We start from the raw sequence: 115,343 nt of genomic DNA, 5'->3' as shown, positions 1-115,343 counted from the left end.
GGCCATATCCACCATTGCACCGCCTTCATGGGCTTTACCCATTCGGCGCGCCAGCGGCCCATCAAAACCATCCAGAACACAATAAGAAAATAGTAAGATACTAATAACCCACCAATATTCAAATTGTGTTGGTAGGGTGACGCCTGTGATCAGACATAAAATAGCAATAATTGTGATGTGATTTGGGCTTAATCGAAGAGTAAGAAATAACTTGATCACAGGATTGAGCGCACGATCGCGCCATGCTGCAAATTCCTTTTGCTTCTTTCTTTCATCTTCGTTGAAGTAATCCATGGATAAATGAGGCCCTGATATGAAAAACTATTATAGGGCTTTTATCTGATCAGAAGGGATGAAACAATAATTTCTCATCCATTTTATCAAAGTTTCACGGAAAGTTTATGCGGCATCAGGATGTCGATCAGCTGCAACTTTAATTAAGCCACTTTTTTGTGCTCTTTTTTCGATAGCTTCTTCCATTGTACAATAGCCACTTTGCAACATATGCCACACATTCATCCATTGTTTTTTATTGCTTTCACGAACTTCTTTTTTACGAAATTTATGGCGCTGTTGAAGGAAGGAAAACCAGTCATTTGGAATAGTTTGATGGTTTTCTGGTAAATCGACAGTACCGACAATCATTTGGTGCGTTGGAAAATGTGCATCAGAACTTACAGACCAGCCCACATGATCTAGGCGAAATTCATTGGGTAAGCGATACGTATAATTAACTTTGCGTTTTAGTGCAGGTGGTGCAACCAACTGGCCGTCTTTAATACCGTTTTCTAGGAAGTGTAGACTAAGCCCATTGTGAATTTCCACATAATCGCTTTCTTCTTGTAGCTCCATAAAACGTTTATCGCCTACTGCGTTGGCTAGGCCCGTTTTTCCTGGCGTGAAGGGGTGTGGAATACTTGTGATTGCGCCTAAATCATCACGTAGTCGGTTCATATTGTTCACAGACCATTCAAAAGGGGGGAGCTTATCTAATCCACGTCGTAAATCTGCTTCATCACGGAAGATATAAATAATATCAACCCCTTCAGATGAAACAGCCTCAACGGCAGGTAAAATTGTCGTATGAAGACCCTCTGTTGCGTCTCTTAGAAACAGATAAGCATCTAATGGCGATTTATAGCCGTGTTCGGTGGACGCAACAAAATCTACATTTGTCTCTTTTAAACATTGGCGATGTAAGGCTAAACGTTGATCTCGTTTGGACGGAGAATAACGATAGATATTTGTATGATAGTGCAAATCGAATGTCACTGAAACACGATCTGTGTTTTGTGATTTGCTTTGGTCAAAATGAATCTCAGTCATATTGTTTCGATTCGCTCTAAAATCTCGTTGAATGTCTTGCTTCTATTTTAGCTTTTTTCAGCGATTAGACAACGAATTCTATTATTTCATTGCTTTAACAGAGTTTTAATTTCAGATCAGGGCCAATTTGCGATTTGAATCTTGCTTTATTGGTATGTTTTAGGGCATATGAAGGCAGATTTTACGCATAGATTATATGTGTGGCGATTGGGGTCAATAAAGTCGATCAGACGTGAAAGGAATGGGCGATGAGCTTAAAATTAAAGCCGGGTGTTGTTTATGGTGAAGATTATAAAGCTTTGGTTGATCACTGTAAGGCAGGTGGTTTTGCATTACCCGCGGTGAATATTGTCGGTACCAGTTCCTTAAATGCTGTTTTAGAAGCAGCGGCAAAAAACGAATCAGATGTGATCATTCAATTATCGAATGGTGGAGCGCAATTCTACGCTGGGGCGGCTTTAGAAGATAGTTTTCAGGCGAAAGTCCTTGGCGCAGTTTCTGCTGCACAGCATGTTCATTTGTTAGCGGAACATTATGGTGTGGCAGTCGTTCTTCACACAGATCATGCGAACCGTTCTTTGATCCCATGGATCGAAGCATTACTAGATCATGGTGAAGCTTATTATGAAAAACATGGTAAGCCATTATTTACTTCCCATATGCTTGATTTGTCTGAAGATGATCTGGAATTCAATCTTTCTGAAAGCGCACGTGTTCTTGAACGCATGGCTAAGATTGGTATGAGTTTGGAAATTGAACTAGGTGTAACTGGTGGTGAAGAAGATGGTGTTGGGTCTGATATCGATGAAGATCAGATGGATAATGCAAAATTATATACGCAGCCTGAAGACGTTTTAGAAGCCTATAATCGATTGAATCATTTAGGTCATTTCACAGTTGCTGCTTCTTTTGGTAACGTGCATGGCGTCTATAAGCCTGGTAATGTGAAACTTCGTCCAGAGATCTTGAAGGCATCACAAGAATTAGTAGCGAAAGAAAAAGGTACCGATCACAATCCGTTGGATTTGGTATTCCACGGTGGATCAGGTTCTGAAAAAGACAAGATTGCTGCTGCTATCGAATATGGTGTGTTTAAGATGAATATTGATACGGATACACAATTCGCATTTTCCGAAGCCGTTGGCGCTTATGTAGAAGAAAATAATGTGGCTTTCCATCATCAAATTGATCCTGAAACGGGTAACCCTCAGAAGAAATTTTATGATCCACGTAAATGGTTACGCGCTGGTGAAAAAGGTATGGCTGAACGTTTGGATGAAGCATTTGCGGATCTTGGATCCGTTGGTAGATCCGCGACAAAATAAATTACTTTTGGTTGTGAAAAGTAACCAATAATCTATACAGCCTCGAAACATTATGTTATCTTTCACGAAAGATTGGGATGTTTCGGGGCTTTTCTTTGTTTATGATAAACTGCTGATATAAAATATTTTTTTTATTTTAGGCTGTTCTTTTTGTAGTTCTGATCTAATATCTCGAAAGCGATAAATAATTTCGATAGTTATTAATCCATCGAATTTGTTTTAAAGATTTAGTGGGGGCAATTACGTGTTATACGGCAATCCTCATCTTACAGGTGTGGAACGCACCTTTGATGAAAATGAAATCATAGTTACAAAGACGGACCTAGCCGGTAAAATTACATATGGTAACGATACCTTTTACAAGATGGCTGGTTTTTCCGAGAAAGAATCTCTAGGCAAGCAGCATAATATTATTAGGCATCCCGAAATGCCACGTGCAGCTTTTAAGTTAGTTTGGGATACTTTGGCTGCAGGAGAAGAAGTGTTTGCCTATGTAAATAATCGTTCAAAAAATGGCGATCATTATTGGGTATTTGCACATATAACTCCAAGTTTTGATACTTCAGGTAAGTTGGTCGGGTATCACAGTAGTCGTCGCAAACCAAACAGATCATTGATCGAAGAAAAAATCATTCCATTATATAAAGATCTGTTAGCTGTTGAGAAAGCAGCCTCCAGCCCCAAGGAAGGGATGGAAAATGCAGTGCAAGCGGTATTGGATTTATTGGATCAAACGGGAATGGGCTTCAACGAGTTGATGCTTTCATTGGGGAGATAAATGATGTTTGGAAATAATCGGGATATAAAACGCGCAATTGCGGTGTTAGAGCGTGCAATTAATGGTGATTTTGAGGCGCGTTTGACAAATATTGATGCGAAAGGAGATATGGGAATTCTTTTGCATCGAATTAATGATCTCATTGACCGTTCAGATGCCTATCTGCGTGAAAGTGCAGCCGCTATGGAGCATGTCAGCAATTCTCAATATTACCGGAAGATTGTTGAAACAAGTATGGATGGTGCTTTTTTGAATGCGAGCCGTACCGTAAATAATGCGTTGGATAGTATGAAATCACGTGTTGATAGTTTTGAAGTTGCGCTAGAACATTTTGAAAATAATGTCGGTGGCGTTGTTTCGACTGTTTCGTCTGCTTCATCAGAACTGGATAATTCAGCATCTTCTATGCAGAATATTGCTAATTCGACAAGTCAGCAGGCAACTGCAGTGGCCGCCGCTGCAGAAGAAGCTGCGGTAAATGTTCAAACGGTGGCTGCGGCTTCTGACGAATTAACAAGCGCGATCAACGAAATTTCCGGTCAGGTTATGAATGCGTCGAATGTGGCGAATGAAGCTGCTGAGGTTTCATCAAAAGTCGCTAACCAGGTGGATGATCTGAAACAAGCGGCAGATCAAATTGTAAATGCAGTGAGCATTATTAATGATATCGCAGACCAAACAAACCTGTTGGCGTTGAATGCAACTATTGAGGCTGCGCGTGCAGGAGAAGCTGGTAAGGGATTTGCGGTGGTTGCGAATGAGGTGAAAAACCTCGCTAATCAAACAGGGCAGGCGACTGCGGATATTGGAAACTACGTGAAAAACATTCAGGAAGCTACCGATATCACTGTTGATGGGATACATAATATTTCCGAAAAAGTAAGTTTGATTAATTCTGCGAACTCATCAATTTCAGCCGCTGTTGAACAGCAATCAGCAGCGACAAATGAAATTACCAGAAATATCGAAGAAGCCTCGGCGGGTACGGCGGAAGTGACAACGAATATTTCTATGGTGACTAAGGCTGCTCAAGAAACAGGGCAGGCCGCGGGTGAAGTGAGCCAATCGTCTTCTGATTTGAAAGATCAATCGCAAAGTCTTTCTAATATTGTAGATGACTTCTTAGTTGAAGTTAAGAAAGTCGTATAAAATATATAAAAAGCGCCAGATAAAGCTGGCGCTCCTATTTCAAAAATACCGAACCGAAAAGATCGATGTAAGGGATGGTGACGTCTGATCTTTTTTAGGAGAAAACGGTGGAATCCGTATTCGCAGTCTTGGCTGATACTGATGATGTCACGCGCATTTTGCTGGAGCTGACACAACAGAGTTCTTTTCTTTTTGTCCTCGTGATATTTTTTGGGTTTATCGATAAGAAATTTATCGGAAAGCTAGAAGTATATCGAAATCTCTGTTTCGGCATTGGATTGGGGACGATCGCGATCTTGTGCATGAGCACGCCGATTTTGATGTCGCCCGGTTACCTTCTTGATGCGCGCTCTGTGGTTATCGCAATTACTACCCTATTCGGAGGACCTTTGTCCGGCGCGATTGTGGCGTTCTTTACCTCTATTTATCGTCTTGCACTGGGTGGCGACGGCGCTTTGTTTGGTACGTTAGCTATTTGGATTAGTTTTGGTTTTGCTTGGGCGTTTCAACATTTAAGCCATAGTGGAAGAATTAAGTTATCTGGACAAAATCTACTGATATTGGGGGCAGCAATCCATGGTATGATTTTCCTGCTTTTATTTAGTTTGCCATTGCAAATATGGATGAAAGTATTTGTACAAATCGGCCTACCTATGTTTTTCCTGTTTAGTCCGGTGTTGGCATTGGTCGGGGTGATTTTGCGTGACATGCAAGCAAGGCGTCTTATGTCGGAACAGTTGTTAGCGCAAGATAAAGAATTGCTATCGACAATGGATCGCTTAAAGGAACATCAAAGAATTTTAGATGAACATGCGATCGTGGCGGAAACGGATCAAGCAGGTCGTATTACATATGTGAATGACAAGTTTTGTGAGATTTCAAAATATGATCGTGAAGAACTAATTGGTCAAAATCATCGCATCTTAAAATCTGATCACCATTCCGACGAGTTTTTTAAAGTATTCTGGGAAACAATTACTTCAGGAAAGGTTTGGCAGGGAGAAGTCTGTAATAAAGCGAAAGATGGATCTCTATATTGGGTTTCTTCAACTGTGATGCCCCTATATCGCGGGTCAAATAGTACAATGATTACTGGCTATATTTCGGTTCGAACGGATATTACAGAATCAAAACGTACGGAAGAAGCTTTACGTCATAGCCAAAAAATGGAGGCTGTTGGGGAGTTAACAGGCGGTATTGCCCATGATTTCAATAATTTACTGGGAATTATTGTCGGAAATCATGATTTGATGATGCGTCATTTGGAAGAAGGGACAAAAGCTCGTCGTTTGTTAGATAAAGCGCAAAAAGCTGCGTTAAGAGGGGCTAGCCTCACGCGTCGCTTATTAGGTTTTTCCCGTCGAGCCGCACATGAAGTTAAGACGGTTGAACTGAACCAGCTTATCGTTGATCTTAACGAGCTGGTTAGTCGTTCCTTAACCTCAAAAGTTAAGATGGAAACCAAACTTGCGCCTGCTTTATGGCATGTGGATGTGGACACTAGTGATTTCGAAGATGCAATTATCAATCTATCTGTGAATGCGCGCGATGCGATGCCAGAAGGTGGGGAGATCATAGTTTCCACGCGTAATATTACCTTTGATAAAACATATCTAAGTCATAAAAGCCGTATTGAGCCCGGTGAATATGTGGAGATCGTTGTTTCTGATAACGGGCAAGGGATGCCATCCCAATTACGAGAGAAGGTTTTTGAGCCATTCTTTACAACCAAAGAGCAAGGCAAAGGGACTGGTCTTGGCCTTTCAATGGTTTATGGATTTGTTCAAAGGTCCAATGGCTACATTTCGGTATATTCAGAATTGGGAATGGGGACAGCCTTTAAAATTTATCTACCACGTTCTTCAAAAGATATCAGTGAGAAGGTGGAGGAGGAAAACTCGACTTATAATGCCACTGATGGCAACGAAACCATTTTGGTTGTGGATGATGAAGACGAATTGGTCGAGGTGGCAAAGGATGTTTTGGAAGGGCATGGTTATAACGTTCTAACGGCCTCAACAGGTGATGAGGCTATTGCATATTTAAATATAAATCCCGATATACAAGTTATCTTCACAGATGTTGTGATGCCTGGGAAAACCTCAGGTTTTGAGCTGGCTGAGTATGCGAAATCAGTTAATACTAATATTTCAGTACTCTTGGCATCGGGTTTTACAAAAGATATGAAGGACACCGAAATTGGTAAGAAGTGGAGCCCTTATCTAATTACCAAACCCTATCGCACAGAAGATATGGTGCATCGTATACGAATGCTGATTGATAAAAAGAAAATGGAAAAGTGATCAGAAATGTTAAAGACAACTACTAAGCTTGTTGTTGTAGATGATGAAGAAGATCTCGCCGAATTCGTCGCAGATGTTGCGGATGGCGTGGGGTTTGATGCGACATTCCTGAGCGATCCTCATGACTTTGCAGAACATTATTCTATAGATATTGGCGTATTTGTTTTTGATCTATTTATGCCCGGTATCGATGGTATTGAGTTATTGCGCTTCTTGGCAGAAAGCAGAAGTAATGCATCGGTTATCTTTATGAGTGGTAAAGATAAATCTGTGTTAAAAGCTGCGCAGGAATTGGCAAAAAGTTTAGAAATCAATGTGTTAGGCTCTATTCAAAAACCTTTTCGGGCCGCTGATTTGGAAGAGATTCTTGAAGGATATTCCCCGCCCGCTGCGGATTCGTTAGTTTCACCGAAACATGAAGCACCGACAATTGATGAGCTACGTGAGGCTATAGAGAAGAAGCAATTCCATTTGGTTTACCAACCACAAGTTAGTTTGAAAGACTATACTTTTTCAGGCGTAGAAGCATTGATCCGATGGAACCATCCAGTGAAAGGATCTATTTCACCAGATGTCTTTATTCCCATGGCTGAAGAGTATAACCTTATTCAGGAAATTACCTGGTTTGTCGCGCATGAAGCTTTGATGCAAGCAGGGGAATGGCGCAAGCAAGGATATGACTTGCGCCTGTCTATTAATATGTCGCCAAAGAATTTTCAGGACTTGGACTTACCTGAGAAATTGGCAACTTTGGCACAATTTGCCGGGGCTGATGTTGACAAGATCATGATTGAAGTGACAGAGACAGCCCTTATGGTTGATGTGTCACGTTATATCGACGTGTTAACACGATTACGCATGAAAGGATTTGGCCTTTCTATTGATGATTTTGGAACGGGTTATTCCTCCTTACAGCAATTGATCCGGGTGTCCTTTAATGAGTTGAAAATTGATCAAACCTTTATCCGTGATATTGAAACCGAGCAGGAATGTCAGGTGATCACAGAAATTTCCTCTATGTTAGCGCACAAGCTCAATATGTATGTGGTTGCGGAAGGGATCGAAAATGAAAATATCTGGAATCATTTACGCGCACTTGGATGCGAAGAAGGCCAAGGATACTGGATTGCCAAACCGATGCGTCCTGAAGAGTTGGGAGGATGGTATAAAGATTGGGTGATCAGGCAGGGCCTATAATCAGGTATGATTAATTATCTCTAAATAAAAAAACACGGTTAAATAACCGTGCTGACATTTTTGACTTTAGAAAGATGGTGGCGGATCAGGGATTTGAACCCCGGACACAAGGATTATGATTCCTCTGCTCTAACCCCTGAGCTAATCCGCCACTGTATATATAACTGACGTATATATGGGTTACTGGTTATTCACCAGAGGCTTGATGTTTTATCATCTTGCGGGCGGATAAATATGAGTTTCGGGCCTTACTGTCAAGCGGACATTTCAATTTTTTTGCAGAAAAATTATCTTTTTATAAATCGGCTTGGAAATTCTTAAGTCAAAGGCCATGGATCATTCCGTGCTAATGGAAATCAGCGTGAAATGATCCAATCCTTAATGTTAAATCTGGTCAGATTTAACAGATTTGATTCTGTTTAACTGATGCGGCGTTGAATCCAGCCACCACCCAAAACGCGATCCCCTTGATAGAAGACGCATGCTTGACCCGGCGATACGCCATTCATTGGCTCTGCAAAGGTAACTTCGACATCACCAAGTTCAGTTGCCTCAACTGTTGCTGCGACAGGTTGCATGGTGGAACGTACCTTCACACCAATTTCAACAGGCCCTTGGCTTAGTTTTGTATCCCCAAGCCAGTTTACATCGCTTAAACGAATGCGCGGCGTTGCCAATGCGGATTTTGGTCCCACGATAACTTGACGGTTTTCAGGATCAATTTTGACCACATAAAGTGGGTCTGTACCGCTATTGGCACCACGTCCACCAATGCCAAGGCCACGGCGTTGACCAACGGTATAGTGGATGATGCCCTTATGTGTGCCAAGCACTTCGCCATCAATATGAACGATATCGCCAGCTTCCACCGCTTCCGGGCGGAATTTCTCAACGATGGATGCATAATTACCGTCTGGCACAAAACAGATATCCTGACTGTCTGGTTTGTCAGCAACTGTTAGATTAAATTTATCTGCCAAGGCGCGGGTTTCTGTTTTATCCATATGTCCTAATGGAAAGCGCAAGAAGTCCAGTTGTTCCTGTGTGGTCGCAAAAAGGAAGTAGCTTTGATCTTTTTTAGGATCAGCGCCTTTTAACATTTGCGCATCAGTTTCATCACCATTGCGTTGCACATAATGACCTGTCGCCAAAACATCAGCACCAAGATCTTTTGCTGTATCCAGTAGATCTTTGAACTTTACAGTCTGATTGCAACGTACACATGGAATAGGGGTCTCACCGCGCGCATAGGAATCTGCGAAATCTTCGATCACGCTTTCTTTAAACTTGCTTTCATAATCCAGCACATAATGCGGGAAACCAAACGTGTCTGCCACTGTGCGGGCATCATAAATATCCTGTCCGGCACAACATGCACCTGTACGGGCAATGATTTCGCCATGATCATAAAGTTGTAAGGTGATACCAACAACATCATAGCCTTCTTCATGCAGCATAGCCGCAGTTACAGACGAATCCACACCGCCCGACATGGCCACAACCACGCGGGTATCTTTCGGCTCTTTCGGGAGTCCTAAAGAATTTAAATTTGTAGATTCAGTGCTCATAACCTTTGTCCTATCTCATTTCTAGGGCGCGATATAGGGCTTTTCCTTGTATTTCGCAAGGGGAAAGCCTATGAAAAGCAGGATCAGGACAATTTCTTAATCTCTCTTTTATACGGATGAAGCAGTTAGATGTCTAATGTTACCTTGGAAAAGGGGCTGGATGCGCCTTTAGTTGCGTTTGAAGAATTACCCGTCATTGATATGGCGGATTTTATTTCTGGTAAGGATAAGCAAGGCGTTGCGAATAAGCTCGGCCGCGCCTGTCGTGATGTTGGTTTTTTATATCTCATCAATCATGGGGTAGATGAAGATGCTTATCGACATATTTTTGATCTCGCCAAGCGACATTTTGATAAACCACATGATGTGAAGATGGAAGATCATGTGAGTAAGTCAGCCAATCATAGAGGCTATTTTGCTTTGTTCGATGAAAATACGGACCCAGATAAAACAGCTGATTTAAAGGAAGGTTTTGATCTTGGTCGTGATCTGGATGCAAACCATCCGAAGGTGGCTGAGGGGCATAGTCTTTATGGCCCAAATCCCTGGCCTATCAATGATCCTGATTTTAAACGTGTTTCTGAATCGTATCAGGAAGAAATGTATAAACTGAGCAGTCACTTGTTGCATGCGTTTGCAATCGCGCTGGGATTAGAAGAAACATATTTCGATGATAAGTTTAATGATCCCTTGGCCTTGTTACGGATGCTGCATTACCCACCGCAAAAAGGGTATGTAGAAGAAGAAACAATTGGCTGTGGGGATCATACAGATTATGGGGCGTTTACAATTCTTGCACAAAAAGATGTGAGTGGTTTGCAGGTTAGAAATGCGAATGGTGACTGGATTTCCGTACCTGTGATTGAAGGCGGTTTAGTGATAAATATCGGCGATCAAATGGCCCGTTGGACAAATGGACTATTTAAGGCAACTCATCATCGGGTGATTAATGTATCCGGCGAAGAACGATATTCGATCCCGTTTTTCTTTGAACCTAATTGGGATGCGGAAATTAAATGTCTGGAAACCTGTTATAGCGATGAAAATCCACCAAAATATGAACCGGTTCTTGCGGGACCTTATCTGTTATCCCGTTTGACAGATACCTTTACATATTTGGAAGACGAAGAGGTCCAAGAAGACGCCGCTTAGGAAAAAGTAAGTTTTTCAGATATTTTTTATGGAAACTACTGGAAAACTAAGTCCTTCTATGCCAGATAAAGAGCCGTTCGCATCTTGCGATGCAGCAATGTTTGTATTTAGTCGCGCAGTTTAGAGAAGCTGCAATCTAGGAGATACTCAGGTGAGTGAATCTGATCCATTGGTATTAGCCGTGCCGAAAGGCCGAATTTTAAAGGAATTGCGTCCGTTGATGGAAGCTGCCGGTATCGTGCCGGAACCAGCATTCGATGATCCATCCGCACGTCAGCTAAGCTTTGCGACTAACATTCCCCATCTAAGCTTGATCCGTGTCAGAAGTTTTGATGTGGCAACATTTGTTGCTTTCGGTGCTGCACAATTAGGTGTGGCAGGCAATGATGTATTGATGGAATTTGATTACCCAGAAATCTATGCGCCTGTTGATTTGGATATCGGCCATTGTCGTGTGTCAGTTGCGGAACCAAAAGATTTATCCGAAGAAGACGACCCGGAACGTTGGAGCCATATTCGCGTTGCAACCAAATATCCGGATGTAACCCGCAAGTATTTTGCAGACCGTGGTGTGCAAGCAGAATGTATCAAATTAAACGGTGCAATGGAATTGGCACCTAATATGGGATTATGTCGTCGTATTGTGGATTTGGTTTCTTCCGGTCAAACCTTGAAAGAAAATGGTTTGGTTGAAATTGAAACAATTGCTGAGGTAACCAGCCGTTTGATTGTAAACCGTGCCGCGTTGAAAACACGCCCGGAAGAGGTTGGTCGCTGGATTGAAGCCTTCAGAGGGGCAAAAGATGCTGCGTAAATTAAATATTACTGATGTTGATTTCGAAGCACAGTTTCAGGACTTACTGAATAGTAAGCGTGAAATGGATGAAGATGTTGACGCTATAGTTGCCGACATCATCGCAGATGTTCGTAAACGTGGCGACGAAGCTGTTCTGGAATATACGAATAAGTTCGATCAGTTGAATTTAACTGCTGAAACCATGGTGATTTCCAAGGAGCAGTTAAAAGCATCGATCGATGAATGTGATCCTGAAACGGTTGAGGCATTGAAACTGGCAGCTGAACGTATTCGTTCATTCCATGCGAAAACACTTCCAGAAGGTCTGGATTATAAGGATGATGCAGGCGTGCGCCTTGGGGCAAAATGGACGGCCGTACAAGCGGCTGGTATCTATGTGCCGGGTGGTACCGCAAGTTATCCGTCTTCTGTATTGATGAATGCCATCCCTGCAAAGGTTGCAGGAGTTAAGCGTTTAGTGATGGTGGTGCCTACACCTGATGGTACTAAAAACCCATTGGTATTTGCCGCGGCTTACTTTGCGGGCGTAGATGAAGTTTACTCCATTGGTGGTGCACAAGCCGTTGCCGCTTTGGCTTACGGTACTGAGACCATCAAGCCTGTCGATAAGATCACAGGCCCTGGTAATGCCTTTGTTGCCGCTGCAAAGCGTCGCGTATTTGGGCAAGTCGGGATTGATATGATTGCAGGGCCGTCTGAAATTTTGGTTGTTGCAGATAATCAAAATGATCCAGCTTGGGTTGCAATGGATTTACTCAGTCAGGCTGAGCATGACACATCTGCGCAATCTATCTTGATTACTGATGATGCGGCTTATGCGGATCAAGTGATCGAAGCGGTTGATGCTGCATTGAAAACTTTACCGCGTTCAGAGATCGCACGCGAAAGCTGGGATAATCATGGTGCGGTGATCGTTGTTGAAAATATGGATCAAGCCGTCCCACTTGTGGATCGTGTTGCACCGGAACATCTGGAACTTTCTGTGGAAGACCCGCAAGAACTTACCGATAAGATTACCAATGCTGGATCCATCTTTATGGGACGCTATACGCCAGAAGCTGTAGGTGATTATGTGGCAGGTCCAAATCACGTATTGCCAACAGCGCGGTCTGCACGTTTTTCGAGCGGGCTAGGTGTGTTGGATTTCATGAAACGCAGTACATTTTTACAATGTGATTCTGATAGTCTGGCAAAAATTGGTCCGGCGGCAGTGTCTTTGGCTCAATCAGAAGGCTTAGGGGCCCATGCGCGTTCTGTGGCTATTCGTTTGAATTTGCCAGTCGTCGATTAAGTTCATCTATGAAAAAGTGAGATTTTTAAATCTCTGGATTGCTCTTTCCTATTCGGGCTGTGTAAGATTGTTCTAATGACTAGAATAATGACATAGACAGCTCGAAAAGGGGAGACATGTCATGTCCGATTGGGACACAGAAAAACACAAAATCATTAAGATTAATCTTGATGAGAAGACCGTCATACGCCGCAGTCCGGAAGTGGAGCATGAACGGTCAGTAGCGATCTATGATTTGTTAGATATGAACCGATTTCGTCCAGTGGGGGAATTTGCTGATTCAGGTCCGTTTAAACTGGATCTCAGTATTGAAGATGGTTCACGCCTTGTCTTTACATTAGGTACCGAAGAGGTGGAAGAACTGACTTGGATAAACTTGCCTTTGTCGCCGTTTCGTAGATTGATCAAAGATTATTTCCAAATTTGTGAAAGCTATTATGACGCGATCAAGCGATTGTCACCGTCACAGATTGAAACCATCGATATGGCACGTCGTGGCCTACATAATGAGGGGTCAGATTTATTACGTGAACGTCTTGATGGAAAGTTGGAGATGGATTTGCAGACAGCACGCCGTCTCTTCACCTTGATTTGCGTATTGCATATTCGGGCCTGATAAAATGCATGTGAACTGGGTGATTTGATTATCTGATGGATGGACCTTTCTTCGAAAACGAAATGCCAGACGCAGTCTTGTTCTGCTGTACCATGAATGCGATCCGCTCGCCCATGGCAGAAGCATTATTGCGTCATCATATTGGCACGCGTGTTTATGTGGATTCGGTTGGAGTACGTCCAAATGGTGAGGTCGATGGTTTTGCTGTGGCAGTGCTGAATGAAATCGGCATAGATATAATGAACCATGAACCAAAAGATTTTGATGAATTGGAAGATGGATATTTTGATTTGATTATTGCACTGTCCCCAGAGGCGCAACACCATGCGGTTGAAATGACACGCACGATGGCTTGTGATGTTGAGTTCTGGAATACCTTTGATCCGTCTATGGTTGTGGAAGGGGGACGAGAGCAAAAGCTTGACGCATACCGTCAAGTGCGCGATCAACTGATCCGCAAGATTAAGCAACGTTTCCCGAAAGATGATTAATCTTATTCGTGTATGAAATGATCCATTAGAAAACAGGATTTTTTATGTCCAAATTTATTTTAGCTTCTGCCAGTCCACGCAGAAAAGAATTGTTGGCTCAGATCGGTGTGGAAATTGACGGGATTCTTCCAGCGGATATTGATGAAACACCGCAGGATCGTGAAAGTCCGCGTGAATTAGCGTTGCGATTAGCTGAAAGCAAAGCAAAAGCTGTTCATGATCGCGATGAAGCGAAAGGACATTTTATCCTTGCTGCAGATACTGTTGTTGGTCTTGGTCATCGTATCTTGCCAAAAGCTGAAGATGAGAAAACTGCGCGTGACTGTCTTGGTTTGATGTCTGGCCGCCGTAATCAGGTTTATTCCGGTGTTGCGATTGTTTCACCTGATGGAGAAATGGTTAGCCGAGTGGTAAAATCACAAGTTGGCTTTAAACGCCTGACCCAGAATGAAATTGAAGCTTATATCCGTTCAGGTGAATGGGATGGAAAAGCGGGTGGTTATGGCGTGCAGGGAATGGCTGCAGCATATGTTAAATTTTTGAGTGGCTCTTATACTAATGTAGTAGGTTTGCCGCTGTTTGAAACTTCCCAGATGCTACAAGGTATCGGGTATAAAGGATTGAAGTCCCAATGAGTAAAAAAGGTCTGGATACACTTATCGAAATTTCCCTTGGGGAAACACGTGCAGCTCGTATTGATGAAGATGGTGTATTGTATGAATTACAAGTGGAACGTGCTGGACAGGAAAGTTTGGTAGGTAATTTCTATTTAGGTAAGGTAACACGTGTTGAAAAGGGTATGGATGCCGTATTCGTAGATATCGGTACGGAAGAGCCGGGTTTGATTAATCGGGCGAAAGGCTTGGAAGAAGGTAAAACCTTGATCGTGCAGGTGATCCGTGATGCCCGTGATGGTAAAGGGCCTGCCTTGACCCGCCACCCTGTTCTGATGGATCGTTACTTCGCCTTCACGCCAGGCCGTAAAGGCGTGAACTGGGCTCGTGCCGTGGGTAAAGGGCGTGATCGTGCCCATTTAGAAGCTGTATTACCACAAATTCTAGGTGAGAAAACAGACGGCTTTAGTGTACGTGGTCCCGCAGTTGCTGTCGGTGAGCCAATTTTGGAAGAATCTGTAGATCGTTTGCGTCAGAAATGGGACGTATTGCGCGAAATGGTACGTGAAGATCGCAAGCCGCGCCTACTTGAAAAAGCGCCAAAAATGATTGAACGGCTTTTACGTGATCTAGAAGGCGAGACACGGATCGCCATGGATGATCGTTCGGCATATCTGGAAGCGGAAAAAACAATTAAAAAACTGTACCCAGATTTGTCTCAGGGTCTTCTTTATCATGATTCAGAAATTTCGATTTTTGAAGACACTGGTGTGGAAGAACAGATTGAAGAAGCTTTGGAACGTGAAGTTCATTTGAAAAATGGCGGTAGTTTGGCGTTTGACAAAACAGAAGCTTTGATTGTTATTGATGTGAATATGGGTTCTGCTACTGCCAAGGGAGATGACGCTATCTTTCAGGTGAATAAGGCGGCCGCGGAAGAAGCCGCACGCCAGATCATGTTGCGTAATCTTTCTGGTTTGATTGTAATTGATTTTATTTCCATGAAAAATAAAGGCCGTTTGAAACGTTTGATTGAGGCTTTACGCAGCAAATTCCTTAAGGACACGCGTCATACGGATGTATTAGGTCTAACTTCGGCAGGTTTGATGGAAATTACCCGTCAACGTGAAGGTGTATCGCTTGACGACTTAATGTTAAAGGCAAAACCTGTTCAATCTTCTACTTTAAATCCGGTTGCACAAGGATGCGCTGTGTTGCGTGCTGCAACCCGTCTAAAAGGGGCTGGACGCCCAACAGCCTATGCATCCCCAGAAGTGATTGATGCGTTAAAAGGCGGCGTTTTAAGTGATGCTATGGAAGAATGCACGAAACGTCTAGGTCGCCCTTTACATCTCTACGTAGGGGAAGATCAAATCCCACCTCAAGTGGGAATGGAGTAAAAATTATGTCGACTGTAACTCCATTGAATGCGGCTAATGACAAAAAGAGTGGCAAGTGTAATATCTGCGGTAAGCCAAGTGATCAAAAATATAAACCTTTTTGTTCAAAACGTTGTGCAGATGTCGATCTGAATCGTTGGCTTGGTGGAAATTATAGAATTCCCACAGATGAGCCAGGTATTGCAAATGATCCTTATGGAGAAGAGGAGTATTGAGCTCCTCTTTTTTTCTGAGTTTTCCTAGGAAAAGAAAAAGAATTAAAAAAAAGTTCATAAAAAATGAAATTGGTGCTTTACAGGTCCGGTGAACCTCTGTAAATCAAAGGCCGTCCAGAGGGGAGCACAACATTGCTTCGAACCAAACACTGGACCTGATAAGTGGTTATGCTCGGATAGCTCAGTTGGTAGAGCAGCGGATTGAAAATCCGCGTGTCGGCAGTTCAAATCTGCCTCCGAGCACCATTTACCCTATTTTTACACTCCGCAGAAAACTTGATTTATTCACGATCCTTTCTCGTGTGTTGAATGTTGTCCTACTAAATTGTAGACAGGACCTGTAGACACCCCTTGCTTTTCTTCTACCCTTTGCATCGCGATTTTTGCGCCAGTAAGTCTGTTTATGTTCGGTTGTATGAACTGATTTAGAAACTAATACCTCCTGAGAAAAATACATGTAGATCATTGGACCGATCATTAAGTGTCTTGTTTGTAAGTGGAGCATTTAGTGAAATGTCCCACCAAGCGCCAGTATTATAATGTAGCCTTAAACCCACCCCAGTAGACGCCAGATATCCATCTTCCTGATCATTGTGGTTCCATACGCGACCACCATCAATATATGTAAAAGGCTGAAGTGTGATATCAGTATTAAAAGAATAATTCTTTTTAAACTCAACAGCTGTGGCGAGTCCTTGGTCGCCGGATAAGCTTGATCCTTGATAAGCTTTACCATATTGGGACCCACCAAGTGTGAATTCTTGAGATGAGAGTAAAGAGTGAGGTGAAATCTGCGTTGCTAGTTTGAAACTGCCCACGACCTGCTGAGATAATAATTGGTCATGTGAAAAACTTGCGGTTGTTTTTAAAAAATCAGGACGCCCTTTATTTCTGGAAAGATATTGATCATTTTTATTTGATGCGTCGAAAATATTAAGCCCTTTGCTAATACCAACAGTCAAACGGGATAAACATCCATCTCCTGCCAATTCATATTTGCCAGAGGCTTCAATAGACCATACTCGGTCTTCAAGAATAGGTTCATCCAATAAAGTGGTTTCCTGTTTGGCGTAGTTCAGCTGAGCGGAAGCGTATAAGTTTTCATTTCGGGTTCGCAAAACGGGATAGTCTATTGAAACGGAGGTGCTTCGTGATGTGCCGATGATTTCATATTGTTCTAGATTACCGCCTTCTTCTGAATATAAACCAGATGTATTGACGGTTAATGATAAGCCATCGTCACCAATTAATTCTTTATGGGTGAGGCCTAGATGTAAGAGTTTACCTTCAGAGTTGATTGGCGCAATGGTAGACACATGAATTTGAGTTTCGTTAGAAGTACCTGTTAGAGAATTGATAGAAAGCAATCCGTGAAGTCGATTACGACCCAGCGTTTTAGTACCTCTGTTATTTGTTGTGAGGACGCCTGTAAATTCTTCATGTTCGATCAAAAGATGTAAGTTTGCAGCGCCAATCGTGTTTGGTGATGGTTTAATAACCGATTTTACTTTAACGCCAGGCATGTCGTTGATTAAAAGTAAACCGCGCTCAATATCGTCTATATGTAAGGGATGACTCTCAGTTATTAGGCGCGCATAAGATAAAATTCGTTCCTCATCTGGGCCACCAAGTATAGTTTCTTTGATGGGTTCCAAAATGATTTCATCTATAAAACCTTCTACAATTCTAAGAGAAAGAGTTGTTGTATCATTTTGGTTGGAAATAACAGGTGAAATTGAGGCGAGAAAATACCCTTTATTCCTATAATCTGCAGTAAGTTCCGATATTAATTGATTGATCTCCTTAACCGTCGAAGGCCCTTTGGTGATAGTCTGGAAATACTTCGCCAAATATGTGTCCGTAAAGACGCTATTTCCATCAATAATAACTTTTTGAATATTCAAAATTGTTTGGTCATCTGCGTTATAGGGCTGTTTTTGATTCTTATTTTTAAATTCTAATTTTAAAGGGGTATCAACAGGGATATCTGGTTTGTCTAATTCATTTAGCAGAGATGACGGTGTTTGTTGCACTGTTTGTGCAAATGTCGAGGTTGTTACGAAGAGAGAAAGGACCAAATTCAGAGGTAAAATATTTTTAAGAATATACATAAAATACTCCAAATTCTACCACTCGGAATTTAAATCCAAACGGTAGAAAAATGAGAAAATAAAATTATTGGGCGTTTTGAACGTTTATATTTGCGCTGCATCCTTGGTCGGATGACTGGGCCTGCAAGTTTTCATTATTGATGCTTTGGCCTGTGACTTGCTGCTGTGTTCCTAGACATTGCGCTACTTTTGCAAGAGATGCCCGTACTCGGACGGTTGAATATTCAACTTCCCGGTTTGAGGCTTCTTCAGATTCCAGCACCATTTGCTCTTCTTCCGTACTGGAATGATCCGCAAGTTCTGTCATCATCTCATTGGTATCACTTGATGATAATGATTCATTTTTTAGTGGTGCAACGGGTGCGAGTGCCGGTGGCGCATCTACAATGTTGTCTATGGTTGGTAAATTCGACAGAAGGTTATTTTGAAAGCTGGAAGATGCTGTTTGCACATCTGTTTGATTGTCTTTAACAACAGATGAAACCGTACCGTTTATTGTAGGGAAGGCATTGGCATTTTGTAGGTAAGCACTTCCCGCTGTGGCAAGCGCAGATCCAAATAATTCTGGTGCGCCTGTGGTTTTACGTAAATGTGACGGCAACTCAATTTGTAGACCACTCACAGTTCCTCCATCATATGGTTCAGGAGAAACGCCATAAATACCTGAGCCATGGGCGTCCACGTTAAAGCCACCTTGATAGAAATGTTCGATATTTGCTTCTGGTGCATCAAAACCGCTGTTATCTGGTTTGGGTAAATTATTAGGTAGGGGCGTGTAAAAGATATCAATTCCGTCAGTATCGCTGTCAAAATCAACAGTGTCTGTTGTTGATTTTAAGGCATGAACAAAGGATTTTTCGCCCATGATGAGATCATAGATCAATTCGTATTTTTCTTGTTCTGTTAATCCCGTGCTAAGACTTGCATATTGATTGTAGATTGTTGATTCAACCGCATATTGGAATGCAGATTTACCGGATGCGAAATAACCTGGATCTCCAGGAAGCAGTCCTTTTGCTTTGGAATTGAGGCCGAGAATATCATTATAATCTAAGGCACCAAAACCAAGTAAAATTTCGACTGCATTTGCTGAATCAAAGTTATCGATATGATCATCATCTGGGTTATCTAAGCCACCTACAACTTGTGGATCGTCATCTGAGGCGAAACCATGAATATCCAGCAAATAACCCTCACCGTGAGTTTGAGTAATATCCTTTGTTGCTTGGTCAATCAGAATATGCCAGCTTTTGTATGCATCTACACCAAGGTTGTAATTTCCATTTTCATATGATGTCCAGTTCTCAGCATGCATGGCCTGATTTTTTTCAGAGGCCTTTAAATAAGATCTATTCACATCCACATGCGACCGCATAATATTGAACTTGAAGAGGTATGGTTTGGCATCTGTCGGCATGCCTGCTGCATTTGCTAGATCATCATAAGCGGCCATAGCAATATCATGAGTGAACGTATCACGACCTTTGCCGCCGATGATACTGGGCCCCAGTTTTTCATCATTTGCAAGAACAGCATTTTCGGGACCATTTGATCCACCGTAATGTCCCGGAGCGAAAGCGCCGTCATGACCTGATAGCATGACTAAGGGAACGTTACCTTCATAGGCTTCTACATATGCTGTGATTGCAATATTATTATCTTCATCACCTGCATTTACAATTTGCTCTGCCTCAGCACCTATCAGAACCGATGTTGCAATAGGAGATTGAGTAATATTAACCCCAACAGTACCATCAATTGGATGGGCGGACCCACTGATCGAGGAGACAAAATTGTCGTTACTTCCGATGGCAATGTATCCGCTATCGGCAGTTCCTCTTGCATCTAATGTTGATCCGTTTTCAAGATGAATATGCTGACCAGAAACTACAATTTTTCCGCCATTTGTTGCGGCGTTACTGCCCTTGGTTGATATATGACCGCTAATCTTGACTTCATTAGCGATTTTTTCATCTCCATATTCAAGACCGTTCAAGGATGGATCTAAACTTTCATCAAACCCGTTTTTTGAGCTACCTGCATGAATAATAATTCGCCCGTTATTTTCAGCTTTTATCGTGCCATCTAAGTCAATAACAGGTTTGTTTTCCGTTAGTGCAGAGATGTTGATTGCTGAATTGATCACTTGTTTGGCAAAGGCAGCAGTGACGTATACCTGACCTCCTTCAGCATCAATTAAGGAATCTTTGGAAGTGTAAATCCCCATGGGAAGTTTTGTGTCATTTAGAGATGCTTCGGCATCTGTTAGATTAAGGTCGGCCATTTCAATAGATATCAGACCATCACCATTTAAATCTAATACAGTTGATTTCCCTGATAATAGGTTAACATTGCCCAGATTAGCCTTGATAATTCCCATATTAGCAACCCCGGGCGCGACCAAAGCGACTAAACCACCATCCGCTGCCGTGATACTGCCAGCATTCACAATTGCTGCATCACTCTTGGACCCGGGATTGAATTCAACATTAGATAAATCACCTAATGAGGCTTCGTTGAGATCAAGAGTACTTGCAACCAAACCACCCACATCAACTTTTGAATCAGGGCCAAAAAGAATGCCATTTTGATTAAGAAGCATTATTTTGCCATTCGCATTAAGCGAACCAAAGATTAAGCTTGGATCATTACCGATAACTTTGTTGACAGTTAAGGAATTTGCGTTTGGTTGAATGAAGGTAACAGTTTCATTTTTATTAATATTAAAGCTATCCCAGTGAATAATACCTTTATCCGTTGTTTGTTTGACGGTCATCTGAGCAGCCGCTGGGGTTTGGATATTGATATCCCCATCTTTTACGTTACCGTTTTGAGGAAGGGCCCAGGCAAATTGCGTAAGAGACAGAATAATGACAGACGCGCCACATAAGAGGCGTTGAGGAAATGTAGTAAAAAAAACGTTTCGCATTCATATCTCTCCAAAACAAATTTCAACACAGCGTAATAGGCTGTATCGAATTAGGTCGGGCAGAGTTTGGAAAAGGTTCAAAAATTTTTTTAAAAAAATTGTTTATTTTTAATAAGTTAAAGACATAGGATGTGTTATTTGAAAGTTGATGGATTTAAAGAGATACATGTCCAAAGATTTAAAAGTTTTGATTGTTATAACGATAATCTGTCTGGTCATTGCTTGCTGGATCTATTGTCAGTCAGAGGTGAGCGATAATGGTTGGACTGCTTTAGGATGGGGTTTACTAATTGTACCTCTCATCGGGTTATGGGGACTTGCCATTGGGGGGTATAGTGGCTGGGTCGTTATCCGCGACGGCATATCTGTATCCACAATACCGTATGCGTTGATTAGCGGAGGTATAATTTTATTTTCCTGCACCATGCTGTTTAATATTATTTGGCAGAATCAAGTGGAGAATTCTGCCAGACATTTTGTTGATCGATTTGAAAGAACGACCCGTTTACAAGAAAGATTGATCTTAATTAGTGAGATACAGTCCAAGTTAGAAAAACCAGATTTTGCATTTGTAGAACAACTGGCATTTATTTTGTCTCCTCCGCATATAGAAGAGACACAGCCAGTTCAGATACCTGAGGCAGAGAGACGGAAAATTCTAAAGTTTGTGATACGAGAGGGGCTAGTGCCCTCTCCATACGTGTTGAATATATTCGCGGTTAATAATGCCGATATCTTCATGGCACAGCTTCTTATACAGAAACGTAAAGAAATGAAGAAATGGGTTGGCGAGGATGAATTTGTATCTATTGCCAAGAAAATTAATAAGGCGGAGCTAACACCCCTGATACCGCAGTATAGTTTCGATCTTGCATTGAAGAACTTACCTTACTGCGATGAAAAACTAGATGCACTAGGTGAGAAAGAGCTAGAGCTTGCACAGCTTCTTTGGGCCGAAGGTAAGCAAGAATTGAGGACTTTAACAAAAGAAGAAGAGAAAAAGCTCTTTAGATCAGGCTGTAAATAAACTGTTTGTATACGTTAATCTAAGTTCATTTGACTGTTTGTATCAAGCTTCCGATAGGCGCTGGGCCCTATTTTAAACTTACGTTTAAAAAGTTTTGAGAAAGAAGGTAGGGATTCATATCCACATTTAGTGGCAATCTCATCCAAAGAATCGCTGGTGTTATTAAGCAATTGCCTTGCATGTAATAAACGCCAATCTCTTAGATAATCAATTGGTGGTTTTCCTATTTCGGATTGAAACTTCTTAGCAAAGCTAGCACGTGACATCCCAGCTAATTTAGCAAGATCCTCTACGCGCCACTTTTCCTCTGGATGGGCGTGAATTGCGAAAATAGCTTTCGATAGTGAGCTATCCAGCAAGGCATTCAGAAAACCATTATACGGTTGCTTGTTATCATTCGCCATTTGCCGGATGGTTTGAATAAGGATTATTTCGATTAATCTGTTTATAACAGCAGTTGAACCTTGGTTGTTCAAATTGGCCTCAAGAGATATTAGCTTCATTGCCGTTATAAGCCAGGGGGATGATTGTAAGTCTTCATGCCTTAAATGGATAAAGTCGGGTAAGACAGATACAATCGGATGATCTAATGTTTCATCGAATTGACAAAAGCCGCATAATAGAGACGTCGCATCTTCACCCGAACCGATCTTTAACATGCCGTTATCTAGTGAACCATTAGAAAGTAACTCAGATAGATTGATCGCTTTTAATTCAGGTATCGCTTGTATTTTTTGACTAACACCATTTGGAACGAGAGCAATATCACCTTCGCTAAGTAGAATATTTGTCCCATTTGGCATACAGAGCCAACATGTTCCTTTAAGGACTATGTGAAAACGAATACGTCGTTTTTCTTCCGGGATCGCAACAGCGTAAGAGCCTGAAAACCTAGTGCGAAAATAAATATCACTTGAGATTCTTAAAGTTGAAAATACTTCGGATAGGAGATCAGTTTTTTGCAAAATATAGCTCTTTAGACGTTCGGATAAAAAATACAGACATTCGGAAATTAACAATGAAACCTAATTTCAGCAATATGGATCAAGATTCAAGTTTTGATATGGGTTAAATTTATGACTGTTGAGATGATTTTCGCTTTAATGGGGTTTGCATTTGTAATGTCGATTTCGCCGGGTCCAGGAAATTTTATGTTATTGGCCTCAGGGGTGAATTTTGGTTTTTTTAAATCGTTACCTCTTATTTTTGGTATTTCAGTTGGCTTTCTCTCTATGGTTTTAGGTGTGGGGTTAGGCTTAGGTCAAATACTTGAAAAATATCCATTTATTTATACGGTTCTTCGTATCATATGTGGCTTATATGTTTTTTGGATTGCTTTTCGTATCGCGACATGCCGATCTATTGGTGACGGCAAGTCTGAACTTTCCAAACCAATTTCATTCATGCAGGCTGCATTTTTTCAATTGTTAAATCCCAAGGCATGGGCGGTCGCGTTAATTGTGACGGTTTCCTACACTGTCCCTGAAGATTACATTGGCAATCTAATTTTTCTTATAGTCCTATTTGCGATCGTAAATATTCCCACAATAAGTATATGGGCGCTTTCCGGCGTTGTGTTGCATCGGTTCCTGTCTTACGGAAACCGTACAACTATCTTCAACCTCACAATGGCGGTCTTACTGGTCGGCAGCATGATACCTATGATTTTAAATTAGAATAATATAATATTTTGCGGGGTTAATTTTTTTTGAACCATTGTGAACATGGTTACGACATAAAATGCAGAGGCGGGGTTAATTAAAGCCACATAGTGTGCTTCCTGATATGAAGAAGGATTGGAAAGTTGAAGAAACGAGCGAGTAAATTTCTTGGTGCTGCATTGTTGTTTGCTGTTGGCGGTGCAAGTGTTAGCCATGCAGTCGAACGAGTTAAGACGGTTAACTTGAATATATTGAATCCCGCACCGATTATTACTTTAGAAAATAAAAGTAATAACAAACATATTTCAAAGCTGGATGTGAAGCCAACAAGTTCATCAATGAATATTAAGGTGGATGGGCTTATTACATGTAAGAAAAACCATACGGCTTATATGTCATTCATTTACTATGGTCTTGTCTCAATAGTTCAAGATAATGTGAATGTTTCTTTGACGCTTCATGGTGATGAGGTTGCTGTATCAAATGGCGAGCATGGCGGGATAATCGAAAACGCACCGGCGACACATTTTAATGTGCCATTGAATAAGATTAAAAATGGTCATCCATCCGTTAAGTTAGATCCTGTTGCATATCTGGAAAGTAAAGCTAATCAATATGTTAATGGTGGTGGTAAAGAAATTGATTTTTATAAACAAGATCATACCTATACCGTTCAGGTTCCGATTTCTCTATTAGGTGGCTGTTGGAAAAATAGTAACTATAGTAAAAAGCAACAAAAACAATCTCTTAAGCTAGCACCCGTTAAGATTAAATATATTGGTGATAAGAGCTTGAATGATGGACCAGCAGTGAATGTACAACTTGGTCAATTAGGTCAAAACCCAACCATTAATAACAATCAACCTTTGATTTTGAATAAGGCAGATTTTCAAAATAATATACCTCATTATATCGGAAAATGTATTCCGGATCAGAACCCAACAATTCGAGTGAATTATCGCGGTGCAGGTAAAGGAAAAATTCGTTTTAAAATCGGCGATGCTCCTAACTTCGTCGTCCATAATTCCAATGAAATTAGTTATGATTCATCTAATCAGTTAAATCGACATTTTGATTTTGAATATCCGCTTATCGCTAAGATGAACCAATATCAATTCAAAGAATGGAAAACCATTAATAAGACTTTCGGTCATCAGTTAACAGTGAGAGCACAGGTCAAGAATGACGGTAGTGATACTTGGGGAGATTGGAAAGATTTTGATAATGTGACCTTCAATCACCGTTGTACTCCGGTTGTTGTCGCACCAATTGGTTCGAATGGTAAAGATAGTATTAATTATCAAAATGGTAATGAAGCACGTGGGACAGCTCAGTCTAAGAAAAACAAGGTTATGTTGAAGCCAAAGCCGCAGGTAAAACCGGAAAGACAATCAACGACTACAACAAAACCAACCCGTGCAGGTACGACAACATTAAAGAAATGTGCGAGCAATACAGAATGCACGACAAGACAGTAAGGAAATAACATTTCTCAGCATACGGTTTCCCTTTTTTAAGGGCGACCGTTTTGCTGTTTAAGTAGGGTTAAGAACAGGAAAAGCTTTGCAATCTAACGAAATTCTTATATTAGCATTATCTGAGTGTCAGGAAGTGCTTGAAGAATTAAGCAATTAGATCGCAAGAAATTGATATTTTGCATTTCATGGAGTGAAACAGCAAAAGTTGGTCATCTTTTGGGGAAAAGAATGCGATATATGAACGGGGAAAAATCATGAAGAAATCCATTCTAGGAATGGTGTTACTTATGTCATGCATTTGGTATCAACCTGCCAATGCCGACATAGAGGCGAACTTTTCACCTCCGTCAAGTGGTACGTCAAATCTGCGTATTGATCTACCTGACGATTTGGATTTTTTGGTGTTAACGACACTAGGTGTCGAATTAGATGGCGTTGATATTACGTCTTATATGTCTCTGGACGGTATGGATTTTGTATTTACACCTGTGACACCGCTAGAAAAAGATTCACATATATTGCGATTAGTTCAGTTTCAGGATGATGGTTCTGTTGTTGAGCAGGCAAAGTGGGAATTTGAAATTACTGTCGGTGAAGCGAACGAGCCTGTATCTAATGAACAAAGCGCATTGGAGAGTTACTTAAGAAGCGACAATCTTGTTGAGCTGAGTTACCGCGCTTTTCAACATCTGGAGGAAGATACTGCACCAAAACGTATGATTGCGTCAGGCGGAGGAGATATTGCAACGGGTGTTAACAGCGGAAATTGGGGGATGAATTTCCGGAGTAATTATCTATTACAATCGGATAAGAACTTCGCGCAAACGGAGAATATTTTTGACGTTGGTGAATATAGTCTAGATTTGAACTATGGAAATGAGCTGATCAATGGCGGAGTTAAGGTGGGGCATCATGATACAGGTCTTGAGAGCCAATTAATCAATGACTTTTATCAACGTGGCATTTCTGCGAAAATTGGATCAGCTAATAGTCGTCTTGAGGCGCAAGGCTTTGCTTTCAGTCCAGAGGCACTTTCTGGGGCAGATAATATTACAGGCTTAAACGATGCAACTGATCGTGTACAAGGTATTGCTGCTTCCTTTAAGCCATTTTCATCTGATTATAATGCGTTGAAAATTACGACTATGCTTTATGAAGGCAAAGGTGCAGATGGTGGTATTGGGACATCTGGCGAAGACATCATAACTGAAGGTTCTGGATGGGCAGGCGTATTAGAAAAAGGTTTTGATACTCTAAATGCTAATCTGCGTATGGAATATAGCCAGTCAAAATTTGATGCTGATGGTGATTTAGCTGCTGAAGAAGAAGATGGTGATGCTTGGTCTGTTGAATATGATGCAAGATTATTTGAGGAAAGTCCGCAATGGTTGGGCGAAAACGCCGATATTACCTGGGGGGTGAGTCATGAAAGAATCAGCACTTACTTCGAAAGCCTTGCAAATCAAAATAGTGTCTCTGATCGAGAGGCAACAAGTTTGAAATCAAACCTTTATTGGGGGGCGTTTGCGACTAACCTTTTAGCAATCTATGAAACAAATAATGTCGATGGTTTGGAGAGCATGCCAACCGATGCGCTAGCAACATTTGAAGCTAATTTTAGTTACGGATTTGATGAGCAAACAGGTGATCTAGATTGGCTTGGGACACCTTACTTAACTCTATCTACATTTATTGCAGATATGTCGCGTAAGAAAACGCCTGCTAATTATTCAGGTGGGGATACAAACAATAATACTGAGGTTATTTCGTTTGGGGGCGGATCCAATTATGACCAATGGTATTGGTCTAGTGAATATAGTTATCAACAGTTTGAAGATTATACGAATGCTTCATCAGATACTGTGAACCATATTTTGGGTTTTGATTCCGGTTGGACGATATCAGATACTTGGGAAGTTAATGGTGGAATTGAGCTAAGTAATTATAGAGACGAAACAACAAATAATAATTTCTATGATACGAATTTTAGATTTGGTAGTGATTCTGAACTGATAGAAGATCAGCTAGATTTTAATTTTGATTATAACTTGAACCTTGCAAGTGGTTCAGACGACAGACCTGATGAACACTATTTAAGTGGTGAGCTGGAATGGAAGCTTACCCAAGCTCAGGTAAACCGACCAAATATTAGCTTTGTTACTAAAGGGTCGATGGAGGATAAAATTGGAAATTCAAGCAGTACAACAGATGAGAAAGTTTATCAGGTTTTTGTGCAGCTCCGTATTACATCGGCATATAGCAATGACTAAGTATTTTTTCAGCTTATTTGCAATAATATTATTGTTTCAAAATTCTGCATTGGCGGATGTAACTGCTGTTAATGCATCGCCGTCTGTCGTGCAGGTCAATTTAAAAGGTAGTAGCCGGGTGACAATCACTTGGGCTGTAACACGTTTTTTTGATCCTGCTGGTGGCGGGTCAGCTACAGATACTATTCTTTCCAATAATGCATCATTAACGATTAATGGGGTGAGTGTAGATACAGTTGGATCATCTCTCAGTCTTAATACAACGTTAGCTGCAAATGAGACACGCACGTTTACTTTTAGTGATACATTTACAATTAGTCCCGCAATTGCAGCACGGATTGCAAAAGCAAGCGCTGGCAGTGTCAGAATTTCACGTACTTTTGAAGATCGGGAAGGTAATAGCACAGGCAGTGCCAATGTGGCGTTAGGGGCTGATCCTGCAGGTCAGCTTTCTTTAAGACGTATTGAACTGGTTTTTTCCAATAATAGCCATACAGCTGTTATTAATAAAGATGATCAAATTCGCGCTGTTGCAAAAGTAAAATTCCGTAGTAGCGGTTTATTTCGTGGTGAATGGCGCGTCGTTGACCCAACGGGCAGTCTTGGTGGTAGCAATGGCCGATTGTTGAAACGTATTCGTCAGCAATTGGTAAGCACCGGAGAGGGGGAGACACAAATCGTAAGCCCACCTTTACCAAGCGATTTAAATGGCTTGCATAAGGTAGTTTTAATCATTGAAGATACTGACGCAAATGTTTCTGCACCAGAATTACGTTATTTCGTACTTGAAAGTACAGATGGTAAATATCGTGAAACAATGGAGATGAACGGCCCTGCCAATAATGCTGATCTGACAAAGGAGACAACTTTTAGCTGGCAACCTGTCAACGGTGCTCTTGCATATCAACTAGAAGTATTTTCTGTGCAAACTGGACAAAGGATCACAGGGAGACTTGTACCTGGTACAGATGTGAAGATGAACCTGACAAATCTATCATTGGATAATCTTCAATCAGGTGAACGCTATGATTGGTATATCCGTGCATTTGGGAGGGAAGGGCGTGTTCTCGCTATTTCTGAAACTCAAACATTGTTTGTACCTTAAGACCTATTCTCATGAATGAAGATTCTAAGGTTTTATTGAAAAAAATTGGCGAAGGCGATGAGAAAGCCTTTGCCGATTTTTATATGATGTATGAAAATCGACTCTATCGTTTTATTAAGTCAAAATTGAACGATTCCTCTGAAGCTTCCGACATACTACATGAGACTTTTATGGAAGTATGGCGGAAAGCTGATAGCTTTGAAGGCCGTTCAAAGGTCTCAACATGGCTATTTGGAATAGCGTATTATAAGACGGTAGATAGGTTACGTAAAAGAACACCTGTGCCCATGTCGGACGAAGATATGCCAGAGCTTGAGGATACTAACCCAGATGCAATGGCATGTTTACTTAGTCAGGAAAAAAACAGGCATGTCACATATTGTCTAGAGACATTGAAAGTGGCACAACGTATGGTGATGCAGCTGGCATTCTTTGAAGATCTATCATACGGAGAAATTGCAAAAATTGTCGATTGTCCTGAAAATACCGTCAAAACCCGCATGTTCCATGCAAAGCAAGCAATGAAACGTTGTCTTGCTGGTCGTATGGGAGAAGGAAAATGACGAAGAGGATTGAAGAATTGCTGCCTTTTTACGTAAACGGAACTTTGTCTGGACAAGAGAGAGCTGAAATAGAAGACGCGCTCTCAAAGGATAAAAGATTGCAATCAGAGCTATCATATCTGCAAAAGTTATATGATTCAATGAAGGCCGTTGATGCTGAAGAATCTCCAGGATCTTTAGGATTGGAAAAGTTACAGCAGCAGATACATAAAGATCAGGTTTCTAGCTCAATTGTTGAAGAGGCGAGATCAAAAGTTGCACCGGAACAAAATAATCGGAAATGGAAATTTGTCGCCGTTGCAGCATGTTTGATGCTTGCCATACAAACATCGGTATTTGCACCAAAACTACTGCAGCAGGATGACTTGAGTGCGGCTGGTGCCTCGGCTATTTTCATTAAAGGCACGATATTATCAGTGACTTTCAACCCTACTGCGCGTGAAGAAAGTATACGCGATTTATTATTGTCGGTTGATGCGCATATTGTAGATGGACCATCTGCTTTGGGTGTGTATCAATTGGCCGTAACAGGTGATGTAGATGAAATCGTGCAAAAGTTAGAGGCATATAAGAGTTTGATTGAATCGGTTCAGATCGATACACGAAATTAGTCTCATGATACGCTATTTTTACTTTCTTTTGACGATCCTGATCTATTTAGGGCTTAGTTCGATAATGGCTACTGGTCATAGTCAAACTATAAACGAAACAGATGATAGAGAAGAACGTCCATTTGACCCTGCTGTGGGCGATAGAGACAGTAATATTTCTACGTTTGATAGGGGATATTCTTCTCAGGAGGATCGAGAAGAATATCGCGAGAAATGGCCTAAAGATCCAACAGGCCGACCTATCAAACCAGATTTACCGGTTAGAGGTTTAGAGACACATGAACTGCTTCCAAATTGGGGTAACCAAAGCTTTAAGCCAGTCTTAAATCAATATGTGGGAGCATGTATTAATGTTGGGAATGTATTTTCCATATCAGGCCGCAACCTTGATCGATTAGATCCACAGAAAGTGGCTGTTGAAGTAAATCATAAAGCCGTTTTGCTTCCGGTTATACGTATAAAGAAAACACATATATCTATTCGCTTACCTAAGGATATTGTGAAATCCGGCCATCAGTATAACTTGGTATTAGCTGAGAGGAGTAATGCCTCACATTTTGTCAGGACTGGTATAAATATAAAAACATGCGCTGGACATGATTTGATATATTCTGATCTAGATGTGAAGCGAAACGTGTTGATTTTTTTTGATAGAAAAAGACGCTCGGAAATTATCTCAGAACTTGAAAAATTGTCTGCAGAAATTGTCAGAGAAAGTAACTTAGAAGCATTGCAACGTGTCATGTTATCTGTGCGCAGCAGTAACAACATACAGTTGATAGCTGATTTACGTAGAAGTTTTCCTGATCTCACGATAGATTTTAATAGCGATTTGAATGCATCAAATGATATTCAGCAAACTGCAAAGCCTAGATTATACGCTGCGAAGCAAATCAATTGGCCGCAATCGGGCAAAGATATAATCAATTCGGATATTTGTTTAAAACGTATAGAAGGATTGGCTATTGGTATATTGGACGGAGCAATTAAAACTGATCATTCTGCGTTGAAAAAAGTGGAAGTTATTAGTCGCAACTTTCTAGATCAATCTAAACCCGACTTAAGTCATGCAACCGCTATTGCCTCAATTTTGAGCTCTAAAGACGATCAAAATGGGCAACTAGGATTGATGAATAATATTAAGATATTCAATGCGATTTCTCTTCGACAGACAAGTGGAGGACAAATTCTAGCTGGTGTTGAGGAAACTATACGCGGATTGAATTGGTTGATGGCAAATCAAGTCCGATTGATTAATGTGTCATTGGCAAGCCCAAGAGCAAATGAGGTGCTTGTAGATGCTTTTTCATTATCAATTAAACAAGGCTATCTTATCTTTGCTGCTGCTGGAAATGAAGGTGCCTCAGCGCCACCGTCCTATCCGGCTAACATTGAAGGGGTTGTTGCTGTTACGGCTATTGACGCAGGTAAACGTAATTTTTCCGCGGCAAATATAGGTGGATATATTGATTTTGCTGCCCCGGGTGTTGATATTTGGGCTGCGAATTCAAACGGTGGTTCTTCTTATGTATCTGGAACATCATATGCCGTTCCTTACGCCGTTGCTTCAGCGGCTTTGTTGCTTTCTAAAAATCAAAAAATGCCTTCATCCGTTATGTTAGGCCTAATGAAACGTGTGAGTATAGATTTGGGTGAGACGGGCAAAGATAACATTTATGGTCATGGTTTAGTGCAAGCTTTATGTCTTAGATGAGCAGATAGTTTTTTATGATATTTGAAATTTGAGGCTTCATACTTATTGAATATGACTTGCTATGAAGAATGAATCTAGGACCCTCTGAAGATACTAGATTCTAGCTACTCAATATAGGTATTTATGAGTATTAGAGCGTAATTAAGATGTTGTAAAAGTGCAGATATTACATCTCACCTGTAGGGGACAAGCCATAGTCGACGGCGGCTCTTACAACGGCTTGTTGTACAGTTGCGTAATCATATTTATCACGTGCGTTTTCTAAATGGTAACGTACGGTCCGATATTTGATACCTGTGATGTCAGATACGTCACGCATACTTTTTCCAGCTGCAGTCCATTTGATTACTTCAAGTTCATCATGTGAAAGCTTTACGATGTCTTCTTCCGTTTTAGATTCACTCGACTTTTCAATTAAACTACCGCCCCATTTTCTGAGATAAAGCATGCCAAGGGTTATAATATTTGAGACTTCTTCTTTGGTTGGTACTTTTGTAAAACCAATAGTGAGCAATAATAGCTCGTTGTTTAACCAATAAGGAATGATCAAAACATCATGTAGAGGACGTAAGTTAAAACGGTTTTCAACTTTTCTTATCATTTGAAAAATGCGGGGAAACATTAAAGCTGACCGAGAAATACGGAATGGTCCATCTTTTGTGAAGAGTTTTTTTACAAGTGATTTAGGAGCTGCTTGATAAATGAAACGCGCAGCTGTTAATGGATCAAAATCGGCTTTTGGTGTTTTTTGATGATGTCTCGCATCCGCCCAAACAACAAAATCTTCTGTATTATGTTCTTTTACATCGGTGATGATTGAGAGGGCTGCACCGGGGCTCTGCATACGCTTTGCCAAAAATAACAAAGCAGTACGAGCTTCTTCTTCATTTGAAGAATTTAAGACGTGGTCAACCTCGTCATAATCGCCCATTACCATCAAATCGATCCACATTATTCTATTCGCAATCTATTCTTTGGGTATAATAAAGGAGAAAAATATACAAGATATTAATCGGAATTTGAAAAGTAGTTATTATGTCAGCATTCGTTAACTTGACCATTGGGCATACGTGCACGACATGTATTTATATCTTCCGTGGCTGTGTTTAGAAGTATTACCCCACTTAAGTTTGCGTTCGAAAAGTTCGATTGCATTAAGTTTGTATTTAAGAAACCACATCTAATGCAATTAGCATCTTCGAATTTTGAATCCTGTAGGTCCACATCTGAAAAGATAACATTTTTTAACGTTGTATTTTTGAAGTTGGCTTTGACGAGGTTGATTTTTGTGAAATCTACATTTTCCAGTATTGAATTGGAAAAGTCAGCATCTTCTATAGTTCCTTCACTAAAGGATACGTTAGAAATTGAGGTGTTTGACAAAACTGCACCACGGAAATCCGACTGGTGTATTTGTAAGTTTTCCAGAACTGCTTTGTCCAAAGTTATTTCGTCAAAGGAACTTGATGTTATACGAGAATGTGCAATATGAATTTCGGGAGCGAAAGCAAAACCAAATCGACTATTTGTGATACTGGTATTGACGATTTTGGATTTCTCCAGATTTGTTTTTTCTAGATCACTATCTTCAATTACGCCATCTCTTAGATCCATTAATGATAGTTGAGCGCTGCTAAGATCGGTATTTGAGAAGGTGACGTCATGAAATTCAGCAGCAAAAAGATATGAACCTGAGAGGTTCATATTCATAAAAGTCTTCTCTGTTGCTTCGAAATATCTGAGATCGCATTGGGGACAATCATTGCCGGATAAGATGGTGTCATTCGCTTTACGATCCCATGCAAATGAACTTTCGAATGCTAATATGATCAAAAATCCAGATAGCAAAGTTATTCTATAAGGTTTTTGAGTCTTAAATGTATCTGTGACTCTCATAATTCGCCTCAATAATAAAGAAAGTTAACCATCTCAGATAATCTGTCTTCGAATTTTTCACTGGTTTTCCAGTTTTCCATGGTGACATCACCGGTTCTAAATTCGCGATATAGTGAGTTGTTTTGTAGTTGATAGAAAATAGAAGCCCAGCTTGGATATGGTTTGAACCAATCTGCATATCGAGAGCGAAACTCATCCAAGGCATCATTGCTGTCATTTGCTTCGCCTTTTGCTCCGGCAATGGACGAACGATAGACATATTCCGGCAATCTAGGGGTAATCAGTAACAAAACAGATTTATTAAAATCTTTTGTGGTTTTTTGACTGAACAAATATTGCACGATCGGGATTTCTTGTAAGACAGGAACGCCATCTCTGGTAACTTCGGTTTCTTTTTCGCTTAATCCACTTAAAATCAACGTTTCACCGAAATTCATCATCACTGTTGCATTTACAGTTGTACGGCTTGTTTCTACCTTTGAAGTGTAACCAACAATATTACTATTTGGTGTGTTTAAAAATGTACGTTCGGCTGATACTTGCATCTTTACCTGACCAGTTTCCTGAATTTCGGGTGTAACGCCCAGCTTTACGCCCACATCCTGTTCAATAGAAACCGCTTCACCTGTACCGCCTGCGGTGGATGGTAAGGTTTGTGCTTGAATAGTTACGCCGGAAAAGAATTCAGATTGGGCGCCATTTAAAGCAGTTAACGTTGGGCGCGCGAGGATTTCATTTCTGGAATTTGCCGAATTGGCAATATTCAGTGAATAAGTAATGGAAGGAATATTTAAGGCTTTTGTGATGGTTTTTGTAAAACTGCCGACAGTTTTTGAACGACTATCCCCCCATGATAAGCCTGCTGTAGACTGATTGTTACTCCCTAGTTCAACAGTTAAACCATTTAACAAATTGATTCCTTGAGATGTAGATGAATCTTCTTCGGTACGAATGATCACAACATCTACAATTACCATCTGCTTTTCTAACAGAGGTGAGGGGGATGATGCTTGTGCTTCCTCATTGGTATTTTCTGATTCGAGTTCCTCAGTTTCTACCGCCGTCTCAACAACAGGAAGAACTTCTGCGGCCCTAATTTCTGCTTCAATCTGATTATTTGAGGAATTGATGAAAGTTTGGCCTTCACCGGAAAGGCTGGTGTTCGGCTTTAGATTTGCGATCGTTTGATGGTTTCTATCGTAGAAACGTTGCCAATCTTTTATGCGACGTTGAAGCTTTCCTGATTGATATTTGTCCTTAATAATATGGTCTAAGCGCTTCTTTAACTCTTCAGCTGCAACTTCGTCATTTAAGGCAGCTTTTACGAGTGCAGCTGCTTGCAAATATCGTTCACTATTCGCTTCAATTTTTGAAAGCTGGTTTAATACACCGTCAGCTATTTCCAAATCTCCAAGATAATAGGAAGCACTCGCCATATAGAATAAAACATCAGCTTCATCTGGTGTATAAATCAATGTTTCAGCAAAGAGAATTTGCGCATCACGGTAGTTACGTTGATCTAGTTCTAACAAACCTGCATGAAAACGAGCGATCCAATTTGATGGATCAAGTGAAATAGCACGTTGATAACCTTGCTTTGCCATTACAAACTTTGCTTCATCACCCTCTAAAGCTAACAGGTGATAACTTAGGCCAGCAAAGAAATTTAGTGATGAATTTCTAGGAGCTAGTCGTAACGCATTATTAAATTGATCAAGAGCTGCATTGTAGTCGTTTTCTTCGATATACTTGATACCATTGGCCGAAAATTGATCTGTCTCTGAGGATATATCTTTTTCCTCAATCAATTGAGTTAAAGAAATTCTTTCTTCCTCTTTACCAATATTTGTGGATGTGCAACCCACAGCGCCAAATACAAAAAATACCACAGCAAATAAGCTGCCTTTATCCACCATCACTTTAAAGACATCCTTAAAACCAAATTTGACATATGCGTCCCTCAGATACCAACCACGCATAACCCAAGTTTTTGAAGGTATCGAAGAAAATCTGTACCGACCTTTACCTGACCCGTCTACTGGCACTTTTGCCATTTGATTTCTTTCCCTGATCTGACTTAGGTGAAATAGGGCATGGATAAAAACAGATTTTACAGAGGGTAGATTTTTTAATGAAAATTGAAGGGAAACATCCACTTAGAAAACAGTGCGCGCGGCTATTTACCGCTGCTGCTATCGGGATGACTATATCAATCACATCACCTTACCCTGTTGCTTTTGCACAGGAAACAACTACTTCAGAGGAAGAAAAACTTGATGTTAAGGCGTCGCTAAAAGAAGCGGGATTATCGACTTTACCTATTTTCCTTGATGCAGCTACAGAAGATATCACCATTAAGTTTCCAAAAGTATTAGGCGGAGGAAAACTTAAATTTGGAGGCACCATTGATGCAGACGCGCTTCAGGAAAAACGCTTTATCTTCACATCTTCAGAAGAAGGTAAGTTAAAATGGGATAATGCTTTTGGTATACCATTCTTGGACCTGGAAGATGTTTCCATGAATATGAACTTTGCCAAAGGTGAATATGCTATTTCACTTGATGGTATGGTGCGTGGCGCTTTCGGAAATCAGCCTAAAAATGTCATTATTGATTTGGCGATAGAAGACAAGAAAATCACTGATTTCACATTATCTGCACCTGACAGTACCTTGGCCCTTTCTTCCATTCCTGAGATGAAGAAAATTCCGGGTGTTAAGACGTTCAAAGTAGCGCAACCTACAATTTCCAAAAACTCTATTGGTGGACAAGTTCAGTTTCAGGGGCAAGTTGTTGATGCTGTTGTTTTCAACAATGATGATCCCAAGAATTGGATCGTTGCCTTACGATTAGATAAACCTCTGAGATTGGGAAGTTTGATCGGCATAAAGAAAGGTTTGTTAAATGAAATTGCGCTTCCACGCGCGACCTTGTTTTCATCCAATGAGGAATTCGAAGCATCTGTAGATGATTTACCATTAGCGCTTCAACAATTTTTGGAAGAAGGGGCGTTTGGTGAAGAAAAGCTGGAATTGGTTGATGGCGTTACTTTAGAAACCGTCTTTAATCCGTCTTCCATGCCAAAAGAGATTAAAAGTGCTCTGAAAACTATTGGTATGAAAGAAACCGTAAATCTATCAGGATCTATCGGTGGTGTGTTTGGCGGACCAAAAGATATCGAAATCTCTGCTCCGTTGAAAACGACTGCAGGAAACAGCTTTAGTTTTCTAAAGAAAATGCCTGATGCTGAAACCAATTTCTTTATTGATAGTTCTTCCGATCATTCCGGTATTGGTATTTCATCCGCCGTTCAGTTAAAGGGCGGTAAAAACCCTATGATCTTTGACGTGGATTTCGAATATCGCACATCCGATGCAGGTTTGGTTGTTCAAGCTGCTGGTGCGATGCGCGGTGCCTGGAAAAATGCAGCAGGTATCAAAGGGTTTGATATTATTAATCCGTTTATGTCTGTTGGCCTTACAGAAACTGGTGCCTTCGATATTTTAATGGATGGTACCTATAAAATGGGGAAACGTGACGTACGAGTTGCAGCTGATATGGTTTTACAACCTGGTGCTGCCTTTGTGCCTGAATCTATGGCCTTTGCAGGGTTGTTAGACAAACTACCTATTTCAGACTTGATGGTTCAGGCGGGAAAAGTTGTGAAACTTAAAAGTGGTGACCTGAAAAAGGCAAAGGTTGAATTTCGAGATCTAGAATTTGCTTTTATGACACCAGGTGCAGATTTACCACCTGATTTGAAAGAAAAATTTGCTATTGATGGCGCAGGGATGGCTTTGAATGGTTCCTTATGGGTTCAAGGAAACAGCCTTGGCTTGGTCAAAGGTTATGCAAGTACGAAGGGCTTGCAGGTCAATAGTGCTATCAGTCCATTCAAACTAGGACCGTTAAAGTTAGAAGATGCAACTTTATTGATTGAGGCAGGACCTAAGGTTGATCAAAAGTTTCAACTAAGTGGTGCGATGGAACTGTTTAAAGGTTTCAATGAAAGTTATCTTGTTTCTTTGTCGCCAAGCAATTTTGAGTTTCAATCTGAAACAAATTTTGGTGGTGCATTCCAATCTTCTTTATATGCACAATCCGGCGGATTGAAATTTGATCCTAGCAATGATTTTGCTTTTGAAGCTGTTCTTGCAGCGAATTATACAAAAGCGTTTCAAGCCTTGCTTAATGCATCATTAAAAGGATTAAAGAAAACCGGTAAAGAGCTTAAGAAAGCGGAGGAAGATGTTCAAAATGCGCAGGCCAAGGTAAATGACCTTAATGTGAAGATTGACCGTGCCGTAGCTGAAGCCAAAAAAGCTAAAGAAAAAGCTGTTAGTTCTATCAAGTCAGCTGAGCGCAAAGTTGCCAGCTTGAAGCGTGAAATTGATGAAGCTAAGAAAAAAGCACATGATGCAAAGAAAGATCTGAAAAAAGCTTTGAAAAAGGCTAAAGCTAAAAAGGCTAAAAAAGCGACCAAAAACTTGGCGAAATATGAAGCAAAGGAAAAAAGCCTTCGCGTCGCCAAGAAATCTGCAGATTGGGCTTTAGCAGCAGCTAAGAAAGCTGCCAAAAATGCGCCAAACACGTCACCAAAAGTAATTGCGTTACAAGCTGAAATGGTCACTGAAAAAGCAGCTTTGGAAACAGCAGAAGGTGTTCTTAAAGGCTTGCGTGCTGCAAATTCAGGTGTCGAAAAAGCTATTAAGGCAGCTGCATCATCATCCTTTAAAATCAATTCGCTAGGGGCTGCAGGCAGCCTTCAAGGTATCACTTCTGGTGGTAAATCTGGTGAACAACCTGTTTTGATTGTTGATGTTGATATCGCAGGAAAAAACAGCGTGTTCCGTCAATCAATCGCACCAGATGCAAAAGATTTCAACAAACTTGCCAATGGCATCGCCAAGTTAATCGCAAAACAATTGGTTAAAGCAGTTCAATAGAACTCATCACAAAAATTAGGAAATATGACAATGAATACTAAACTTAAAATTCTATTCACTGCGGTTGCAATGACATTATCTGTCTCAGTATTTACAAATACTGCACAGGCAAAAACAAAAGTATATGTGTTGAACTGCACGGAAAAGAAGGTCGACGTAAAATCGTTTAATGCAAAAGATAAAGTGATGGCCGTCGCCTATAATAAGAAGGATGTAAAATCCGGAAATGTCAAAAGTTTCAAATGTAAAGGTCAGGGCAAAGGCCTATGTCAAATTACCTTTAAAACAGCATGGACTAATTTTGATAAGAAATACAAAGCTCATGCTAAAGTACGTGATGGAGACACTCTTGTTGTCACAGATACCCGTAAGGCACCCGGTGCTTTACAAAGAGGTAAGGTGAGCACCTGTCCGGTTGCGAACCAAAATGACAATAACGTTCCTATTCCGGGGAACTAATCCATCATATTGTTGATCAAGTCGAAGATGCCTTTCCCCGAAGGTTTTCGGCTTGATCAATTTTTCATGTTACTAAATATACTTCAGCATGAACGAGAGCTATATCTGTGTCCTCTTTTCTCAAAAATATTGATTATCCATTTCATGTTAAGATTGCAACGATATTCATCTTTCTAGCGCTTATTTTGTCGTCCGTATTAATCTTAACAAATTATGCCAACAATATGCGCGCGCGTCTTGGGCAAACTCAAAAACTGATATTTCAAACCGATGAGAATATTGCGGCGAATATGCGTCAGCAGTTAGATAGCGTAGCCGTCATAGAACATACGATCCGTGATTATGCTGATATTGATTTTTTTCCAGATGGTGAATTACCAATTTCAAAGGTAATTTTATCGAATTTTTTATCAATTCTTCATGAATATAACTCTTTGATAAGTGGGCATATTGGGTCAGGAAATGGTGAAAAGCTGCATATTGTTGAGGTTCAACGTTTACCGCGCTGGGATCTTTGGCAAGGGGACGTGCGCCTGCGGAAGCTAAACATGTTTTGGTTTTTACAGACAAATTCCATGATGAGGATTTTCGTCATTGGTACTTTATTGATGATGATTTAAATGTTGTTTGGCAAACCAAAGAAAAGCTCGATTTAGACACGACACAGTTTGAAGATTGGTATTTAGATGTTGTTGAAGTAAACGATACTGTTTTTAACAAACCTCGACCTAACATTTTCACAAATCACTTAACCTTGAACATCTCAACACCTTTGAAAGATAATCAAGGTGTTATAGGTTTTGACGTTTCTTTGGACCGAATTGCTAATGCGGTAAAGCAACTAAAAATAACACCGGACACAGTACCCTTTATCTTTACATCTAATGGACAAATTATCTCACATCCCTCCATTCCAATTACATCTCTTGGACAAGATGGTTCTATAACGCCGAATTCACTTCATGATCATGATGACCCCATTTTGTCGAAAATCCAAATGAGATTTGATAAGGGCTCAATTGAAATTCCGCGTATTCATACGATTGATGATCGTGAATATATGACTTACCTTTCAGAAATTATAACGCTTGATACATATGGGATATATTTGGGATTAGCGGCGCCAATAGATGAATTAAATGCCGATGCGGATGTGATTTTAATTGAAACGATACTTCTATCGATGTTGATTATTTTTGGGGGAGTGGTTTTTATTCGCATTATCGGTAAAAGAATATCTAAGCCGATTATTGAATTAACCGCAGTCTCAGACGAAATTCGAGCCTTGAACCTTAATTATCCTGTTGTAATCAATTCACGTATTATTGAGATAAAACAGCTTGCACATTCATTAGAAAGAATGCGTTTAAGTTTACAAGCATTTGGTCAATATGTTCCCAAGCAACTAGTTCAGAAAATTTTACAATCTCCACTTCCAATTGAGGTAGGAGGTCGTTCAAAAAATGTAACGGTTCTCTTTACCGATATTGCTAATTTCAGTGTTTATGCCGAACAACTGACGCCTGTACATTTATTGAATGTGACGTCAGATTATTTTACTATTATTTCGGATATCATTAATATTCATCAAGGTATCGTTGATAAGTATATCGGAGATTCTGTCATGGCCTTGTGGAATACACCGAATGACGATCCTGATCATATTAAAAATGCTTGTTTGGCAGCACTATGCTGTAAAGATAAATTAGATGTTTTTAATTACCGAATGAGAGAAAAAGGTTTACCGGAATTTCATACCAGATTTGGAATACATACCGGGAATTGTATTATTGGTAATGTGGGTTCCAATGATCGATTAAATTACACCGCATTTGGCGCGACCGTTAATCTCGCTTCTCGTCTTGAATCTTTGAACAAAGATTACGGTAGTCAGATTATAACAAGCGAAGAAGTTTATAAGGCTGTCCAGCGTGAATTCGATTTCAAACCTATGGGCAGTGTCATACCACAGGGTTTTTCAAGTCCTGTCCACCTATATGAATTATTGCAGGTAAAGGCGGTAAAATAATGATTTTATATGAAATAACTGAATATAGTTAGTTTAAGTTATTACTCTTCATTAAAAATAGATAAAACTTTAAGTTTTATTTCTTGAACTCATTCGCAAACTACCTCACTTTCCTTATTAGTTGAATTATGTACAAGTAATTATCTTTTTGGGGGAAGTCATGTCTGACACTATACCAAGTGAAACAGAAGTTAACGTATATCAATCTGGTCAGCAGCTTAATCCAGATATTACTACACTGGAGAATGGTGGTTATGTAGTTGTTTGGTGGAGCCAAGATCAAGATGGTTCGGGTTGGGGAGGCTACGCCCAGATTTATGATGCATCAGGTAGTAAAGTTGGAACTGAGTTTCGTGTGAATGAAACAACCGTTGGGGACCAGCGTAATGTTATGGTCTCCAGTTTGGAAAATGGTGAAATTGTTGTTAGTTGGTCCTCTGATCATAGTGGTAATTTTGATATTTATGCCCGTCGTTTTGCAGCGGATGGTACTGCACTGGGTAGTGAGTTTCTCGTTAATACTACAACTTCAGACGATCAACGTTATACGGATATTACCAGTTTGTCTGATGGTGGCTTTATGGTTACATGGTCAGATACCAATAGCATATATGGTCAACGTTATAGCGCTGATGGCACCACGAGTGGATCACAATTTACAATTGATAGCGGTCTAACAAATGACGGTACTTATGAAACATCTATCACCGAGACTACAGATGGTGGTGTTGTCGTTATTTGGTCTACATTAGCCATTAATACGTCGAATATTGAAGTATATGGTCAACGCTTTGATGCTTCTGGAAATGAGGTTGGTTCAGAGTTTGTTGTAAATACTGATACAGCTGGTGGGCAAGGGGAAGCCAGAGTTGCTTCTCTTACTGACGGTGGTTTTGTTGTCTCGTGGAGCAGTGAGGAAGCAGCTGGTGGTAAATGGGATATTCTTGTTCAACGTTATGATCAAAACGGTAATGCTGTAGGCGGTGTTATGACTGCTAATGAGGATAATATCTACAGTCAGCGTCGTTCTTCTGTTGTTGGTCTGCCGGATGGTGGCTTTGTTGTATCTTGGACAACGAATGATGGTCAGGATGGTTCAGTACGCGGGATTTATGCGCAACGTTTTGATAGTGCCGGTCTTAAAATGGGAGATGAGTTTCTTGTTCCTGGATTAACTGAACATAATCAGGCGGGCTCTGTCGTGGATGTTCTATCTGATGGTCGACTTGTCTTTACCTGGCAAACTGAGGCTTTGAGTGATGGTGCAAACTATGACGTTGTTACCAAAATCTTCGACACAGGGATTAATAATGCACCTGAATTATCAGATAGTGTGATTAACCTTCCATCTGCTCAAACTGTAAGTCATTATTTCTCAGCCCATGATGTAGACGGTGACAATTTGACTTTTGAACTTGCATCTGGTCCAGCTAATGGCACCGTCACCTTAAATAGTGATGGTACTTACAGTTACGATCCAGAAGGCTTTGTGGGTACGGATAGCTTTACATATCGTGTGACGGATGAACATGGTGGCGTATCTGAAGCTTCTGTTTCAATAAATATTGCTAATACTTCGGATACTGGTGAGGTTTATGTTGGGGATGGCGATAGCCGTGTGCAAACCAGCATCCTTAATCTACCAGATGGTGGCTATACGATTTTATGGACCGGCATTGAAGAAACGGCTGGTAATTATAGTTTGAGATTGCAGCATTATGACGTTGATGGCAATGCAACAGGCGGGCAAATCGTCGCCAATACAACTCATTCCACATCGGATATTTTCCGGCCAGAACTAAGATTGATTGATGATGGGTATATTGCGGTCTGGCAGTCGATGGATCAATCGAACGTCTTTCAGGTTAAGACACAAAAGTTTGATTTTTCGGGGAATAAGATTGGTTCTGAAAATACAGTTTCTTCAAATGCGCTTCATTCCTCATCAGAAGCATTATCAGATGGTGGATATATCATTACTTGGATGAATACAGGTTATGATGTTTTTGCACAAAGATATGATAGTACTGGAACAGCTGTTGGGTCCCAAATCTCTATTGCTTCGAACACAAGCGGCACTCAGCAGCAACCAAAAGCAGCTGAGTTGAGCAATGGCGATATTATTTTCTCCTGGACGTCGGATGAAGCAAACGGAAACCATGTTTATTCACGTCGTTTGCAGAGTAATGGCAGCATGGGGGCTGCTGAGCAGGTAGACCAATCGTCTACTGGTCCGGCTTATGTCCGTAATATCTTGGCACTTCAAGATGGCAGTTATGTGATTGCCGGATTTGAAGATACCGCGACAACGCAAAGAGATTCTTTCATCCGTCATTATGATGCATCAGGCAATGCCACAGGCGATGCTATTCCAGTTCATGAAACGCTTTCAGGTTCGCAACAAGGTATTGAGCTTGCTGAATTATCTTCGGGTGGATTTGTTGCTGTCTGGATCAGTGATGAAGATGGTGATTACGAAGTTTACGGACGTGTTTTCTCAGCAAATGGGCAGCCTATTGGTGACGAAATCCAGATCAATATGGATCATGCTGAATTTCAAGGAGCAACGGATGTAACTGTTCTTGACGATGGACGTATCGCGGTCGTGTGGCGCCATATGAATGCGGATGGGTCACAAGAAGTACGCCATAGAATTATTGGTGAAGATGTCTTTTTCAGTAGTCACCAGATTGATGGGGTGGAAGGAAATGACATCCTGACTGGTGGTACAGGTGATGATGCAATCAATGGTAATGCAGGAAATGATCTACTTAAAGGTGGTGCGGGTGCTGATAATCTGGATGGGGGTGATGGGACCGACATCGCTGCCTATGATGGCACCATTGATGGTTATCAACTTACCAACAACGGCGATGGAACCTATACACTCCAAGATATTGACCCAAGTAATGGTGATGATGGTACGGATACATTAACCAATATTGAGCAAATTATATTTGCAGATCATGATATTGCTCTGGATGGCCGTGATAATTATACACCTATTAATTCGGGACCCGTGACAGCCTCAACAGATGAAGATGTTGCGATAACAGTTACGCAAGCAGAATTATTGGCAAATGCGTCGGATATTGATGGTGATACATTATCTGTTAGTAATCTAGTGGTTTCTGGTTCTGATGCGACTATCGCTGATAATGGTGATGGCACTTGGACGATTACACCTACAGAAAATTATAATGGTGATATCTCTATCAGTTATGATGTTAGTGATGGCACGGATACAGTTGCAGGCTCTCTTGATCTAACTGTTACGCCTGTGAATGATGCACCTGTTATCTCTGGTCCGATCTCCGCCACAACCGATGAGGATACATCCATCACAGTGACATCGGCAGAACTTTTGGCTAACGCCACAGATGTTGAAGGTGATGCATTATCTGTCAGCAACCTTGTTGTCTCTGGTTCAGATGCAACTATTGTCGATAATGGGGATGGCACTTGGACAATCACGCCCGCGCTTGATTATAATGGCGACATCTCAATCAGTTATGATGTCAGTGATGGGGCGGACACAGTTACAGGTAGTTTGGATCTCACTGTTCTTGGCCAGCTAAATGCGCATGATGAAGAGCAAGTTAATAGCACAACGCTAAACCGTCAGATACGCCCTAAAGTCACAGAGCTTGTCGGGGGTGGTTACGTGATTGCGTGGACATCAGATGCGGATGGTGTGAATGATACTGATGGATATTTCCAAGTATATGATGCAAATGGAGATAAAGTCGGAGGGGAGACACTCCTGAATGTTTATCGCGTGAACCGTGATGAATATATGGGGATTGACGCGACCAGTGATGGTGGTTTTGTGATTACTTATGGTAATCATGGCGACCTGGATGGTTCTGGGTTTGGCGTATTTACCCGCAGATTTGATGCGTCAGGGCAAGCACTTGATGCGCAGGATGTGCAGGTGAATGAAACCACGATTTATAATCAGGTACCTGGTGATGTTACAGTTTTAGATGATGGCAGTTACGTGGTTGTCTGGTTGAATGGCGAGGACGCACAAAGCAGTAAATTCGACATTTATATGCAACGTTATAGTTCTGATGGCACGAAACTTGGTGGGGAAACTGCGATTGCCCAAACCACGTCTGCAAACCAGAACCGGGTGAATGTGACCTCTCTTGCGACAGGTGGGTTTGTTGTTGGTTGGGGCAGCGATGCCAGTGGTGAATTTGAATCTTTAATACGTGTTTTTAATACAGATGGGACCGCCCTTACAGGAGAGACAGCATTCACAACTTCTTTGAATGGTGATTTTTCTGGTGATAGTAACAATGTCATTGCGAATATGGATGTGGTTGCTTTAAGCGATGGTGGTTTTATCGCAGTTGTTGAAGGACAATTGACTGGTGAAGGAACCCCAAGTCTTTATGCGCATCGCTTTGATGCAAATGGTGCATTACAAGGACAAGCCTTCGAGCTTATTCCCGACAGTGATGGGGCTTGGCATAAGCCTCGTTTAACAGCGATTGAAGATGGTGGCTTTGCAGCTGTTTGGTCTGGTGTTGCATCAGGTGAGAGTGATAGTGATATCTATGTACAACTCTTTAACGGCGATGGGACTGCGCGAAGCAGTGTTTTACGTGTTAATGATGTCACCGTTAATGATCAAACCTTACCAGAAATCTCCACATTGGAAGATGGTCGACTTGTTGTGACTTGGGAGTCAGCAGGACAAGATGGAGATCAGGGAGGTATTTATCATAAGATTGTTGGATTGAATGACTTTCCGATTATCTCTGGCCCTGTTGAGTTAAGCACGGATGAAGATACTTCGATTACGGTCACGACAGCAGAATTACTTGCCAATGCCACAGATGTTGAAGGCGATGCTTTATCTGTAGATAATCTTGTTGTCGCTGGTTCTGATGCTACTATCGTTGATAATGGGGATGGGACTTGGACGATTACGCCTGCCACTGATTATAATGGTGATATCTCTATCAGTTATGATGTGAGTGATGGCACGGATACAGTTGCAGGCTCTCTTGATCTAACTGTTACGCCTGTGAATGATGCACCTGTTATCTCTGGTTCGATCTCCGCCACAACTAATGAAGATACATCTATCACAGTGACATCGGCACAACTTTTGGCTAATGCCTCAGATGTTGAAGGCGACGCATTATCTGTGAGTAACCTTGTTGTCGTTGGTTCTGATGCAACAATTGTTGATAATGGGGATGGCACTTGGACCATTACGCCGGCGCTTGATTATAATGGTGATATCTCTATCAGTTATGATGTAAGTGATGGGACGGACACAGTTGCGGGTAGTTTGGATTTAACCGTTCTTGGCCAGTTGAATGCGCATGATGAAGATATTGTAAATAGTAATCTGATTGCAGGACATCAACAAAAACCCGATATCACTTCTCTTGTCGGAGGAGGATATGTTGTTACTTGGGAATCTGATGCTTCTGGTGATAGTGATGTTTATGGCCGGGTATATGATGCGAATGGCCAAGCCATAGGATCAGAATTTCTCTTAAGTAATTATCAGAATAATGATCAAGTACATGCTGATGTTACAGCTTTACCTGATGGAGGTTTTGAAGTTACATGGATGTCTGTTAATCAAGCTCCTGATGGAAGTGGATGGGGTGTCTTTAAACGGAGCTTTGATGCACAAGGTGTTGCTCAAGATTCTACAGAAGAATTGGTAAATACTTATACATATTGGGATCAAAATGACCCAACTCCAGTTAACTTGGAAAGTGGTGGTTATGTTATCGTGTGGCATTCACGTGACCAAAATACAACTGCATGGGATCTTTATGGGCAACGTTATGATGTGAATGGTGATCCTGTTGGGGGTGAGACGCTTCTTTTTGGCAAAGAAGGAACGCAACATCGTTTATCCGCGACAGCACTAGCAAATGGTGGATATGTGGTCGCCTGGAACACTCACGAGACAGGTCATAATTCTTTAATGATATTCTCTGATGATGGTACAGCGTTAACACCAGAAATTGAATATACGGCACCAATAAATGGCGTTTTCACCGATAGTTCCATATTGAGTTTGCCTGATGGTGGCTTTGTTGTTGCCGTTGCTGGTGATGTGAGTGGAGATCAAGGTGTCTATGTGCAACATTATGATGCTAACGGTGTAGCCCAAACACCTCTGGAACTTCTATATGCTAATTCCACGTCAAGTAAGCCAAGCCTCACAAGAACGTCAGATGGCGGTTACGCTTTGGTTTGGCAAGGCGATATGGATGGTGCATCTGACCTTGATATTTATGTACAAATTTTTAATGCCTCTGGAGAAGCAACAAGTACCCGACTACGTGTTAATGACATTACGGTTGGGGATCAAACGGCACCAGTAATTTCTACATTGGAAGATGGACGCCTTGTGGTAACTTGGGTATCAGATCAAGGCGATGGTAGCGAAGGGAATATTCATCACAAGATCGTTGGGTTGAATGACTTCCCGATTGTCTCTGGTCCTGTTGAATTAAGCACGGATGAAGATGTATCGATTACGGTTACAACAGCAGAATTACTTGCTAATACGACAGATGTTGAGGGCGATACATTATCTGTAGATAATCTTGTTGTCGCTGGTTCTGATGCGACTATCGTTGATAATGGGGATGGGACTTGGACCATAACACCTACAGAAAATTATAATGGTGATATCTCTATCAGTTATGATGTGAGTGATGGCACGGATACAGTTGCAGGCTCTCTTGATCTAACTGTTACGCCTGTGAATGATGCACCTGTTATCTCTGGTTCGATCTCCGCCACAACTAATGAAGATACATCTATCACAGTGACATCGGCACAACTTTTGGCTAATGCCTCAGATGTTGAAGGCGACGCATTATCTGTGAGTAACCTTGTTGTCGTTGGTTCTGATGCAACAATTGTTGATAATGGGGATGGCACTTGGACCATTACGCCGGCGCTTGATTATAATGGTGATATCTCTATCAGTTATGATGTAAGTGATGGGACGGACACAGTTGCGGGTAGTTTGGATTTAACCGTTCTTGGCCAGTTGAATGCGCATGATGAAGATATTGTAAATAGTAATCTGATTGCAGGACATCAACAAAAACCCGATATCACTTCTCTTGTCGGAGGAGGATATGTTGTTACTTGGGAATCTGATGCTTCTGGTGATAGTGATGTTTATGGCCGGGTATATGATGCGAATGGCCAAGCCATAGGATCAGAATTTCTCTTAAGTAATTATCAGAATAATGATCAAGTACATGCTGATGTTACAGCTTTACCTGATGGAGGTTTTGAAGTTACATGGATGTCTGTTAATCAAGCTCCTGATGGAAGTGGATGGGGTGTCTTTAAACGGAGCTTTGATGCACAAGGTGTTGCTCAAGATTCTACAGAAGAATTGGTAAATACTTATACATATTGGGATCAAAATGACCCAACTCCAGTTAACTTGGAAAGTGGTGGTTATGTTATCGTGTGGCATTCACGTGACCAAAATACAACTGCATGGGATCTTTATGGGCAACGTTATGATGTGAATGGTGATCCTGTTGGGGGTGAGACGCTTCTTTTTGGCAAAGAAGGAACGCAACATCGTTTATCCGCGACAGCACTAGCAAATGGTGGATATGTGGTCGCCTGGAACACTCACGAGACAGGTCATAATTCTTTAATGATATTCTCTGATGATGGTACAGCGTTAACACCAGAAATTGAATATACGGCACCAATAAATGGCGTTTTCACCGATAGTTCCATATTGAGTTTGCCTGATGGTGGCTTTGTTGTTGCCGTTGCTGGTGATGTGAGTGGAGATCAAGGTGTCTATGTGCAACATTATGATGCTAACGGTGTAGCCCAAACACCTCTGGAACTTCTATATGCTAATTCCACGTCAAGTAAGCCAAGCCTCACAAGAACGTCAGATGGCGGTTACGCTTTGGTTTGGCAAGGCGATATGGATGGTGCATCTGACCTTGATATTTATGTACAAATTTTTAATGCCTCTGGAGAAGCAACAAGTACCCGACTACGTGTTAATGACATTACGGTTGGGGATCAAACGGCACCAGTAATTTCTACATTGGAAGATGGACGCCTTGTGGTAACTTGGGTATCAGATCAAGGCGATGGTAGCGAAGGGAATATTCATCACAAGATCGTTGGGTTGAATGACTTCCCGATTGTCTCTGGTCCTGTTGAATTAAGCACGGATGAAGATGTATCGATTACGGTTACAACAGCAGAATTACTTGCTAATACGACAGATGTTGAGGGCGATACATTATCTGTAGATAATCTTGTTGTCGCTGGTTCTGATGCGACTATCGTTGATAATGGGGATGGGACTTGGACCATAACACCTACAGAAAATTATAATGGTGATATCTCTATCAGTTATGATGTGAGTGATGGCACGGATACAGTTGCAGGCTCTCTTGATCTAACTGTTACGCCTGTGAATGATGCACCTGTTATCTCTGGTTCGATCTCCGCCACAACTAATGAAGATACATCTATCACAGTGACATCGGCACAACTTTTGGCTAATGCCTCAGATGTTGAAGGCGACGCATTATCTGTGAGTAACCTTGTTGTCGTTGGTTCTGATGCAACAATTGTTGATAATGGGGATGGCACTTGGACCATTACGCCGGCGCTTGATTATAATGGTGATATCTCTATCAGTTATGATGTAAGTGATGGAACAGATACAGTTGCCGGCTCATTGGACCTCACGGTTCTTGGTCAGTTAAATGCGCATGATGAAGAGCAAGTTAATAGCACAACGCTAAACCGTCAGATACGCCCTAAAGTCACAGAGCTTGTCGGGGGTGGTTACGTGATTGCGTGGACATCAGATGCGGATGGTGTGAATGATACTGACGGATATTTCCAAGTATATGATGCAAATGGAGATAAAGTAGGAGGGGAAACTCTTCTAAATGTTTATCGCGTGAACCGTGATGAATATATGGGGATTGACGCGACCAGTGATGGTGGTTTTGTGATTACTTATGGTAATCATGGCGACCTGGATGGTTCTGGGTTTGGCGTATTTACCCGCAGATTTGATGCGTCAGGGCAAGCACTTGATGCGCAGGATGTGCAGGTGAATGAAACCACGATTTATAATCAGGTACCTGGTGATGTTACAGTTTTAGATGATGGCAGTTACGTGGTTGTCTGGTTGAATGGCGAGGACGCACAAAGCAGTAAATTCGACATTTATATGCAACGTTATAGTGCTGATGGTACGAAACTTGGTGGGGAAACTGCGATTGCCCAAACCACGTCTGCAAACCAGAACCGGGTGAATGTGACCTCTCTTGCAACAGGTGGATTTGTTGTTGGTTGGGGCAGCGATGCCAGTGGTGAATTTGAATCTTTAATACGTGTTTTTAATACAGATGGGACAGCCCTTACAGGGGAGACAGCATTCACAACTTCTTTGAATGGTGATTTTTCTGGTGATAGTAACAATGCCATTGCGAATATGGATGTTGTTGCTTTAACAGATGGTGGTTTTATCGCAGTTGTTGAAGGCCAATTGACTGGCGAAGGAACGCCAAGTCTTTATGCACATCGCTTTGATGCAAATGGTGCGTTACAAGGACAAGCTTTCGAGCTTATTCCCGACAGTGATGGGGCATGGCATAAGCCTCGTTTAACAGCGATTGAAGATGGTGGCTTTGCAGCTGTTTGGTCCGGTGTTGCATCAGGTGAGAGTGATAGTGATATCTATGTACAACTCTTTAACGGTGATGGGACTGCGCGAAGCAGTGTTTTACGTGTTAATGATGTCACCGTTAATGATCAAACCTTACCAGAAATCTCCACATTGGAAGATGGTCGTCTTGTTGTGACTTGGGAGTCAGCAGGTCAAGATGGAGATCAAGGTGGTATCTATCATAAGATTGTTGGATTGAATGACTTCCCGATTATCTCTGGCCCTGTTGAGTTAAGCACGGATGAAGATGTATCGATTACGGTAACCACAGTAGAGTTACTTGCCAATGCAACAGATGTTGAAGGTGATACATTATCTGTTAGTAACCTTGTTGTTTCTGGTTCTGATGCAACAATTGTTGATAATGGGGATGGGACTTGGACCATTACGCCTGCCACTGATTATAATGGTGATATCTCTATCAGTTATGATGTTAGTGATGGCACGGATACAGTTGCAGGCTCTCTTGATCTAACTGTTACGCCTGTGAATGATGCACCTGTTATCTCTGGTCCGATCTCCGCCACAACTAATGAAGATACATCCGTCACAGTGACATCGGCAGAACTTTTGGCTAATGCCACAGATGTTGAAGGTGATGCATTATCTGTCAGTAACCTAGTTGTCGCTAGTTCTGATGCAACTATTGTCGATAATGGGGATGGCACTTGGACCATTACGCCTGCGCTTGATTATAATGGTGATATCTCTATCAGTTATGATGTGAGCGATGGCACGGAAACTGTGGTTAGGGCATTGGATCTGACAGTAACGCCTGTGAATGATGCACCAACAGCTGAAGGCGGTAAGATTGTTCTAAATGGTAGTGAAGCTGCAAGTTGGAAGCTGCATGGTCATGATGTTGACGGAGATAATCTGACTTTTTCTGGTATTGATGAAACAGGTGTGACTGTTGTTGAAGGTGCCAGTTTTACAACAGAAAACGGTGGTGCCGTTACAATAAATGCTGATGGAACCTATTCCTATCAGGCTGCTAGTGGATATAAAGGAGAGGATAGTTTTACCTATCAAGTAACAGATGAACATGGATTATCAAATACATCGATTATGCAAATCTCGATTGATTCCAACACCCCGCGCTCTGAAGAATTGGTGAATTCTTTAACATTAAACGATCAGTTGAGAAGTAAAATAGCTCCATTGTCTAATGGTGATTATGTTATCGTTTGGCAATCTGAAGAAGCTGATGGAAATAGTCATGAAATATATATGCAACGTTATGATGCATATGGAAATCCGAAAGGCTTAGAGCAACTGGTTAATTCTGTCACCAGCCAAAATCAGTATAATGCTACTGTAAAGACGCTTGCCAATGGGAACTACGTAGTAGGATGGACGTCCTCTGAACAGAATGGCGGTTCCTTGGATGTTTTTGCTAAAATTTATGATGCAGAAGGGCAGATTGTTGTTGATGAGTTCATGATAAATGCTTTCAGTACATCAAATATTCAGCAATATTTGAATATTGTGCCGTTGTCAGAAGGTGGTTTTATCGCAACGTGGAATGATAATAACGCTGACAGTGATATTTCCGGTGTTTATGCTCAGAGATTTAATGATTCAGGAGAGCCTGTTCATCCATCTGGGGAATTATTAGATATAACAGGTGATGTTGTAAGTGATCATTTCACGGTGAATGACTATGAGGCCTTACACCAAACGCCAGAAGGGGGGATTGCTACTGAAGATGGCGGATATATTCTAGTATGGCGTTCAAGAAATCAAGATGGTTCTATGCATGGTGTATATCACAAGAAATATGACGCAGATGGTAATGCCGTTACACCTGAAATTCTCGTGAATACATATACTTCGGATACCCAGTCGGATAGTGATATCGCTCTTCTAGATAATGGTGAATATGTTATTGTTTGGCGGTCAAAATACCAAGATGGAAGTGCATATGGAATTTATGGCCAACGCTTTGATTCATCGAATAACAAATTAGGTAATGAATTTCGTGTGAATACAACATCAGCTGGAGACCAACAATATACACGCGTTTCTAGTTTTAAGGATGGTAGCTTTATTGTGACTTGGCATTCAAGTGGTCAAGATGGCGATGGAAATGGTGTTTATGCACAATTATATGATACATCAGGTAATGCTATAGGAGGTGAGTTTTTAGTAAATGATATTACTGTTGGAACCCAAATGTATCCCGATGTTACGGTTACTACAGATGGTAGCTATGTCTTGACTTGGAGTTCCGTTAGTGCCGATGGAACATTTGATATTAAGCAAAAGATTTTCTCTTCTAATCTTTTGCTTGACGGGACAAATGGCAATGATGTCTTAGAAGGTGATATTGGGCATGATAATATGGCCGGAAATCTTGGTGACGATCTTCTGAAAGGCCAAGCTGGTGACGATATCATCGATGGTGGTGCAGGTGACGATGTTGCAGTTTATGATGGCGCCATTACTGACTTTAATTTTACCAAAAATGCAGATGGTTCCTTAATAATCGAAGATACTAATAGCGAAGATGGAGACGAGGGTACTGATATAATTTCCAACGTAGAAGAACTTCGTTTTGGGGATGGAACAATTGTTGAATTGAATGACGTCAATAATGCTCCAATTATCACAGCACCTGTTTCACTGGAAACTGATGAAGATACAGCGATTACGGTGACATCGGCAGAATTACTTGCAAATGCCATAGATGTTGACGGTGATGCATTAAATATCTCCAATCTCGTAGTTTCTGGTTCAGATGCGATCGTTGTTGATAACGGGGACGGAACTTGGATCATTACGCCTGCAGAAAACTATAATGGTGATGTTTCCATTAGTTATGACGTGAGTGATGGCACTGATACGGTTTCTGGTGGCTTAGATTTGACAGTAACCCCAGTGAATGACGCACCGATTGTGAGTGATGGTGAGATTAAATTAAACACCGCCCAATCCGTAAGTCATTTTGTGTCTGCTTATGATATCGAAGGGGATAACTTTACCTTTGAATTGGTCAGCGGACCGACGAATGGAACCCTTATATTTAACAGTGATGGCACATATACTTATACACCTAATTCTTTCTCTGGGTATGACAGCTTTGTGGTTAGAGCCGTTGATGAATTTGGGGCTGTAAGTCAGGAAGGTGTTATTAGTGTTTTTGTTTCTGATGGTACAGAAGAAATTGTTGATAGCATTACAAGTTCTGACCGAGTGACACCTGTAGTGTCTGCTCTGGATAATGGTGGTTATGTCCTGGTATGGGATACGGTTGCTGATGGCAGTGATACGGGTGTTGTCGCACAGATATTTGACAGAAATGGGGAAGCTACATCTACTGTTCTATCGGTGAATTCCACAACTTCACAAAAGGAAATGGACCCATCTGTAACAACACTTTCTGATGGAAGTTTTGTTATAACATGGCAGGCCAGTTATAATTCAAATGTAAGTCATATTTATAGCCAGCGTTTTGATGCGCAAGGTAATAAACTCGGCACGGAACAAATTGTTTCTGGAAGTGAAGGAAACTCTTCACCACAAGTACAAAGTGAAGTCGTTGCCCTTTCATCTGGTGGATATGTAGTGCTGTGGAAAGATCACTATGATGATAGCGATGGATCCGACGGGATGCGAGCAAGAATCTTTAACGCAGATGGTACTTCAGTTTCGTCAGAAATTATCGTCAATGAAGTTATTGCCGGTGATAGTGGTTCTGCGCGTGTAGCAGAACTTGCCAATGGTAATATTGTCTTTGGATGGCATAATTCGGGAACGGATGGTTCCGGGCATGGGGCTTATATCCGTATATTTGATGCATCAGGTGTTGCGTTGACAGCGACGCAATTGGTGAATGATGCAACGGATGATAATCAGGTAATGAGAGATGTTACTGTTCTATCGGACGGCCGTTTCATTGTTAGTTTCTTTAGTAATAGTAGCACAGCAACAGATCGTGACATGATTGGGCAGCTATATGATAGTAGTGGCGCAAAGATCGGTAGCAACTTTGACTTAACACCAGATCATCTTGCCGATAATCAAAATGACGGTTTGATTGTCGCAACAGATGATGGCGGTTTCTTCGTGATCTACAGTTCTGACGGAGATTTGGATGGCGATGGCCAAGGTGTCTTTGTTCAACGTTTTGATAGTAATATGGCGACTATGGGTGACCCATTGCAAGTCAATGAAACTACTATCTATGATCAACGTGTAACTGGCGCAGATCTGTTGGATGATGGTCGACTGGTTGTTGCGATGCGTTATTCTGAAAATGCCTCAGGTACGGATCAGCAAGTTGTTACCCGTATCTTGGGTGCTGATGGCAACTTTATTCATATTGATGGAAGTTCAGGCGATGATGTTTTAGTTGGAAGCGATTTCAATGATCAAATAGCCGGTGGCGCAGGTAATGATCTGTTATCTGGTGGTACAGGGGACGATATCTATCAGTTCTCCAAGGGAGATGATCACGACATTATCGACAATGATGATGTGAATGCGGCAAGCTCAACTGATAAAATCGTTTTCGGGACTGACATTGACGAAGCGGATATCTGGTTCCGTCAAGATGGAGATGATCTAATCGCACAGATATTAGGCACGGATGATCAGCTGACCATTTCTGATTGGTTTGATAACTCTAGTGTGAATTATCAAGCTATTGATCAATTTGAAGTTTCTGACGGATCTGTTTTAACGGCATCAAATGTGCAATCTCTTGTAGATGCGATGTCTAGCTTTACCGTGGATCAAATCACTAATGATACGATTGAAAGCAATTCAGATCACGATGATGCACAAAATGTGATTGCAGCAACGTGGACTTAATATTTATATTTATGGATGTAAGGAAACGGCCGCAATATGCGGCCGTTTCTAATGTGAATTTTGCAACATTAACCTCATGGTTCAACCGTCGAAATTCCATGAGTTTTGTTGATAGGGCAGGTTGATCATTTTTTGTTGAAAAATTCTGGTTTCTTCAACGATCCATGCTCCTATTTTTTCTATTAAGGGGGATGTTGAAAGTTGCGGTGGCATAAGCAGAAAATAGCCTTCAGACAATATACTTTGGTAGGGATAAGGTCGTATAAGGCGTCCTTGTTGAATCAAATCCGCTGCCAACATGTCATGAGTCATGGTCATGGATGCCTTATTTAAAGCAGTATGCATGGCAATTACATAAGTTGAAACCATATGCATTGGATGGTTATCTGGTAGTGTTAGATTATGATCCTGCGTCCAACTATTCCAGTTACTAGCAACTCCGGAACAATCATAAAATTGCATTTCGGATAATGATGAATATTGAGCTAGATAATCAGGATGGCAAACAGGATAAAAATTGTTATCCATCAGTTTTTGGGCATGGGCTGGCATGTCTGTTTCCCGTCCAAACCTTACTTCAATTGAGGCGGCGTCTGCATGTCGTTCAGGATCCCATATAGGTGTAACGATATTTAGAGTCGTATCTGGAAAACTTTTATGGAAATTGGCTAATCTTGGGGTTAACCAAAAAGTCGAATAAGCAAGATTACATTGAATTATTATGGATTGCTTTTTACCTTTGTTGGTGAAATTTCGTGTCCCTGTAGATAAAATTTCAAATGCTTCTCGAACGATGGGAAGGTAGTTTGCACCTGCTTCACTAAGTTGAATCGAACGTATTTTACGAATAAATAACTCACGCCCCAAATATCCTTCCAGGCGGCGGATATGTTGACTTACGGCAGATTGAGTTAAGTTGAGCTCTTCAGCCGCCATAGTAAAAGATAAGTGACGGGCGGCTGCTTCAAAAGCACGAAGCCAAGTGAGTGGTGGAAGGTCAGTCGACGACATATTGTAAAGTCCAATTATAGCAAATAAATATGCATTAATTTTTATAATGTCATAACTTATAAATTATCGTTTGTAAAATTTTTCTCCTCCCCTCATTCTCTGCCGCAGAAATTAGAAACACTATAAATCCGGTTTTGAAGACTGGGATCAAGGATCAAAAAATGGATGATAAAATTGCTTTATCCCCCAATATGGAAAATCAATCCTGTGCGATTAGTTTTGAACAAGAACGTATCGATTTAGCCGCCGCTTTACGTTGGGCGGCCCGTAATAACTGGCATGAGGCGATTGCAAATCATTTTAGTTTTGCTGTCTCTGGTGATGGTTCTCAATTTATCATGAACTCCTATGGGCGTCATTGGTCCAAAATGCGCGCAAGCGATGTCCTCGTTTTGGATGCCAATGACGAACCAGATACAATTGGGGATAAAGTGGACCCGACCGCTTGGGCCATTCATTCCGCGATGCATCGAAACTTGCCTCATGTCCGTTGCATACTTCATGTGCATTCCAAATATGCAACAGCGCTTTCTTGCCTGAAAGATCCGGAAATGCCACCGATTGATCAAAATACTATGCGTTTCTTCAACCGGGTCGCAATTGATTTTGGTTTTGATGGGATGGGATTGGAAGGTGAAGCGGAACGTTTAACCACGACTATGGGAAACAAATCTATATTGTTGATGGGGAACCACGGAGTAATGGTGACAGGCGAGACAATCGCGCAAGCTTATGACGATCTTTACTATTTTGAACGTGCTTGTGAGACATTGATCACTGCGCTTTCGAGTGGTCGTGAATTAAATGTGGTTTCTGATGAGATTGCCGATAAAACAATGCGTCAATGGATGGAATATCCAAATTTCGCAGAAAAGCATTTTGCAGCATTGAAAGATATTTTGGACGAAGAAGAACCAGAATATCGCAGCTAAGCTGCTAATCAACTAATCCAAAGAAAAGATTTTTTAGCAAACTTGTTTTGCAGAGGGACAGCTATGCCTGATTATAAGCCAACCAACGCGGCGTCCAGCGACGTGAAAATTGAAAAGAAACGCTTGAAAGAATTGATGCGCCGTTCTGATGCGCCAGGTCTGATTTATCTGGCGAAATGGATTGCCTCGTTGATGATTACAGGTCTTCCAATTTGGTATTTGATGGATACGGTTTATGTCTGGCCAGCCATGTTTATTTATGGTGTTTTCCTGACAGTGCCGAGTTACGCGATGAGCCATGAAACAGCCCATGGAACAGCTTTTAAATCCCGTTGGTTAAATGAAACGGTGTTATGGATTACCTCCATTCTGTATATGGAAGAACCGCTTCACCGTCGTTATACCCATACTAATCATCACACCTTTACATGGTTCGTAGGGAAAGATAGCCAAATGCCATTTGATACCCCTATGGGTTTTGGTGGCTGGTTATTAGAATTTTCCGGCATTGGCTTGTTGCGTTTCCATATTGGTGTGTTGCTTCGTATTATGTTCGGTCGTTTTACCCCGACCATGCGTGCGGTGACACCGGATGGCGAATTTGGCAAGATGACCCGTAATTCCTGGGTGTTCTTTGCTGCCTATGCCGCAATTGGTTATGGCATTTATGCTGGTTATACAGAATTACTTTGGTTCCTTGTGATCCCACGTTTGATGGGCGCACCGATCATGTTGTTATTCACCTTGATACAACATGTGGAATTACAGGAAAATTCCCAATCCATTATTGATAGCACCCGTTCCTTCACAACGAATGCCGTGGCGCAGTTCCTGTATATGAATATGAACAATCATGTGGAACATCATCTATACCCACAAATCCCTTTCCATGCGCTGGATGCTACTGCGGTTGAAATTAAGGATCAGGTGCCTGCGCCGGATCGTGGTTTCATTCGTGTGAATTGGGAAGTTTTTGTTGTTACGTTACGTCGCAGTCTTGGTCTTTCTACCAAAGCCCCAACTATCCGTCAGGCACCACATATGATTAGTGATGGTGGCCCGATTGAACGTGTTGCAAAGCGTACAATGTAAGGGCTGGGGCTGATGAAGAATATATATACCTATGGCGGACAGCCTGCGAAACGAAACCTGACAGTTGCTTGTATGCAAGCCAATAAGGCAGCAGGCATCAAAATGACACAGGTATCTGCCGCAAATCTAGAAGAAGCCGAAGTTTTAGAGCGTCTCGGGATTGATATGATTACCATCGCTGATGTGGATATCGTAGCTGTGCGTCAGGCCGCTCCGACCACCTTCGTGACAGGCAGTCAGACTATGGTCCAATATATGAACGAAGATGAGGCTCTGGCCGCAGCTATTAAATGTGCAGAACAAGGTGCGGATGCCATTTATACACCGCGTGGTTTGAAAACCGTGGAACGTCTCTCTGCAGAAGGATTATGTGTGCAGGGTCATTTAGGCTTGGTACCGCGTCTTTCTACTCGTGTAGGCGGGTTGCGCATCATTGGTAAAACCGCGGATGAAGCTATGCGCCTATTCGAAGATTTTAAACGATTGGAAGATGCTGGGGCTGTGGCGGCGGAAGTTGAATGTGTTGCAACCGAAGCCCTTGTTGAAATCAATAAGAAAACTTCCCTTGTGACCCATTCCATTGGGGCGGGTTCCGGCGGTGATATCATTTTTTCCTTCATGGAAGATATCTGCGGGGATGTTGAAAGCCCACCCCGCCATGCAAAGGCTTGGGCTGATATGTTGACGATCCGAAAGGCTTTATCTGCCGAACGGGAAAAAGGTCTGACTGGTTTCCGTGATGCTGTGAAGGATGGCAGTTTCCCGGATAAGGCTCATTCCGTTGCGATGCCTCAACAAGAACATGAAAAATTCTGCGAATTACTAGATAAATGGAGCCCGCTTCATCAATGAATAAAGCTACCGATTATAATGAAAAGTTTCCAGCGAAACCGCAACCTCTTACATTAGAACAGGCCGCACAAATTACGCCGCCAACGCAGGCTGTAGATACCGAAGGCATGATCGATGTGCCTCGTATGCGGGCCTATCGCCAAAATCGTCTTCGTGAACAGATTAAGGCACAAGGATTTGATGCGGTTATCTTGGCGGAACCTTTGGGTATTCGTTATGCCACTGGTGTTCGTAATTGTACCTTGTTCCAAATGCATATTCAGGCGGGATATCTTTTTATTCCTGCAGAAGGTCCGGTGGTTTATTTTGATAGTGAACCGGGCCGTGAAACCGGATCGCAGTTGGAAACCATTGATGAAATTCGTGATGATATCTTACCGCTTTCATATATGTTTGCTGGATATCGTCATAATGAATGGTGCCAGAATTGGGCCAAACAGATGGATGATCTGATCAAGGCACATTGCGGTGTAGGCAAAAAGAAAATTGCCATGGATCGTGTAGGGTTCCATGCGGAACAAGCCATGTTGTCCTTAGGACATGATGTCCATGATGTAGGGCCTGTATTGGCCCAGGCACGAAAGATTAAAAGCCCGGAAGAAATCCTTGCCATGAATCTAACCATTGCGGTGGCAGAAGATGGCATGACCCGTATGCGTGACGGATTAACCAACGGTATCATGGAACAAGAATTATGGGCCTTGATGTGGCAAGCCTTGATCGAAAATGGCGGTGAATGGTTGGACTATCGTTTGCTAGCTTCTGGTGAACGCACCAATCCATGGCAACAAGAAGCTTCTAGCCGCATGATCCGCGCGGGTGATTTGGTTGTGTTTGACTGTGGTATGATCGGCCCGTTCAGCTATGGTGCCGATATTAGTCGTGCCTTCCATTGTGGGCCTGGGCGTCCACGTGAAGAGCAACGTAAGATGTATACCATGGCTTGGAATGAGTTGATGCATAACACACAGTTGATGCAGGCGGGGACATCTTTCACTGAATTATCCGAACGTCGTTACAAGCATATAGGTGGGTATGGAGATCAACCTTATCCGTGTATGGCCCATGGGATCGGTATGGCTGATGAATGGCCTGTAATTTTGCAATCACCGGACCATCCTCAATTCTTTGATGGGGAATTGGAAGTCGGCATGACTATTTGTGTAGAAAGTTATGTGGGGCAAATTGGCGGTGTAGAAGGCGTGAAACTGGAAGACCAAGTATTGATCACGGAAGGTGGCCCAATTGTGATGTCCACCTATCCATTCGAAGATTCCCTTCTTATTCAATAATAACATTAGATAAATCAGGATAGAAAAATGAATTGGACATATGTTTGCGAAACCGATGACGTGGATGAAGAAGATCTAATTAGCTGGGATCATGAAGGGCATGTTTATGCCATCTATAATACCGAAGAAGGTTTTTTTGCCACGGATGGTATGTGCACTCATGAAGTGCAAAGTCTGGATGAAGGTCTTGTGGTCGGTAAAGTGATTGAATGTCCTCTACATGGTGGACGGTTTGATATCCCAACAGGTAAAGCTTTATCCGCGCCGGCTTGCGTGGATTTGAAAACGTATCAATTGAAAATCGAAGACGACAAAATCTATATCGGATTATAGGCATCACCATGGATCATATTGCAATCATCGGTGCCGGACAGGCAGGCTATAGTGTCGCAACCAATCTGCGAAACCATGGCTTTGACGGTAAAATTTCGATTTACGGGGCGGAAGATGCAGCTCCTTATGAACGTCCACCATTATCAAAGAATTTCCTGATGGGGAATATTGATTCTGATGGTTTGTTATTTCGAGATGATGCTTTCTATCAGGAACAGAATATTGATCTATTCCTAGAGGCGGAAATTGATAAAATTGAGGTTGGTGCCAATCGTTTCAAATATCAGGATGATTGGGTGCATTACGATCATCTGGTGCTTGCAACCGGATCAAATCCGAAAACGCTGCCAGATAGTCTTGGCGGGGCGCTAGATGGTTTGTTTTATCTTCGTCATTTAAAAGATGCGAAGGCACTAAAAACTAAACTGTCAGATATAAAAAATCTGTTGGTAATTGGTGGTGGTTTTATTGGTCTAGAGATCGCAGCCGTAGCCGCTGAACAAGGTTTATCCGTTACTGTTGTGGAGATGGGAGATCGTATTCTGCAGCGAGCTATAGGCTCTTCAGCATCGGATTGCATTCGTAAGATACATCAAGATCATGGCGTAAGTATTCTTGAATGCACAAGTTTACAACAGCTTGTAGGGGATGTTGCTGGTCACGTCTGTAAGGCAATTCTATCAGATGGCAAAGAAATTTCTACAGATGCAGTGATCGTAGGGATTGGTGCTAGCCCGGAAACAAGACTGGCAGCAAATGCGGGATTGTTGCTTGATAACGGTATTCGAGTGAATGAATTCGGACAAACTTCAGTCGGGAATATCTGGGCTGCAGGAGATTGTACATCTTTCCCATTATCTGATGACTTTATCCGTCTTGAATCTGTGCAAAATGCTGTGGATCAGGGCGAGGTCGTAGCTAGGAACATTATGGGACAAAATTTGCCTTATAAACCCGTTCCATGGTTTTGGACCGAACAATATGACAGCCGTCTACAGATTGTTGGATTACAAGACAGCCATAATCAATGTGTGATGCGCCCAGGTAAGAAAGACGAAAGCCTGTCATATTGGTATTTCCGAGAGAGAAAACTGCAAGCCGTTGAGGTCTTCAATGATCCTAAAACCTATATGCTCGCAAAGAAAATAATAGAAGCAAACAAGCTAATCGATCCTGTGTCCATTGCGGATCCTGCAACAAATTTGAAGAAACTTTAAGAGATAGAGATAGCTAAAACTTCCGAGCTGGAGGTGGATAGTTATGGAAAATCAACGAATTCAAAAAAATAAAAAAAGAAACGAAAATAATATCAACAGGAGGAAGAAAGAAATGAAACCACCCCTTATGGATTTACAGATAAAAGTCACGGAGAAAGGCTTTTATAAAGGGTTTACAAAGAATGTTACGATATCTGCGAAGCTAATTGTAGGTATTATCATTATTTGGGCTGTGGCCTTTCCAGAAAGTGCAGCTTCTTTTTTAGGAGGGGTTAATTCTTTTATCCTTTCGACATTTAATTATTGGTACGTTTATGCGATGGCGTTTTACGTATTGACCTGTCTTGCATTAGCGGTTTGGCCTGCGTCAGGGCGACTTAAGCTGGGTTTAGAAGACGATAAACCGGAATTCTCAAATTTCTCATGGTTTTCGATGATGTTCGGTGCTGGGATTGGTATCGGCATGTTGACCTTTGCAACAGCAGAACCAATTTATCATTTTAAGTCCAACCCATCGACTATTATGGGGTTAACGGAAGGTGAGACACTTGGAAATGTCCGTGATGCTTATATCTGGTCCTTCACGCATTGGGGTGTTGCTGCTTGGGCATCATACGCGGTCGTAGGTTTATCGTTAGCATATTTCTCATATCGCCGTGGGCTTCCTTTAACTGTGCGTTCAGGACTTACACCCTTATTTGGTAAATCATTATCAGGCACCGTAGGGCATATTATTGATGTGGTGGCAGTTGTTGCAACAATCCTTGGTATGGCTCAAACTTTAGGCTTTGGTGTTGATCAGTTTGTGTCTGGTCTATCCAGAATTGGGTTTGGCGATTGGCTTTATACTGTTGATGCAGAAGGCACACGTTCTGTTTCTACGGCAGCTATTATTGTTTCATTAATTGTTATCATGGGCGCATCCACCTTGTCAGCGCTATCTGGTGTTGGCAAGGGGATCAAGTGGCTGTCCAATTTGAATATGGGACTTAGCTTCTTCTTGCTTACATTCTTCCTGATTTTTGGGTCAACATTCTTTGGCTTACAGGCTTTATTCGTTGGTATTTATGATTACATCATAAACTTGCCATGGATTTTGTTTAATGTTTGGACCAGTGATGGTGTCGAAGGTTCTGTTGCGACTCAACTGGCTAGTTGGCAGGGAGGCTGGAATATTTTCTATTGGGCTTGGTGGATTGCATTTGCACCCTTCGTAGGCTTGTTCCTAGCGCGTGTATCACGCGGTCGTACTGTTCGCGAATATGTTATTGGCGCAATGTTCATTCCTGGTCTGATGTGTTTTGTTTGGTTTGCTATGGTCGGCGGGACCGCTATTGATCTGGAACTGAATGGTGACGCTAATCGCGCTATCTTAGACGCAGGGCAAGCGGATCAGTTATTTGCCATGTTAAACGTCATGCTAAGCGAGAACCTTGCTTGGGTTATGTCTTTGGTTGTTATGGTGTTGTTACTTACCTATCTTGTAACAACTGCAGATTCAGGTGTGTTGATTATTAACACGATTAATGCGGCTGGTGATGAAGGTCCAAAGGCGCGCCCACATATTCTATTTTGGGGAATTGCCATGGCATTGGTTGTCGGCGGTCTTATTATCGCTGGGGGCTTATCAGCCATACAAACAGCAATGGTGATTGGTGCATTGCCATTTAGTGTGGTGATGGTGCTGATGGGTATTTCCGTTTTAAAGGCGATCTATAAAGACAGCAAACGCCAAGCTGCGGGCATACAAAGTACTGCAAACAAAGAAGAAATAGCAAAGTAAGATAATTTTTAACTATGGGCCGCTATATAGCGGTCCATAGCAATAACTAGAATTTGCTGATAAGTGATTTGAACTATATTTCCGCTGTAAGGGGTGTAATGTAGTTTATTGCTGCATTTCTAGTTACTTAATAAAATGGTATAGACGTATTTATCTAATGAGTTCTCGTCGGTCGTATGTTCTTGCATATTTTATACTTACATAATCGGCAAAATTTGTTTTTTGTCTAAGTTGAATATAATTGTGCGTAAAAATTCCATTATAACGTCGCATAAATTCTATAAAAACTCTCTCGTTTCTGACAGTTTCCGCTCCCAGATTTCAAAATTGCTCTGCAATTGAATGGAATGAACATTCAGAATGTTCTGAATTAGCTGACATAGGGAGATAGCATGTCAAACGTTGAGCATTACTCAAAAGGGACTGTTGTAGAAGGAGTGCGACAACCATTGTTGGGATTAGCATTGGTTCCAATTATTTTAACTTTAGCTGTATTAGGTATCCAACTTTTTTACTTTGGAGACTTTACGCCGCATATTCCATTAGCCATTGGCATTGCTATTACCGCGATTGTAGGATTAAGCATTGGCCATAAATGGTCTCGCACAGAAGAAGGTATATTCCGGGTTATTAATGTATCTTTACCATCTGTTTCCATTTTAATTACAGTTGGGATTATTATTGGGGTATGGATTGCAAGTGGTACTGTTCCAACTCTAATCTATTATGGTCTAATAATTCTTTCTCCTGAAATTTTTCTGGCTGCGGGTATGCTACTATGCTCCATCGTGTCAGTATCATTAGGTACATCTTGGGGAACCGTAGGTACCGTTGGTCTTGCCTTGATGGGTATTGGTGCTGGCTTTGATATTCCGGTTTATTGGACGGCGGGTGCTGTTGTTTCCGGGGCTTTTTTTGGCGATAAAATCTCACCGTTATCAGATACAACAAATCTTGCACCAGCTGTAACTGGCACAAAGTTATTCGATCATATACGTAATATGTTACCAACAACTATCCCGGCAATGTTGATTGCGTTGATCATTTATACTGTTGTCGGTTTTACATTAATCGAAACAGATCAAGTTTCTTTTGAACGTATTGAAAGTATTACGTCTGCACTTCAAGAGAATTTTGTGATCTCTCCGTTGATGCTGTTACCTGCAGCGCTTGTTATTTTGCTTGCTGTTACGAAGCAGCCTCCTATTCCATCCTTGTTTGCCGGTGCTGTTGCAGGCGGGATACTTGCTATGGTGGTGCAAGGAGCGGGAATTCATGATGTCTTCTCTTTTGCGAATGGTGGATACAAAATTGATACGGGTGTATCAGAGATTGATAGTTTGCTGAATCGCGGCGGTATTCAGTCAATGATGTGGACAATTTCGCTTGTATTGCTTGCTCTTGGATTTGGTGGTGCATTGGAAAGAACAAGGTGCCTTCAAACTATCATTGCCGCGATTATTTCACGTGTTAAGAGTTTCGCAGGTATTCAAGCGTCAGCCACAGCTGCCTCCGTTGCAACAAACTTGGTGGCTGGTGATCCGTATTTATCAATCGCATTGCCTGGTCGGATGTTTGCACCCGTATATAGAGGAATGGGATATTCAACATTGAACTTGTCTCGTGCAATTGAAGAGGGAGGCACATTGGTTTCACCACTTATCCCTTGGAATGCTGGAGGTGCATTTGTTGTCAGCGCGTTAGCGTTAGGTGTTGGCGACGGTAATTTTGAGAACCTTCTCTATATTCCTTTGGCCTTTGCATGTTGGTTATCCCCGGTCTTCGGTATTCTATATGCAGTGACAGGTATTTTCTCACCTAAAGCTTCGGATATGGAAAAGGCTGAATGGGTAGAAAATAACGAAGAGATAACAAAACTATAATTTGTGAATGAAACAAATATTGCATTTGGTGCCGCCAATTTTTAAAAATTGGCGGCATTATTTTATATGCTTTCGTTACGATATTGATCTGGTGTCATCCCGTTTTTGGTTCTAAAGACCCGTATGAAATGTGATGCATCACAAAAACCAGTCTGGATAGCGATTTCGGAAATAGAATTATGAGTGGTTAACATTAGATGTTTGGCCGTCTCAATGCGGATTGTTTTTTCGGCTTGGGCAGGTGTCATATTTAAGGATTGTTGGAATTTTCTTTCTAGTTTTCTGCGGCTAATCTGTAAGCGCTTGGAAATATTGCTGATAGTGACACGGCTTTCCATATTTTGCTGCATTAAGAGTAAAGCGTGTTTGACAGTATCGTCTGAAGTTTCAAGTGTTAAAGGGATGCCGGGCTGAGGCTTGCTTCCAGATTTTGCCTCATCAATAATCATAATATGTAAGCTTTTTCTTGCTTCATTGACACCCACATGTTTATCGACAAGATAGGCGGCCAGATGTGCCGCGCTGATACCGCCCGAACAAGTAAGGCGATCCCCATCTACGATAAAAATTTGATCGGTTATAATTTCTAGATCATCAAATTCTTCCAAAAAATCATCTCTATGTAACCATCCTACACAACATTTTCTACCGCTCATAAGGCCAGCCCTGTGAAGTATAAAGCCACCTGTGCACACGCCAATAAGCGGGACGCCAGCTTTTACTGTCTGATGAAGAAAATCTACATATCTACGATCTAGGTTGTTTTTTTCACCAAGCAATCCACCGACGACTGCGATGTAATCGAACCTAGCCGGATCACCCAATGTTTCATCGGGTTTAACAGGAATGCCTGCACTTGATGTAATTAAATCCATAGAGGTGGAAATGACTTTCCAATGACAAAGAATTGGTTGGCTACCATCGCTATCATCTGCTGATAAACGCAGTACATCGATGAAATTTGAAAATGCATTTAGTGTGAATTGATTGGCAAGGATGAAGCCGACGGAAAGCCTCGCTTTGGTGTTTTGCTTGTCATAAGTGGATTTCATCTGGGTAACTTTCAAGGCCAGTTTAATAGCGATTTTGACGCAATCATACCATGCAAATTGCGCGTTTGTAACATATTTATTTTCGTTACATAGCTAATATTTCCGAAAGAATTAGCAGGATGAAGTTCTCTACATTCCGTTCGCAAGTAACAATCTGGGCATTATTATTATGCCAAGAATAAATAAAAAAGATAACGGATTAGACACAATATAGAAGGGAGATCTATAGTTATGTCTTCAATATTTAAAGAAGTTGGTGTGCATACACCAGATCACATCACCATAGTTTTAGTTCCAGATTTTTGTATCACTTCCTTTAGTGTTTTTGTTGAATCTATGCGTTTTGCTAACCAAGAAGCCGGCGAAACTCTTTATAAATGGGATGTTGTTAGCACGAATGAGGAACCAGTAAGAGCTTCAAATGGTCTTTTAATTCAAGCAGATATGTCTGTGGGCGATGTCGAAAGTCCGTCAAATATTGTAGTTTGTTCTGGAATGGACGCATATCTATATAAAAATGATATTCTATTTAGTTCGCTGCGCCGTTGGGAACGTAATGGTGCGCATATGGGAGCACTAGGTACTGGTTCTTATTTACTTGCCCATGCAGGATTACTTGCAGGATATAGTTGTACGATACACTGGACAGACTTGGATAGTTTCTACGAAAAATTCCCCAATATTAATGTTGAAACCAATTTATTCACGTTTGATCGAAAGAGATTCACATGTGGGGGAGGGACCGCAGCGCTTGATATGATGTTGAAGGAAATTGAACAACGTCATGGTTCTGATCTTGCCGACCTTGTTTCTAAGCATTTCATGCATGAACGTATGATGGAAGGTGGTGAATCACTACGCCTTCCATTGCATACGCGTTTGAGAAGAAGTCATCCAAAGGTTATTAAGGCGGTGCAGGAAATGGAGAAAAATATTGAGGAAGTGCTAGAACGTCCCGAAATTGCCACGCGTGTCGGTCTTAGTATGCGGCAGCTGGAACGGTTGTTTCAAAAATATCTGGGAACAACACCTGTTCGATATTATTTAAATCTTCGACTTGGTAAGGCCAAAAGTTTACTTACCCAGACTTCCTTGTCGATTACTGAGATTGCTTTTGCTTGCGGCTTCAACTCGGGATCTCATTTTTCAAAATGTTATCAGGATAAATATGGAAAACTGCCGACTAGAGAGAGACTGGATCTTGTCGGGTGAAGTTAACTTTTTACTTAAATGTTGAAAAAGTTATTGAAAAACAATGTTTTGAGTGCCTTCCCTGAAGATGTTTTTCTAACTACTTGATAAAGTTTGATTTATAAAGTAGTTGAAAATTATAAATTCTAATAGGGGGATCTCATGAAAACCATTTTGGTTAAACTTTCAGTTTTTTGCACTTTATTATTCGCGGTTACAGCATGTCAGACTGCTTCTTTTCTTAAAGATGAACCGCTTACACTTAATTTTAATGCAGCTCAACATTTTGAAGAATTTCTGGAGAGAAAAGATACTAGTTTGTTCTTTGTAGACGATTATGGTGCTTATAGCGTTTATTATTATTGTCGTGAAACAAGATGTACAGCTACTCTTAAAAACACGGCCGCATATGAATGTCAACGCGATGCAGGTTCAGAGTGTGGGTTGCTTGCAACGAAACACAGTATTCAATGGAAGAATACAGGGAATTTTATGCCATATAAATCAGAGATAGTTTACCAAACATATGGCAGCTACTTTTATGATGAATAATTTTATTTCATACATTTAAACTGCTTGTAGAACACGTGTAGCCCGCTGAATTTTATAAAGCGGGCTTTTTTATCTGAATAACATAAATATTCTACTTAACCACAATTGTGATTCTAGAGCGTTGATTTAACTAGGTTGCGATTGCAATAGGTTAGCAGTTCATCTTTCTTTTTATTTCCCAATCACATATGGTTAATAAATTGGGTGTCGATAGCTAGAATATGAAAAGGCTCAAACAGAATATGAAAGACAGCGATAAGATTCTTTTAGATAACCAACTTTGTTTTGCCTTATATTCCACATCATTGGCGATGACGCAGCTTTATAAAGAACATCTGGATAAATTGGGTTTAACATATACTCAATACACAATCTTACTCATCTTGTTTGAAAAAGATGGTATTACTCTTAAAGAAATTGCTGATAAATTAGGGCAGAAATCTGGCTCTCTCACACCTGTTATTAAGCGAATGGAAGCGGAAGAGATTTTAATCCGTCAACGCGGTGTAGAAGACGATCGGCAACTCAACATCCTTTTAACCGAAAAGGGCCAGAAACTTCGCGAAGATATCTTAGTTATAAGTGAATGTGTTGCAGAATCATGCGGTATTTCTGTTGATAAATTAATTGATCTTCGCTCCCAACTTACAGAGCTTCGTGAAAACTTGAAGCAAAAAACGCTTGCGCAAAAATAGTTATTGCGATATCTAAATTGAACGGACGGCTATTTTTTTAATATAATAGTTATCGCGATAACTATTATTGGAGCTAAACTTAATAAGGATAAGATCATGAAAGCAATTTATACTACAACTGTGTCTTCTACGGGTGGGCGTGAAGGACAATCAAATTCGGAAGATGGACGTTTATCTGTAAACTTAAGTACACCAAAGGAACTTGGTGGAGATGGGGCTGATGGCACAAATCCAGAGCAATTATTCGGTGCAGGTTATTCTGCATGCTATATCGGCGCTTTGAAATTTGTGGCTGCGCAGCAGAAATTATCCTTACCAGCAGATGTGAAGGTAACTGCAACTGTTGGTATTGGCGAAAACCCTAAAGGAGTTGGTTTTGCAATCAAAGTCGATATGGAAGTTGCATTGAACGGTATGGAAACAGATGTTGCTGAAAAACTAATTGAAGACGCACATCAGGTTTGCCCATATTCAAATGCTACACGTGGGAATATTGAGTTGGTTACAAAACTAGTGAATTAATCCAGATTGATAGCTAATGAGAAAGCCTCTCTTAGAATATTTGAGAGGCTTTTTTTACTCATCTACGTGGCTTCAGGTTTTCTGGCAATAATGAAGATAGCTCTTTGTTTGCCATTTCCTGTTGGTTGCCAATCATATTCGATCTGAAAACCTGATTTTGTCATGGCCGACTTTAATTCATCACTGCCAAAGACTTTCACTAGAGGAAGTAAGCCAATAAATCTTCCTAGTGGACCAACCCATTCCAGCAATTTATGGAAAATAAAGAAATCTTTGATACATGCAGTGCTTGATACAAATATACCGCCCGGCTTCAACATTGCGTAAATCTGATCGATAACTTGATCTCTATTTTCAAGAAGATGCAAAATACTATGACCTAAGGCTGCATCGATAGACTGGTCAGCAATAGTTAATTCTTCGATAGAAGATTGTTGGAAATCGATATTGCTGATGTTTTGTTCATCCGCTTTTTGTTTGGCAATCTCTATCATTCTTTCAGAAATATCTGTTGCTAGAATCTGTTTGACGTCACTGGCAAGATAAAGAGCTGTCGAGCCTGTTCCACAACCAAATTCAAGAACTTTCATTTCTGGTCGTAAATATTCCTGTGTTTTACGTAACTTGTTCTTATAGATTTCTTCGTCTGGTACAGGGGAGGCCGCATATTTATCAGCAATACGGTTCCAGAATTTAGCGTTTTTTTCCATCAGAAATATTTTCCAAGATATAAGGTTTTAAGTGTTGGAAACAATATATTGATGCAAAAATGATATATAAATGATAAATTTTGCATTTCATGTATGCATTTATGCAATTATTTTATATCTAGGAAAGTGCAAATATTGGACTGGAAAGCCATAAATTTTGATTGGAATAAAGCTAAGGCTTTCTTAGTAGCTACTGAAGAGAAGTCCTTTTCTGCCGCAGCGAGTGCTTTAAATGTTACTCAGTCAACACTTGGACGGCAGATCGCTGCCTTGGAAGAAGAACTGGGCGTGGTGCTTTTTGAGCGTGTCGGGCGTGGGGTAGAAATCACACCTTCTGGATTGGATCTGGTTGAATATGTGAAAGATATGGCCGATGCGGCTAACAAGCTTTCTTTTGCGGCCAGTGGTAAATCCACAGATTTAAGTGGGCGCGTTGTCATAACCTGCAGCGAAGTTTTTTCCGCATTTATCATGCCGGGATTTATTGAAGACATAAGAAAAGAACAGCCGGGAATTATCATTGAGATTATTTCATCTAACGAGATAAAAGACTTGATGCGAAGAGAAGCAGATATTGCAATAAGAAATCGGCTGACAGATCAATTGGATTTAATTGCAAAAAAAGCCAAAACCACCAAGGCGTATTTATATGCGAGCAAAAAATTTATCGAAAGACACGGTCCTTTTAAAACTAAAGAGGCTCTAGGTGATATGCCGTTTATTGGTATGGTCGATAATTCTATATGGATGAAGGCATTAAACGAACACGGAATTGATGTTGATGAAGGGAACTTTCCTATAATCACGCAGAGCCATCTAGTGCATTGGAATATTATTAAACAAGGGATAGCTATTGGCGTTATGCCCGAAGTGGTTGTTAAAGATGATCATGATGTCCAAAAGGTGTGTGAAGATATACCTGGTTTTCCCATTGATACTTGGGTGATTTCCCACAGAGAGTTAAGAACAAACAAAAGAATTAGATTTGTTTTTGATCGGCTTGTCGAACATTTGGATGCTCTATTCTAAAGAATTTAAAAAATCTGTGTTGTGTAATATCTGATATAAGTTTACGTTATGTTCTTGTTGATTCATTTCGAATAAAACTCAATTCTAAATTTATGAGAGCGTATCGTGGCTGTGAAAATTGATAACCGTGTGATGAGACAGCTTTGGTTGGATGTGAATGGTTTACTGACATCTCAAAATGCCAAATTGGATATCATGGATATCATCAAAAAACTGGGATTTGTGCAGCTTGATACAATCCAGAATATCTCACGGGCTCATCACCATATCATCTGGAGCCGCCATTCGGATTACCGCGAATATATGCTGGATGATTTGATTGGTAAAGAAGAGGGGGTATTTGAACATTTTACCCATGATGCCTCAATTTTGCCGATGGAATTTTACCCTATGTGGCGACGTAATTTTGATCGGTTCAAGGTTAGGATTGAAAAGTCATCTTATCATAATCCACAAAATGTAAAGGATTGGAAAGATACGCTTATTGAACGTATTTCCGCTGAGGGATCGCTTTCAACAAAAGATTTTGAAAGTAAAATTACGGGAAAGAAAGAGGCTTGGGCACGTCCGCCACATAAGCGAGTATTGGATTATCTTTGGTATACGGGTGTGTTAACCACTTCTCATCGTGTAAAATTTACCAAATTCTATGATTTGGCAGAACGTATTATTCCAAAAGTACATATGGAAAACCTGTTATCGGAACGGGAACAAGTTGATTGGCTATGTGAGGCGGCCCTAAAAAGGTTAACTATTGCGACAGAGAAAGAGATTAAAGAATTTTGGGATGCCAAGGACATTAAAGAGGTCCATGACTGGATTGAACGAAATTCAGACAAACTTGTTCAGATCGAATGGGAAAGCGCCAATGGTACCTGGATGTCAGCCTATGCCTTTAAAGATATAGAAGAAAAAATAGCTCAACTTCCCGACGTTTCGCCAGAAATTCGTATTATTAATCCTTTTGATCCAGCAGTAAGAAATCGCACTCGTTTGGAAAATATTTTTGGATTTGAATATCGATTGGAAGTCTTTGTACCTGAAGCGAAAAGGAAATGGGGATATTATGTATACCCAATCCTGGAAGGTGATAATTTTATTGGTCGAATAGAAGCCAAAGCTGATCGTAAGAAGAAATGCTTGAATGTTAATAATTTCTGGCTAGAACCGGGACAGAAATTAAAGGTGAAGCAAAAAGAGAAATTGGAAACAGAACTCAACAATTTGGCAAAACTTGCTGAGTTAGAGAGTGTGAATTGGACATGAAATTAGGATTTTAGGGTAATGCAAATAATAAATTATTCATCCAGTTATGCGAAAGAAATTGCAGATCTATACCATGCTTCTGTTCATGCAATTGATCCTTCCATCTATACAGAAGATGAAAAAGAAGCTTGGGCTTCAACACCACCGGATTATATATCTTGGGAAAAAAGATTGGATGAAAAGAAACCATATCTTGGGATCATTGAAGGTCAAGTAGCGGGTTTCATTGAATTGGAAGATGATGGCCATATTAACTGCACTTATACCCATCCAGATTTTCAAGGGAAAGGTGTCGCCTCTGCCCTTTATAAACATATAGAAACAAAAGCTAATTCTACTGATCTTAAACGTTTATATGTTGAGGCGTCTCATATCGCAGTGCCATTCTTCAAATCAAAGGGCTTTTCCATCATTCAGAAAAATGAAATACCGCTTAAAGGGCAGATATTAATTAACTTCACGATGGAAAAGCATATTAGCTAAGCAATTAGCTTAAAGATAAAGAGCAAGTTGAGGTTCACCATTTGAAGTTTTTTCAAAGGTTGTTGCATGTTGACTTACACAACATGAAACTTGTTTCCTGAAATTTGAGAAGCTTTCAAAGCAAACAACATCGACAGCTTTATCAAAGACAATAGTGATATGGGTTCTATCAAGGTTCTCGGTAAGTCGAACCCCTTTAATCATACCCTTAAACTTTTGCCCTAGATAACTACCTTCGACTTTTTGTCCAATCGAAACAATGCTCATTTGTTTCTTCGCAATTGCGCTTAAAGCGTTCCAATCACGACAGCCATATTGATGGGCAAGTAATTCAAGTGACTTACTATGGCTAATCGGCTTTTCATTGATTTGGGATTCATCTCTCAACAATTTCGCTTTATATTTGAGATAGGTGAGAGGTGGTATAGATTTTGATCCATTCATAATATTTCTCTTACTAGAAAGGAGTATGTTTCAATGAATGGGGCTCGCATTACCAATCAACATACTCAATCAAATATGTTTAGATCTTCTATATTATAAGACTTCACCATAGCATTCGCTTGCGAGCGGCAGGTGTCTTTAACCTGTATGTTTAGTAATTCCAAATCTACTTCTTGTCAAATGGCCTGACAAATGGACCGATCTTTTAGGGGGAAGGTGTTGTTATGTTGAGAAAAAAATAGATTTATATTGGTATTAGTTAGTCCTAATTTAATGAGGATATAAATATGAATAAACAGATGAAGCAGGGGGGCGTGTTTCTATTAAGCTATTTGTTGGTTGTACTATTCTTGCGATTTGAGGCACAGGCTGACCAAAATTGCGGAGATGTACGGATAGGCTGGATTGATTGGCCCCCTTATCAATATAAGTCTTCCGATCATTCTGATCATTTTCCCGAAGGTATAGATATTGACATCAGCCAAGATGTTTTCACTGAATTAGGCTGTAATATTGTATTTGTGCATAAACCCTGGAAGCGATTATTCGTTGAGCTGGAAGCAGGGCAAATTCATGTTTTACCCGGCATTTCTTATACGGAAGAGCGCGCAGAGAAGTTCCTTTATTCAAGCGCCTATAGGACCGAAGAGCTTTCACTTTTTGTAAGGAAAGCTGATATACCGACATTCAATTTTGATAGCTTTGAAGAATTGTTTCAAACGGACTTTCGCTTGGGAATTCCCCGCAGCAGCTATTTGGGGCCTGAGTTAACTGAAATTCGTGAAGCCCAACAATATGAAAATCAAATATTCGAGCGTACCGGTGGCGAGTCGCTGGAAATGATTATCATGGGCCGGGTGGACGGTTTTTTGATTGATCATGAGACGGGTATTGCAAGAATGCAGGCGTCTGAGAAGTATCGAAATGCGATTGGGTATTACAATCGTATAAGATACTCCATAGGTGACATCCACTTCCTGCTAAATATGGATAAGTTCAAAGGCGACCTATTAAGTCGATTGAATGCAATTGTTGAAGCAAGAGTGCCTTAAGAGATGCATCGCGGATATATGCATGTTAGGTCCGCGAAGCTAACTCTAGGTTATTTTAGTAACCAGCAAATTTCTTGAACCGCTTTGAAATCTCTTATGCCTTCATCAAGCTGTGCTCGATCTATTTCTTTAATGGAATAATCATTTTCGTAATAGTTAGTTATAAAATCTTCCGGAATAGAAAATGGAGGACCAGCTAACTTTTCCTGATCATATTCAAAGGTCAGTAGAAGTTGTGGTGCAGTTGCGGTAATCTTGATAAGATGTTGGCTATAATCTTTGCGCATTTCCTCAGGTAAGGCAACGAGAGCTGCGCGATCATATATGGCATCAATCTGCCCTAATTCTTTGTCAGCAAGATCAAAGATATCTCCAACAAATACCTCTATGTTTTCTGCAGAAAACTTGATGAGTGATCCAATTTGTATTCGTTCTGCGGATAGTTGCAATTCGTCAAAGAGTTGTTCTACTGCGATCAAACTTAATTCGGCCCCAATCACGCGAAAGCCTTGTTTTAATAACCAGTGAATATCCAGTGTTTTTCCGCATAAGGGTACGAAAACACGATCTCCTTTGTAGAGATTCAGTAACCCAATATGAGATACTAGAAATCTATTTATTTCATCCTGATGGAAGGCAATTTGATTACTTTCCCATCTATCCTGCCAAAAATCTACATCCATTTTTAAAATCCTTATTTGCTTTAAAATGTAACTTTCAGTTATCATACAAGTTCAAGTTAACTTTAGGTCAATGAAGAAGTTATGTATAAATCAATTGATATAAGTGAAGTGTCGAAACAAGCAGGTATTCCGGCTTCAACGCTTCGATATTATGAGGAAAAAGGCTTGGTTCAATCTATTGGTAGACGTGGTATGAAGCGCCTTTTTGATACTTCTATATTAAACAAGTTAAATTTTATTGCTCTGGGGCAACGGGCTGGTTTTAGCCTCGATGAAATTGCGGATATGTTTACCCATCAAGGCATTTTGCAAATTGATCGTTCTCAATTGATGTCCAAAGCAGATGAGGTCGATAAGCAAATAAAGGAATTAAAAGCAGTACGTGATGGTTTGCGGCATGCCGCAAATTGTGATGCGCCAAGCCACCTTGAATGTCCTAAGTTTCAACGTTTAATGAAGGCTGCAGGTAAAGCGAATAAGCGGGAGAAAAGGGCTTAGGACCTATTCTCCCGCTTTTGAACTTTTATTTTACGATAGATTTAGAACCAGTTTCCCTTTTACTTCACCAGCTTCCAACATGCGATGCGCTTCTGCAACATCCTCTATTGGTAATGTCTGAATATTTGGACGTAATATACCATCTTTGAGTAACTGAAAGACGGTGGTCATATCTTTTTGGAACTCTTCAGGACAATTGAAGAAATAGGTATAGATATCAGAGACTCTGATAGCGATAGACTTATTGAAATATTGTGTTAAATCACTTTCAAATGTGCCTGTCGGTGGACCTGATAGGAAACCAAAAACAACCGCTGTTCCAAGAGGTGCTAACATCTCTAAATCGGATTTTATGCTATCACCTGCGACCGGGTTAAGAGTTAGATTTACACCTTTCCCTTTGGTAATTTCATTTACCCTTCCAGCGAGGTTTTCTGTCTTGTAATCAACTGCATGTGTTGCACCTTGTTGTTTTGCATAGTCGATTTTGTCTGTGCTAACGGAAGCGATGGTTTCTAGGCCCAAATATTTTGCAATATGTAAGATCATTGTTCCGACACCACCTGCAGCCGCGTGCACTAGAATTTTTTGTCCTTTCTTAACTTGCCCTAAATTCACCATCATATGCCACGCGGTTATCGCATTGACGGGTAGGGAGGCGGCTTGTTCAAAGGTTAAGTTCTTCGGAATTTTCGTGAGGTAATGCTTATCGATTATTGTGAACTTCCCATATCCACCAGCCCCAATAGGTCCCATCCATGCCACATGATCATCTTTAGTAACATTAGTTATGTTATCACCGATTGCTATCGCTTTGCCGGCGCCTTCCACACCTGGTACATGAGGGAGTGTAGGCATCATACTTTCCGGCATATCACCGCGCCGAATGATCGTATCAATAAAATTCACTGCTGTAGCATGGTTTTCAATGAGGACTTGGTCATTGTTAGGGACTGGTCGCTCGATAGATTTCTTTTGAATAACGTCAGGGTTGCCTGTTTTAGTGATCGTATAGGCGTATGCCATCTTTTTTCTCCTATGGTATTGGTTGATAGGAAAATGACAGAATTCAATTTATGTGATAATAGCTATTTTTATAATTAATTATTGCAAAAATAGAATAATGATTTTTAATGATCTTGCCCTTTTTATGACTGTTGCCCGATGCCAGAGCTTCTCCAAAGCGGCTGAAGAATTAAACATCACGCCGAGCCGTATGAGCCGTCGAATTGCAGATTTGGAACAGCAACTCGGAAATAAGTTATTTGAGCGAACAACTCGACAGGTTCGTCTTACAGAAGAGGGACGCTTGTTGCTGGACCGCTGTCAGGCACCTATTGAAGAACTAGAGGAACTGAGCGGCGGCCTTAACCTCACTCAAGCTCAAAACATTCGCATGACAGCTCCATCCTTGGCCGCAAGGGTGACTATTGCCCCAAAACTCCTTAAGTATATGGTCGCACATCCTTTGATTAAAATAGAGCTAATCTCATCTAACCAGTATCTGGATTTTGTTCGCGACAACATTGATCTAGCTTTTCGAATTGGCCCTCTAGCTGACGAAAACCTTATTGCAAAGAAACTTTGGCCTATATCTTTTAGTTTTTGTGCAAGTGATGATTTGATTCACGAATATGGGTTAACTTTGGAATTGGACCGTGAACAGTTTCTCGCCCTCCCAGCGATTGCCCATAGAAGCGGTTGGCGTATTTCAGGTGAAGGCATATTTCATCCACCGAGCACTGTTCATAGTTTTGATGATCTTGAGATGATACAAATGACCACATCAAAGGGACTAGGTGTTTCCTTGTTACCTGATGATATGGTTACCGGAAATCTAAAGAAACTATCTATTCGCCAGATGATACCTGAAACGCGTGAGATGTTTGTGGTGTATCCATCAAGAAGATTATTACCACAACGGATAAGAGATTTTATCGATTTTATTTCTAAATAATTTGTTCTTATTTTGTTCTTTACATTTAAGTAAATAAATGTATATTGATATCAGTTCAATGAGAATTGAACTTGAAAATTATCTCTTCTCTCATTCAAATTTTGACGCACCGATTAACTAAAATCGGTTTCCTGAATGATGTCAGAGTCTAGATAAATATATTGGAACATAACATAAACATGTGAGGTGATATGAGTACATCATGTACATTGAATGATATTGGTCAAATTATTGAAACGGCAATCGCTAAGGCAAGGATGCCTGTAGGTACTTTTTTCTATTTTACAGGAGAGGCTGCTCCTGAAGGTGCCTTAATTCTTGATGGATCCGAAATTGCTCGTGTCGATTATCCTGCTCTTTGGATACACGCTCAATCAAGTGGTATGCTTGTCGAGCAATCATCAAAGGATGCTGATGTCAATCTTATGAGTAAATTTGGAACCGGGAACGGTACGTCGACCTTTACTCTTGGTGACTTTAGAGGTGAATTTATTCGAAACCTTGATGTCGATCGCGGTGTTGATATGAACCGTGAACTTGGAAGCTTTCAACCAGATCAGTTTAAAAGTCATTCTCATCAGAATGGATTAAATGAATCTCGCGTGTCGGATAACGGTGGACATCCAGGGCCGGGACATAATGGTTTTGTAAATAATAACTACCCGGAAACATCTGTTGGCGGCGATGAAACTCGCCCACGCAACATAGCATTACTACCCTGTATATTATATTAATAAGAAGGCGACTAAATAGTCGCCTTTCTTTTTCTTTATATTTCTGAACGTATTAAATTGGCCAGTCGTTTCATGCCATCATGTATGACTTCAGGGGCACAGGTTGAGAAGGAGAGGCGCATGGTGTTTTCGCCACCACCATTGGCATGGAAAGCTGCGCCGGGGACAAAGGCAATTTTTTCGCTTTCCAAGGATTTTTCAAGAAGCTTACGTGCATTCATGCCTTCTGGCAGATTGAGCCAAACAAACATACCACCTTTAGGAACTGTAAAGTTTACGCTATTTGGCAGGTTTTGTGTAAGCGCCTCGACCATTGCTGTACGACGTTGGCCATATACATTACGTAATTTCTCTAGGTGAGTGTCCATAATTTCAGCAGCTAGTTCATATGCCAGAATCTGATTCACCGTAGATGTATGAAGGTCATTCGCTTGTTTCATTAAAACCAGTTTATCCAATAAAGCAGTTGGTGCGATTGACCATCCTACACGCAGGGCAGGCATCAATGTTTTTGAGGCCGTACCAAGTTGAATCACCAAGCCCTTTTCATTCCATTGATCTTTACCGAGGAACTCAGCTTCGATTTCTAATAAGGAAGCCGGAGGAGGGGCATCAAAATATAACTCTCGATAGGCAGTATCTTCAATGATAGCCACGTCATATTGATGTGCTAATTCGATGATTTTCTGACGACGGTCCAGAGGAATTGTCATGCCGCCCGGATTTTGGAAATCTGGAATGGTATATAGAAATTTGGCGCCTTGTTTAAAGGCATCCTCAACAGCATCTACAATCAAGCCATGTTCATCCGTTTCCACAGCAAAATATTCAGGACGTCGGCTGCCGAATACTTGCAAAGCCCCTAGATAGGTAGGGTTTGCAACTGCAATAGGCGTATCTGCATCAATCATAGCTGCGGCAAGAAGGCTTAAGGATTGTTGTGCACCATTAGTCACCAAGACGTTATTCTTAGTAAGGGAAAGCATGTCGGTAGAATTTTTCTCAGCAACCCAAAGACGTAAAGGTTCATAACCTTCAGTTTGGGAATATTGCATTAACTTTCGATCTTGGTTTGGTGCATCTGCCATACGTTCACGAAAAGCACGGACTTTATCCATTGGAAATAAGTCAGGATCCGGGATACCACCTGCAAAAGACAGGATTTGCGGATCAGCCAGAATTTTTAATAACTCACGAATTTCAGATGCATCAATTGATCCTGCATCTTTGGAAAACTTATCATCCCAAGACATGGTATATTCCTCTTATTAATATGTCAGGGATACTGACCTTGTTAATAAGATACGTCAATGCATTTTTGAGGAATTATTATTAATTTTTATTGAGAAATGGAACTTTCACAATAATGGTAATTTTGTTGCGTAATAATATTACTTGAATGAGAAATTAAATTACAATGATTTTGTGAATTTATTCATTGAGGCGATTTTTCTTTTCTTCAGCTTCTAATATTTTAAAACTTTTCTCATCGGTCAGGCTTGTTTGCCAGGCATATCCACTTCGACCTTGTTGATAGCCAACTTCAAATAAAGCTGACATATATGCAGGATCAAAAATACCATTGATCGGGGCAGAAAAACCTTCCGGTACAGTTGTAAGGTTAAAGTTAAACCCATCTCTATGGGCAATATCTTCAATACTGATTAAATCTCCCCAACCCTGATATTTGATTAAGGTACTTATGGACCGTCCAGATAGAGAGGCGATATCCATTTCTGTTGAACTATATTCAGGGGCAATTTTTGTGTTTCGGATCAACCAAAAGTTTTTCTTTGGGTATGCATTCATATATTCCTCTAATCCACGTACATTTAACTTACGCGGATAAACAAAGATTTGGTGGGTCACACCGCCATCCACATGAAGTTCTTGAAACTTTTTTCCGTCGACTTCGACTTCAAATAAGACAGGTGGGAAAACGCCTGGTATTGCTGCAGACGCGGTGATGATATCCCGGATAAGCTGAGTTGCTTTTGGGTGACCTGATTCCGCTATGCGCCCTATATCCCAAATCATTGGGCGCTGTGCGTCTAGGTTAGTCGTGCCTATTTGTAAAAATCGGCCTTTGCGGCTTTCTTGTGCAATTGCTTCAACGATTTCATCTGTAATTTCCCGTTCAATGATATCAACAAGAGGTTGATTATCGCTAAGAGAGGAACCACCAAACAATGCTTTCAGCAATGTGAAGTCAAAGATTTTTTCATCGGTAGTTTTAGTATAAAATTCTTCAAGACGATCATCATATTCAGATCCAAGAAAAGCAAAGGGGGCGATAATTGCGCCTGTGGAAATGCCTGTTACCATTGCAAAGACTGGCCGATCTCCGCTTTCTGTCCATCCTTTCAGGAAGCCCGCACCATAAGCACCATCTTCACCACCACCGGATAAGGCCAGAATATCAATATGCTCTTTTGTATGTGGGTATGTTTGCACAATCATTTTAAGCTTATCGACAGCTTCATGCATATAAGGTGCGACATCATCTCCCCAATAGCGGATCTTAGGTAGGTCAGGGATTTGCGCTTTTGCGTAATTATGTGGAGCTGCGGCGGTGAAATCGCGATTAGGTGTTGTGCAAGCTGACAAAATCAACAAAAGAATAACTGTCGAAAGATATTTCATGTGGGCTGTCATGTTTTAACGCCTCTTTAAATAAAGATAGAGAATATCTTAACTTGCAATTGAATAAAGAAAACCCCCTCTTTAAGAGAAGAGGGGGCTGAAGACCTTATTTAGCTTAATTCTTTAGTCTGACGTCAGATAGGAATTGTTGCACATATCCTTTGAGATTATTTGAGATATCCGCAAGACTGTCAGCCGATCCAGAAACAGCTTGAGCCCGATTTCCTGTATCATTTGCAGCCGTGGTCACATGGGTAATGTTGCGCGCAACTTCCTGAGTGCCATCCGCTGCCTGTGCTACATTTCTACTGATTTCTTCAATAGTTGCACTTTGCTCTTCAATGGACGCCGCAACAGTAGAAGACATATGGTTAATATTCTCAATAATCTCCGAAATTTCGCGGATTGCAGTTACTGCGCCTCCCATTTCCGATTGGATATTGCTGATCTGGCTGCCGATTTCTTCGGTTGCCTTACTGGTTTGAGCAGCAAGTGATTTTACTTCATTTGCAACCACGGCAAAGCCTTTACCCGCGTCACCTGCACGTGCGGCCTCAATTGTTGCATTTAATGCCAGAAGATTAGTTTGATCAGAGATATCGCTAATTAAGCCTACAACTTCGCTGATACGATCTGAGGCTTCAGATAAAATTTCGATTTTCGCAGAGGCTGTTTCAGTTTTCTCTACGGATTCAGCAAGCAGGTTAGTTGTTTGTTGAACTTGGTTTGTGATTTCCCGAATAGATGCGGAAAACTCTTCACTTGCGGCAGATACAGATTCGACATTCTGTGCGGATTGATGTGTCGCTGCAGATACGTTAGCAGCCTGCATACTAGCAGTTGCCGCATTATCATTGAGAGCAAGAGAAGCTGATTGCAATGTTTCAACCGCGTTTGAGACATTCGCCAACATCACATTTACTTCGGTATCAAAGTCAGATGTGAGTTGAGTTACTTGCTGAGCACGTTGTAGTTGTTTTTCTTGCTCTTGTCGTTGTTCCGCGCGCAGGCGCTGACGTTCAATAGCATTTTCTTTGAAGATTTGAACCGCATTAGCCATATCGCCAACCTCGTCATCACGTTCGGTACCTTCAACCATTTGATCAAGTTTACCTGCCGCGAGTTCACGCATTGCAATAGTTAATCGTTTAATTGGGACGATACTTTTGTTTGAAATTATAAGGGTGGCAGCCAAGAAGATTACAAGAACAATAATAGCAGTGATGACGATATTTGTTGCAATGCTATAGAAAAATTTGTCGGATTTTTGTTTTTCAATCCCCACATAGAGAATGCCGATAACTTTGCCGCTATTATTTTTAATTGGGCTATATTCTGTGAAGTAATCTTTCCCCAGAATAGTTGCTTCGCCTAAATAAGTTTGTCCTTTTGTAACGATTGGATATACACGCCCATTCTGACCAAGTGGCGTACCAACGGCCCGTTTACCGTTATCTTTGATGATGTTGGTGGTTTTACGCCAAAAGTCTTGCGTTTCTTCATCCCATGCAAAGATGGTCGCAGTGTCACCGGTTGCCTCGGTAATGCTATCAATCATCTTATTATTATCAAATTCAGGTAGTTCGGCGATCTTCAGATTTCTCACCATACCATCGTGATTGATTTGATATGTTAGGGTGGGATAATGCATTTTCATACCTAATGCTGCAGTACGCAGAGATTGTGCTTGTTGCTCAATCGCTGCGTGATCAAGCTCATTTTTCAAGGTAAGAATGGATACACCTCCTACACATAGGGTAGCCAGAAAGAGTATAACGGTAGAAAAGATTGATAACTTCGCGGCGATTTTCATGAGATTAGCCCCTCGTGCCGATAAATAATTAGGGTTAATTAAGAATGATTATTAATTGCGTATGGGCCATATAAGACGAACTGATAAATAAATCAAGTGCTATAATAGCGTAATTTTGAAGAATTCTATTTTGAGGAGAGTAAGGTTTTAATCGGTGAAAATATGTCAGTTTATATCTCTATATTTTAAAAAAATACAACTTAAGGTTTTGTATTTTAAATGATTTTTTGAAACATTATCAAATATTTATAGTTTTTCTATCACCATTCTGTTACATTTATGCTATCTAATTGAATACTTGGTCAGGCTGTATTATTGGACGGCTAAGTAAATTAATAGGGGATGCAGAATGCTAAATCGACTTTCACTTAGCGCTAAATTGACATTATTTAGTGCCTTACTTGTCTCTACATGTTTGATTATAGGTATTGCCCTACAGACTCGATCAAGTACGACAACCATTTCTGAACTAACTTTGTCTGAAGCCGAAGCAGTTGGTCAATATCACGCGGAACAAATAGCCCGTGACCTAGATCGTGCGATGCTAGCTGCCAGCTCTATCGCCAGTAGCTTTAGAGGGATTCGTCAATCCAAACCAGAAGGTCGTGACGCGTATAATAATGTTCTCAATCAAACCATGATTGAATTCCCTTATCTTGCAGGGGCTTGGACAGGTTTCCTTAACGATTCCTTAGATGGTAAAGACGCGGATTATGTAGACGTTGGTGGCCAAAATGATGCACAAGGTCGTTATGCTGGTTACTATTATAATTTTGGTAACGGTATCGTTCCTTATCAATTGACAGGTCTGAATGATATTTTAGACACAAGTGACCCGGGGAATAATTACTTTAATCAACCTTATACATCTAAGAAACCTGCTGTCGTTGATCCTGTATTATACGATATCGAAGGTGTTGATGTTTTATTGCCATCTTTCACTGTGCCGATTTTGGATGAGAACGGAAAATCTATTGGTGTTGCTGGTGTGGACATGACTGTGAATGCGATGTCAGAACGTATTGGTAAGCTTGAACCATTTGAAGGTGGTAGCGTAGATTTGATTTCCAATAAGGGGTTATGGGTCGCAAATCAAAACGCAGAACTATTTGGTAAGTCGGTTGAAGAAATTGATGATTTCTATAAGGATGCTCTTCCTTCTATTCAAAGAGGTGAAAAGTTAACTGTTGCTGAAGGCGATTTTTACCATTTGTTTATTCCCGTGAATATTTCACGTACGGATACACCATGGTCCGTGGTTGTGAATGTACCAGCATCAAAGGTAACAGAAGCCGCGGATCAACAACGTAACGTTATGATCATTGGCGGAATTATCCTCGTGATTGTTGTTTCAATAGTCTTAATGATCATTGGTAATGTTGTGATTAAGCGTCCTATGGCCTCCACTGTTAATGTTATTACTGCTCTTGAAGAAGGGGATTATAACGTTGAAATCACAGGTGCGGATCGTCAGGATGAAATTGGTCAGGTGAGCAACGCGCTTGAACAATTTAAAGAAAATGCAAAACGCATGCGTGATTTGGAAGCTGAGCGTGTTGAAGCTGAAAAACGTACCGAAGCTGAACGTCGCCAAGCGCAGTTAAGTATGGCAGATGATTTTGAATCTTCTGTTGGGCAAATTGTCCAAGCTGTAACAACGTCTTCTAATCATCTTTCTGGTGCGGCTAATGATATGAATTCTGCTGTCCAAACATCACAAGACCAGACGGTTGCTGTGGCAAGCGCCGCTGAAGAAGCATCAGTAAATGTACAAACCGTTGCGGCTTCTACGGAAGAGTTATCTGCATCTATTAATGAAATTTCTCAACAAGTTGCACGTTCTGCAACCGTTGCAAGCAGTGCGGTTGAAGAAGTTGATAAAACCAATGATATGGTGAAAGTATTGGCAGAAGCAGCTGATCGTATCGGTGAAGTCGTTGGTTTGATTAATGATATTGCTGATCAAACAAATCTATTGGCTTTGAATGCGACAATTGAGGCTGCCCGAGCTGGTGATGCAGGTAAAGGCTTTGCGGTTGTGGCGAATGAGGTGAAATCTCTTGCCAACCAAACAGCAAATGCGACGGATGAGATTGTCCAACAGATCACGGCTATTCAAGGGGAAACCAAAAATACTGTAAAAGCGATCGGTGGTATTGGTGAAACCATTAATAATATCCATGATGTGGCAACAACAATTGCAGCTGCTGTCGAAGAGCAAGAAGCGGCAACACGTGAGATTTCACATAGTGTACAACAGGCAGCTTCAGGTACTGCAGAAGTATCTGCAAATGTGGAGGGCATGCGAAATACTGCCGAAAACACAGGTGCAGCCGCTAATCAGGTAAATCAGGCATCTACAGAACTGAAAGAGCAATCTGATCACTTAGATGCACAAATGAGAAGCTTCCTTCAACAAATTCGCGAAGGATAAGTGACCGTTACTTCAAAAAAGAAAAGGCTGGAATAAAATATTCCAGCCTTTTTTTATTTCTTTATTCCGAAATCTTAATTTGTCAGGCGTTCATTGCTAGGATCAAACAAGGTTTCTGTAAATAATGTTGCTTTACGTTTCTGCCCTAGAATTTCTATTTCAACTTCCAAACCTTCTTTGGCAAGCTTTGTGGGTACAAAACCATAAGCAACTGATTTTTGGCTATAATGAGCATAGCCACCAGATGTAACGAAACCAATGACTTCGTCACCATGCCAGATAGGCTCATCCGCCCAAACATCCGCATCATCGCTATCAACAATGAAGGTGCATAGTTTTCGCTTTGGTCCTTCTTGCTTTTCCTTCAAGGCAGCTGCTTTACCAATAAAATCGGCTTCTTTTTTATAAAGTGTAAAGCGATCCATGCCTGTTTCTGCGGGCATATAATCTGGACGGAACTCGCGCCCCCAAGAGCCGAAGCTTTTTTCCAAACGCAGACTCATCATTGCACGCATACCAAACGGTTTCAGGCCTAAATCTTGTCCTGCTTTTGCCAAGATATGATATAGTGCGATTTGTTCCTCTGCAGGCACATAGATTTCGTATCCTAAATCCCCCGTATATGTGACGCGTTGGATAATTGCATGACAGGTACCAACATCCATTTGTTTGACATCAAGAAACTTGAACGCATCGGCAGATACATCTTCAAAAGCGACACGGGAAAGAAGCTCTCTTGATTTTGGACCAGCGATTTGAAAACCGATACGGCGCGTTGAGATATTCTCTACAGTTACTGATCCATCTTCTGGCAAGTGCTGTTCAAACCAACGCATAGTATAGGCTTGCATCCCGAAAGAACCCGTTACCATGAATTCTTCGTCATTGAGACAGGAAACTGTCAGATCACCAATAATCTTACCAGCAGGGCTGAGCATTGGGGTGAGGGATAGGCGACCCGGTTTAGGAATGCGACCTGCCATAATCCAATCAAGCCAGTTGCGGGCATCTTTGCCTTTAACTGTATATTTTCCGAAATTATGAATTTCGTTAATGCCAACAGCTTCACGAACAACCTTACATTCTGCTGCTGCAGCTGCAAAGGCATTGCTTCGGCGGAAAGTTGGTGTTTCTTCCAGTGGCTCATTTTCCGGCGCAAAATAATTGACAACTTCCATACCATATTGAGCCCCGAATACAGCGCGTTGCTCTTTCCAGATACCATAGGCAGGTGTGGTTTGTTGCGGACGTGCTGCTGGTAATTCTTCATTTGGATAAGAAACAGAGAAACGACGTTGATAGTTTTCTTTTACTTTCGCACGCGTGTAACCAGGCGTAATCCAGTTCCCGAAACGGGCCACATCCATCGCGAAAACATCACGTTGTGGTTCACCAGATACCATCCATTCTGCCAGTGTCAGGCCGACACCACCTCCCTGAGAAAAACCGGCCATAACGCCACAAGCTGACCAATAATTTTTCAATCCCGGGACAGGACCGACTAGCGGATTGCCATCAGGGGCAAAAGTGAAGGGGCCATTGATCACCTTTTTAATCCCTGCACGTTCCAGAACAGGGAAGCGTCTAAATGCGAATTCCAAGGCATCGCCGATACGGTCCAAATTATCATTTAACAATTCATGTCCAAAATCCCATGGGGTTCCACGTTCGGCCCATGGGTCACAATCCTGCTCATAAAAACCGATACAAATGCCTTTGCCTTCCTGACGTAGGTAACTTTCGCCTTCTGGATCCATAACATGGGGTAACTCATATCCAAGGTCGGCAACTTCTGGTGTTTCTTCGGTGATCAGATATTGATGTTCCATTGGATGTAAGGGCAAGTAAACGCCCGCCATATAGCCAACTTCACGGGCCCATAATCCACCTGCATTGACGATATGCTCAGCTATAATAGTACCTTGTTCGGTTACCACTTCCCAAGAGTTATCTGGACGTTGATTAAGCTCCTTAACCGGATTACGAAGCACAATTTCAGCACCAGCCATTCGGGCAGCTTTCGCATAGGCATGCGTTGTACCAGATGGATCTAGATGACCATCAAGCGGATCATATAGTGCTCCGATTACGCCTTCTACATTTGTAATAGGGGATAATTTTTTGATTTCTTCAGGGCCTACGATTTCTGTATCCAAACCCATATAACGATGTTTAGCGCGTTCCGCTTTTAGATAATCCATTCGTTCCGGGGTGGTCGCCAAAGTAACACCACCCACATGGTGGAGGCCGCAACTTAGTCCGGTAATTTCTTCCAATTCCTTATACAGGCGAATGGTATAGCCCTGTAACGCAGCCATATTTGTATCGGCATTTAACGTATGGAAACCACCTGCCGCATGCCATGTAGAGCCTGAAGTTAATTCAGACCGTTCAATCAACATGATATCTGTCCAACCTAATTTGGTGAGATGGTAAAGGACGGAGCAACCGACAACACCGCCGCCAATTACGGCTACTTTGGTATGAGATTTCATTCTTAATTTTCCCTTTTAAAAATCGCCTGTTACGCCGCCTTCGGAAATTCGACGGGCGACAAATTCATTGATTGCGTCATGCTGGCTTTGTTCAAGCGTTGGCGCAGTATATTCAGTCAGAAATTGTTTATAGATATGATGGGCGCGTTCGGTAGCGGTCTTGCCCCCATTTTCAGTCCATGTTTCGAAATTATTCCAATCGGAAAGCATGGGTGAATAAAAGGCGGTTTCATATCGATCTATGGTATGTTGTGTGCCAAAGAAATGACCACCTGGTCCAACATCTTTTATAGCTTCAATGGCAAGGCTATCAGTTGTGATTTCAGGCGGTTGCATGAACTTTGACATCATTTGCATCATTTCAGCATCCAAAATCACTTTCTCAAATGAGGCTGATAAACCTCCCTCAATCCAGCCACATCCATGCATGATAAAATTTGCATGTCCCATCATCGCACCCCAGATCGACATCTGGCTTTCATAGGTTGCTTGTGCATCAACGGCGTTGGATGCATTCGCGTTTGATGATCTGTAAGGAATGTTGATATAGCGTGCCAACTGCCCGCCAATCATGGCAGCTTGTGTATTTTCTGGTGTACCAAAGGCTGGTGCCCCGGATTTCATGTCCACATTTGAGGTGAAGCCACCATAGGCAACAGGTGTGCCGGGATTGAATAATTGTAAAAGGGCAATACCAGCTAAAGCTTCAGCATGTTGTTGGGCAAGTGCACCTGCGATTGTTACTGGAGCCATAGCGCCGGACAGAGTGAATGGTGTGATAATACATAATTGATTATGTCGTGCCATTTCAAAAGCACCATCAACCATAACACCGTCAATACGAAGGGGCGAAGAGGTGTTTATGATGGTGAATAAGCGGATTTTTTGATCGAACTCATCCCAGGTTTCGCAACCATGTGCTAGGCGGGTGATCTCCAAGGCGTCGGTGATACGTTCCTGTCCCAAGGAATAGGCGTGATAAAACTTGTCAGTGAGCGTTGCCATATCGGCGATACAATTTAAGTGGCGTGTGCGCGATGGTAAATCCACGGGTTCGACTGGATAGCCGGCCACAAACTGAATAATGTTAAGGGACTGACAAAGTTTTAGAAAGTTTTGATAGTCTTCATGGTTACCCGAGCGACGTCCTTTTTCCAGATCACTAGCATTGGGGGCCGAGGCGACCGACCCAATAGCAATAGACCCATTGGTAACTTCTAAATTATGTGCAGGATTTCTTGCGTGTAGAGTATATTCTGCAGGTGCAGTCTTTATGGCTTTTTCTATAATTTCACGATCAATTTTAACTCTATCATTTCCGTCAACGATACGTGCGCCAGCCCTTTTCAAGATTTCCTTGGCTTCTTCATGTAGAATATCGATGCCAATATCTTCCAAAATTTCCAAGGCTGCATTATGGATCGACGCGATTTGATCTTCGGAAACCACCTGCATTAGAGCATATGGATTTTTAAATTGTTTCCATGGGAGTTGGTTGATTTTTTTTGAAATGCGGTTTGATCCTGTTTGTCTTTTTCGCCCTGTTCGTCTGGATCTTTCAGTCATTTATTTTTCTCCATCCGATTTTTCTATATTTAAGGCTTCTATTATGTCCTGATAATCGTTTTTGATGATCTGATAATGATTTTCGGTATTTGCAAGAAAGCCTTCGATAAATAGGTTGTCCTTGATGTCTTGATCCAAAGTCTGGATGCCGAGCTGAATGGCGCCGACTAATGCATCTAATCGCTTCTTATTCTTTAATGAAGAAATATAAGGTAAAGAGGCACGTTCTTGAGTATGTCCGACAATTTTGACTTTGCTAGCAGCTGGTTCATGATTAAGCGCCAATTTCCAAGACACGTTATCGATCACGGCATAATCGATTTCGCCAGAATAAACAGCATTAACTGAATTACGATGGCTTCCTGTGATCGTGATTTCTTTGGGATCTAGATAACTATATCCGTGTTTTACAAAATGATTTTGTAAGCAGGCGTAACCGGATTGAGAGTCAAATCCATTGCAGCCAAATTTCATTTTATATAATTCATCAAGTTCATATGTATCACGGGCAATGATGACACTATTATAAAAACCAGCGGTACAGTCATTATTATATATAGGTGATCCAAGATGTGCGACATCACCTTGTAAAAAACGCATAAAGGGTAGTCCGCAAGTTTGCCCGATTATAAGATCAGATGATCGCCAAATAGCTTTTAAATCATCCTGATCATGAAGAAGACCATCTGGTACAGTAAAGCCTGCTCTAGATATGGCTTCTTTTAAGTTCATATAATATCTGTCAGTATATGGTCGGACTTCGGGCCAGTCATACATTGGCAGAATTGCAAGAGATGCCATGTAGATACTTTCTCTTATAATTTTCGCTTAATAGGATAAATAACAGGCTCTTTCGCTTTAAAGAAGTATTTTACGAAAATCTCACTATAGCTTTCGAAATAGTAACTATTGTTTTTGCCAAGGAAACGATCCCGGTTTCTTTCAAAAAGAGCAGGGATTCGATACCAGGCAACATTAGGGTATCCGTGATGAACAGAGTGGAAGTTATTGTTTAAGAATAAGAAGCTAAAGAAACCTTTACGTTCAATGATAACTGTACGTGCTGTGATATTCTCATGCGCCTGATGTTCAAGGAAAGTACGAATTCCAAGTAAGGATAAGCCAAAATAACAACAAATCAGATAGGCCCAAATTGGCATGGATGCGTATACAGATAATACCCATAAATAACCTGTCATAAGAAGGGTATGAATAAGCCATGTGAGACGAATACGACGATCACCATGAATAAGTTCGCATAGGGTAAACTTGGTTAAACTTAAGGCCGGTCCAAACAAGATACGCCCAAATAAGGTATTGTTTAAGGTAAGAAGTTTTTGTTGGAACTTACTGATTTTATTCCAATCTTCTTCTAACAGATACCAACTTTCAGGATCTTCAATAGGGTCCGAAACAATACTGTTATCATGATGTTTCAAATGGGTTTCCTTAAAACGGAAATAGGGGATGAAAACACCAAGTGAAACAACAACTAATAGATCATTCAATAATTGTGATCTAAAGGGATGACCATGCAGGAATTCATGTTGTAGGGATGAATGCAAAGTAATGAAGGGAATCAAAATCAGCACGCAAATCCATAATGGATAAGCCATCGGATTGATTACCAAATATGCGACTGTCGCATAACAAACGCCCAGCAATAGGAGCGTCCGCATTTCTGCAAACTCTTTCAATAGCACTGTTATAACCCCCAGTGTTAAAATATACGAAACCCAAGTAAGGCAAGCCTTTATGGAAGGCGGTTAGGGCCTTTTCCCCAAGACGCAAGGAAGCGTCTTAACCCTGTGCTATAGTGATAGGACAAAAAGGTTTTTGTGGACAATCATACAATTCAAACATTAATATTATAATTCGATATGAACTTATAAATTTGTTATAAAGGTAATATTTGTTGTGAATTCACATCAATCTAATGATTATTCTGCTGATAAACGGGATGTTGCGCATGTTTTTCGCGATCGCATGGCGATGTTGATTGCCCAACGTGGTTTTAATCTTAGTCAGTTTTCGAAGTCAATTGGCATCGATCGGTCGGCCCTAAGTCAGTTTTTGGCCCCTGATTCTACTCGTTTACCGCGGGCAGAGACACTCTGTGCCATTGCGATTTCATGTGGTGTTTCTCTTGATTGGTTGATGGGACTAATTGCTGCGGATGGATTAGATGGTGATATTGTCCCGTCGACCGAAGCTCTTCACCTAAGTGGCGCAGAAGCACAGGAAAAAATTGCAGAATGGCACCGTGAAGCGGTTGGGTATAAAATTCGATATGTGCCATGTACGATCCCGGATATTTTGCGCATAGAAGATGTGAGCGAATTTGAGTTTCGCGCCCATAGCCTCGATTTCCGTGAAGCTCAAGATCACGAGGCAAGACAGTTGCTATCAGGCACTCCACGATTAGAAACAGATGTGGAAGTCTGTATCCCTAAACAAACATTGGAACTATTTGCCCATGGAGAAGGGATATGGAAGGGGTTGGATGCCTCTATTCGCCGTAAACAACTGGAATCTATGATTAAGCAGTTAGATGAATTTTATCCAACCTTCCGAATGTTTATCTATGATCAACAAGATATCTATTCTTCACCTTACACATTATTCGGACCTTTACGGGCTGCGGTCTATTTAGGGAACATGTATCTGGTCGTGAATTCTGTGGATCATATCAAGGCAATCAGTCAGCATTTTGATCGATTGATCCGTGCGGCAATTGTGCCAGCCGATCGTATTGAAACCTATATTCAAGACTTATTGGATAGCATAAATTAATTGGTTAAAAACATAGAACAGGAGTTGTTTGAACCTGCATTTATGATAGGGTGCGCCTCAGTTTAAATCTGAACATATTAAGGATAATAAGATGCAAGTTGCTGCTTCCCATATTTTATTGATGTATGCTGGTTCCATGCGTTCCACAGCTTCTCGTTCTCAAGACGAAGCAATCGCATTAATCAACGATTTAAAAACACGTATCGAAGGTGGCGAAGAATTCGCAGCTTTGGCGCAAGAATTTTCTGATTGCCCATCAGGTCAATCTGGTGGTTCTTTAGGTACATTTGGTCGTGGTCAAATGGTTCCTGAATTCGAAGAAGCTGCGTTTAATATGGAAGTAGGTGGTCTAAGCGATGTTGTTGAAACAGCTTTTGGCTATCACTTGATCCAACGCACTGCATAAGATTTTAAATCTTTGTATGAAAAGGCAACCAGTTTTGGTTGCCTTTTTTGTTTGATGACTCTTAAAACGATTTTTGCTATACTTATCACAGGCAGAAAGCCTGAGAGAGAAAATTGAGAGAGACGCCAGAAGGCGTAATTTATTATGGTTAGCAAAATATCCGGTGAGATAACGGCAGGACAGCGGCAGCAATTGCAACGCTTCTTAGACCGTTATGGGGAACAAAAACAAAGTTCCAATTTTAATGTTCAATCCAATTCCACAAATGCTACGAACGGCCTGACTAATCTTAGTGAGGTGCTTAACACCTATGGTGTTAACTCGCAAAATAGTAGCTTTTCCCTGGCAAATATTGAGAACACTGCCTATGGCAAACATCTTGATGCAATCTTTAACCCTGCGCCTTTGGTGGATTCCGAAGTTGATGGTGTGAAGGTTAAAGTCGCTGCTGAAGAATGGGAAAAAGATGTAGAAGTGAAGTTATCTGATCTGGCTGAACGGATGATGAAACTTGGCATCAATGTGGAGGGGAGCGATGACACATAGTTCACCTTTAGGGCTTATGTCTGAAGGTGAAAGATTGGCTTTAGAACTTTATCTTGTCAAAAATTCCATTCCACTTTCTGCGGGTAAGCCTTATGTGGTTCACGCATGGACGATTACGGTTGGCGATTATTGGCCGCTAAACTTTAGTGTTCTTTATGAAATTACAAAACGTAATTATCGTAAGGCGTTGGAGGAACGTGCTAATTGTTTGGAAATCGACGTAACTGATACTTATACAGATCGTTATGGCTGGAACGAAAACAGCTGGAGTTTTCCGCTCAAAATAGAGCTATCTCCAGCTGCTCAGAAAATTATGGGAACGTCGTAGCGTTTTAGTGTTGTTCGTCGCCACGCATGCGCAATGCCCACATCAAACCAAGGCAAGCACCTTTGATTGGCGGTAACATTACGAGTGTTGCAACAACAATGATTGGTAAGAAAATAGACAAGCTCACCCAAAGTGGGGGGGCGATATTGCGTTCCACATCAATAATAAATGGCGCAAGTAAATGGCCAAGGATCAAAATTGTTGCCCAAGGTGCAAAATCATCTGTACGAATATGACCTAGTTCTTCGTCGCATTTACCGCAACGATCTACAATTTTAAGATATTTGCGATAAATTTTACCTTCACCGCAACATGGACAGCGCATCATAACGCCACGTTTCATAGCTTGTTTTTTAGAACGCTCCGGTAGTTCTTCGATCTCATCATCGTCTAAAACACGATTTTCAAAATCACTGCTATATTCTTGCATCCCGCATTTCCTTCCCGCGTTTTTATGCATTCAAATTGCGAAATATTTTAATTCTATATGTAACGTCAGAGGTTATATATATTTTTTTAGTATGTTGAAATACTTAAAACCATAATTTTTCATCTGTATAGAGCTAATTTAGGAATAACTGTTGAGATAATTTGTTCCTTGCTTGTTTTTTGAACTCATGGTCTTACAGAAAAATAACGTGAAATTATAATCACAAGCTAAAACAACGCGGGGTTGGTTGATGGTTTTTGCAATTGTTATGTCTTTGGCAGCTGCTTCATGTTGGGCGGTTGGTAGTTTGGTGTCTGTTTATCCTGCAACTGCATTGGGGGCGCCAGCCTTTACCCGTTATCGGATGATCTTTGTTTCCATTATGTTATTTGCCGCCGGTAGCGTTATGGGCGTTTGGGAAAGTTTAAGCCAAACCTATATGATTGAACTGATCATAAGTGGTTTAATTGGTATTTTTCTTGGCGATACAGCTTTATTTGCAACGATGCGTCGAATGGGACCGCGCCGTACAGCGATTCTTTTTGCAATGAATGCCCCCATTACCACTGTCTTGGGTCTGGCAATTTTAGGTGAAGAATTAACACTGTCAATTTTCTTGGGATGCGCTGCAGTAATGGCAGGGGTCGTGTTGGCGATTATCTTTGGTAAAAAGAAATCTCAGCAACATCATTGGGAAGAAGTAAAAGGTAGTCTGGCGATCGGTATCGTATTCGGTATTTGGGCGGCTACTTGTCAGGCGGTAGGTATTATAATTTCAAAACCTGTCATGGATTCTGGTGTGGATCCGGTGGCAGCGTCTGCAATTCGTGTCGCAGTTTCGGCTTTGGCATTATCACTGATGTTACTTACTCCAATGAAACAATTTAGAGCGCAAACACCTCTCTCTAAAAAACTAGCTGGATATGTATTGCTAAGCGGCACATTGGGAATGGGCTTAGGTATGACATTTTTGATGGTTGCTCTACAACATGGAGATAGCGGGGTAGTTGCGACATTGGCTGCAACATCGCCTGTATTGATGTTACCTTTGATTTGGTTAAAGACCAAAGAATTCCCAAGTATGGCAGCGTGGGGTGGTGCTTTACTGGTTGTTGTCGGCACAGGGTTAATCTTGAATGGATAGACTGGTCAAGTATCTTTGAATCGCTTAAATAGTTTCATATGGAGTGGAGAGATGACGCAATCGTCCTTGGGACAAGAAAGCATGGTGAGAATTCGGTAATTCTCAGCCTTTTTACACGTGAACGCGGGCGCCATTCTGGCCTCGTCCGCGGGGCATTTTCAAAGAAAAATCGTGGAGCTCTTCAGGCTGGTAATAAGCTATCGGTGGTCTGGCGCGGACGTTTGGAAGAACATTTGGGTAATTTTCAGGTCGAATTACTTGAGAGCAATGCTGCTCATCTCATTACTGACCCTGGGAAATTGGCGGCTCTATCCACCGCATGTACTATGGTAGAGTTTGGCTTTCCAGAACGGGAACCTCATCCTGAATTATTTGATACTTTGGCGTCTCTAGCTGTAGCTCTTGATCATGATAATTGGCCCTTAATTTACGTGAAATGGGAGGTTGCGCTGTTATCGGAGCTTGGATTTGGATTGAACTTTTCAGAATGTGCCGCAACGGGGCAGTTGGATGATCTTCATTTTGTCTCTCCAAAATCCGGGCGTGCTGTTAGCCGTGAGGCAGGGGAACCTTATAAGGATAAATTATTACCATTACCTCAATTCCTAATCGGGAAAGGGGAAATGAATGATGTGTCTTATCATCAGGCGTTGCGACTCACATGGTATTTCTTTGATCGGCATATGTTTGCCGTCCGCAATAAAGAGATGCCCGATACACGCCAAAGGTTGTTGAAAATCGCATGTGAAATGTTATCCACAGAATAATTTCTGATTCACACAGGAATCTATAGGGTAGATATTGACGTCCTCTTGGCGGCCTCTATACAATATCTGGTATTCATCAATAAATAGGATAAATGGAATTCTATGTCTGAAGAAACGACTGCAGCGGCAGAAATTCGTGTAACCCCATTGGCAGATGCATTAAGTGAGCGATATCTTGCTTATGCTATGTCTACTATCACCTCGCGTTCTCTGCCGGATGTACGTGATGGGTTAAAACCAGTGCACCGTCGCTTACTTCATGCCATGCGTGAACTGAAATTGAACCCCGAATCAGGCTTCAAGAAATGCGCACGTATTGTCGGGGATGTGATGGGTAAATATCACCCACATGGTGATGCCGCAATTTATGACGCGATGGTTCGATTAGCGCAGGAATTTGCAGTACGCTATCCCCTTGTTGATGGACAAGGTAACTTTGGTAACGTTGATGGTGATAACGCCGCTGCGATGCGTTATACTGAGGCACGTATGACAGCCGTCGCCCAAGCGTTGTTACAGGGCATTGATGAAGATGCAGTTGATTTTCGTTCCACATATGATGGCGAAGGCTCTGAACCCGTTGTTTTACCTGCAGCGTTTCCAAATCTATTGGCCAATGGCGCAACAGGTATCGCTGTTGGTATGGCGACCAGTATTCCACCACATAACGTTGCAGAATTATGTGAAGCGTTGTTGCATCTAATCAAATTCCCCAATGCGGGTTTTGATAAATTAATTGATATGGTGAAGGGACCGGATTTCCCAACTGGCGGTATTTTGTGTGAATCCCGTGAAACCATTCAGGAAGCTTATGCAACTGGTAAAGGTAGCTTTCGTGTTCGTGCGAAATATGAAGTTGAAAAACTGAAAGCTGGCACATGGCAATTGGTTGTTACGGAAATTCCCTATCAAGTTCAAAAAGCAAAATTGATTGAAAAAATTGCTGAATTGATTAACAGCAAGAAAATCGCGATCCTTGATGATATTCGCGATGAATCTGCGGAAGATATCCGTATTGTGCTGGAACCGAAATCTCGTAATGTCGAACCAGATATGTTGATGGAATCATTATACCGTCAAACAGATCTGGAAAGCCGCGTTTCGCTAAACTTGAATGTGTTGGCTGAAAACGGAAAAGTACCGAAGGTTATGAACCTTCGTGAAGCCTTACAAGCCTTCCTTGATCACCGTCATGATGTTTTGATCCGCCGTTCGACTTTCCGTAAAGAACAGATCGAACGTCGTCTTGAAATCCTTGAAGGATATTTGATCTGTTATCTGAACTTGGATGAAGTGATCCGCATCATCCGGGAAGAAGATGAAGCTAAAAAAGAGTTGATCAAAGCGTTTAATCTAACTGAACTTCAAGCAGAATCCATTTTGAATATGCGTTTGCGCAGCTTGCGTAAATTGGAAGAAATGGAAATCCGTAATGAGCATGAGAAACTCACATCTGAATTGAATGGCTTGAAAGAGTTGTTAGCGGATGAAAGCCTTCGTTGGAAATCCGTTGCGGCAGAAATTTCTGAAATCCGTAAGACATATGGTGAGAAAACTGAACTTGGTATGCGCCGTACAGACATTGGGGATGCCCCAAGTGCGGTTGTAGTACCACTTGATGCCTTGATTGAAAAAGAGCCTATCACCGTTGTGTGTTCACAAAAAGGGTGGGTGCGTGGCATGAAAGGTCATCTCACCGACTTTAGTGATATTAAGTATAAAGAAGGTGACGGGCCACGCTTTGCTATCCACGCGCAAACAACTGACAAGTTGTTGGTTTTCGCAACAAATGGACGTTTCTACACCTTGGGTGCAGATAAGCTGCCTGGTGGTCGTGGTCATGGCGAGCCGTTACGTTTGATGGTTGATCTCGGTAACGAGGACGACATCGTTCAATTGTTGATCTACAACGAAAGCCGTAAGCTTCTTGTCGCAAGCGATGATGGTCGTGGTTTTGTTGTGAATGAAAAAGATGTGATTGCGCAAACCCGTAATGGTAAGCAGGTCCTAAATGTTGGTGGTAATGTTGAAGCCAAACTTTGTGTGCCTGTGCATGGAGATCATGTAGCTGTAATCGGACAAAACCGTAAGCTTCTGGTCTTCCCAGTGGCTGATATGCCGGAAATGGGGCGTGGCAAGGGTGTGATCCTCCAGAAATATAGAGATGGTGGTATTGCTGATCTGAAAGTCTTTAAAATGGAAGATGGTTTGACCTGGGCATCTGGTGAACGAACTCGCACCGTGACTGATTTAACAGAATGGTTCGGCAAGCGTGCACAAGCTGGTCGTATGCCGCCACCGGGTTTCCCTAGAAATAATAAATTTACTTAAAAAGAAAGGGCGGGAGTTGATCCCGCCTTTTTTATGTTTAAGAAAGCAAATTAAAGATTGCACCGGTTCCTGATCCTCCGCCATAGAGAATAGACATGGCGTTTGGTTTTTGGATTGGACTTGCAATATCTGTATTGTCCAAATATTTGGTAGCCAGATCACGTACATAACCTGCATCTTGAAAATCGTCATAATTGAGTTTGGCATCAAGGGCCGCTTGTTGTTCAGCAATTGGTCGTGACTTCATACTATTTGGGATTTTAAGAGCACCGTACACAACGTCACGAATACGAGCACTTGCAAGAATATCCATACCGCTCTCAATAGTGAGAGATTGACGTTCAAAATAAAAAGCATTACCTGCTGCTGGATTAGATGTAGCGGCCTTTTCCTCAAATTCGATAGAAACCAAAATATCTTTGATTGATTGTTGGTATTCCGGGTCTTGCAGGAATGCTAAACCATCGCTGGATTTTGATAGATCTTGTGCAAGTTTTATAAGGCCACGATCACCACTTTGTAATACTGCTGATCCGGGTTTTTCCGGATCGGATGCAGCAACATCAGCAAAGCGATTTGCATTAGCGGAAAGAATTTTAATTTCATATACGTCAGTTAACGCTTTGTGAATTGTAGGGTCTGCCAAAGCCTCTTCTAACGTTTTTGCATTCGCAGCGGCTGTTTTAAAAGCCTCCATCTTACGGTCGATGCCATGGCGACTTTCAAGTTCCTGCCGTTCCTCCATCTGCTTTGCTGCCATGGAAGTATGCGTTGCTTTTGCAGGAACAACCGGCTTGTTTTGCATTGCTCCAAATAGCGGATTGGAGGAACCATTTGAAAGCAAAATTGCTAATGAAGGGCTTTGGATATCCATTTTATCTTCCCATACGTAAAATTAGTACGAAAAGCTAAGCAAGAGTTGTACCAAGATTGTAAGGAAATTTTTGCCTCAACAAAAAAGGGTAATTCGAAATTTCAAATTACCCTTTTTTATACTTATCTAAATGGTGGCTCGTCGAAACTTCGCAATTTCCGTGAATGTAACGCCTCATGGGTGACACCGTCACGCATATCATCTAAAGCTTTTAGGCAAATCTCCAGATGTTGACTAACGCGTTCCGCATAAAAAGCATTCGCCATACCCGGCAATTTGATTTCACCGTGTAATGGTTTGTCTGAAACACATAACAAGGTCCCATAAGGTACCCGTAGACGGAAACCATTAGCTGAAATCGTGGCGGATTCCATATCAACTGCAATCGCACGAGATTGGTTAAAGAAAGTTGCCAATTCGTCATAACGCAATTCCCAGTTTCGATCATCAGTCGAAACCACAGTGCCTGTACGCACATGTTGCTTCATTGCTGTACCTGATAAATCGGTAACCTGATTAACAGCGTTCGTAAGAGCTACCTGAACTTCTGCAATCGCCGGGACAGGAACCTCAAGCGGTAAGTCGTTATCCAGCACATGATCTAGTCGAGCATAAGCATGGGCAAGAACATAGTCCCCTAATTGTTGTGTTTGTCTTAGGCCACCACAATGTCCCACCATGATCCAACAATGAGGACGTAAAACCGCGATATGATCTGTGATTGTTTTTGCATTGGAAGGGCCCACACCTATATTCACAAGCGTGACGCCCATATGACCATCTTTGACTAAGTGGTAGGCAGGCATTTGTGGCATTTTGGTAGCCACTTCACCATAGGATTCTTCATCCAATAAATTTGGATTGTTGGTGACGCAATTTCCTGGTTGTACAAAGGCACGGAATGTATCGCCTTCTGTAACTTCCCGCATGCCATATTCAATGAATTCATCGACATAGCGCTGATAGTTGGTAAATAGCACAAAGCGTTGAAAGTGATGTGGTGAGGTGCCGGAATAGTGCGCAAGGCGTGACAAAGAATAGTCCACTCGTTCGGCACCAAAAAGAGAAAGTGGATAAGGCTTACCGTTTTCCGCGCGAAATGTTCCATTGGGAATATCATCATCAATCTTTGCCAAATCAGGCATGTGGAACTTTTCCAACATTTGTGGAATTTGTTCCTGACGCAAATCCGCTGTTAAACTTTCAAGTGCAAAGGTAAGTGGAATTTGCCGATCTGAAATCCCGACCCAAACAGGGCCGCCGTGATTTTGAATAAGTAAGGCAATTTGTTCTTGCAGATAGCTTCTATACAGTTGTGGGTTAGTGATCGTTGTACCGAAAGAGCCTGTATTTGGCACGGTACCATAGGCAAGTGCAGATTTCTCTTTATTCGCGAGACTGGGAATATTGATCCATAGATAGGGATAACGCGCATCTGCACGTTCTAGGTCTTCTTTGCCTGCAACAAAACGATCAAAATGCTTTTGAAGAAGCTGTTTGCCATCTTCGTAAATTTCGACAAGACGATCGACTGCTTTAACGGGATCGTCAAAAGCACAGGGGTTATCCATAAAGTTTTCTGGTTTATGTTCCATAAGTATAATCTTTCTTTTTATTATTGTTATGATGCTAATATAAAAAGGAAATCCGCCTATAGACAATAGGCGGATCGCATTAAATTTCTATGAAACAGTTTCAACGAAAAGTGGAAACTAACGCGCAACGGCGCAAATCTCTTGTTTTTCACCAATTCCCTTAAGGTTAAAGAAACCTAAGGATTCGATAGGTTTAGATAATTTTTCTGCAAATTCACGCGACATTAGACGACGACGACCTAGTTCCTTTGTCTTACTTTCAAGTCGTGCTGTTCGATTCACAGCGGGACCCATAACTGTGAAATCAAGTCGATCTGGTGCACCTACATTGCCATAGGTAACAGTGCCTTCATGTAAGCCTACGCCAAAGTTGAAAACTGGTTTGCCTTCTTCTTTTCGGCGTGCATTGATTTCTTCAAGTTCCTTATAGGCCATTTCAGAAGCACTGAAAGCACCTTCTGACGCACCGTATAAACATCCGGTTGAGGAATTTTCCGCAGTGAAGACAATTAACATAGCATCACCGATAAAACGTAGAACTTCACCACCATATTTAGTCACAGAATTGTAAACGAGTTCAAAATATTCATTTAAAAGTTCCAGCAAGTCTTCCGGCGGTAAGGTTTCTGTGAGTAATGTGAAATCACGTAAATCAGAAAACCAAAGAGCCGCTTGAATTTCTTCTCCTTGACCACGCTTGATTTGACCATCAAGGACGCGTTGCCCCGTACGTTTTCCGACATATGTATCAAGCAAGGCGATAGCCAAACGTTGTGTGGCTAATAATTCAACTTTTGCCTGAATATGCTGGGACAAGCGTTTCAATTTTTGAATATCGCAATCAGTAAAGCCTGCTTCGCGATTGGTGCTGATAAACATATTATGAACATCACCAGTACTGGTCAGCATAGGTAGACCTAGATAGTCAGTTGCACCTGTATCGGCAACATCTTGGATAGCTTCATGTTCCTTGGATACATCTATATCTGCAATTTTAAAGCGCACAGGTTCACCTGTAGACATCATGGTATCCGCAGGGCTTCCTTTGAAAGCTTCTGTATCTTTAAATCCATGCCCAATCTGCATGGTTTCAATTTCAGTTCGATTACTTTCCCAGATATAGGACAAAGCTGCGACTTGTGGATGGATTGTCCTGAACGATAGTCGGATACGATCAAGTGGTGCCCCCACATTCAAAAGACTATTACAAAGCGCTTTGAGAAATTCTGCAGGGTCAGTGAAACGGGAATCCTTTGAAATAAGCCAGTCAATCACAGGTGCCAAAGGCCAACCCTCACAGCCACCAAGAACTAGGCGGGCTTGATCTTCTAGGGCAATTTCTTCGAACTGATCAGTATTTTCGGTATCAAGCATGATAGTAATCCTTTGCTATCAGCATAGCGCAGAGAATAATTCAGGGGAATGAAATAGTTAAATATAAATTTTAGGAAAGGGGTCTTGGCTTGTAACTTAGTTTTCAAGTGTGACCGATTTCACAAGACAGAATATAGGTTTATTCTTTTCAATTCCAAGGGCTTGAATAGATTTTCTTGTAAGACGTACAATCATTATCTCGTCACCACAATTTACGTGAACATAACTATGTGTCTGATTTACATCAGTAATTTTTGAGATGGTAGCAGATAATCTAATAAGTGTTGAGATGCCTTCAGGAATGGATGTCGCGAGAGTTATATCGCGGGCTCTCACACGAAGGCGGATAGGTGATCCTATCTCATCTTTAATGAGTGGGACAGGAATGATACCACCTGAAAATTCAAGATCTGTTAATCCAAATTCATGATCGTGACTTTTTACAATCACGTTTAATAAGTTACCAGCATCAAATCCGTCTAACTGGTCGGCATATTTTGGGTTGGTCATCATGTCTTGGGGAGAACCAGCCCCTAAAATCTTGCCATTATTTATCAATATGAGTTTATCAGACAGCTGACATACTTCATCGAAGGAATGGCTAACATAAAGGATAGGACATTTAAAATCAGTTGCGATGCGCCGCAATAAGGGCATGATTTCTTTCTTAAGCTTGTTATCAAGCGAGGAGAGAGGTTCATCCATCAACAACATCTCTGCATTGGAAAGTACTGCACGCGCAATCGCTACGCGTTGAGCTTCGCCGCCTGATAGGTTGGATGGTTTTCGATTAAGTAAATGTCCAATATTTAAGAGGTCTATAATTTCATTGCGATCAGGTGCGTCAAACCGTGCAGGATGTGATCCATAAGATAAGTTTTTTTCCACGGTCATATGGGGAAATAGGCAACTATCTTGAAAGACATATCCAAATCTGCGGCCCTCTGCGTGGCGGTGTGTAATATCTATATCATTTAGAATGATCTGTGAGGAATCAGATGTATCCAAACCCGCGATGACGTTGAGGATAGAAGATTTGCCCGAACCAGAAGGACCGAACAGGGTCGTGATACCTTCTGGAGCACACTTAAAAACAGCATCAATTTCAATACCTTGGCGTACAGATTTTATTGTAACATCTAACATCTCATGACTTCCCTAATTGTTGGCGAGCTTTGCGCGCCATAATTTCGGAAAAAGTTATCGCCGCTAAAGCCAGAACGGCAGAGATGATTGCTAATCGATACGCGCTTGCTTCTCCATCTGGTACTTGTGTCATTGTATAAAGGGCCAGAGGAAGAGTTTGTGTCTTGCCGGGAATGTTTGAGACGAAAGTGATCGTTGCACCAAACTCACCCAAACTACGTGCAAAGCCCAAGATCGTCGCACCAACAATCCCGGATATGGAAAGAGGAAGAGTGATAGTAAAGAAGGTTTTTAAACTGGAACTGCCTAAACTGCGCGCCGCTTTCTCCAGCTTTGTTGGTACATTTTCAATTGCTAACTGGATAGATCGAACCATCAGTGGTAGGGCCATCACGGCAGCTGCGAGTGCAGCTCCCTTCCAATTGAAGGCAAAACTGATCCCAAATAGATCATGCAGCCAACTACCAATATAACCTTGTTTGCCAAATGCAGTGAGTAGAAATAAGCCTATGACGACAGGAGGCATCACCAATGGTAGATGAACGATACCAAGTAGAAGGTTGCGTCCTTTAAATTGGCAGCGTGCGAAAAGCCAGGCCAGGAATAGAGCAAGAGGCAAGGTTAAAAGAGTCGCAATCAAGGCGATCTTTAAACTTAAGCCAAGTGCAGCCAATTCAAATTCAGAAAGTCCAAACATTTTGCAAGTATTGCTTAATTTTGAAGGGGTTGAAAGCCATATTTCTTCCAGGTTCTTATGGCATCTGTATCGGATAAATTATCGAAAAGAGATTTTGCTTCTGAATTTATCTGGTTTTCCTGAGTAAGCAGAAGGGCTTGATAAAGAATAGGTTCATGGCTGTTTTGGGGTAAGACATCAACCTGATGTATATTTTGTGCGTTTAATGCATCACTTTTGTATACGATTCCATAATCAGCAGCGCCTGATTGAACCAGATAAAGAGCCGCACGTACATTTGAACTTGGCGCTAGTTTATCTGCTAACCCTTCCCAGAGATTAAGATATTCCAGACTTTGTTTTGCATAGATACCAGCTGGTGTATGAGTAGGATCGCCAATTGTTACAAAGAAATCATTGTCACGTTGAAAGAGCTCTTTAATGGTTTGTGTCTGTGGTCGGTAGCTGACTACAACTAAACTATTACTTAAGAACGTTTTCTCATTTACTATAATGTCTGATATGGCGGTTTTGAGCCAATCTGCCCATTTAGTATTTGCTGAAATAAATATATCAGCTGGGGCACCTGATGCGATTTGCCTTGCAAGGGCACCGCTACTTGCAAATGAAAACTGAGGTTTGATTTTTTTGCTTTGTGCAATTTCATCTAATGCAGCTGTGAGACTTGCAGCTGCAAAAACAGTTGGAGGCGTTTCTGCTTTAGCCACAGAAATGCCCCCGATTAAAGAACTGATAACAGCGATGATTTTGCTGTTGAATAGTTTCATCATTAAGCCTGTTTTAAACGCTCAAAACCAGCCTCTAGATCAGCAATAAGATCATCCACATCTTCAAGGCCGATATGAATACGCATGGTCTGACCTTCTACTTCCCAATTCGTTGCAGTGCGAATTGGACGTGGGTCAACTGGAATAAGCAAACTTTCAAAGCCACCCCAACTAAAGCCCATACCGAAATAATCCATATGATCCATCATATTCGCCAAGGCGTTGGTGGATGGCTGTTCCATAATAAATCCGAATAGACCAGATGCGCCTGTGAAATCACGTTTCCAAATCTCATGCCCCGGATCTTCTGGCAAGGCAGGATGCAGGACTTGTTTTACCTCTGGACGGGACTTTAACCAATTGGCAACCTTGATACCATTTTCCTGATGTTGGCGTAAACGTGTTCCCATACTGCGCATGCCACGTGCAGCTAGGTAAACATCGTCAGGCCCAACATTATTGCCAAGTAAATAGGCTGCTTCATCTACTTTTTTATATGTTGCTTCGTTACAGGCAATTGTGCCCATTAATGCATCAGAATGGCCAACGATATATTTAGTTGCCGCTTGCACAGACATATCGGCACCATGCTCAAGTGGTTTAAAGAAATATCCGCCTGCCCATGTGTTATCGACAATGGTGACAATATTGTGTTTTTTTGCTTTTGTAATGATGGCAGGGATGTCTTGCATTTCAAATGTCCAACTTCCCGGAGCTTCCATGAAGATAACTTTGGTTGTGTCGCGGATGAGGGAAGAAATCTCAGAGCCAATTGTCGGATCGTAATATTCAACTTCTACACCAAAACGGCTTAGGAATTTGGACATAAAGTTACGGCTAGGACCATAAACACTATCAGTCATCAAAACATGCGATCCAGCTTCGGTCACTGAAAGAACAGCTGTGGTTACAGCTGATAGTCCGCAAGAGGTTAAAACCGTACCATGGGCACGTTCAAGTTCGGTAACGGCATCAGCAAAAGCAAAAGTAGTTGGTGTGCCGCGACGGCCATAGAAAACATCTGTATGAGCCGCAGGGTTGTTATAGACCTCAAGGGTTGGAAACAAGATTGTGGAGGCATGATAAACAGGCGGATTAACAATACCTTTATTTTCAAAAGGCTTACGTCCTGCATGTGTCAAAACTGTATCATCATGTCTGTTCTTTGTATTGCTAGCCATTTCCGAACCCTTTACCTTAACAATCAATTGTTTCATTCGCTAAAATCGTGATAGCAGTGCCTTACATAACTGGCAAGTAAACAAGCATATTTTGAAAAGCACAGGACTAAATCAATCATGGAACATATGGATACAGTGGTTATTGGCGCTGGTGTTGTTGGGTTGGCAATTGCACGCAAACTAGCGTTAGCAGGAAACGACGTGTTGGTCCTTGAATCCGAGTCTGCGATTGGAACAGGGACATCTGCCCGAAATTCAGAAGTGATCCATGCCGGTATTTATTATCCTAAAGGCAGTTTGAAAGCGAAATTCTGTGTTGAGGGTAAAAGGAAATTATATGAGTTTTGTGAAAGCCGAGGTGTTGAGTTCAAGAATTGTCAAAAACTAATCGTCGCAACAGATGAGAGGCAATTGAACGGTTTACCTGCCATTAAACAAAAGGCAGAAGAAAATGGTGTTGATGATCTAGAGTTTCTCACATCGGATCAGGCAAAGGCGTTAGAGCCAAATTTATCGACGGCAGGGGCTTTGTTATCTCCATCAACAGGGATCGTGGATAGTCATGGATTGATGTTGGCCTTCCAAGGAGAAGCAGAAGATCATGGGGCTATGATTGCCTTTAACGCACCATTGATTTCCTCAGAAATTCAAGCGGATGGTATTGTTTTAAATATAGGTGGTGACGCCCCTATGAAAATCAAAGCCCGACAGGTGGTGAATTCAGCAGGGTTGTTTGCCCCAATGCTGGCGGCCAATATGGATGGCCTTGATGAGGCTTTTAAACCAAAGGCTTATATTTGTAAGGGCAATTATTTTACTTTAGCGGGGAAAAGCCCGTTTAGTCGCTTGATTTATCCAATGCCAAATGAAGCTGGCTTAGGCGTCCATATTACGGTTGACCTAGGAGGTCAGGCGAAGTTTGGGCCTGACACGGAATGGTTAGATAAAGACTTGCCAGAATTAGATGACTATCCGGTCAATCCTTTACGTGGTGAAAGTTTTTATGAGGCGGTGCGTAGCTATTGGCCTGATTTGGAAGATGGCGCCTTACAAGCGGGCTATTCCGGTATGCGTCCGAAGTTAGTTGGGGCGGGGGACGCGGCTGGTGATTTTAAAATAGATGGCCCCGAAACGCATAACATTCCGGGGCTTGTCAATCTATTTGGTATTGAATCACCGGGATTAACATCCTCTATGGCGATTGCTGACTATGTAGAAAGTTTGCTTAAGGGATAGTAGTGTTTAATCTCTAACGCTTTTGGCTTGTTCACTTCGTTTCAAAAGTAAGATCAACGTAGTGACCAAATTTACTATTGGTATTGTAGAAAGAAAAGCAATTCGTTTTCCCCAACCAGCATCTCGTGCGCGTCTAACGTACTGTTGCATAAAGGGATATAAAAGAACAAACATCCCTAAATAACATAATAGGATTGTTACGACCCCAGAAGCGCCTTCCAGCTCATTAAATTTAATGAATACTGGAAGGCTATAATATCCCAATACCCAAGCTAAAAAATTTAACCTGGTTGTTCTTTTGTTAGAGTTTTCATTTTTAACAGCAAAAGTCGGTAAATATATTATCGTTATTAATATAATTACGATTACTAATATTGTGACAGTTGCATGTAAAATTGAAAGTATATCCATTGTCCGACTTCATGTAACGTTGTCGCATAGAGTTTATAACCGTCAACGAATACCAAGTCGTCTTGAAAATTATTTTATGAACTCAAGAACACATTGGTTTCAACACGGTCACGTCCTTGAACACGTGCTGTTTCAGCATGTGTTAGAGTACCTTCAGCACATACTAAACCGCGTGCAAGATACGCATTTTTCTTGCAGGCTTCTTTCCATCCATTTTCGATCATGCTTTTGATATGGATGTAAAGCGCACGGCTATATCCCGCACTTGCTGCTACTGGAACAGACCCTGGGATGTTATCTACACAGAAATGCAAAATACCTTCTTCACGATAAGTTGGGTCTTCCCATTTTGTTGCACGACATGTTTCAACAGCACCACCCGGATCACAGGAAATATCGGAAATAACAGCGGTCGGCTTCAAGCGTTTCAAATCTGCACGGGAAATGAGATGATCATCGCGATGCTTTGGCCATAACACGCAATTCACGATCAAATCATAATCACCCATATCAGTGTTAAAATCGTCAATATGTGCGGTTGAGAAATTACTATGGTCCCAATCTTGTTCCGTACGGTAACGAATACCATCGGAAATGTCATAGCCGACAACTTCGATACCTAAAGATAAAAGCACACGTAAAGCACCACGCCCCACATTACCAAGGCCAATCACAGCTGCTTTGATTGGTTGTGATCCATAATGACCATAGAAGTGACGACCAGATCCACCATGTGGTGCAAAGCAATAGCGGATGCCTTCAAACGCGCCAACCTCACCAGCCAAAGCACAATTTGGGGAGCCGAATTCATGACAATCCTCTGCGGCAATGGCTGTAAGTCCCTTTTCTAACAAAGCATCAACTTGTCCCGGTAGGGCAGCAGGGTGAATATTTGTAAATAAGATATGGTCTTCGCGAAGAAGTGGATATTCAGCTTCTAAAAATTCTTTCACTTTTACAATCAATGTTGCACCACCATAAACGGATGCCGCATCCGGCATGATTTCCGCACCAGCTGCTTTATATTCTTCATCGGTTACACCGGACAGAATACCTGCATTGGTTTCGACCAATACCTTAACACCTGCATCAGTAAGTTGTTTTACCTGTTCAGGCATTTGGGCAACACGGCCTTCTTGTGGTTTGATTTCCTTAGGGATACCAACAATCATTTTATTATCCTTATGATTTACTCTTAAATTTTAATTTTACGGGAAAGCTGGCATCGGTTGTGCCAACTCTATATCTTTTGGAATGACGCCAATTGTTCTTGGGTCTGTAATCACTTGTGTTTCGCGTTGATACACGCTGAAGCCAGCTTTTTGATAAGTAGGCAAGGCAGAAGGGTGATCTAACGTACAGGTGTTTAATTGCACACGGACGGGTTTGCTTGGATGATCCCAAGCGGTCCGGACCGCAAAGTCTAGTAGATAAGGTCCTAAACCTTTCCCAATGAAATCAGGAAAGAGACCAAAATAACCGATTTCCATCGTTTGCCCTCTATCCTCATGGTTCCCTAGATTATCTAGTTGCACCCAACCCGCGGGAATGCCTCCAACAGATAGCAAATATTGATCAGTCGTTTCGCGTGTGACGATTTGTTCAATTTCACTATCTTCTGAGAGGCGTTTTTCCCACCAAAGCCATTTTTCACCGATGCTGTTATAGAGATATCTATAAAAATTGACCGTGCAGTCATGAAGTTTGATCAAAGTAACAGGAACGCCCTGCTTTGGAAGAGGGCGAGCTGATCCTTTAGGTCTCTCAGTCATTTCCAGATAACTTATGACCACAGGGATTTGATTATCCGTATCGTTCTCTGAAGGTAGCGCTGGCGGTTCTTTTAACCATTTCACCATCAAAGTACGATCTTCGCTGTGATAACCCCAGCTTTCATAGATCGACTTGACCCGTTGGTTTTCCGGGCGGATCATTAGCATAACTTTGGCACAGCCTTTGTCCTTTAATACACGCTCCGCTTCTATAGATATTTGATGACCAATACCCTTACCTTGATGGTTTGGATTAACGGCTAAATAATATACCCAACCACGATGACCATCAAAGCCAAGCATGACTGAAGCAATAACCTTGTTATTGTCTACAGCGACGAGGATGTCACTCTCCTTGGCATTTACTGCAGTTTCAATATCGGCCGCTGGATCATTCCATGGACGCGTAAGGTCACATTTCTCCCATAAATGCAGAATATCTGTTAGATCATCATCATTATAAGAACGTATAGAAAGATTGGTCATGAGATTTGAAACTCAAAATTAAGGTTCGATCGGGGTTTCGCGATGACCACCCCATTCAGTCCAACTGCCATCATAAACAGCTGCGTCTTCTTTGCCGATAAGATAAAGAGCAAAAGAGAGAACACATGCAGTCACACCTGTACCGCAGCTGGTTATAACGGGCTTATTAAAGTCCAATCTCTCAGCCTCAAATAATGATCGAATTGAAGCTTCATCTTTTATTGTTTTCGCTTCGGTCAAAATGTCCGCAAATGGTAAATTTAGAGAACCCGGAATATGTCCGCCGCGAAGACCGGGTCTTGGTTCTGGCACTTCTGCATTAAAACGATTTCGTGCGCGGGCATCAATCACTTGCGCTTGCATACTTTCTAAATTCACCTGAACATCAGATAGAGATTTAATCAGTCCAGATTTAAAATTTGCCGTATAATTTGTTGTTTGACGTGTGGGAACTTTATTATCCATTGGTCGGTTTTCAGATTCCCATTTTAAAGAGCCGCCATTTAAAATCGCAACATTGTCATGTCCAAAGCATCTAAACATCCACCAAACGCGGGCTGCAGAGAATAAACCGTAAGAATCATAAACAACGATCAGGTCTTCGTTGCTAATCCCCATCTTGCCAAGCGCGCTGGCAAAGTCATCAGAAGAAGGTAGCATATGTGGAAGATCGCTTTTTCCATCTGATACCACATCAATATCGAAGAAGATCGCACCTGGAATATGTTTTTCTTTATATTCTGCTTTTGCATCACGGTTCAGATTCGGCATATGCCAGCTGGCATCCAGAATTGTGATTTTTGGATTATCAATATGTGCTTCAAGCCAGTCTGCTTCGACTAAAGCATGTGCGTTTACATATGGCATTAATTTCTTTCCCCTTAAATTAAGCCGGATCAAAGACAATATTCACGCGACGATTACGTTTGCCTTTGTTTTCAATTTTTGACACTAGAATTCGACCAATTTCGCTGGTTCTTTTAATATGTGTGCCACCGCAAGGTTGAAGGTCTACATCTTCGCCAACTTTGACAAGACGTATTTGTCCTCCAATACGTGGTGGTTGAACAGACATGGTACGGACTAAATCAGGGTTAGCATCCAATTCATCTGTGGTGATATGCATTGTGCCTGTCTCATGATCAGCCTCAATTAAGGCATTCATTGCTTTTGTAATTTCTTCTTTGTCTAGCGTATGTTCGCCGATATCAAAATCCAGACGGCTTTTTTCTGCACCGACCTGACCACCAGTCACACCACAAGGAACAACAGAACACATCAGATGCATGGCGGAATGCATACGCATATATTTGTAACGGGTTTCCCAATCAATCTCGGCACTCACTTTTGTGCCGATAGAAGGTAAGTCTTGTCCTTCGGCAGGGACATGAATGATGTCGCTATTTTCTTTAGATTTCACAGTAGTTGCGATTATAATTTCTTTTCCGTCAGCAGTTCTTAAAACGCCAGCATCACCAGGTTGACCACCACCTGTTGGATAAAACACGGTTTGATCAAGGATGATACCATTTAACTCATTGATTTCCGTAATAGTCGCGTCACAGCTTTTTAAATACGAATCTTCACGAAAAAGATCTTTTGTCATTCTAATGTCTCCCAGATTCAGATCCATGTCATATTATTTTTTATGTTGGATTGCATTGTTTAAAATTGCGCCAACAAGGTCAACTTGAATATGAACCAGAATAAAAAAAAGCGGTCACAGTGTTTGTGACCGCTGGTAAACATTAACTTAATTTTTAAGGATTATAACCATTCCGGATAAGGAAGGCCTTGTTCCTTTAAGAATTCTGGATTGTAAAGCTTTGATTGGTATCGTGTGCCATAATCGCATAAGATCGTTACAATGGTTTTTCCTGGGCCCAGTTCTTTTGCTAGTTTCATTGCGCCAGCCACATTAACTGCGGAAGAGCCACCAAGACATAGACCTTCTTTTTTCAAAAGATCAAATACGATAGGAAGAGCTTCCGCATCAGTTACACGGAAAGGATGGTCGACCTCTAAACCGTCAAGATTGGCTGTAATACGACCTTGACCAATACCTTCAGTGATTGATGTACCTTCAGCTTTTAATTCGCCGTTTTTATAATATTCATACAAAGCAGCTCCTCCTGGATCAGCAATGCCAATTTGAATGTCCTTATTGCGTTCACGTAACGCGTCAGCCGTACCTGCGAGTGTACCACCTGTCCCAACTGCGCAGATAAAGCCATCTACTTTACCATCAGTTTGTGACCAGATTTCAGGACCAGTTGTTTCAAAATGGCCTTGGCGATTGGCTACATTGTCAAATTGGTTTGCCCAAATAGCGCCATTCTCTTCACTTGCTGCAATTTCTTCAGCCAAACGGCCTGAATATTTCACATAATTATTTGGATCTTTATATGGAACTGCTGGGACTTCACGTAAATCAGCGCCCGCAAGGCGCAACATATCTTTCTTTTCCTGAGATTGTGTTTCAGGAATAACGATCACAGTGCGATATCCTAATGCATTACCGACGAGTGCAAGGCCAATACCTGTATTACCTGCGGTGCCTTCAACAATAACACCACCTGGCTTTAGCAAACCTTTTTTCTCGGCGTCTTGGATGATGGCCTTGGCTGCGCGGTCCTTTACAGAACCACCCGGGTTTAAGAACTCAGCTTTACCAAGAATTGTACATCCAGTCGCATCGGACGGACCTTTTAGTTTGATAAGAGGGGTATTTCCTACCGCATCAAGAAAATCAGCTCTATAATCCATTATTTTTGTGTCCTTTACATTTAACTACACTTAAATAATAAAAAAGAAATAAAATTACAAGTCCAGACTCGATTTTTTTAAAGCCAACCATTGGATTGTTGCGACGAGGGCGAGGTTGGAAAATTTTCCATCAAGTGCGGCTTGTAAGGCATGATCAAAATCAACAGCAAAAGCGCGTATATTCTCCGCTTCATGCTCCACCCCATGGATACCACCGGCATTTTCAGTGGAACATATCCCCACAAAACATTCCATTGTTTCAGAACTACCGCCACCTGTGGGGTAAAATAAACCAGTTTTGAAGAGTTTAGTGATTTTACAACCTGCCTCTTCAATGCTTTCACGAATAGCGACATCTTGCCCTGTTTCACCTTCATCGATGATACCGGCGACAGTTTCTATACACCAGCAATTCTCATCCTCTGCGGCAAAAGGGCCGGGGCGGAATTGTTCTATTAAAATGATTTCATTTCTAACGGGGTCATATGGTAGACACACAGCTGCATGTCCACGTTCAAATATTTCTCGCGTGAACGGGCCGACATCTTGTCCATCAAAAGATTTATGGCTGAATGTATATCTATCTACCTGAAAATACTCTTTAAACAGAGTTTCTTTCTTGTGAAGCGTTACATCTTTTCGTGTGAAACTAGGGGAAAAGGCAGGTGTATTGGGCATGTCTATTCATTTCTATATGTAACTGTTTATTTAAATATTATTTATCTTCCAATGATAAGGCATCGGTAAGTGAATCTAATTCTTCTTTTTTTGAGGAACGGCTCATCTTGTCAATGGATTGCATGTTACCTTGTAAGATACGAAATAACGCAGCAATAAATGGATCTTCATTATTCAGTTGTTTGAATAAATTGCGTTTATTAACGGCCACACATGTTACTGAAGTCATTGCTCTTGCATAGTATTTTCTTTTTTCAGATGATATCAGAGCCTGTTCACCAAAGGCATATCCTGCACTTAAGAGTTTTATCCGTTTTTCATGCTCTCTTTCATCAATTTCAAATAATTCAACAGTTCCATCATGTATGAGAAATATTTCATTTGAGCTATCGCCTGCTTTGAAAATCAGTTCATTTGGCTGGAATGTGTTTTTAATGAGCGTACGTGCGTCTGACATGATGGATATCATTCATTGAATAGATGATTTTTAAGGTGAGGGATATTATCCACCTTAATAGGTTTTAATTCCACATCATGAGACATACTACGCAACATACGAATCATGACCATAAGCATCATTTTTGTCACAGGATTTGATTTACTTAATTTTTTTTTCACTGTTTCTTCTGGAATTGAGATAACAACTGTTGGCTCATCAGCAACAGCAGTTGCCATTCTTGGCGAATTATCCATTAAAGCCATTTCGCCAAAGATACCTCCAGTTTCAACAAAACCAAGAGTTCCCTTGTTGCCACTGGACATATTTTTGATGATGCGAACACGACCACGTTGGACGACATATGCTTGGGAACCTTTATCTCCCTCATGAAAAATGATATCGCCCTGAGCAAAGGTTCGCCTATTTAATATTCGCCCTAATGCTGGGTCATCGTGGATAGTCACGAAAATCCCCCCTTTCCACACTTTCTTGGAATTGTAGTAGTTTAAGTACTTAAATGTGTAAAAAATATAAAACAACCAACCGCACCTAAAATATAGATAGATATAGGAAACCGGAAGAAAAAAATAAGCTATCTGATACGTGAAATAAAAATTATAAATATTAATATAATATAATATTATTATATAAAATGCTTTATTCTATGTTAGTATAGAAAATCATGACTTCAATTGCGAATGGGGGAATGAGTAATTCAATGAATACAAAGAGGTATGACTTTAGAAAACTGCGTATTCTAGTTATTGATGACTGTAAGTTTATGCGCAAAGTCATGGATAGAATGTTGCGAGTATTGGGTGTGGAACATGTAGGTTTCGCAAAAGATGGGTATGATGGTCTCCATGAATGCTATAATTTTAAACCTGACATCGTCATTTCTGATTGGGAAATGTCTCCGATGGATGGGGAAGAATTTGTAGAAAAATTACGGAATGATGAGACCTCACCAGATCCTTTGATTCCCGTTATTATGCTGACCGCTTATACAGAAAAGCGACGTGTTTTAGCGGCTAGGGATTTTGGTGTAACCGAATTTGTAGCAAAACCGGTTTCGGCACGAGTACTATATTCTAGATTAGTTTCGGTAATTGAGAATCCACGAAGTTATGTTCGCTCAAATAATTTTTTTGGTCCGGATCGTAGGCGATTAAGATCAATGTATAGTGGCGATGAGCGTCGATATGTAGAAACAGCGTCCAATAGTAAGAAGTGAATATGTCAATAAAAACTCAAATCCCTGATAAAATTGATGATGTGTCTTCTATTTCGACAGATAATCTTCGAAATTTACGAGATATTGTACCGGATTTTGGCGGCGTCGACCCAGAAAAAGCTTTTGCAGAAATTGATGAAATT

At 41.3% G+C, this 115,343-nt stretch carries 95 protein-coding genes and 2 tRNA genes (2 of these 97 running past the window's edge); 57 read left to right on the top strand and 40 right to left on the bottom strand.

Annotated features, from left to right (window positions below; translation table 11 throughout):
- Positions 1-294 carry the 5' portion of a CDP-alcohol phosphatidyltransferase family protein gene (locus ACOQOA_RS04965; RefSeq protein ID WP_420547541.1) on the bottom strand. It extends 354 nt beyond the left edge of the window, so 294 of the gene's 648 nt are visible here — the first part of the coding sequence; it begins with the start codon at positions 292-294; its stop codon lies beyond the left edge, outside the window.
- 105 nt (positions 295-399) lie between these two features.
- A complete protein-coding gene (locus ACOQOA_RS04960) occupies positions 400-1,326 on the bottom strand; it encodes a hypothetical protein (protein ID WP_420547540.1) in 927 nt (308 codons plus the stop codon).
- Positions 1,327-1,574: 248 nt separating this feature from the next.
- On the opposite strand from ACOQOA_RS04960, the gene fbaA reads away from it, so the two are divergent.
- The 5 genes from fbaA (at position 1,575) to ACOQOA_RS04935 (ending at position 8,078) form a co-directional block, all read left to right on the top strand.
- Positions 1,575-2,651 (top strand): class II fructose-bisphosphate aldolase, encoded by a 1,077-nt coding sequence (fbaA, locus tag ACOQOA_RS04955; protein WP_420547539.1) that lies wholly within the window; start codon positions 1,575-1,577, stop codon positions 2,649-2,651.
- A gap of 244 nt (positions 2,652-2,895) precedes the next feature.
- Positions 2,896-3,429: a PAS domain-containing protein gene (locus ACOQOA_RS04950; protein ID WP_420547538.1), complete on the top strand. Its 534-nt coding sequence runs from the start codon at positions 2,896-2,898 to the stop codon at positions 3,427-3,429.
- Positions 3,430-4,578 carry a methyl-accepting chemotaxis protein gene (locus ACOQOA_RS04945; protein ID WP_420547537.1) on the top strand — a complete coding sequence of 383 codons (1,149 nt, stop codon included), beginning with the start codon at positions 3,430-3,432 and terminating at the stop codon, positions 4,576-4,578.
- A 107-nt stretch (positions 4,579-4,685) separates the two neighbouring features.
- On the top strand, positions 4,686-6,881 hold the full coding sequence (locus ACOQOA_RS04940; protein ID WP_420547536.1) for a PAS domain S-box protein: 2,196 nt from the start codon (positions 4,686-4,688) through the stop codon (positions 6,879-6,881).
- Positions 6,882-6,887: 6 nt separating this feature from the next.
- The gene (locus ACOQOA_RS04935; RefSeq protein ID WP_420547535.1) at positions 6,888-8,078 is read left to right on the top strand and encodes an EAL domain-containing protein; all 1,191 of its coding nucleotides are present in this window, start codon (positions 6,888-6,890) and stop codon (positions 8,076-8,078) included.
- A 75-nt stretch (positions 8,079-8,153) separates the two neighbouring features.
- On the opposite strand, the gene ACOQOA_RS04930 is transcribed toward ACOQOA_RS04935, so the two are convergent.
- Both ACOQOA_RS04930 and mnmA read right to left on the bottom strand, forming a co-directional pair.
- Positions 8,154-8,229, bottom strand: a tRNA-Met gene (locus ACOQOA_RS04930).
- Positions 8,230-8,497: 268 nt separating this feature from the next.
- Positions 8,498-9,646 carry a tRNA 2-thiouridine(34) synthase MnmA gene (gene mnmA / locus ACOQOA_RS04925; protein WP_420547534.1) on the bottom strand — a complete coding sequence of 383 codons (1,149 nt, stop codon included), beginning with the start codon at positions 9,644-9,646 and terminating at the stop codon, positions 8,498-8,500.
- Positions 9,647-9,775: 129 nt separating this feature from the next.
- Between mnmA and ACOQOA_RS04920 the strand changes: the two genes are divergently transcribed.
- The 9 genes from ACOQOA_RS04920 (at position 9,776) to ACOQOA_RS04880 (ending at position 16,488) form a co-directional block, all read left to right on the top strand.
- Complete coding sequence (locus ACOQOA_RS04920; RefSeq protein WP_420547533.1) at positions 9,776-10,798, top strand: isopenicillin N synthase family dioxygenase; 1,023 nt, start codon at positions 9,776-9,778, stop codon at positions 10,796-10,798.
- Positions 10,799-10,949: 151 nt separating this feature from the next.
- Positions 10,950-11,612 (top strand): ATP phosphoribosyltransferase, encoded by a 663-nt coding sequence (gene hisG, locus ACOQOA_RS04915; RefSeq protein WP_328597152.1) that lies wholly within the window; start codon positions 10,950-10,952, stop codon positions 11,610-11,612.
- Entirely contained in the window at positions 11,602-12,906 is a 1,305-nt protein-coding gene (gene hisD, locus ACOQOA_RS04910; RefSeq protein WP_420547532.1) for a histidinol dehydrogenase, read from the top strand. The genes hisG and hisD overlap by 11 nt, the downstream gene beginning before the upstream one ends.
- A 121-nt stretch (positions 12,907-13,027) precedes the next feature.
- Positions 13,028-13,522, top strand: a complete 495-nt coding sequence (locus ACOQOA_RS04905) for a UPF0262 family protein (protein WP_420547531.1) — start codon at positions 13,028-13,030, stop codon at positions 13,520-13,522.
- Positions 13,523-13,557: 35 nt separating this feature from the next.
- Entirely contained in the window at positions 13,558-14,013 is a 456-nt protein-coding gene (locus ACOQOA_RS04900) for a low molecular weight phosphatase family protein (protein WP_155155465.1), read from the top strand.
- 44 nt (positions 14,014-14,057) lie between these two features.
- Positions 14,058-14,648 carry a Maf family protein gene (locus tag ACOQOA_RS04895; RefSeq protein WP_420547530.1) on the top strand — a complete coding sequence of 197 codons (591 nt, stop codon included), beginning with the start codon at positions 14,058-14,060 and terminating at the stop codon, positions 14,646-14,648.
- Positions 14,645-16,027, top strand: a complete 1,383-nt coding sequence (locus ACOQOA_RS04890; protein ID WP_420547529.1) for a ribonuclease E/G — start codon at positions 14,645-14,647, stop codon at positions 16,025-16,027. The genes ACOQOA_RS04895 and ACOQOA_RS04890 overlap by 4 nt, the downstream gene beginning before the upstream one ends.
- Positions 16,028-16,032: 5 nt before the next feature.
- Complete coding sequence (locus ACOQOA_RS04885) at positions 16,033-16,242, top strand: DNA gyrase inhibitor YacG (RefSeq protein WP_420547528.1); 210 nt, start codon at positions 16,033-16,035, stop codon at positions 16,240-16,242.
- 170 nt (positions 16,243-16,412) lie between these two features.
- Positions 16,413-16,488 (top strand) — tRNA-Phe (locus ACOQOA_RS04880).
- A 179-nt stretch (positions 16,489-16,667) separates the two neighbouring features.
- Here the strand turns inward: ACOQOA_RS04880 and ACOQOA_RS04875 are convergent.
- Both ACOQOA_RS04875 and ACOQOA_RS04870 read right to left on the bottom strand, forming a co-directional pair.
- Complete coding sequence (locus ACOQOA_RS04875; protein ID WP_420547527.1) at positions 16,668-18,353, bottom strand: ShlB/FhaC/HecB family hemolysin secretion/activation protein; 1,686 nt, start codon at positions 18,351-18,353, stop codon at positions 16,668-16,670.
- A 64-nt stretch (positions 18,354-18,417) separates the two neighbouring features.
- Positions 18,418-21,282, bottom strand: coding sequence for a filamentous hemagglutinin N-terminal domain-containing protein (locus tag ACOQOA_RS04870; protein ID WP_420547526.1), 2,865 nt, complete (start codon positions 21,280-21,282; stop codon positions 18,418-18,420).
- Positions 21,283-21,448: 166 nt separating this feature from the next.
- On the opposite strand from ACOQOA_RS04870, the gene ACOQOA_RS04865 reads away from it, so the two are divergent.
- Positions 21,449-22,309: a hypothetical protein gene (locus tag ACOQOA_RS04865; RefSeq protein WP_420547525.1), complete on the top strand. Its 861-nt coding sequence runs from the start codon at positions 21,449-21,451 to the stop codon at positions 22,307-22,309.
- Positions 22,310-22,323: 14 nt separating this feature from the next.
- Here ACOQOA_RS04865 and ACOQOA_RS04860 read toward each other — a convergent pair whose 3' ends face one another.
- Entirely contained in the window at positions 22,324-23,274 is a 951-nt protein-coding gene (locus ACOQOA_RS04860) for a cupin domain-containing protein (protein ID WP_420547524.1), read from the bottom strand.
- A 111-nt stretch (positions 23,275-23,385) separates the two neighbouring features.
- On the opposite strand from ACOQOA_RS04860, the gene ACOQOA_RS04855 reads away from it, so the two are divergent.
- The 7 genes from ACOQOA_RS04855 (at position 23,386) to ACOQOA_RS04825 (ending at position 31,711) form a co-directional block, all read left to right on the top strand.
- On the top strand, positions 23,386-23,985 hold the full coding sequence (locus ACOQOA_RS04855; protein ID WP_420547523.1) for a LysE family translocator: 600 nt from the start codon (positions 23,386-23,388) through the stop codon (positions 23,983-23,985).
- A gap of 128 nt (positions 23,986-24,113) precedes the next feature.
- Positions 24,114-25,448 (top strand): hypothetical protein, encoded by a 1,335-nt coding sequence (locus ACOQOA_RS04850; protein WP_420547522.1) that lies wholly within the window; start codon positions 24,114-24,116, stop codon positions 25,446-25,448.
- A 254-nt stretch (positions 25,449-25,702) separates the two neighbouring features.
- On the top strand, positions 25,703-27,718 hold the full coding sequence (locus ACOQOA_RS04845; RefSeq protein ID WP_420547521.1) for a hypothetical protein: 2,016 nt from the start codon (positions 25,703-25,705) through the stop codon (positions 27,716-27,718).
- Positions 27,711-28,823 carry a hypothetical protein gene (locus tag ACOQOA_RS04840; protein ID WP_420547520.1) on the top strand — a complete coding sequence of 371 codons (1,113 nt, stop codon included), beginning with the start codon at positions 27,711-27,713 and terminating at the stop codon, positions 28,821-28,823. Before ACOQOA_RS04845 ends, ACOQOA_RS04840 begins: the two co-directional genes overlap by 8 nt.
- A gap of 11 nt (positions 28,824-28,834) precedes the next feature.
- On the top strand, positions 28,835-29,386 hold the full coding sequence (locus ACOQOA_RS04835) for an RNA polymerase sigma factor (protein ID WP_420547519.1): 552 nt from the start codon (positions 28,835-28,837) through the stop codon (positions 29,384-29,386).
- Positions 29,383-29,997 carry a hypothetical protein gene (locus tag ACOQOA_RS04830; RefSeq protein ID WP_420547518.1) on the top strand — a complete coding sequence of 205 codons (615 nt, stop codon included), beginning with the start codon at positions 29,383-29,385 and terminating at the stop codon, positions 29,995-29,997. The genes ACOQOA_RS04835 and ACOQOA_RS04830 overlap by 4 nt, the downstream gene beginning before the upstream one ends.
- A 64-nt stretch (positions 29,998-30,061) precedes the next feature.
- The gene (locus tag ACOQOA_RS04825) at positions 30,062-31,711 is read left to right on the top strand and encodes a S8 family serine peptidase (protein WP_420547517.1); all 1,650 of its coding nucleotides are present in this window, start codon (positions 30,062-30,064) and stop codon (positions 31,709-31,711) included.
- A gap of 166 nt (positions 31,712-31,877) precedes the next feature.
- Here the strand turns inward: ACOQOA_RS04825 and ACOQOA_RS04820 are convergent, their stop codons facing one another.
- From ACOQOA_RS04820 to ACOQOA_RS04810, 3 genes are all read right to left on the bottom strand, one after another.
- Complete coding sequence (locus ACOQOA_RS04820; protein WP_420547516.1) at positions 31,878-32,663, bottom strand: helix-turn-helix transcriptional regulator; 786 nt, start codon at positions 32,661-32,663, stop codon at positions 31,878-31,880.
- An 86-nt stretch (positions 32,664-32,749) separates the two neighbouring features.
- On the bottom strand, positions 32,750-33,607 hold the full coding sequence (locus tag ACOQOA_RS04815) for a pentapeptide repeat-containing protein (RefSeq protein ID WP_420547515.1): 858 nt from the start codon (positions 33,605-33,607) through the stop codon (positions 32,750-32,752).
- Positions 33,608-33,615: 8 nt separating this feature from the next.
- The gene (locus ACOQOA_RS04810) at positions 33,616-35,661 is read right to left on the bottom strand and encodes a hypothetical protein (protein WP_420547514.1); all 2,046 of its coding nucleotides are present in this window, start codon (positions 35,659-35,661) and stop codon (positions 33,616-33,618) included.
- A 146-nt stretch (positions 35,662-35,807) separates the two neighbouring features.
- On the opposite strand from ACOQOA_RS04810, the gene ACOQOA_RS04805 reads away from it, so the two are divergent.
- The 5 genes from ACOQOA_RS04805 (at position 35,808) to ACOQOA_RS04785 (ending at position 55,585) form a co-directional block, all read left to right on the top strand.
- Positions 35,808-38,552, top strand: coding sequence for a hypothetical protein (locus ACOQOA_RS04805; RefSeq protein WP_420547513.1), 2,745 nt, complete (start codon positions 35,808-35,810; stop codon positions 38,550-38,552).
- Positions 38,553-38,582: 30 nt separating this feature from the next.
- Positions 38,583-39,011, top strand: a complete 429-nt coding sequence (locus ACOQOA_RS04800; protein WP_420547512.1) for a hypothetical protein — start codon at positions 38,583-38,585, stop codon at positions 39,009-39,011.
- 185 nt (positions 39,012-39,196) lie between these two features.
- Positions 39,197-39,631, top strand: coding sequence for a hypothetical protein (locus tag ACOQOA_RS04795; protein ID WP_420547511.1), 435 nt, complete (start codon positions 39,197-39,199; stop codon positions 39,629-39,631).
- The gene (locus ACOQOA_RS04790) at positions 39,565-41,040 is read left to right on the top strand and encodes an adenylate/guanylate cyclase domain-containing protein (RefSeq protein WP_420547510.1); all 1,476 of its coding nucleotides are present in this window, start codon (positions 39,565-39,567) and stop codon (positions 41,038-41,040) included. Before ACOQOA_RS04795 ends, ACOQOA_RS04790 begins: the two co-directional genes overlap by 67 nt.
- Before the next feature lie 160 nt (positions 41,041-41,200).
- On the top strand, positions 41,201-55,585 hold the full coding sequence (locus tag ACOQOA_RS04785; RefSeq protein WP_420547509.1) for a cadherin-like domain-containing protein: 14,385 nt from the start codon (positions 41,201-41,203) through the stop codon (positions 55,583-55,585).
- 81 nt (positions 55,586-55,666) lie between these two features.
- Here the strand turns inward: ACOQOA_RS04785 and ACOQOA_RS04780 are convergent, their stop codons facing one another.
- On the bottom strand, positions 55,667-56,596 hold the full coding sequence (locus ACOQOA_RS04780; RefSeq protein ID WP_420547508.1) for a LysR family transcriptional regulator: 930 nt from the start codon (positions 56,594-56,596) through the stop codon (positions 55,667-55,669).
- 161 nt (positions 56,597-56,757) lie between these two features.
- Here ACOQOA_RS04780 and ACOQOA_RS04775 point away from each other — a divergent pair, with 161 nt between their 5' ends.
- The 8 genes from ACOQOA_RS04775 (at position 56,758) to nhaC (ending at position 65,980) form a co-directional block, all read left to right on the top strand.
- The gene (locus ACOQOA_RS04775; protein WP_420547507.1) at positions 56,758-57,528 is read left to right on the top strand and encodes a class II aldolase and adducin N-terminal domain-containing protein; all 771 of its coding nucleotides are present in this window, start codon (positions 56,758-56,760) and stop codon (positions 57,526-57,528) included.
- A gap of 63 nt (positions 57,529-57,591) precedes the next feature.
- A complete protein-coding gene (locus ACOQOA_RS04770; protein WP_420547506.1) occupies positions 57,592-58,620 on the top strand; it encodes a fatty acid desaturase in 1,029 nt (342 codons plus the stop codon).
- 12 nt (positions 58,621-58,632) lie between these two features.
- Positions 58,633-59,472, top strand: a complete 840-nt coding sequence (locus ACOQOA_RS04765) for a 3-methyl-2-oxobutanoate hydroxymethyltransferase (protein WP_420547505.1) — start codon at positions 58,633-58,635, stop codon at positions 59,470-59,472.
- A complete protein-coding gene (locus tag ACOQOA_RS04760) occupies positions 59,469-60,764 on the top strand; it encodes a M24 family metallopeptidase (RefSeq protein WP_420547504.1) in 1,296 nt (431 codons plus the stop codon). The genes ACOQOA_RS04765 and ACOQOA_RS04760 overlap by 4 nt, the downstream gene beginning before the upstream one ends.
- Positions 60,765-60,791: 27 nt before the next feature.
- Entirely contained in the window at positions 60,792-61,097 is a 306-nt protein-coding gene (locus tag ACOQOA_RS04755; protein ID WP_420547503.1) for a non-heme iron oxygenase ferredoxin subunit, read from the top strand.
- Positions 61,098-61,105: 8 nt separating this feature from the next.
- The gene (locus ACOQOA_RS04750) at positions 61,106-62,314 is read left to right on the top strand and encodes an NAD(P)/FAD-dependent oxidoreductase (protein WP_420547502.1); all 1,209 of its coding nucleotides are present in this window, start codon (positions 61,106-61,108) and stop codon (positions 62,312-62,314) included.
- A gap of 112 nt (positions 62,315-62,426) precedes the next feature.
- Positions 62,427-64,097 carry a BCCT family transporter gene (locus tag ACOQOA_RS04745; protein ID WP_420547501.1) on the top strand — a complete coding sequence of 557 codons (1,671 nt, stop codon included), beginning with the start codon at positions 62,427-62,429 and terminating at the stop codon, positions 64,095-64,097.
- 392 nt (positions 64,098-64,489) lie between these two features.
- The gene (nhaC, locus tag ACOQOA_RS04740) at positions 64,490-65,980 is read left to right on the top strand and encodes a Na+/H+ antiporter NhaC (protein ID WP_420547500.1); all 1,491 of its coding nucleotides are present in this window, start codon (positions 64,490-64,492) and stop codon (positions 65,978-65,980) included.
- Between the two features lie 62 nt (positions 65,981-66,042).
- Here the strand turns inward: nhaC and ACOQOA_RS04735 are convergent, their stop codons facing one another.
- Positions 66,043-67,032 carry a GlxA family transcriptional regulator gene (locus ACOQOA_RS04735; RefSeq protein ID WP_420547499.1) on the bottom strand — a complete coding sequence of 330 codons (990 nt, stop codon included), beginning with the start codon at positions 67,030-67,032 and terminating at the stop codon, positions 66,043-66,045.
- Between the two features lie 231 nt (positions 67,033-67,263).
- Here ACOQOA_RS04735 and ACOQOA_RS04730 point away from each other — a divergent pair, with 231 nt between their 5' ends.
- From ACOQOA_RS04730 to ACOQOA_RS04715, 4 genes are all read left to right on the top strand, one after another.
- Positions 67,264-68,244: a GlxA family transcriptional regulator gene (locus tag ACOQOA_RS04730; protein WP_420547498.1), complete on the top strand. Its 981-nt coding sequence runs from the start codon at positions 67,264-67,266 to the stop codon at positions 68,242-68,244.
- Positions 68,245-68,385: 141 nt separating this feature from the next.
- Entirely contained in the window at positions 68,386-68,775 is a 390-nt protein-coding gene (locus tag ACOQOA_RS04725) for a hypothetical protein (RefSeq protein ID WP_420547497.1), read from the top strand.
- Positions 68,776-69,017: 242 nt separating this feature from the next.
- The gene (locus ACOQOA_RS04720) at positions 69,018-69,470 is read left to right on the top strand and encodes a MarR family winged helix-turn-helix transcriptional regulator (RefSeq protein ID WP_420547496.1); all 453 of its coding nucleotides are present in this window, start codon (positions 69,018-69,020) and stop codon (positions 69,468-69,470) included.
- 96 nt (positions 69,471-69,566) lie between these two features.
- Positions 69,567-69,992, top strand: coding sequence for an organic hydroperoxide resistance protein (locus ACOQOA_RS04715; protein ID WP_420547495.1), 426 nt, complete (start codon positions 69,567-69,569; stop codon positions 69,990-69,992).
- Positions 69,993-70,054: 62 nt separating this feature from the next.
- Here the strand turns inward: ACOQOA_RS04715 and ACOQOA_RS04710 are convergent, their stop codons facing one another.
- Complete coding sequence (locus tag ACOQOA_RS04710; RefSeq protein WP_420547494.1) at positions 70,055-70,702, bottom strand: class I SAM-dependent methyltransferase; 648 nt, start codon at positions 70,700-70,702, stop codon at positions 70,055-70,057.
- 135 nt (positions 70,703-70,837) lie between these two features.
- Here ACOQOA_RS04710 and ACOQOA_RS04705 point away from each other — a divergent pair, with 135 nt between their 5' ends.
- The 3 genes from ACOQOA_RS04705 to ACOQOA_RS04695 all read left to right on the top strand — a co-directional run bounded on the left by ACOQOA_RS04705 (position 70,838) and on the right by ACOQOA_RS04695 (position 73,480).
- Entirely contained in the window at positions 70,838-71,731 is an 894-nt protein-coding gene (locus ACOQOA_RS04705; RefSeq protein WP_420547493.1) for a LysR family transcriptional regulator, read from the top strand.
- Between the two features lie 105 nt (positions 71,732-71,836).
- Positions 71,837-72,997, top strand: coding sequence for a winged helix-turn-helix domain-containing protein (locus ACOQOA_RS04700; RefSeq protein WP_420547492.1), 1,161 nt, complete (start codon positions 71,837-71,839; stop codon positions 72,995-72,997).
- Between the two features lie 18 nt (positions 72,998-73,015).
- Positions 73,016-73,480, top strand: coding sequence for a GNAT family N-acetyltransferase (locus tag ACOQOA_RS04695; protein ID WP_420547491.1), 465 nt, complete (start codon positions 73,016-73,018; stop codon positions 73,478-73,480).
- 9 nt (positions 73,481-73,489) lie between these two features.
- On the opposite strand, the gene ACOQOA_RS04690 is transcribed toward ACOQOA_RS04695, so the two are convergent.
- A complete protein-coding gene (locus tag ACOQOA_RS04690; RefSeq protein WP_420547490.1) occupies positions 73,490-73,924 on the bottom strand; it encodes a glyoxalase superfamily protein in 435 nt (144 codons plus the stop codon).
- A 287-nt stretch (positions 73,925-74,211) separates the two neighbouring features.
- On the opposite strand from ACOQOA_RS04690, the gene ACOQOA_RS04685 reads away from it, so the two are divergent.
- A complete protein-coding gene (locus tag ACOQOA_RS04685; protein WP_420547489.1) occupies positions 74,212-74,976 on the top strand; it encodes a substrate-binding periplasmic protein in 765 nt (254 codons plus the stop codon).
- A 50-nt stretch (positions 74,977-75,026) separates the two neighbouring features.
- Here the strand turns inward: ACOQOA_RS04685 and tmpT are convergent, their stop codons facing one another.
- Positions 75,027-75,659: a thiopurine S-methyltransferase gene (gene tmpT / locus ACOQOA_RS04680; RefSeq protein ID WP_420547488.1), complete on the bottom strand. Its 633-nt coding sequence runs from the start codon at positions 75,657-75,659 to the stop codon at positions 75,027-75,029.
- 81 nt (positions 75,660-75,740) lie between these two features.
- Between tmpT and ACOQOA_RS04675 the strand changes: the two genes are divergently transcribed.
- On the top strand, positions 75,741-76,157 hold the full coding sequence (locus tag ACOQOA_RS04675; RefSeq protein WP_420547487.1) for a helix-turn-helix domain-containing protein: 417 nt from the start codon (positions 75,741-75,743) through the stop codon (positions 76,155-76,157).
- Between the two features lie 30 nt (positions 76,158-76,187).
- Here ACOQOA_RS04675 and ACOQOA_RS04670 read toward each other — a convergent pair whose 3' ends face one another.
- Positions 76,188-77,183, bottom strand: coding sequence for a quinone oxidoreductase family protein (locus tag ACOQOA_RS04670; RefSeq protein ID WP_420547486.1), 996 nt, complete (start codon positions 77,181-77,183; stop codon positions 76,188-76,190).
- Between the two features lie 97 nt (positions 77,184-77,280).
- On the opposite strand from ACOQOA_RS04670, the gene ACOQOA_RS04665 reads away from it, so the two are divergent.
- Positions 77,281-78,114, top strand: a complete 834-nt coding sequence (locus ACOQOA_RS04665) for a LysR family transcriptional regulator (protein WP_420547485.1) — start codon at positions 77,281-77,283, stop codon at positions 78,112-78,114.
- A 191-nt stretch (positions 78,115-78,305) separates the two neighbouring features.
- Positions 78,306-78,848 carry a phage tail protein gene (locus tag ACOQOA_RS04660; RefSeq protein ID WP_420547484.1) on the top strand — a complete coding sequence of 181 codons (543 nt, stop codon included), beginning with the start codon at positions 78,306-78,308 and terminating at the stop codon, positions 78,846-78,848.
- Between the two features lie 35 nt (positions 78,849-78,883).
- On the opposite strand, the gene ACOQOA_RS04655 is transcribed toward ACOQOA_RS04660, so the two are convergent.
- The 3 genes from ACOQOA_RS04655 to ACOQOA_RS04645 form a co-directional block, all read right to left on the bottom strand.
- Positions 78,884-80,101 (bottom strand): PLP-dependent aminotransferase family protein, encoded by a 1,218-nt coding sequence (locus ACOQOA_RS04655; RefSeq protein WP_420547483.1) that lies wholly within the window; start codon positions 80,099-80,101, stop codon positions 78,884-78,886.
- Positions 80,102-80,279: 178 nt separating this feature from the next.
- Positions 80,280-81,503, bottom strand: a complete 1,224-nt coding sequence (locus ACOQOA_RS04650; protein ID WP_420547482.1) for a patatin-like phospholipase family protein — start codon at positions 81,501-81,503, stop codon at positions 80,280-80,282.
- A 103-nt stretch (positions 81,504-81,606) separates the two neighbouring features.
- Positions 81,607-83,304 (bottom strand): methyl-accepting chemotaxis protein, encoded by a 1,698-nt coding sequence (locus ACOQOA_RS04645; RefSeq protein ID WP_420547481.1) that lies wholly within the window; start codon positions 83,302-83,304, stop codon positions 81,607-81,609.
- A 349-nt stretch (positions 83,305-83,653) separates the two neighbouring features.
- Between ACOQOA_RS04645 and ACOQOA_RS04640 the strand changes: the two genes are divergently transcribed.
- Positions 83,654-85,738, top strand: a complete 2,085-nt coding sequence (locus ACOQOA_RS04640) for a methyl-accepting chemotaxis protein (protein ID WP_420547480.1) — start codon at positions 83,654-83,656, stop codon at positions 85,736-85,738.
- A gap of 74 nt (positions 85,739-85,812) precedes the next feature.
- Here the strand turns inward: ACOQOA_RS04640 and ACOQOA_RS04635 are convergent, their stop codons facing one another.
- Genes ACOQOA_RS04635 through ACOQOA_RS04620 form a run of 4 tightly spaced genes read right to left on the bottom strand, consistent with a single transcriptional unit; the run spans position 85,813 to position 91,478 of the window.
- Complete coding sequence (locus tag ACOQOA_RS04635) at positions 85,813-88,233, bottom strand: GcvT family protein (RefSeq protein ID WP_420547479.1); 2,421 nt, start codon at positions 88,231-88,233, stop codon at positions 85,813-85,815.
- A gap of 15 nt (positions 88,234-88,248) precedes the next feature.
- Positions 88,249-89,799 carry a trimethylamine methyltransferase family protein gene (locus tag ACOQOA_RS04630; RefSeq protein ID WP_420547478.1) on the bottom strand — a complete coding sequence of 517 codons (1,551 nt, stop codon included), beginning with the start codon at positions 89,797-89,799 and terminating at the stop codon, positions 88,249-88,251.
- On the bottom strand, positions 89,800-90,600 hold the full coding sequence (locus tag ACOQOA_RS04625) for a phosphate/phosphite/phosphonate ABC transporter substrate-binding protein (RefSeq protein WP_420547477.1): 801 nt from the start codon (positions 90,598-90,600) through the stop codon (positions 89,800-89,802).
- A 14-nt stretch (positions 90,601-90,614) separates the two neighbouring features.
- Positions 90,615-91,478 carry a fatty acid desaturase gene (locus tag ACOQOA_RS04620; RefSeq protein ID WP_420547476.1) on the bottom strand — a complete coding sequence of 288 codons (864 nt, stop codon included), beginning with the start codon at positions 91,476-91,478 and terminating at the stop codon, positions 90,615-90,617.
- 238 nt (positions 91,479-91,716) lie between these two features.
- On the opposite strand from ACOQOA_RS04620, the gene ACOQOA_RS04615 reads away from it, so the two are divergent.
- The 4 genes from ACOQOA_RS04615 to ACOQOA_RS04600 all read left to right on the top strand — a co-directional run bounded on the left by ACOQOA_RS04615 (position 91,717) and on the right by ACOQOA_RS04600 (position 93,872).
- Positions 91,717-92,592 (top strand): helix-turn-helix domain-containing protein, encoded by an 876-nt coding sequence (locus tag ACOQOA_RS04615; RefSeq protein WP_420547475.1) that lies wholly within the window; start codon positions 91,717-91,719, stop codon positions 92,590-92,592.
- A 76-nt stretch (positions 92,593-92,668) separates the two neighbouring features.
- The gene (locus ACOQOA_RS04610; protein WP_420547652.1) at positions 92,669-92,998 is read left to right on the top strand and encodes a peptidylprolyl isomerase; all 330 of its coding nucleotides are present in this window, start codon (positions 92,669-92,671) and stop codon (positions 92,996-92,998) included.
- Positions 92,999-93,142: 144 nt separating this feature from the next.
- Positions 93,143-93,544 (top strand): hypothetical protein, encoded by a 402-nt coding sequence (locus tag ACOQOA_RS04605; RefSeq protein WP_420547474.1) that lies wholly within the window; start codon positions 93,143-93,145, stop codon positions 93,542-93,544.
- Positions 93,534-93,872 (top strand): hypothetical protein, encoded by a 339-nt coding sequence (locus ACOQOA_RS04600; RefSeq protein ID WP_420547473.1) that lies wholly within the window; start codon positions 93,534-93,536, stop codon positions 93,870-93,872. The genes ACOQOA_RS04605 and ACOQOA_RS04600 overlap by 11 nt, the downstream gene beginning before the upstream one ends.
- Positions 93,873-93,876: 4 nt before the next feature.
- On the opposite strand, the gene ACOQOA_RS04595 is transcribed toward ACOQOA_RS04600, so the two are convergent.
- Positions 93,877-94,302 (bottom strand): DUF983 domain-containing protein, encoded by a 426-nt coding sequence (locus ACOQOA_RS04595; protein ID WP_218048791.1) that lies wholly within the window; start codon positions 94,300-94,302, stop codon positions 93,877-93,879.
- A gap of 250 nt (positions 94,303-94,552) precedes the next feature.
- Here ACOQOA_RS04595 and ACOQOA_RS04590 point away from each other — a divergent pair, with 250 nt between their 5' ends.
- The 3 genes from ACOQOA_RS04590 to parC all read left to right on the top strand — a co-directional run bounded on the left by ACOQOA_RS04590 (position 94,553) and on the right by parC (position 98,544).
- Positions 94,553-95,446: a DMT family transporter gene (locus ACOQOA_RS04590; RefSeq protein WP_420547472.1), complete on the top strand. Its 894-nt coding sequence runs from the start codon at positions 94,553-94,555 to the stop codon at positions 95,444-95,446.
- 38 nt (positions 95,447-95,484) lie between these two features.
- Positions 95,485-96,213, top strand: a complete 729-nt coding sequence (gene recO, locus ACOQOA_RS04585) for a DNA repair protein RecO (RefSeq protein ID WP_420547471.1) — start codon at positions 95,485-95,487, stop codon at positions 96,211-96,213.
- Positions 96,214-96,315: 102 nt separating this feature from the next.
- Positions 96,316-98,544 carry a DNA topoisomerase IV subunit A gene (parC, locus tag ACOQOA_RS04580; RefSeq protein ID WP_420547470.1) on the top strand — a complete coding sequence of 743 codons (2,229 nt, stop codon included), beginning with the start codon at positions 96,316-96,318 and terminating at the stop codon, positions 98,542-98,544.
- Between the two features lie 37 nt (positions 98,545-98,581).
- Here the strand turns inward: parC and ACOQOA_RS04575 are convergent, their stop codons facing one another.
- The 7 genes from ACOQOA_RS04575 to metC form a co-directional block, all read right to left on the bottom strand.
- Positions 98,582-99,418, bottom strand: a complete 837-nt coding sequence (locus ACOQOA_RS04575; RefSeq protein ID WP_420547469.1) for a DUF1217 domain-containing protein — start codon at positions 99,416-99,418, stop codon at positions 98,582-98,584.
- A 122-nt stretch (positions 99,419-99,540) separates the two neighbouring features.
- On the bottom strand, positions 99,541-101,013 hold the full coding sequence (locus ACOQOA_RS04570; protein WP_420547468.1) for an AMP nucleosidase: 1,473 nt from the start codon (positions 101,011-101,013) through the stop codon (positions 99,541-99,543).
- Positions 101,014-101,130: 117 nt separating this feature from the next.
- Complete coding sequence (locus ACOQOA_RS04565) at positions 101,131-102,387, bottom strand: adenylate/guanylate cyclase domain-containing protein (protein WP_420547467.1); 1,257 nt, start codon at positions 102,385-102,387, stop codon at positions 101,131-101,133.
- 96 nt (positions 102,388-102,483) lie between these two features.
- Positions 102,484-103,533, bottom strand: a complete 1,050-nt coding sequence (modC, locus tag ACOQOA_RS04560; protein ID WP_420547466.1) for a molybdenum ABC transporter ATP-binding protein — start codon at positions 103,531-103,533, stop codon at positions 102,484-102,486.
- Between the two features lies 1 nt (position 103,534).
- Positions 103,535-104,230 carry a molybdate ABC transporter permease subunit gene (modB, locus tag ACOQOA_RS04555; RefSeq protein ID WP_420547465.1) on the bottom strand — a complete coding sequence of 232 codons (696 nt, stop codon included), beginning with the start codon at positions 104,228-104,230 and terminating at the stop codon, positions 103,535-103,537.
- Positions 104,231-104,244: 14 nt separating this feature from the next.
- The gene (modA, locus tag ACOQOA_RS04550) at positions 104,245-104,937 is read right to left on the bottom strand and encodes a molybdate ABC transporter substrate-binding protein (RefSeq protein WP_420547464.1); all 693 of its coding nucleotides are present in this window, start codon (positions 104,935-104,937) and stop codon (positions 104,245-104,247) included.
- Between the two features lie 62 nt (positions 104,938-104,999).
- Positions 105,000-106,178, bottom strand: a complete 1,179-nt coding sequence (metC, locus tag ACOQOA_RS04545; protein ID WP_420547463.1) for a cystathionine beta-lyase — start codon at positions 106,176-106,178, stop codon at positions 105,000-105,002.
- 117 nt (positions 106,179-106,295) lie between these two features.
- Between metC and ACOQOA_RS04540 the strand changes: the two genes are divergently transcribed.
- A complete protein-coding gene (locus ACOQOA_RS04540; RefSeq protein ID WP_420547462.1) occupies positions 106,296-107,414 on the top strand; it encodes an NAD(P)/FAD-dependent oxidoreductase in 1,119 nt (372 codons plus the stop codon).
- Between the two features lie 6 nt (positions 107,415-107,420).
- Here ACOQOA_RS04540 and ACOQOA_RS04535 read toward each other — a convergent pair whose 3' ends face one another.
- The 9 genes from ACOQOA_RS04535 to ACOQOA_RS04495 all read right to left on the bottom strand — a co-directional run bounded on the left by ACOQOA_RS04535 (position 107,421) and on the right by ACOQOA_RS04495 (position 114,430).
- Positions 107,421-107,825 carry a DUF805 domain-containing protein gene (locus ACOQOA_RS04535; protein ID WP_420547461.1) on the bottom strand — a complete coding sequence of 135 codons (405 nt, stop codon included), beginning with the start codon at positions 107,823-107,825 and terminating at the stop codon, positions 107,421-107,423.
- A gap of 74 nt (positions 107,826-107,899) precedes the next feature.
- The gene (locus ACOQOA_RS04530; RefSeq protein ID WP_420547460.1) at positions 107,900-108,997 is read right to left on the bottom strand and encodes an alanine dehydrogenase; all 1,098 of its coding nucleotides are present in this window, start codon (positions 108,995-108,997) and stop codon (positions 107,900-107,902) included.
- 36 nt (positions 108,998-109,033) lie between these two features.
- A complete protein-coding gene (locus ACOQOA_RS04525) occupies positions 109,034-110,083 on the bottom strand; it encodes a GNAT family acetyltransferase (protein ID WP_420547459.1) in 1,050 nt (349 codons plus the stop codon).
- An 18-nt stretch (positions 110,084-110,101) separates the two neighbouring features.
- A complete protein-coding gene (gene sseA, locus ACOQOA_RS04520; protein ID WP_420547458.1) occupies positions 110,102-110,950 on the bottom strand; it encodes a 3-mercaptopyruvate sulfurtransferase in 849 nt (282 codons plus the stop codon).
- Positions 110,951-110,969: 19 nt separating this feature from the next.
- On the bottom strand, positions 110,970-111,689 hold the full coding sequence (locus tag ACOQOA_RS04515; RefSeq protein WP_420547457.1) for an alanyl-tRNA editing protein: 720 nt from the start codon (positions 111,687-111,689) through the stop codon (positions 110,970-110,972).
- Between the two features lie 161 nt (positions 111,690-111,850).
- Positions 111,851-112,849 carry a cysteine synthase A gene (locus ACOQOA_RS04510; protein WP_420547456.1) on the bottom strand — a complete coding sequence of 333 codons (999 nt, stop codon included), beginning with the start codon at positions 112,847-112,849 and terminating at the stop codon, positions 111,851-111,853.
- Between the two features lie 54 nt (positions 112,850-112,903).
- A complete protein-coding gene (locus tag ACOQOA_RS04505) occupies positions 112,904-113,527 on the bottom strand; it encodes an NUDIX domain-containing protein (RefSeq protein ID WP_420547455.1) in 624 nt (207 codons plus the stop codon).
- A gap of 37 nt (positions 113,528-113,564) precedes the next feature.
- Entirely contained in the window at positions 113,565-113,984 is a 420-nt protein-coding gene (locus ACOQOA_RS04500) for a cyclic nucleotide-binding domain-containing protein (RefSeq protein WP_420547454.1), read from the bottom strand.
- 8 nt (positions 113,985-113,992) lie between these two features.
- Complete coding sequence (locus ACOQOA_RS04495; protein ID WP_420547453.1) at positions 113,993-114,430, bottom strand: Crp/Fnr family transcriptional regulator; 438 nt, start codon at positions 114,428-114,430, stop codon at positions 113,993-113,995.
- 242 nt (positions 114,431-114,672) lie between these two features.
- On the opposite strand from ACOQOA_RS04495, the gene ACOQOA_RS04490 reads away from it, so the two are divergent.
- Together ACOQOA_RS04490 and ACOQOA_RS04485 are read left to right on the top strand one after the other, a co-directional pair.
- Entirely contained in the window at positions 114,673-115,200 is a 528-nt protein-coding gene (locus tag ACOQOA_RS04490; RefSeq protein WP_420547452.1) for a response regulator, read from the top strand.
- Between the two features lie 2 nt (positions 115,201-115,202).
- Positions 115,203-115,343: the 5' portion of a hypothetical protein gene (locus ACOQOA_RS04485; protein WP_420547451.1), read on the top strand. Its footprint extends 381 nt past the window's final position; 141 of the gene's 522 nt are visible here — the first part of the coding sequence; it begins with the start codon at positions 115,203-115,205; its stop codon lies beyond the right edge, outside the window.

It is taken from the genome of Curvivirga sp., assembly GCF_965219885.1.
Taxonomy (GTDB): Bacteria; Pseudomonadota; Alphaproteobacteria; order UBA8366; family Aestuariispiraceae; genus Curvivirga.
This window is presented reverse-complemented; position numbering and strand designations above follow the sequence as displayed.

Excerpts from the sequence above, each read along its gene's own strand:
- ACOQOA_RS04525 (WP_420547459.1), bottom strand. The coding sequence starts at position 110,083 with ATGACCAATCTTTCTATACGTTCTTATAATGATGATGATCTAACAGAT.
- ACOQOA_RS04865 (WP_420547525.1), top strand. The coding sequence starts at position 21,449 with ATGTCCAAAGATTTAAAAGTTTTGATTGTTATAACGATAATCTGTCTG.
- ACOQOA_RS04715 (WP_420547495.1), top strand. The coding sequence starts at position 69,567 with ATGAAAGCAATTTATACTACAACTGTGTCTTCTACGGGTGGGCGTGAA.
- ACOQOA_RS04690 (WP_420547490.1), bottom strand. The coding sequence starts at position 73,924 with ATGAATGGATCAAAATCTATACCACCTCTCACCTATCTCAAATATAAA.
- ACOQOA_RS04625 (WP_420547477.1), bottom strand. The coding sequence starts at position 90,600 with ATGGCATCTCTTGCAATTCTGCCAATGTATGACTGGCCCGAAGTCCGA.
- recO (WP_420547471.1), top strand. The coding sequence starts at position 95,485 with ATGGAGTGGAGAGATGACGCAATCGTCCTTGGGACAAGAAAGCATGGT.
- ACOQOA_RS04675 (WP_420547487.1), top strand. The coding sequence starts at position 75,741 with ATGTATAAATCAATTGATATAAGTGAAGTGTCGAAACAAGCAGGTATT.
- ACOQOA_RS04605 (WP_420547474.1), top strand. The coding sequence starts at position 93,143 with ATGGTTAGCAAAATATCCGGTGAGATAACGGCAGGACAGCGGCAGCAA.
- ACOQOA_RS04685 (WP_420547489.1), top strand. The coding sequence starts at position 74,212 with ATGAATAAACAGATGAAGCAGGGGGGCGTGTTTCTATTAAGCTATTTG.
- metC (WP_420547463.1), bottom strand. The coding sequence starts at position 106,178 with ATGGCTAGCAATACAAAGAACAGACATGATGATACAGTTTTGACACAT.
- ACOQOA_RS04655 (WP_420547483.1), bottom strand. The coding sequence starts at position 80,101 with ATGTCTTGGGATGATAAGTTTTCCAAAGATGCAGGATCAATTGATGCA.
- ACOQOA_RS04935 (WP_420547535.1), top strand. The coding sequence starts at position 6,888 with ATGTTAAAGACAACTACTAAGCTTGTTGTTGTAGATGATGAAGAAGAT.
- ACOQOA_RS04515 (WP_420547457.1), bottom strand. The coding sequence starts at position 111,689 with ATGACAAAAGATCTTTTTCGTGAAGATTCGTATTTAAAAAGCTGTGAC.
- ACOQOA_RS04780 (WP_420547508.1), bottom strand. The coding sequence starts at position 56,596 with ATGTCGTCGACTGACCTTCCACCACTCACTTGGCTTCGTGCTTTTGAA.
- ACOQOA_RS04620 (WP_420547476.1), bottom strand. The coding sequence starts at position 91,478 with ATGCGGACGCTCCTATTGCTGGGCGTTTGTTATGCGACAGTCGCATAT.
- ACOQOA_RS04665 (WP_420547485.1), top strand. The coding sequence starts at position 77,281 with ATGATTTTTAATGATCTTGCCCTTTTTATGACTGTTGCCCGATGCCAG.
- ACOQOA_RS04505 (WP_420547455.1), bottom strand. The coding sequence starts at position 113,527 with ATGCCCAATACACCTGCCTTTTCCCCTAGTTTCACACGAAAAGATGTA.
- ACOQOA_RS04565 (WP_420547467.1), bottom strand. The coding sequence starts at position 102,387 with ATGCTTGATACCGAAAATACTGATCAGTTCGAAGAAATTGCCCTAGAA.
- ACOQOA_RS04805 (WP_420547513.1), top strand. The coding sequence starts at position 35,808 with ATGACTATATCAATCACATCACCTTACCCTGTTGCTTTTGCACAGGAA.
- ACOQOA_RS04535 (WP_420547461.1), bottom strand. The coding sequence starts at position 107,825 with ATGGATATACTTTCAATTTTACATGCAACTGTCACAATATTAGTAATC.
- modC (WP_420547466.1), bottom strand. The coding sequence starts at position 103,533 with ATGTTAGATGTTACAATAAAATCTGTACGCCAAGGTATTGAAATTGAT.
- ACOQOA_RS04530 (WP_420547460.1), bottom strand. The coding sequence starts at position 108,997 with ATGATTGTTGGTATCCCTAAGGAAATCAAACCACAAGAAGGCCGTGTT.
- ACOQOA_RS04890 (WP_420547529.1), top strand. The coding sequence starts at position 14,645 with ATGAGTAAAAAAGGTCTGGATACACTTATCGAAATTTCCCTTGGGGAA.
- ACOQOA_RS04650 (WP_420547482.1), bottom strand. The coding sequence starts at position 81,503 with ATGACAGCCCACATGAAATATCTTTCGACAGTTATTCTTTTGTTGATT.
- ACOQOA_RS04570 (WP_420547468.1), bottom strand. The coding sequence starts at position 101,013 with ATGGAACATAAACCAGAAAACTTTATGGATAACCCCTGTGCTTTTGAC.
- ACOQOA_RS04595 (WP_218048791.1), bottom strand. The coding sequence starts at position 94,302 with ATGCAAGAATATAGCAGTGATTTTGAAAATCGTGTTTTAGACGATGAT.
- ACOQOA_RS04885 (WP_420547528.1), top strand. The coding sequence starts at position 16,033 with ATGTCGACTGTAACTCCATTGAATGCGGCTAATGACAAAAAGAGTGGC.
- ACOQOA_RS04820 (WP_420547516.1), bottom strand. The coding sequence starts at position 32,663 with ATGTGGATCGATTTGATGGTAATGGGCGATTATGACGAGGTTGACCAC.
- ACOQOA_RS04760 (WP_420547504.1), top strand. The coding sequence starts at position 59,469 with ATGAATAAAGCTACCGATTATAATGAAAAGTTTCCAGCGAAACCGCAA.
- ACOQOA_RS04630 (WP_420547478.1), bottom strand. The coding sequence starts at position 89,799 with ATGACTGAAAGATCCAGACGAACAGGGCGAAAAAGACAAACAGGATCA.
- ACOQOA_RS04695 (WP_420547491.1), top strand. The coding sequence starts at position 73,016 with ATGCAAATAATAAATTATTCATCCAGTTATGCGAAAGAAATTGCAGAT.
- ACOQOA_RS04960 (WP_420547540.1), bottom strand. The coding sequence starts at position 1,326 with ATGACTGAGATTCATTTTGACCAAAGCAAATCACAAAACACAGATCGT.
- ACOQOA_RS04830 (WP_420547518.1), top strand. The coding sequence starts at position 29,383 with ATGACGAAGAGGATTGAAGAATTGCTGCCTTTTTACGTAAACGGAACT.
- ACOQOA_RS04710 (WP_420547494.1), bottom strand. The coding sequence starts at position 70,702 with ATGGAAAAAAACGCTAAATTCTGGAACCGTATTGCTGATAAATATGCG.
- ACOQOA_RS04745 (WP_420547501.1), top strand. The coding sequence starts at position 62,427 with ATGAAACCACCCCTTATGGATTTACAGATAAAAGTCACGGAGAAAGGC.
- ACOQOA_RS04800 (WP_420547512.1), top strand. The coding sequence starts at position 38,583 with ATGAATACTAAACTTAAAATTCTATTCACTGCGGTTGCAATGACATTA.
- hisD (WP_420547532.1), top strand. The coding sequence starts at position 11,602 with ATGCTGCGTAAATTAAATATTACTGATGTTGATTTCGAAGCACAGTTT.
- ACOQOA_RS04870 (WP_420547526.1), bottom strand. The coding sequence starts at position 21,282 with ATGCGAAACGTTTTTTTTACTACATTTCCTCAACGCCTCTTATGTGGC.
- ACOQOA_RS04855 (WP_420547523.1), top strand. The coding sequence starts at position 23,386 with ATGACTGTTGAGATGATTTTCGCTTTAATGGGGTTTGCATTTGTAATG.
- ACOQOA_RS04775 (WP_420547507.1), top strand. The coding sequence starts at position 56,758 with ATGGATGATAAAATTGCTTTATCCCCCAATATGGAAAATCAATCCTGT.
- ACOQOA_RS04640 (WP_420547480.1), top strand. The coding sequence starts at position 83,654 with ATGCTAAATCGACTTTCACTTAGCGCTAAATTGACATTATTTAGTGCC.
- ACOQOA_RS04920 (WP_420547533.1), top strand. The coding sequence starts at position 9,776 with ATGTCTAATGTTACCTTGGAAAAGGGGCTGGATGCGCCTTTAGTTGCG.
- ACOQOA_RS04810 (WP_420547514.1), bottom strand. The coding sequence starts at position 35,661 with ATGGCAAAAGTGCCAGTAGACGGGTCAGGTAAAGGTCGGTACAGATTT.
- ACOQOA_RS04825 (WP_420547517.1), top strand. The coding sequence starts at position 30,062 with ATGGCTACTGGTCATAGTCAAACTATAAACGAAACAGATGATAGAGAA.
- ACOQOA_RS04815 (WP_420547515.1), bottom strand. The coding sequence starts at position 33,607 with ATGAGAGTCACAGATACATTTAAGACTCAAAAACCTTATAGAATAACT.
- ACOQOA_RS04900 (WP_155155465.1), top strand. The coding sequence starts at position 13,558 with ATGGATGGACCTTTCTTCGAAAACGAAATGCCAGACGCAGTCTTGTTC.
- sseA (WP_420547458.1), bottom strand. The coding sequence starts at position 110,950 with ATGCCATATGTAAACGCACATGCTTTAGTCGAAGCAGACTGGCTTGAA.
- ACOQOA_RS04785 (WP_420547509.1), top strand. The coding sequence starts at position 41,201 with ATGTCTGACACTATACCAAGTGAAACAGAAGTTAACGTATATCAATCT.
- mnmA (WP_420547534.1), bottom strand. The coding sequence starts at position 9,646 with ATGAGCACTGAATCTACAAATTTAAATTCTTTAGGACTCCCGAAAGAG.
- ACOQOA_RS04590 (WP_420547472.1), top strand. The coding sequence starts at position 94,553 with ATGGTTTTTGCAATTGTTATGTCTTTGGCAGCTGCTTCATGTTGGGCG.
- ACOQOA_RS04835 (WP_420547519.1), top strand. The coding sequence starts at position 28,835 with ATGAATGAAGATTCTAAGGTTTTATTGAAAAAAATTGGCGAAGGCGAT.
- modB (WP_420547465.1), bottom strand. The coding sequence starts at position 104,230 with ATGTTTGGACTTTCTGAATTTGAATTGGCTGCACTTGGCTTAAGTTTA.
- ACOQOA_RS04645 (WP_420547481.1), bottom strand. The coding sequence starts at position 83,304 with ATGAAAATCGCCGCGAAGTTATCAATCTTTTCTACCGTTATACTCTTT.
- ACOQOA_RS04840 (WP_420547520.1), top strand. The coding sequence starts at position 27,711 with ATGACTAAGTATTTTTTCAGCTTATTTGCAATAATATTATTGTTTCAA.
- ACOQOA_RS04770 (WP_420547506.1), top strand. The coding sequence starts at position 57,592 with ATGCCTGATTATAAGCCAACCAACGCGGCGTCCAGCGACGTGAAAATT.
- ACOQOA_RS04905 (WP_420547531.1), top strand. The coding sequence starts at position 13,028 with ATGTCCGATTGGGACACAGAAAAACACAAAATCATTAAGATTAATCTT.
- ACOQOA_RS04490 (WP_420547452.1), top strand. The coding sequence starts at position 114,673 with ATGAGTAATTCAATGAATACAAAGAGGTATGACTTTAGAAAACTGCGT.
- fbaA (WP_420547539.1), top strand. The coding sequence starts at position 1,575 with ATGAGCTTAAAATTAAAGCCGGGTGTTGTTTATGGTGAAGATTATAAA.
- ACOQOA_RS04670 (WP_420547486.1), bottom strand. The coding sequence starts at position 77,183 with ATGGCATACGCCTATACGATCACTAAAACAGGCAACCCTGACGTTATT.
- ACOQOA_RS04895 (WP_420547530.1), top strand. The coding sequence starts at position 14,058 with ATGTCCAAATTTATTTTAGCTTCTGCCAGTCCACGCAGAAAAGAATTG.
- ACOQOA_RS04765 (WP_420547505.1), top strand. The coding sequence starts at position 58,633 with ATGAAGAATATATATACCTATGGCGGACAGCCTGCGAAACGAAACCTG.
- ACOQOA_RS04875 (WP_420547527.1), bottom strand. The coding sequence starts at position 18,353 with ATGTATATTCTTAAAAATATTTTACCTCTGAATTTGGTCCTTTCTCTC.
- ACOQOA_RS04945 (WP_420547537.1), top strand. The coding sequence starts at position 3,430 with ATGATGTTTGGAAATAATCGGGATATAAAACGCGCAATTGCGGTGTTA.
- ACOQOA_RS04500 (WP_420547454.1), bottom strand. The coding sequence starts at position 113,984 with ATGTCAGACGCACGTACGCTCATTAAAAACACATTCCAGCCAAATGAA.
- ACOQOA_RS04510 (WP_420547456.1), bottom strand. The coding sequence starts at position 112,849 with ATGGATTATAGAGCTGATTTTCTTGATGCGGTAGGAAATACCCCTCTT.
- ACOQOA_RS04720 (WP_420547496.1), top strand. The coding sequence starts at position 69,018 with ATGAAAGACAGCGATAAGATTCTTTTAGATAACCAACTTTGTTTTGCC.
- ACOQOA_RS04735 (WP_420547499.1), bottom strand. The coding sequence starts at position 67,032 with ATGAAATCCACTTATGACAAGCAAAACACCAAAGCGAGGCTTTCCGTC.
- ACOQOA_RS04540 (WP_420547462.1), top strand. The coding sequence starts at position 106,296 with ATGGAACATATGGATACAGTGGTTATTGGCGCTGGTGTTGTTGGGTTG.
- ACOQOA_RS04600 (WP_420547473.1), top strand. The coding sequence starts at position 93,534 with ATGACACATAGTTCACCTTTAGGGCTTATGTCTGAAGGTGAAAGATTG.
- parC (WP_420547470.1), top strand. The coding sequence starts at position 96,316 with ATGTCTGAAGAAACGACTGCAGCGGCAGAAATTCGTGTAACCCCATTG.
- nhaC (WP_420547500.1), top strand. The coding sequence starts at position 64,490 with ATGTCAAACGTTGAGCATTACTCAAAAGGGACTGTTGTAGAAGGAGTG.
- ACOQOA_RS04730 (WP_420547498.1), top strand. The coding sequence starts at position 67,264 with ATGTCTTCAATATTTAAAGAAGTTGGTGTGCATACACCAGATCACATC.
- ACOQOA_RS04755 (WP_420547503.1), top strand. The coding sequence starts at position 60,792 with ATGAATTGGACATATGTTTGCGAAACCGATGACGTGGATGAAGAAGAT.
- tmpT (WP_420547488.1), bottom strand. The coding sequence starts at position 75,659 with ATGGATGTAGATTTTTGGCAGGATAGATGGGAAAGTAATCAAATTGCC.
- ACOQOA_RS04725 (WP_420547497.1), top strand. The coding sequence starts at position 68,386 with ATGAAAACCATTTTGGTTAAACTTTCAGTTTTTTGCACTTTATTATTC.
- ACOQOA_RS04635 (WP_420547479.1), bottom strand. The coding sequence starts at position 88,233 with ATGAAATCTCATACCAAAGTAGCCGTAATTGGCGGCGGTGTTGTCGGT.
- ACOQOA_RS04660 (WP_420547484.1), top strand. The coding sequence starts at position 78,306 with ATGAGTACATCATGTACATTGAATGATATTGGTCAAATTATTGAAACG.
- ACOQOA_RS04575 (WP_420547469.1), bottom strand. The coding sequence starts at position 99,418 with ATGGATATCCAAAGCCCTTCATTAGCAATTTTGCTTTCAAATGGTTCC.
- ACOQOA_RS04845 (WP_420547521.1), top strand. The coding sequence starts at position 25,703 with ATGAAGAAATCCATTCTAGGAATGGTGTTACTTATGTCATGCATTTGG.
- ACOQOA_RS04750 (WP_420547502.1), top strand. The coding sequence starts at position 61,106 with ATGGATCATATTGCAATCATCGGTGCCGGACAGGCAGGCTATAGTGTC.